The following is a 113,808-nucleotide window of genomic DNA, read 5'->3' as shown; positions in this document are numbered from 1 at the left end:
CCCCATTTGCAAAAGTTGGATACAACTGTGTCCTTATGTTATTGAAAGATTTACAGAACCAGAAGTAAAAGAACGATTACTTAAAGGTAAATTTGAAATAAAATGTTTGGAAGAATGTAATAAATATAAAAAAGAGGAAATTCTCAATGGGAAATGCCCTTATTCAAAGTATAAGCAAGAAAGAGGTAAATCAACTTATAACTCTCATAAATTTGCTGATGGAAAACATTATCATTGGAAGTGTGTACTAAATAACCTTAATAGCGAGACAATAGAACAAATAAAACAAAAAGGAAATAGAGCCATAAAAACGCACATTCTATATTACAGTGGATTTGAAGGTCTATTTAAAAAAATAATCTTAGGGCAGGAAATTATCACTTTGAAGAAAAAAATTCTTAAGATAGAGGAAATTTTTAAAAAAATTTTAAAAGGTAAAGATGATGGAGAAGGAAGCTCAGCTCATAGCTCTTGAAATCCTGAGGGTTTTAAAGTCCCGATTCGATAATTCTCTGGAAGATGCAGAAAGCAATAGAAATGCGCCGTTTCATAAAGCAGTTTTAAATACTTTTAGCAATAAGTTGGAGAAACATATAGATAACGAGAGTTACTGTAATAGGCTATGGAATCCGTAATAACAACCCACAAGAATATGGACTTAGACTCCCTTGGGGCAGTAGTTGCAGCAAAGAAGCTCTTTCCTGAGGCTACGGTAGTTTTACCGGACGCCAAGGGAAGTGACGTTATTAAACTCCTTTCTGAAAACCCAGACCTTTTGGAGTTTGTAGGGGAGAGCTCCTTTAAGGGAAAGATTAAGAAGTTAATCGTTGTTGATACCGATTCCTTAGAGAGAATTCCTAAGAGCGTTGCCTCAGGGCTTTCTCCAGATTCAGAGGTTATCGTCTACGACCACCACTCCCCCGTTTTCTCTCAGGTAGAGGAGGCTGATGTTCACTACAAGCACTCTGGCTCTGTAACTTCTTTGATGGTTCTCCTCCTTAAAGGAAAGGGAATAATCCCTTCTCCCTTAGAAGCTTCCGTTATGTTAACTGGGATTTACGCTGATACGGGAAGTTTTAGGTTTCCTACGACTTCTCCCCTTGACTTTGTTGCCGCTGCCTACCTCCTTGCCCTTGGAGCTCGCTTGGAGTTTGTAAAGAAGTACCTTCCCCTTGAGATGTCAGACAGAGAGCTTGACGTCCTGAAGGTTTTAAAGGATAACCTCGTAGTTACGGAAGTTCACGGCAACCGCATAGGCATTACCTACGCCCGGTTTGATTCCTACGTTGGAGAGGTTGCCCACCTTGTCAGTAAGCTCCTTGAAATTACGGGACTTCCGGCCCTTTTAGCGGCTGTAGAAACTCAGGGGGCTACCTTCCTTATAGGTAGGTCTCAGACCGAAAAGGTTGATGTTTCTAAGGTGGTAGGCCGTTTCGGTGGAGGAGGACACCCAGAGGCCGCCTCGGCTACGGTGAAGGGAAAAACAGCTTTTGAGGTTTTAGAGGAGCTCCGAAGAGTCCTCTACGAGGAGGTAGAGCCCCTTAGAAGAGCTGCCGATATCATGACCTCACCTCCGATTACGGTGAAAGCAGGAGCAAGTGTAAAAGAGGCGAGAGCTCTCCTAATGAAGAACAGCATAAACGCCGCTCCAGTTGTTGATAGAGAAGGAAAGATTGTTGGAATTGTAAGTAGAGCTCTCCTTGATAAGGCCGTCTACATGGGACTTGAAGAGGAAAGGGTTTCTGACGTTATGGAAAGGGACTTTTTCTCCGTATCGCCAGAGACTTCCCTTGACGAGGTTGAAGAAATCATCGTTGAAAGACATCAAACCTTTGTCCCGGTAGTTGAGAAAGGCCGCCCGGTTGGAGTCATAACGAGAACCGATATCCTTATGAACCTCTACAGGAATGAATTAGCGGATATTTCCCGTTTTTACGAAAAAAGGGCGAGTCTATCACCTCGCTTTAAAAACGTTGCTGCGAAGTTAAAGGAAGTCCTTCCTGAAGAGCTCTTTAACCTCATCAAGGAGATAGGTAAGTTTGCAGATGAGAGGAAGGTTAACGCTTACATAATTGGCGGTTTTGTCAGGGATTTAATCATCGGAAGGAAGAACTTTGACGTTGACATCGTTATAGAGGGGGATGCGACAGTTTTTGCCAAAGAGCTTGCTAAACGTTTTGGTGCAAAAGTTCACACCTATGAAAGGTTTAAAACTGCAACGGTCGTTTTTAAGGGAGGGAAGAGAATAGACTTTGCTTCTGCAAGGACGGAAGTTTACAGAGCTCCCGGAGCTCTCCCAGAAGTTGATATGGCACCATTAAAGAAAGATTTAATGAGGAGGGACTTTACGATAAACACTTTGGCCATAAAGATAAACGAGAAGGAGTTTGGAAAACTCATAGACTTTTTCGGTGGACTTAAAGACATAAAGGACAAGAAAATAAGGGTTCTCCACTCCCTTTCCTTTGTTGAAGACCCGACGAGGATTTTAAGAGCTCTCCGCTTTGCCACAAGGTACCGCTTTGAGCTTGGAAAGCACACAGAGAGGCTCCTTAAGATAGCCGTTCAGAGGAAACTGTTTAAAACGGTAGAGGGTCAGAGGATATACCACGAGCTTAAGCAGATATTCCTTGAAGATAACCCTCTAAGGGTAATGAACAAGCTGGAAAAGTACAGAATAATTTCTTCACTTTTCCCCTCAATCTCTTGGGACAGATTTAAGAAAGATCTCTTTGAAAGAATTAGGAAAGTAATTATCTGGCATAAGCTTAACTTTCCGGAGAAGGAGACTAAGTACCATATCCTTTACTTCGGAGCTCTCTTCTTAAGAGAACCTTTAAACCGTGTTGAAAAGTACATAAAAGAGCTTGCCGTTCCGCAGAAAGAGGCAGAGCTCCTATTCCAGATTCTTAAAAATTCCCTGCCTCTCATCAAAAAGGTAAGGCTTGCAGGGAAAAATAGTGAAGTTTACGAACTTCTGCAGAACCTTCCTGAAGAGTTTTTACTTTTCTTGGCAGCACTTCCACAGGATGAAGAGACCAGAAACAGGGTTCTCAACTACCTTAAAAGCTGGCGATTTATAAAACCCCTTGTAAACGGTGAAGACCTTAAAAGTATGGGGCTTAAGCCGGGACCTGTCTTTAAGAAGATTCTAAGTAAGCTAAAATATGCAATTATAGATGGAGAGTTACCCAATGACAGGGAAGAACAGCTTACACGAGCTAAGGAGCTTGTAGATGCAGAAAAGCGCTGATTTGCTTGTTGCTTCTTGTGTACTTTTTCTCTCCTACAGCTTGGCTCAACTTGCTTCTGCTGTAGCCACATTTGGGTTAAAGCCTTGTTACAAGATTGATTTTCCTTCTACTTCTGTTTCTTCAAAAAAAGAAAAGCTTATTTCTTCCTTAGAAAAGCCCGGTTTCTTTAGCTCAGGTGAGAAGAAAGTAGAGGAAGTGCGCGAAGTTGAAAGTCAGGGGGAAGAAGTTTATTCACTTGATAACTATGTCCTCAAAGGGACTATAGTCTGTAGCCAGTGTGAACACAGTATAGCCATTCTTAAAGAGAAAAAAAGCGGTAAGAGTCTAACTGTAACTTCAGGTCAAAAGGTAGATGGCTTTAGAGTAGTTGCAGTCTACCCAGACAGAGTTGTTCTAAAGGGTAAAGGAAGGACGGTTGTTCTAAAGCTCTTTGAGAAGAAGTTTAACCGAAGTTCCAGTCTTCTGGATTCTAAGCAGGGGGAAAGAAACGTTTTTAAAGTGGAGAGAAGGGAAATAATAGATGAAATATCCTCCGGCAACTTTCTCAAGTATATAAGCATCATTCCTTGGAAAAACCCCGAAGGTTTAAAGGTTACTTACGTTAACCGCAGGAGTTTCATCTACAAGCTGGGACTGCGTCCCGGGGATGTTATAACTTCTATAAACGACGTCCATATAAAGACGCCGGAGGATTCCTTCTCCGCCTTTGAGCAGCTTAAAAACTCTGATACTGTAACTATAACGGTGGTAAGGCATGGCAGGGAGATTAAGCTCCACTACGAGCTTGAGTAGGAGGGTCGGGGTTATGAGGAAAACTGTAATTGCACTTTTCGTCTCTCTCTTTTCGCTCTCACCCCTTGTTTCTTTGGCACAGCCTCCTGAGAGCGTTCAGATAAACTTTGACTCGGTTGACATTCAGGATTTTACGAAAGTGGTAAGTCAAGCTATCGGCAAGAACTTCATAATACCTCCAACTTTAAAGGGGAAAATTACGGTTATTTCCCCAAAGCCGATTCCTAAAAAAGAGCTCTTTAACCTCTACGTTGCAGCTTTAGATGAGCTCGGGTATCAGGTGGTTGATTACGGAAGCTACGTAAAGGTAATCAGGAACAGGAACGCTCCTAAGGAGAGTGCTGACGTTAAGTCGGGAAAAGTGGACGGGGGAGACAAAATACTTACCTACATCATAGTTCCCGAGCACTTGCAGGTTACGCCGATTCAAAACCTTGTTAGGAATCTACTCTCTCCTGTAGGTAGGGTAAGCTTTGTTAGGGATGCAAACGCAATTGTCGTAACGGATAAAGAGAAGAACATCCACAGGATAGAGACGGTTATAAGGAGGATTGACAGAGCTCCCGTCAAGATGGAGATAACTTCTTTTGAGTTTAAGAACGGTAAGGCCAAAGACGCAGAGAGGGTCTTGAGAGCTCTCCTTGATAAGACCTTTGCCTTTGACATTGCAAAAGTCCTTCCGATTCCCGGAAGGGATTACTACCACTTTGCCGTAGATGAGAGGACGAACACTCTCTACCTTGTTGGAACTCGCAAAGTTATTGAAGAGGTAGCTTCCCTCGTTAAGAAACTTGACAAGCCCTTAAACGTTGAGGAAGGGAACATTCACATTATAAGGCTTAGGTACGCCTTTGCCGAGGATATGGCGAAGGTTCTTGATAGCCTCTTTAAGGGAAACGCTAAAAAGAGCGTGGGCCTAACTGGTGAGGTAAAGGTCGTTGCGGATAAATCCAGTAACTCGCTAATAGTTCTTTCCTCCCCGAACGACTTTAAGGTGGTGAAGGAAGTTGTTGCGAGCATAGACATAAAGAGGCCACAGGTCTTTGTTGAGGTTCAAATAGTTGAGATGTCTATGGACAAGCTCCTCCAGCTTGGCGTTGAGTGGAAGTTCCTCTCCCGTGGAGAGCTTGTTCCCTTTGGAGGAAGCCTTTACGGTAACCTGCCCCTGCAGGAAGGATATCCTACAGCTTCTCCGGGGCTTCTCCTTGGACTTGCCAAGTGGAGAAACGGTATGCCGGATATTGGTCTCCTCCTTAACGCCTACGCTAAGGAAGGTGGAGTTAACGTTATAGCTACTCCCCAGATTCTCACCCTTGATAACGAGGAAGCAGAGATTAATATCACCAAAGTAATTCCCTACTCAACCGGGGTTAAGTACGACGCAAACAACAATCCCGTTATCAGCTACGACTACAAGGACGTTGGTATAACTCTTAAGATTACTCCCCACATAACAGCCTCCGGAGAGGTCAGGCTAAAGATTTACGAAAAAGTAGAGGATGTAGTAGGCTACGCAAACGCCGACCAGACAGCTCCCATTACGTCAAAGAGGGAGGCGAGGACCACAGTTGACGTTCAGGATGGACAGACCCTCGTTATAGGTGGACTTATAAAGAGTAAAAAACTAACAACGGTTGAAAGAGTCCCTATTCTTGGTAACCTGCCTATAATAGGAAACCTCTTTAAGAAGACGGGACACCAGATTGAGAAGACGAACCTCCTCGTTTTTATTACGCCAAGGATAGTTAGGAGCAGGGAGGAGGAGAACCAGCTTACAAAGGATAGGTTAAAACTCTACTACGAGAACATAAGGAAAATTCAGGAGTCCAGAAAGGGTATAACCTCGGACATAAAGGGCTTTGGAGAATTTCAGATGGGAGAGGGTCTAAGAGTAGATGTTAAGTGAGAGGGAGTTTATTGAGAGATTAAAGAAAAGGGGACTTATCCCGCAGAAAGCAGGCAGTAAGTTCAGAGATTTGGTGGGGATTGTTAAGTGGAGCTCCCCCGAAATCAAGGAGCTCTTTAAAGAAGCTGGCATCCCGTTCCTTGAAAAGCTTCCAGAAATAGAAAGAGAAGTTCTCTCTAGGGTTCCTTCCCTTTTCCTGAGGAGAGAGAGGATTATTCCCTTAAAAGAAGGAGAACATTACGTAGAAGTTGCCACCGATAACCCTTTCAACTTTGAAGGGCTTAAGAAGCTTGAGTGGATGTTCTCAAAGCCTGTAAAAGCCTTTGTAGTTCCCTTTGACGAAATTAACGCCTTTCTGATGGAAGGAGAGGAATCGGAAGAACAGGAACAGGAAGAGTTTGAAGAAGTTCTTGGCGAGGACATACTCGCTTCTACGGAAGAAGCCCCTACCGTTCAGTTTATAAACGATATTCTTATGACTGCCCTTAGAGTAAGGGCGAGTGACATTCACTTTGAGCCTTTTAAGGACAGAATGAGGATTCGTTTTAGAGTAGACGGTGTCCTTAAAACTTTCAGAGAGATTCCAGTTTCAAAAGTGCCGGCAGTTGTTTCAAGGCTAAAGATAATGGCGAACCTTGACATTGCGGAAAAGCGCCTTCCTCAGGACGGAAGGATAATGGTAAGGGTAGGGGGAAAAGAGGTTGATATAAGGGTTTCTACACTCCCGACCTACTTTGGAGAGAGGGTGGTTTTAAGACTCCTCTCAAAGGAGAGCATTCTCTACTCTACAAAAGAGCTGGGGCTTCTTGAGGAAGACTACAGGCTGTTTGAAAAGTTAATCCACACTCCCCACGGGATAGTCCTTGTAACGGGACCTACAGGCTCAGGTAAAACCACAACTCTCTATGCCGCCCTTTCTGAGATAAACAACGAGGAAATTAACATCATAACGGTTGAAGACCCTGTTGAGTACCAGCTTGACGGTATCTCTCAGGTTCAGGTGAAACCCGACATTGGGCTGACCTTCGCGAGCGCTTTGAGGAGCATCTTAAGGCAGGACCCCGACGTAATAATGATTGGTGAAATCCGCGACGTTGAAACGGCCGAAATTGCCATTCAAGCTGCTCTTACTGGCCACTTGGTCTTTTCAACCCTCCACACAAACGATGCGGCCTCTTCCGTTACAAGGCTCCTTGATATGGGAATTGAACCTTTCTTAGTCGCCTCTTCCGTTGTAGGGGTTATCGCTCAGCGCCTTGTTAGGAAGGTGTGCCCCTACTGTAAGGAAGAATACACCCCGACCTTTGAAGAGCTCCGAGAGCTCGGAATTGAAAACTTTAAGGGTTCTTTCTATAGAGGGAAGGGCTGTGAGAACTGTATGGGAACGGGTTATCTCGGGAGAACTGCAATTTACGAGATACTGCTCGTGGATAGTGCTGTAAGGAGGGCGATTCTTGATAACAGGGACTCTGACGAGATAAAGAAGCTTGCCGTTGACAGGGGAATGAAGACGCTGAGGGTGGACGGTGCTGAAAAAGTTAAAATGGGGATAACAACTCCGGAAGAGGTTCTGAGAGTTACGAGAGGGTAATGGCAGTTTTTAGTTATAAAGGTGTTGATAGGAAGGGAAAAGAAGTAAAAGGGGTAGTAGAGGCTTCTTCCCGTGCCGGAGCGATAGAGAAGTTAAAGTCCCGAGGTATATTCCCTTACGAGGTTAAGGAGGAGAAGGAAAAGAAGAAATCTTTTGTGCAGTTCTCTTTACGGAAAGGACTTTCTGATAAGGAGCTCCTCATTTTCTTCAGAACCCTCGCTGCCATGCTGGAGGCAGGAATACCCCTTACTGACGCAATTACGGCCTTTTCCCGCGACGTAGATTCTAAGGGGAAGGAAGTCTTCCTGACGAGGTTAACGGGAGCTCTGAAAGAGGGAAAAAGCTTCAAAGAGGCCTTGGAGCTTGCCGGAATTACCGACCCCGTGGTCCTTAGCTTGGTTCAGGCAGGAGAAAAAGGAGGAATGCTGCCAAGGAGTCTGAAAACTATTGCTCAAATCTTGGAGAGGAAAGAAGAAATCAAGCACCTCTTAGTAAGTGCCCTGATTTACCCTACAGTTCTCATTCTGGTTGCCCTTGGCACGGTCGTTTTTATGATGGTAACGGTGATTCCCAAAGTCACTTCCATATACAAATCCGTTAAGCTGAGCTTGCCGCTTAGCACGAGGATTACCCTCGGCGTAAGCAACTTTCTAATTGAGCACTACGCCCTTTTGGTAGTCTCTATTTTTGTTGTTTTTTCCGCTTACGTTTTCCTAAGTAAAAAGCTGAAAAATCAACTTGATAAACTTAAACTCCGATTGCCCGTTGTCGGGAAGTTTCTCTTTTATATAGAAATTCAACGCTTTCTGGAAATACTCGGAAGTTTAGTATCTTCCGGAATTCCGATAGTAGAAGCAATTCCTGTAGCAGCCGGAGCTGTTAAAAATAGTTACATTGCCGGATTAATATTTGAGGTTAAAGAAGAAATTAAAAAAGGAATTCCTTTTCACAGAAGTTTCTCTTCTGCTTTTCCGAGAAGCTACAGTTTAGTTATTCACCTTATTAAGACAGGGGAGGAAACCGGTTTATTTGGCGAAATGCTCCTCAGAGCATCCCACTTTATACAGGAAGAGATAAAGATTAAACTCAATAACTTGACATCGCTCTTAGAGCCTGCTATGATGCTGCTTGTAGGTTTGATAATCGGTTTTATAGTGTACTCGCTCCTGCTCCCTGTGGTGAGCATAAGCACCATTACGGGAATAAGAGGATAGAATGAAGTGGTTAATAAGGTTCTTGAAGGGAGGAGGATATCACCTTCCGGCTATTGATATAGGTACTTACAGCCTCAAACTTGTTCAACTTGAGAAGAAAAAGAACGCTTTTAAGCCTGTCGTTTACGGAGAGCTTGTATACGATGAGCAGGTCTTTGCAGGAACAGAAATAATTGATAGATTTGTCCTTGCTAACTACATAAGACAGCTCATTGAAGAGAACAACGTAAGTGAGCGGGATGTTGCTATTCACGTTCCACTCGCTGCCTGCTTTTACAGCGTTATAAGTATTCCCTCTTCAAAAAATCCGGAAGAAGCCGTAATGAACTATATGCAGAGCATAATCACGCCGGAAGAACTCTCTCAGGTTAAGATAGACTACAAAATACTTCCAATTTCCATAGAACAGGATACAGTTGACATAGCAATAGCGGCCGTTAAAAAGGACTTTCTTGACGAGAGGATATCCGTTCTAACCCACGCAGGTCTTAATCCCGTTGTTATAGACATAGAGCCTGCAGCTATAAATAACCAGTTCTACCTCAACCATCCAGAGAGCACGAATGTTCCTGTCTGCATAGTTGACATAGGAGCTTCTTTTACGAAGATAGTGATTAGTTTTGGGGGATACCCTTACACGACGAGGAACTTGGAGCTCGGAGGGTTTTCCATAACAGAGCAACTTCAAAAAGAGTTTATGCTCAGTATGGAGGATGCAGAAGAGCTTAAGAGGGGGAACAACGTTAAGGAAATCACTTATGAGGAGGCCTTTGAAAGAGTTATCACAAAGTCCATTAAAAAGATAGCTACCGAAACCATGTGGACCATAGAGAACTTTAAAGACAGATTTAACTTAGACGTTGATACCATTTACCTCTACGGTGGTTCTTCAAAAATTAGGGGACTTGTTGAAGAGTTCAGGATGCTAACGGGGAAGGATGTTCTGGTGGGCTTTCCCTTTAGTTTTGCCGGGATAGCGGGTTACGAGGAGTACGAGGTTGCTGTTGGACTAAGCCTAAGGTATAAGGGTGACAGCAATGCTAAGGTTTAACTTTGCTGATGTTAAAGAGTCACGCCTTGAAAAGTACCTAAAGCCGGATGTTATCTTTGCGGTACTTATCGTGTTTCTTGCATTAGCAGTAGGCGCTTTGATGGAGAGCAACCTAAAAGAGGAAGTATCTGTAGTGAAGAGCAGAATAGCCCAGTTAGAGGCTGAGAAGAAGCGACTGAGGAAAATAGAAAAGCAGGAAAAAGTCCTCCGGGAAAAGCAGCAGGAGCTTGAGAGGAAACTTGCTATCGTTCGTGAGCTTAGTGAAAGGAGAAAAGTTCCCGCTTTCCTCTACTTCTTCGCTGACCCTGAGAACATGCAGGGGGTTTGGTTAACTTCTTTAGCTGTAAAAGGCAATCAGCTTGAACTGGAAGGAAACTGCAAAACCTTAGAGGAAATGTACCGCTTTATAGATAAAGTTGACAGAAAGTTAGGAACGGTAACTTTCAAAGAAGCGAAGTTGGAAACTTTTGAGGAGGAGAAGCTCAACTTTAAGGTAAATTACTACAACTTTAGCTTGAGTGCGGAGCTAAAAAATGGAGTTTCTAATTAGCCTTTACGAGCGTTGGTTGGAAATTCCACGGTGGCAGAAGTGGCTAATCATCTCTGCTATAGGAGCGATTATCTTTGCTTTACTTTACTACATTCGCATCGTTCCCCTTCAGGATACCTTAGAGGCTGAAAAGAGGAGAATGGAATCCCTCTCTTTAGTTGTTAACAGGCTTAAGACTATAGAGAGAAGGAAGCTTGACCTTGAGAAGACTATCCGGAAACTTGAAAGGAGAATTGAACAGATAGAGTCTGAGTTGCCTTCCGGTAGGGAAGATGTGAGCAGAATTATAAAGTCCATCTCCGATGCTGACAGCGGCGTTCAGGTTGTCAGTATTGAGAGGGGAGCTCCCGTAGAAAAGAAGTACTACGTGGAAGTCCCTTACTCCCTCAAACTGAAGGCTACCTATCCCGAGTTCCTCTCTTGGTGCGAAAAACTTTCAAGAGCAAACAGAATCTTAAACTTTGGGGACCTCTCTTTAAAGGCGATAGAAGTTGACGAAAAAGATAAAAAGTTGGAAGACGAGAGGTACACAACTTTAGTTGAACTTCAAATAAAAGCCTTTAACCTAAAGAGGTAGGGATGAGACTTCTTTTGGGGGCTTTGTTTGCACTCTTAGTTCCTCTTTCGGCGGTTCATGCTCAGACAGACCCTTTTGCAGACCCCGTAAGGAGCGCTGTTAAGAAGAGATTAGCTTCAATGGCTGCTCAGGGTCAGAAGGTTGTTCTCAATAAACCGGTAACTGTAAACAGATTTGAGCCAGTTCTTCCAGAAAGCCTTGATAGCTACACCGTTGAAGGAATTATAGGAAGCAAAGGTTCTTACCGTCTAATAGTAACCGATCCAACTACCGGTAGAACCTTTTTCCTTAAGGAAGGTGATGCTGTTGCTCCCGATACGGTGATAAAGAGGATAACCTTTGACACGGTGATTCTTACAAAGTACGTAATGGAAGGTGGAAAAATAAAGAAGGAGACCGTAACTCTCAAAGTAGATACGGAGGGATAAAATAATGAACAGGTGGCTTCTTCCCTTAGTTTTCCTGCTCTCTGCTGGTGTTGCGGAAGCGGGGACGATAAAAAAGGTTGATGCGGTTTTTGACGGGGAAGTCCTTGAAATAGACTTTCAAAAAGAGGGGGAGTGTGAAGCAGTTCCGCTGCTTAGCAGAGGAAAGAACATAGAGTACAAGCTTGAAAACTGCAAGATAGGCAGGCCCTTTACGATAGGAGAGAGAGGAGACCTGATAGAAAAGGTTGATATAAAGCCCGTTAATGGAGATACCCTCCTTAGCATAAGGCTGAAGCAGGAAGGAAAGGTTCAAGCAAGCGTTTCTGATGACACCATAAAGATTGTTGTAAAGCCTTTTAATTACGTGAAGCCGGAAATTACAGTTTCCCGCATTCCCAAGGGAGAGAGGATAGTATTTGATTTAAAGGTGAAGCCTCTGGGAGTATCTTACCTTCGTAAAGGGAATACTTTTGAAATAAAAGTTGCTGGCGTAAAGTTTGAGGAGGAGAGCTCTTCCCCTTACTCCAACTTCGTTAAGCTTGTGAAAGTGCGTTCCGTTCGGGAAGGGGGAATTATAGATGTAACCTTATTCCCGGGCGTTAAAGGGGTAGAGCTCACAACGAAAGGAAGCAAAGTAATTCTCAACATCTACGGCGGTTCAGCAAAGAAAGCCCTTGCGGGGACAGTTCAGAAGGAAGAATCTACAAAAGTTTCTTTAAATTTCACGAACGCTGACGTTAGAGCAGTCGTTAAAGCCATCGCTGAGGTAGCTGGAGTAAACGTTGTTTTTGACCCAGAAGTAAAAGGAAACGTTAGTATTAACTTTAAAAAGCCTGTCTACTGGAAGGAGGCCTTAAGAGCGGTTCTTGACCCCCTTGGACTCACCTATGAGGAAACTAAGGACTACATGAGGATACTTCCTAAGACCAAGATAATAAAGCAAGAAATTACAGAACCTGTTAGAACCTTCATAGTTCCCCTAAACTATGCCGACGCTAAGAAGCTCAAGGATGACCTTGAAAAGCTAATCAAGGGCGACAAGAGAGAGGTTATAACCGTAAACAAGGAGACAAACTCGCTGATTTTGAAGGTTACAGAGTCCCACTACAGGGAGATAATGAAGATTGTAAAGAAGGTTGACAGACCCGTTAAGCAGGTTCTCGTAAAGGCAAAGATTGTTCAGGTGGAGAACTCTGCCACGAAGGACTTAGGTTTTTCTTGGTTTGTTAGCGGTTACGATAGACTTGGAGATAGCTTTCACTCTACCTACTTAAGCGGTAGTTACGGCTTCTGGAAAGAGGATGCAGGTTTCACCCAGATAATAACTCCCGACACTTTTGGAAAGGTCTCTCAAATTCCTGCCCAACCCGGAACTTTAGCCCTTGGAATCTTGAACCCAACCCAAACTCTAAAAGTTGAACTTGCCTTAAAAGCCTTGGAAGTTGACGGAAATGCCAAAACTGTTTCAAGTCCAAAGGTCTTAACCCTTGACAACGAGGAAGCGACCATTGAGCAGGGTATAGAAATTCCTTATAGGGAAGCAACCGTTGGCTCTGGAGGAACAACTACTTACCAGCTCCAGTTTAAGAAAGCTTCTTTAATTCTTAAAGTGAAGCCCCACGTAACTAACGATGGCCAAATCATAATGGATATAGAGGTCAGGAAAGACTCTCCTAACCCTCAGTACGGTGGAGGAACTGCTGAACCGGCTATTGATACGAGGAACGTTAAATCCCGCGTGAAAGTCTCATCTGGGGAGACTGTTGTAATTGGAGGAATCTATGAAAAGATAAAGCAAGGGAATAAGAACGCCGTTCCGATAATATCCCAGATACCTCTTCTTGGATGGCTGTTTAAGAACGAGCATATAGAGACTGTAAATAGAAAGCTTTTGATATTTATAACTCCAGAAATTGTTGAGTAGTGGGGGGTACAATGAGAAAGCTTCTTTTAGCATCTCTTCTTCTTTTCCTCCCGGCCTGTGGTGGAGGAATGGGAAGTGAGAGCATTTATTTTTCTGAGCTTCAGAGAGGGGTGAAACAGCAAGACGTTAAGTGTTGTGCTAACTGGGATGATACGAATTCTATCTGTCTTGCATATACAATTCCACCTCCTCTAACTTTTACTTTTAAGGTTTCTTATGATTACTGTTTGGACTTTTCAGGCTGTGGAGGACAAAACTTTCATTTCTCTCCTGTGGATACAACAGTGGAACTATTACCTTCTTCTTCTCTTCCAGATGAACTTAAGGATGGAAACACCTTAGAGTACCTTTCAAGCCTTATTTCAGTTGAATCTGTTGACCTTTCCGAAGGAGGGGAAGCTGAAGGAGCAATTTCCCTAAGTAGTACGTTAGTAGAAGAGATGGAAAGATACTACAGCACTTACGGAAAGCCACTTTTGTTCACTCTTAAAGTAAACCTCGTCTACGTGGGAGATGATGGAGTTACGAAAATAACTGTTCCCTATCAGACTTTTATAGAGTTTGCTAACTTTATTTATGAAACTAACGATATGTGTACTACGGGCGGATAAAAATGATGGGGTTCTTAGTTATAGATAAGCCAACTAATTTAACTTCTTTTGAAGTTGTTAATAGGGTAAAAAAAAACTAAATGTAAAGGTAGGCCATACGGGAACCCTTGACCCCCTTGCCACTGGGGTTCTCATTCTGGCTATTGGTAAGGCTACGAAGCTTTCAGAGTATTTGCTTAAAAAGGATAAGTGTTACGTTGTTAAGGGACGTTTGGGGCTTTCAAGTAACACCTACGACGTTGACGGTGAGGTAAAAGAAGTTCCCTGTCAAAAGGTAGAGGAGGGAAAACTCGGGGAAGTTCTGAAAAACTTTACCGGAGAGATTGAGCAAGTTCCTCCTCCTTTCTCAGCAATTCGTGTAAAGGGTAAAAGGGCCTACGAGCTTGCAAGGAAAGGGGAAAAGGTGGAGCTCCCCCCTCGTCGCGTTACAATTTATTCCCTGAAACTCCTTGAATTTAGCTACCCCGACTTTACCCTTGAAGTCTGTTGCTCTTCGGGGACCTACATTCGCTCACTCGTTCACGATATAGGGAGAGCTCTCGGCTGTGATGCCGTTGTCGTTGAGCTGAGAAGAACAAGAGTAGGAAACGTTTCTCTTGAGGACGCCGTCCCCCTTGAGAAACTGAACAGGGAGAACATATCTCACTACATTCTTCCCCCCGACAGTCTGATTGACTTTCCAGAGGTAGAGCTCGGCGAAAGGGAAGCAAGACTGTTTAAAAACGGAGGAAGAATAAGATTGAACCTTTCGGAAGGCCACTATAAGGTCTACTCTAAGGGGACTTTCTTGGGTATAGGTGTTGTTAAATCCGGTTCTCTTAAACCTGAGAAGGTTTTAGTCGAGTGAACTGGAGCACGACTTTGAGCCTTTTAAGTATCTCCTGATAGTCCTCCTCTCCACTCTCAACCTTGTCCATGAGGGATTCAAGCTCCCTTGTGAACTCTTCCGAGGTGTACTCGGGAAACTTATTTGAAAGGTAGGTGTAAACGTCTATTCCAAGTTTTGTCGGGTATAGGAACTTCCCTTTCTCTACGACGTAGCGCCTGTCAAGGAGGGTCTGGACTATCTTGGCGTAGGTTGAAGGTCTTCCCAAACCTCTCTTTCTCATCTCTTCAACGAGTTCACCTTGGGTGTATGGGAATACTTTGGGAACTTGCCTTTTTGTGAATGAGAGAACGTTAAGGTAGTAGGTTTCGCCCTCTTTAAGTTCTGTCGGGAAAGGTTCAACCTTTAAGGGAACTAAGAGATTCCAGCCCTCTTTAACTATGGACGTAACTTTTTCCTCTTCAACTTCAATGTTTTCGGGGAGCAACTTAACGGCTAACTCAACGGTTTCAACCTCTGCTGGAATCATTTGAGAGGCCATAAAACGCCTAAAGATTAGGTCGTAGACCCTGTAGTGGTTCTTTGTCATCGTGGAGGTAGAGCCTGAAACGGTTACAAGGGTTCTTAAACCGTTTACGTCAAGAGGCCTTGTCGGTCTTATACACTCGTGAGCTCCACCTTCCCCCCAGCTTCTAAGTTTCAGGAATTCTGCTCCAAACTTTTCGGATATGTACTCCTTTGCAACTCCCATACCGGCAGTAGAAACCCTTGTGGAGTCCGTCCTGTGGTAGGTGATGAATCCGTTTTCAAAGAGCTCCTGAGCTATCTCCATCACGTCGTTTGCTGAAAGTCCGAGGATTCGGGAGGCCTCTTTTAGGAGCTCCCCCGTGTTAAAAGGTGGGAGGGGATTCTTCTCAACAACTTCTTTCCTCTTTACCCTTACCTTTACCTTGTCGGCTACGGCTTCTTTAAAGGCCTTTATGTCCTCAAAGCGGAACTTAAAGCTTCCGGCCTCTGTTTCTACCGTCAGTATTCCTACTTTTTCTTTGCTTTCTCTGTACCGCTCTATAACCCAGCCGAGAACCGGTGTCTGGACTCTTCCGGCAGAGAGCCAGAACTTTTTAAATACCTTCCAGAGGTGCTGGCTTAGTGAAAAGCCTACCCACCTGTCTGCCACTCTACGGACTATCTGAGCCTTTACAAGGTTTTCGTCCAGCTCCCTCGGGTTTTCAAGGGCTTCAAGGAAGGCTCTCTTTGTTACCTCATGAAACTCCATTCTTTTCATGTTCTTCTGGTAGGGTTTTAGGACAGTTCCAACGTCCCAACCTATCTTCTCCCCTTCCGTATCCGGGTCGCTGGCTATATAGACCTCGTCTATCTCAAGGGCTAAATCCCTAAGGGCTTTTACTGTGGTGAGTTTGTCCACGTCGGGCTTTCCGCTGCACTTTGAGCAGTGCTCTTCTGTTGTCTGTTCCCCACACTTTGTACAGTACTTTATTGTGTCGTAGACCGGTATGTGCCTACCTTCCTCCTCTTTTACTCCCCAGATTCCATCCCTAACCGTTAGGTCAAAGACGTGTCCTTTTGATGCTGTGAGGAGTAAGAGCTTGTTTCCTATGTTTATCTCGTAGGCGTCAACGTCCCTAACTCTCCTTTTGACCGGCTTTCCGAAGAAGTTTGCAATGGTTCTTGCCTTGTTCGGGGACTCAACAACGACTAAGGCCGTTTTTAGTAGGTTCTTCGTTTCTGCCTTTACCTTTCCTTCAAGGATTTCCCTTACCCTCTTCCTGTCCCTGTCAACGGTTTCAAAGACTTTAAGGAGCTCTTCCTTTTCAATTAGTGGAAGCCCAAACTTCTCAGAGAGCTCCTTTCCCCTTTCTACGTTTAAGACTCTAAAGGAAACATCCTCAAGGAAGATGTGAACCCTTCGCCTTAATGAGTTAAAGGCCTTTAAGTCGTCAACGAACATAATGCTAACGCCCTTTGTAAGTCCTCCTGCGAACATCCTTGAGGTTCTGCCAGAGGCCTGAATGTAGCCGGCAGCATCTCCTACAACGATGTAGAGCTCTCCTTCCTTTTCCTTTAAGGAGACGGTTTCAGACTTCTTTACCTTTTCAAGGAATTCAGGGTTGCTTAGGTAGCTCTCTATGTACTCTTTTACCTTTTCAAGTCTTTCTTTTACTGTGGAGCTCTTTATAGTCTCTTCCTTTAGACCTAAGTACTTCTTGAGGAAGGAGAGGTAAGAGGCAACTTTTGTCTGCTCTTCCTGTGGTAGGAGCTCCCTTATCGCCAGGAGAACCCCGAAGAGCTTAGAAGGAGAAAGTGTCAGCTTTATGCTGAACTCCATCTTGGGAACGCCCAAGAAGATGGCGTACCTGACGGCCTGAGGCAGGTCTATACCCCTTGCAAGGGGATTCCTGTAGCTGGCTATTCCGACTGCAGCTTGTATCTCCCCTTTTACGAAACTTTCCTGCCCCTCCGGTGTAAATCTCTCGTAGGAAATTGCGTTAATTCCATTCCTGTTTAAAAACTCAACAACCTCATCAACGTACTCCCTTCCCATGTCGGCAGAAGTAAAGACGAAGACGCCACTGCCAAACTCTTTTATGAACTCAACAGCTTTGGCTAAGTGGTTGCTCTCTGTATAGACCAGAACGTCCTCAACGTTCCTTAGGGCTGTAGCCGACTTTCCGACTTCAAAGCCAAGGAGCTCCCTAAATAGCTTTACCCTCTTTGACCTTGGCTGTGAGGTGGCCGAAGCGACAACGAGGACGTTTTCTATCTCCTTTCTCCTTTCTAAAAGGCGCTCTTCAAGTTCCTTTATTTCCTCGTAGATTTTTTTGTCTGCTTTACTTCCGAGTTTTGCAGCAAGACCTTTAAGCTCAATAACTCTTAGTGCAGTATTTACGTCCTCGTCGGTAAATCCCAGTAGCTTTATGACTTTATCTATGTTCTTTGCACTTTTTAGCAGTGAGTCAACATCATCAACAAAGACAAAATCAAAGGGTTTTGGAATAATGTCAAAGTTCCTGTATAGGAAGTTTGTCGTGGTTATCAGGATGTCGTAGTCGCCACTCTGGATTGCCTCTTTTTCCTTTTTCTTTCCAGTGTAGGCAACTATTTTTTTGTCGGTTAGTTTAGAAAGTTTTTGAACAGTCTGGAGGACTAAGAGTTTTGTCGGGACGAGGATGTAGACCTTACCGTCTATGTACGCAGAGGTAACGAGTCCCCAAGTTGTCTTTCCAACCCCCGTAGGGGCAATCATCGTGAAGGATTTTTTTAGTGCAACCCTTTTTGCCCAAGTAAGTTGAAGACTCCAAGGAGTAAAACCGGTTTTTTCTTTGAAAAAGCGTGAATAGTCCTCTGTAAAGGCATCAAGCTTACATATATCCTCAAAGTTTAACAGCTTATCCCCTAAGGCCTTACAGATTTCGCTCGGATTTCTGTAGTTAATTTTCTCCTTAAGACAGCTTTCACAGGGAAGTCCTGCCTTTAACCTTTCGTCGGATATTATTCCTTCACAGTTTGGACACATTCTATGAAATTCGGCTATTTTCACTTCCTTTCCTCCACTTTTAAAACTTAAAAAAGTGTATCACAAACTCCCTTAGGCTATAATGTTCCTAAACTTTGAGATGGAGAAGGGCTATGAGAACTATAAAGCACTTTATGCCTACAAAGGTCGTTTTTGGAAGGAAGACCATACACAGAATTGGAGAGGAGATAGAGAGCTTAGGCCTTAGCACTGAGAAGGTGGCCGTAATCTGTGGAAAATCTGCTGTTAGTAACGGCTACGTTGAAATTATCAAAAAACACATAAACGGTAAGGTAGAGGTTTTTGATATTGTTGAGCCAGAGCCGACTGTTGAGGTTGCTTTAAGGGTTATTGAGGAGGTAAAGAAGTTTTCTCCGGAGCTCCTCATCGCTGTCGGAGGGGGTAGCCCCTTAGACGTTGCAAAGGTGGTCTCTGTGATGCTTACAAACGAGGGGGAGCTCTCAGAGTTTATCGGCGTTCCAGAGGCCTTTAAAAAACCGGGAGTTCCACTCGTTGCCGTGCCGACAACCTCCGGCTCGGGCTCAGAAGTTACCCCTTACGCCGTCCTTACAGACAGGAGAAGGTTCAAAAAAGCCCCCCTCATTTCCCGCTACTTATATCCCGTCCTTGCGATAGATGACCCAGAGCTAACGGTTACTATGTCTCCCATAGTAACGACAAACACCGGGGTTGACGCTCTAACCCACGCCGTAGAGGCCTTTGTTTCAAAGAGGGCTACAGAAATTTCTAAGCTCTACTCCGGAAAGGCCATAGAGCTGATAGGTAGGTTCTTACCCCGTTCCTACGGAAACCCGAGGGACATTGAAGCTCGGGAAAACATGATGCTTGCAAGCCTTCTTGGTGGGATGGCCATAGCAGACGCCGGTGCTGGACTTGTCCACACGATGGCCCACGTCCTTGGCGTAATGTACAGAGTTCCCCACGGCCTTGCAAACGGAGTCTTTTTAGTTCCCGTCCTTGAGTTCTACGGCCTCTCTGCAAAGGAGGAGATTGAAGAAATAGGAAGGTTAATGGGGTTTGAAGGGGACGTTTACAGAGTCTTAGAAAAGTTAAGGGAGTTCCTCTCTTTCCTTGGAATTCCAAAGAGCTTAAAGGAGGTTGGACTTACGGAGTCCGATATACCAGACTTTGTTAACCTCGTTATGGAAAAGAAGTTTCTTATGGGTAACCTTCCTCGGATACCTACAGAAAGGGATGTGAGAGAAATGCTTAAGAAGAACCTTTAAGGAGAGACCCGAAGGAGGGTCTCCCCGTTAACTTTACTTCTTATCGTTGTTGTCCTTTTTCTTTTCCTCTTCCGGCTCTTTAACGATGATTTTGACCTCTCTCCTTGCGGAGTCGGCCTTAGGAAGCCTAATCTCAAGGATTCCCCTGTCGTATATGGCCTCTATGCCGTCCTCCTTAACCTCTACCGGAAGAGGAATTACCCTCTGGAACTCACCGTAGAAGCTCTCACTGAAGAAGACGTTTTCTTTCTCTTCCTTCTTCTCCTGCTTCCTGACGCCACGGATAATCAGGTAGTTGTCCCTTACCCTTACGTCTATGCTGTCCTTGTCAAGGCCGGGCATTTCTGCCTTTACGACAACCTCGTCTGGAGTTTCGTACATCTCAATTCTTGGCTCAAAGCTTGACTCAAAGGTGAACTCCCTGCCAAAAGTTCCAAAGCCCCTCATCATTTCAGACATGAGCCTTTCCATCTCTTGGAACTGCCTGAAGATATCTTCAAAGGGGTCAAATCCCCTCCTTCTTCCGAAGAATCCTCCAAACATCTCTCCCTCCTTCAAATGGTTTTTTAAGTAATCTAAATTCTACTTTTAAGTTAGTCCTCTTTTCTCGGTAATGCAAGTCTCATTTAACGCCGAATTTCATTCTCTTTTCTTTGACGAACCTCAGTAGTGTCCTTAGTGGGTGGGCGTTGAGGACACTCTTTTTCTGAACCCAGCCTCTCCTTGCCGTTCCTACTCCTAACTTGACCATCCACATGTGGTCTACGTGGTGGGAGTCGGTGCTTATGACAAAGTGAACGCCAAACTCCTGAGCCAAGCGACAGTGGGAGTCCCTTAGGTCTAAACGGTTGTAGTAGGCGTTAATTTCAAGGGCAGTGCTCGTTTCTGCTGCCTTTTTAAAGAGGGTCTCTAAGTCAAGGGGGTAACCGTCCCTCTGTCCGATTATCCTTCCTGTCGGGTGGGCTATTGCGTTTACGTAGGGGTTTTCCATCGCCTTTAAGATTCTCTCTGTGTTGTCCTGAGTAAAGCGGGAGTGTATAGCTGCAACTACAAAGTCAAGCTGAGAAAGGATTTCATCGCTAAGGTCAAGACTCCCATCGGGGAGTATGTCAACTTCTATGCCTTTTAGGATTTTTATCTTTCCTTTAAATTTTTCGTTTAGTTTGTCTATCTCTTCGTTCCTTTTTAGGAACTCCTCCTCAGAAAGCCCCCCGGCAACCTTTAAAGATTTGGAGTGGTCTGTAATTGCTACGTATTCATAGCCCATCTCAATGGCTTTAAGGGCTATTTCCTCAATCGTTGATGCACCGTCAGACCAGTTTGAGTGGACGTGAAGGTCTCCCTTTATGTCTGTGTAATCCACGAGCTTAGGGAGGGAGTGGTTAAGTGCAGCCTCAATCTCTCCGGTGTTCTCCCTTATTTCCGGTGGTGGCGTGTCCATACCTAAGCTCTTGTAAATTTCCTCCTCGCTCTTTCCTGCTATCAGAGTATCCCCTTTAAAGAGACCGTATTCATTTAGCTTATAGCCACTTTTTAGGGCTAACGTCCTTAGGTGTATGTTGTGGGCCTTTGAGCCTGTAAAGTACTGAAGGGCTGCTCCGTAGGAGTCCTTCTCAATGACCCTCAGGTCAACCTGCTCCCCCTCTTCAACGATAACGCTTGCCTTTTTAGTCCCCTGCCAGAGAACCTCTTTTACGTTGGGTAGGTTTACAAAGGCCTTTATGATTTCCTCGTTTTTCCCAGTTGCCAGTATGTCTATGTCCCCTACCGTCTCCTTCATCCTCCTTGTAGAGCCACAGACGGAGATTCTCTCTACGGCAGGGAGCTCCTTTAGCTGGTTAACGATTCTATCTGCTATGAAGACTGCAACGCCAAGGAGTATCCTACCGGAGCTCTTTTCGAGGAGCTCTATCCCCTTCCTTATCTTCTCAACCTTCTTAGCTCCGAAGCCGGGGAGCTTTAGGAGCTCTCCCCTCTCAATAGCCCTTTTAAGGTCTTCAAGGCTTCTTATCCCGAGCTTTTCGTAAAGAACTTTTACGGTTTTGGGCCCTACCCCCGGAATGTCAAGGAGGGTAAAGATTGTATCTGGAACTTGGTGCTTTAACTTTTCAAATTCTGAAATTTTTCCCGTCCTTAAAAACTCCAGTATCTTGGCCTGAAGTCGCTGACCGATTCCGGGAAGTGATGTGAGCCTTCCTTCCTTGGCTAAGATTTCAATATCTTCCGATAGGTCTCTTATCAGCCTTGCGGCATTCCTGTAGGCGCGAACATGGTAGGGGTTATCCCCCATAAACTCTAAGATGTCTGCCCACCTGTCAAAAATATCTGCCAGTTCTTTGTTTTTCATTTTTTACCTCACTTTCATTTCTATTATAATTTCCAGTGCTATGGAAGGAAAGGAACTGCGTAGAGATAACTACTGTTTTGTCTGTGGTAAGGACAACCCAAGGGGAATGCACCTTAACTTTACAAGGAAGGATGGGAAAGTCTACGCCCGCTTTTCCCTGCCCAAGTACTACCAAGGTTACGATAACGTAATTCACGGTGGAATTATCTCACTGATACTTGATGAAGCTATGGCCTACCTCCAGAACCTTGAGGAGCGCTTCCTTACAGGAAAGATAACTGTAAAGTTCCACAAACCTCTCTACGTCGGTGAAGAGGTTGAGGTTAAAGCTGAAATCGTTGAGGAGCGTAAAAGATTCAAGATAACAAGGGCTGAAATGGTAAGGCTCTCTGACGGTAAAAAATTAGCAGAGGCAGAGGCCCTCATGTTCGTTTTAAGGGAGAAGTAAATGGGAAAGTTTTTCCTCTCTTTGATTTTTGTAGCTCTTTCCCTCTATCCCGTTTACGGAAGTGAATTTAAAATTTTGACAGAGGCCACCTCTGTTAGGTCAGCTCCTAACGGGGAAATTGTCGGAACTCTCGGAAGGGGAGAAGTTCAGACCCTTTACGGAAAGTTCTCCTTCTGGGGAAAGGGAGAAAACGGTTGGGTCAACCTTGACTTTACAGAGGTCAACCTTCCAGAGTTTACAGTTACCGGAGAGCTAAGGTTACGTTTAGTTGAAACCGGTGAAGTTGAAGCTGTAACTGAAGAAGGAACTCTTCACCTTCTACAGGGTAGCGTCGTAGTTGTTTCAGAGGAAGATGATAACTTTATTTACGGTGTCTATAAGGGAAAGCCTTTAGCTCTTGACAAGAAAGAGCTTGACTCTCAGCCTGAAGAGAGACAGTTCCAGATAGCCGTTTTAAACAGGGAGGCAAGGTTAATTTCCTCTACCGGCAGAACGTTAACTTTAAAGCCCGGAACTGTTGTTTTAGTTGATGAGTTAAGTGGGGAGGTTCTCTTTTCTGGAGAGCTCTGGGAAAGGATTGAGTTTCCAGATACTCAGTCAGAACCCCAGATTGACGCCATCCTTGAAGAGGTGAACCACTTAGTAGATATATTTAACAGTGCCAAGTACTCATCCCCCATAGCAGAAAGGTTGGGTTACTACGTAAAACTCCTTCCCGTAGAGGAAGGAGACATTGAGTTAGTTCCTACCGGCGACGGTTATGGCCTAAAAATAGCTTTAAGGTATCAGCTCTTTTACAAGAGTGGAAAGCCTATAAAGACGAGGAAGACGAGGTTAATTTTTAAAAAGTCCAATTTTGAGTTCTGGAGGAAGGTTACCGAGGTTTGCTTTAACTACGGGATAAACAGGTTCGTTGAGCTTGATATCCTCAGGTATAACGGTGAAGACTTCTCAAAGGAAGGCTTTGTAGCTGCAAGCTTTAACGTCTTTAAGCTTGGTTATCTATCTACGACAAAAGGCTTTATGGATAACGCTGAGTCAGAGCTCAGCGAGGACCTCTGGTTCTTTGCAGATGAAGTCTATGAGAGGCTTGAAGATGACGATAGCGAGGAACGTTGAAGAGATTAGGAAGAGAATAGTTAACGCCTGTGAGAGGGCTGGAAGGAATCCTGAAGGAGTCCAAATCCTTGCTGCTACAAAGACGAGAACTCCTGAGGAGATAAAAGAGGCCTTTGAGGCCGGAATAAGACTTTTTGGTGAGAACAGGGTTCAGGAGGCAAGGGACAAGATTCCGGTTTTAAAGGAGCTCCCTGCAGAGTGGCACATGATAGGCCACCTTCAGACCAACAAGGTAAAGTATGCAGTTAAGCTCTTTGACGTTATTGAAACTGTTGATAGACAAAAGCTCGTTGACGAGCTTGAAAAGAGGCTCTCTCAACTTGGAAAGGTCATGAGGGTCTTTATTGAAGTAAAACTCTCCCCTGAGGAGACAAAGCACGGCTGTAGCCCAGAGGAAGTAGAGCCTCTTGCCCGTTACATACTTGGTAAAGAGCACTTAAAGCTTGAAGGCTTAATGACCGTTCCTCCCTACTTGGACGACCCGGAGGATGTCAGACCTTACTTTAAGAAACTGAGGGAGATAAGAGATAGACTTCAGGATAGCCTCGGAGTTCCTCTTCCTCAACTTTCTATGGGTATGTCCCACGACTTTGAGGTGGCCATTGAAGAAGGAGCAACAATTGTAAGAATAGGGACGGCTATATTCGGAGAGAGGAGGTATTAAAAATGAAAAAGCAACTTATCGTTTACGTGAAAGACCCCAACAACAAGAAAGTTGTAACGTCAGCCCTTGAGTCTGGAGTTTTTGCCCTTCTCCTTACAGAGCCAGAGAGTGCGAAAGTAAAACAGCTCGCAAGGGTTAAGACGATAGCTCCCGACGGGGACTACAAGCTCGGTGAGGATTTCGTTATCGTTGAGATAAAGGGTAAGCAGGATGAAGAGAGGGCTGCAGAACTCCTAAAGCAGGGGAAAAACGTCATCGTTAAGACTACCGACTGGACTATCATTCCCTTAGAAAACCTCCTTGCTCAGGGCGATAACGTCTACGCTTGGGTAAGGAACGCAGAAGAGGCAAAGACAGCAATAACAATCCTTGAAAAGGGTGTTAAAGGAGTTGTCCTTGACACTGAGGACGTAAACGAGATAAAGGCTGCCGGAGAGGCGATAAACCTTGCCGGCGAGAACGTTAAGCTTGAGGTTGCAAGGATAAAGAGGGTAAAGCCCTTAGGTATGTGCGATAGGGTCTGTATTGACACCTGTTCAAACATGACAAGGGGTGAGGGAGCTCTCGTTGGAAACTCCTCTGCCGGAATGTTCTTAGTTCACGCAGAAACTGAGTCAAACCCTTACGTTGCTGCAAGACCTTTTAGGGTAAACGCCGGAGCTGTCCACATGTACGTTAAGCTTCCCGGAGGTAGAACTAAGTACCTTTCTGAGATAGAAAGTGGCGACGAGATAATGATTTACAACTATAAAGGTGAAGGAAAGATTGTCTGCGTCGGAAGGGCGAAGGTTGAAAAGCGTCCAATGCTCCTAATTGAGGCAGAAACCAAGGAGGGTAAAAGGGTATCTGCAATCCTACAGAACGCAGAAACGATAAGGCTTACAAGGCCTGACGGCACTCCCGTTTCCGTTGTTGAGCTAAAAGAGGGGGACGAAGTTCTTGCCTACACAGAAGAGCCCGGAAGACACTTCGGAATGAAGGTTAAAGAAAGCATCGTAGAAAAGTAGGAGGAGGCTGTGGCAGAGGAGTTTTTTAGAGAGTTAATGGCTGATGCCCTCGGTAAGTCTCCTGAGGAGCTCGGTAGGATACTGGGAGAAGCTGGAAAAGTATGTGATGTTTTCGTTCAGAGGGTATATACCGATGACTCTTTAAAGAACTTTAAGTGGGGTGTTTCGGTTGTAATTTTTGAAGGAGATGAGCTCGTTGAAGCTGCCACTTACGCTACCTTTTACAGGTGGAGCTTGGCTAAAAGGTACGCTAAGGCCTTGGTGAATTTCTTTAAGGAGCAGGGATTTGAAGCGAACTTAAAGGGGGAGCTTGGAGAATGAGAGTTCTCGTTACAGGAGGAGCAGGGTTCATAGGTTCTAATCTGGCTTTGGAGCTCCAAAAAAGGTTTCCAGACTGGGAGATTTTTGTTCTTGACGACTTTTCCTCTGGACACTTTAAGAACCTGATTGACTTTGAGGGAGAAATAATAACTGGTTCAATAACTGAGCCAGAGACGATAGAGAAACTAAGGAAGTACGGCTTTAACGCTATTTTCCATCAGGCTGCCAACGTTGATACGACCGACATGAACCAAAGAAGAATGATGGAAGTTAACTGTGAGGCCTTTAAAGACATACTGCGGGTTGCAAAAGAGGCAAGGGCAAACGTCATTTATGCCTCCTCTGGTGCTGTTTACGGGAACACCAAGCCTCCCATGAAAGTTAATGAGGGGCTGAAACCTGAAAACGTCTACGGCTTCTCAAAGCTTGCAATGGACAGGGTAGCCTACCGGTTTGTGAAAGAAAACCCGACCGTTCCCGTTCTCGGCCTTAGGTACTTTAACGTCTACGGTCCAAGGGAGACCCACAAGGGTAAGATGGCCAGCATGGTTCTTCAGCTCACCGTTCAGATACTAAAGGGTAAAAGGCCGAGACTCTTTAAGTGGGGGGAGCAGAAGAGGGATTTCGTCTACGTGATGGACTGCGTTGAGGCAAACATAAGGGGATTCTTTGCCGAAAAAAGTGGAGTTGTAAACGTTGGAACGGGGAGGGCAAGGAGCTTTAACGAGGTTGTTGAAATAATCAAGAAAACCTTGGGAGTGGAAGTAGAGACCGAGTACTTTGACAACCCTTACGACTTTTACCAGAACTACACAGAGGCCGACCTAACAGAGACAAAAGAAATCTTAGGGTGGTATCCCCAGACCCAGATAGAGGAAGGTATTCCAGCTTACGTTAAGTGGATAAAGGAAAACGTTAACGTTAATAAACTTCCCTATTAGTCCCTTCTTTTTTTTCCTCTGTTTAACTTAAAAAGTTTTTTTAAGATAGTTGACATTATCATTTAGCATAGCTAAATTCATATTATAAGGAAATGGGAGGGAAAGGCGGTGATTGACAAGGATACTCCAGTTTACATGATAAGCATCGTTGCAAAAATTGCCGGCGTTCACCCCCAGACCCTCAGGTTCTACGAGAATGAGGGTCTTATAAAGCCCTCGCGGACTGCTGGCAGGACTCGCCTTTACTCAGAGAGGGACTTGATACGCGTTAAGAGGATAGTCTCTCTCACGAGGGAAAGAGGGGTGAACGTAGCTGGAACGCACCTTATCTTAAAACTTGAGGATGACCTTGAGAAACTTTTCACTGCAATTGCCGAGCAGCTTGATGAGGCTGCTAAGGATATTCTCATCTCCCTTTTAGAGGAGATGGAGTTTGAGGAACTTGATGTTAAGAAGCTGCTTGAAATCTTAAAAAGGAGGTAGGGATGAACATCTGGGACATCTTAAGTGGAAGAGCAAAGGATGCAATTCTCCTTTCTCAGGAAATTGCAAGACAGCTTGGTGAAAGGTATGTAGATACAGAACACCTTTTACTTGCGATGGTTGAACTTCCCGGTTCTCCAGTACTTGACATCTTTACGCTTGCCGGCTATGACCCGGTAAGGGCTAAGAAGTTTATCCGTGAGCAGGTTGACAGGGTCGGTAGACTCGGAATTCCTTCTGGTTATGCTGGTTATGAGGAAATCTACATAACCCCGACTATGAAAAAAGTTTTTGACGCTTCAATTGATGTTGCCCGTCAGATGAGGGCAAGGAACGTTGACCTTGAGCACCTGCTACTTGCTTTCTACGAAGTTCCTGAGGGAATGGCCTACAGAATTCTACTAAAACTTGGCCTTGAGAAGGAAGAGCTCTGGAAGGCTGTCAAGAAGTACAGAGAAGGAAAAGCAAAGCTCTCAAGGGAGATTGCCAGCAAGGCAAGGAGAGGAGGAAAGCAAGTTCCTGAGATTCTCAGGAAGTTCGGTATTGACCTAACCGGCCTTGCAGAGGAAGGTAAACTTGACCCAGTTATTGACAGGGAGAACGAAATTAAGAGGGTCATTCAGATACTCTCAAGGAGGACTAAGAACAATCCTGTTCTTGTTGGTCCTGCAGGAGTTGGTAAGACAGCTATCGTTGAGGGCGTTGCCCAGAAGATTGCCAACGGTGAAGTGCCTGATGAGCTGAAGGACAAGAGAATTGTTGCCCTTGACATGGCTGCCCTTGTAGCCGGAACTAAGTACAGGGGTGAGTTTGAGGAGAGGCTTAAGCAGGTTCTTGATGCAGTGAAGGAAGAGGGGAACATCATCCTCTTCATTGACGAACTCCACACCGTTGTTGGTGCTGGTGCGGCAGAAGGTTCAATGGACGCAGCCAACATCATGAAGCCAGCTCTTGCAAGGGGAGAGCTCCGCGTAATTGGTGCTACAACCGTTGATGAATTCAGGAAGTACATAGAGAAAGACCCAGCCCTTGAAAGACGTTTTGCCCCTGTATGGGTTGACGAGCCTTCCGTTGAATCTGCAATCAGAATGCTTAAAGGTCTAAGGCCAAAGCTTGAGGAGCACCACAAGGTTAAGATTACGGACGACGCCGTTGAGGCTGCAGTCAAGCTTTCCAAAAAGTACATTCAAGGTAGATATCTTCCCGATAAAGCCATTGACGTCCTTGATGAGGCCTGTGCAAGGAAGAAGATAGAAGTAACATACACCTCCCCTGAACTTACAGAGCTTAAAGAAAAGCTCCACGCTTTGAGGGCTGAGCTTGACGACGCCGTTAAGAAGGAGGAGTTTGATAAAGCTGCGAAGCTCAAGAAGGAGATTAAGGATATAGAGGCCAAGATTAAGGAACTTGAGGAGAAGAGAGAGAAAGCTAAGGAAGAGGGAGAGCTCCCCGTTGTAACTGCTGAGGACGTTGCTGAAGTTATCTCCGAAATGACGGGTATTCCTGCTTCTAAGCTTCAGGAGGAAGAGATTCAGAAGCTTCTCAGGATGGAAGAGGAGCTCCACAAGCGTGTCATCGGTCAGGAGAGGGCTATTAAGGCCATTTCTGAGGCCATCAGACGCGCAAGGGCAGGACTTCAACCACCAAACAGGCCACTTGGTAGCTTCCTCTTTCTTGGACCAACGGGCGTTGGTAAGACGGAGCTTGCCAAGACCTTAGCTGAGTATCTCTTTGGAGATGAGAGCGCCATCATCAGGTTTGACATGTCCGAATACATGGAGAAGCACGCAGTTTCTAAGCTGATAGGAGCTCCTCCCGGATACGTTGGTTATGAAGAAGGTGGCCTACTTACAGAGGCCGTTAGGCGCAAGCCTTACAGCGTAATTCTCCTTGACGAAATTGAGAAGGCTCATCCGGACGTATTCAACATCCTCCTCCAGATTCTTGACGACGGTAGGCTTACAGACGCTAAGGGTAGGACAGTTGACTTTAGCAACACCGTAATAATCATGACCTCTAACGTTGGTTCTGAGAAAATTATGAACCTTACAAAGGAAGAGTTTGAGAAGAACTACGACAAGATTAAACAAGATCTTATGAACGAGCTTAAACTCCGCTTTAGGCCAGAGTTCCTCAACAGGATTGACGAGATTATCATCTTCCATCCTCTCAGCGAGGAGGAGATTAAGAAGATTGTTGACCTCCTCATTGACAGGCTCAATAAGAGACTTGAAGACAGGAGTATCAAGGTCATTCTTAGCGAAGAGGCCAAGTCTGAGCTTGCCAAGAGAGGCTACGTTCCAGAGTTTGGCGCAAGACCCCTCAGGAGAACGATTCAGAGGGAGATTGAGACGCCACTGTCCGTCAAGATACTTGAGGGTAGCGTGAAGGATGGTGATACGGTTAAGGTTGACTACGATAAGGAGAAAGGAGAGTTTACCTTTACTGTGGAGCAGCTGGAGCTTCCTCCAAAGGAGGCAGAGATAAAGACTGCCGATACTGAAAACTCTGAAGAGGAGAAGAAGGAAGAGTAAACCTTGGGGCGTTTCCCGCGCCCCATTTTTATATGTTAACTTTTACCTCTTTTGGTTCAGGTTCAGGTTTTCCTATGAACCAACCCTGTCCGAGGGAAACTCCAATTTCTTTCATTATCCTGTAGGTTTCTTCATCCTCTATGAACTCAGCTAAGGTTCTTATTCTGAAAGCTTTACCGACGTTGACTATGGACTTAACGATAGTTAAATCCTTTATGTCGTTCTTGGCGTTCTTTATAAAAGCTCCATCAATCTTTATTACGTCTGCCGGGAATTTCTTGAGGTACATAAAGTTGGAATAACCAGCTCCGAAGTCGTCAATAGCAATACCGGCCTTGAGCTCTTTAAACATTGTAAAGATGCTTATGGCAGAACCTTCGTGCATGAGTTTTTGAGACTCGGTTATCTCAAAAATCACGTTTGAAAGGTCAAGGGAATAAGTTTTTGCTATCTGGAAAATATTGTTTAGCTCCCTAAAGAAGTACTTCATTGAGAGGTTAAAGAAGAGCTTGTAGTCTCCAAAAAACTTTATTGCATGGAGGAAGAGAATCTTGTCTATCTCGGGCGTTAAAGCTAAAGCGTCAGCAACGGCAAAGACGTAGTCTCCCCTGAGAATTTCATCCCTATACTTGATTCTTGATAGGACTTCGTAACCAAAGATGTCTCCCGTTCTTAAAGAGACTATCGGCTGAAAGTATGGGTGTATGCTCTTGTTTCTTATTGCTTCTATAAGTTTTTTCCTTACTTCACGGAATCTTTCTGTATCCTGAAGGCTAAAGGATTCAAAGAAGAGTATTGCATTTTTTCCAGAAGCTTTTACCGAGTATAGAGCGTCTTCTGCCTGAGAGAAAACTTCCAAACACTTTGCTGTGCCTCTGCTAACTCCTGCGCTAATAGTTGCTCTAATGAGCTCGTCCTTGAGCCTGAACTCCACCAAGTGAATGTACTTGTTGTATACCTCCTCTATCCTTACAGTTGGGACATCGTCAAGGAGGATAACGGAAAATTGGTTAGCTCCTGTTCTTGCTATGAAGAAATTTGAGAAATACTTGCTGAATACCTTACCGATGTAGCTTCCTGTTGCCTTGAGTATTGCGTCTCCAACTTTATAGCCGTGAGAGAAGTTAATGAACCTGAAATCGTCTATGTCAAATATGGCTACTATTACCTGTTTATCTCCCAGTGAGTAGAGCTTCTGAAAGAACGACCTTCGCGAAGGTAGCCCAGTCGTTTCGTCTACCATAGGCGTAGTTCCTTCCTTTCCTCCAGAATTTCTTTAACTTGATTTACGTCCTTGTCTCCCCTTCCCGACAGGTTAATTATCACAAGTTGTCCTCTGAGATTATCTCTATTTTTTATTACCCATGCAACTGCGTGGGAGCTCTCAAGAGCAGGAATTATTCCTTCTGTTCTGGAAAGAATCTGGAAGGCTTCAAGGGCTTCTTCATCAGTAACGGCGTCGTACTCTGCCCGTCCAATGTCCTTTAGGAAGGAGTGTTCTGGCCCAACGCCGGGGTAGTCAAGACCGGCAGAAACGGAGTGGGTTGGCGTAACCTGACCGTCCTCTGTCTGAAGGAGGTAGGATTTAGCACCGTGAAATACTCCTACACTTCCCCTGCAAAGAGTTGCTGCGTGCTTACCCGTTTCAAGGCCGTAGCCTGCAGCCTCAACACCGACAAGCCTTACTTCCTTGTCCTCAATAAAGGGGTGGAAAATTCCAATAGCGTTACTTCCCCCTCCTACGCAGGCAACGATTGTATCGGGTAACCTCCCTTCAGCCTTTAGAATCTGTTCTTTTGCCTCTTTTCCAATAATAGATTGAAAATCTCTAACTATTTGAGGGTAGGGGTGAGGACCTACGACAGAGCCTATTATGTAGTGGGTTGTCCTTACGTTTGTAACCCAGTCCCTTATGGCCTCGTTAACGGCATCTTTTAAAGTTCTGCTGCCGCTCTTTACGACCTCAACCTTTGCGCCAAGGAGCTCCATCCTGAAAACGTTCAGTGCCTGTCTGTGGACGTCTTCCTCTCCCATGTAGACGATACACTCAAGGCCTAAGAATGCGCAGGCCGTTGCAGTTGCAACGCCGTGCTGGCCAGCCCCCGTTTCAGCAATGATTCTCTTCTTGCCCATTTTTTTGGCAAGGAGAGCCTGACCGAGGGCATTGTTTATCTTGTGAGCTCCTGTATGGTTAAGGTCTTCCCTCTTTAGGTAGACCTTAATGTTTCCTCCTAAGTACTTAGAAAACCTCTCAGCGTACTGAAGTGGTGTTGGACGTCCAACGTACTCGGCAAGGAGCCTTTTAAACTCAGACTGGAATTCAGGGTCGTTCTTTATCTTCCTGTAACTTTCCTCAAGCTCTGAAAGCGCCGCCATTAGCGTTTCAGGAACGTACTTGCCACCATAAATACCGTACTTACCTCTTTCGTCAGGATAGCTATACAAACCTTGAACCTCCGTTAATTTTCACAGATTTTCTTACTTAATCAGACCGCTTGCAATGCCCCATCTGTGGGCGTACATCCTTCCGTAAGGCCTTGCGCTGACGGGAACGATTTTGGTGAAAGGCTCAGAGAGTATCTCGTCAAGAGGTATGTTAAAGGCTTCAGAAAAGCCTTTTAGTTCCTCCCTCAGGATTTTCATGTCCTCTTCGTCGGTTTCAAACACTTTAACTTCCTTTCCTAAGTACCTCTCAGGTACTTCTCCCCTTACGTACATTACGCCACCGTGCATTCCTGTAGCGCAGTAGTCGCCAACTATATCCTCACCCGGTTTCCTGTTAAGTCCCAAGAGGATTAACCTTCCTCCTGCCATGTACTCGCCAAAGAAGTTACCTGCTTTACCGCCGACTATAAAGGTCGGGATGAGGTTCTTGTAACCCTTCATGTGAATTCCGACCCTGTAACCTACGTCTCCCTCTATGTAAACCTTTCCTCCCCTCATTCCGTAGCCGCAGACGTCGCCGGCGTGTCCTCTAACGATGATTTTGCCGGCCATCATCGTGTTACCAACGCCGTCCTGAGCGTTGCCGAAAACCTCTATTTCAGGGCCATAGAGGAAAATGCCAAGGTCGTTACCTGCAGTTCCGTGAATTTCTATCTTTACGTTTCCCCTTATGCCTGTTCCTATGTATCTCTGGCCGTAAACCTCTTTTAGAACGATTCTTTCGGCGCCTTCAGCAACAAGTTCCTTTATCTTCTGGTTAACGATGCGGTAATGAGTTGTTCCGCAGGTTATCTCGTAAACTTTCTCTGCAATCTGTCTTACTTCCATCTCCTAACTCCCTTTAGTTTATGCTGGGTGGCATACGCTATCTTCGCTGCAGTGTTTAAGAAGCGCTATAACAGGTTCTCCAGCTTTTGGCATCCAGACTTTTTCGGGTTCTGGGCAGATTACTCTTATTGCAGATTCCTCACTTGCCATATATACAGTATCGCCGTTAACTGCTGCAACAAAAGGTCTTAACTTGATTCTATCGTTAAAGCCGATTACTCCATCCTTAAAGGCAAACAGCATTGCAAATGGTCCGTTTAGCATTGCGGGGGCGTAGATCATCCTTATCATCTTTGCCATTTCGTAGAGCTCTTCCTCTCCGCGCTCCTTGTAGTATTCAATATCCTTCCAGAAAGGAGCTGCCATTGCTGCAAATACGGCCTTTATTGGAAGCTTGTGTTTCCTGAAGAGGAGATCAAAGATGTAAGCAGCAACTTCTGTATCGGTTAAGAGCGTACACTTGTAGCCGAACATTTCTACGTAACGTTTGTTCGTTCCGTAAGAGGTTATCTCACCGTTGTGGACGATTGCCCAGTCAAGAAGAGTGAATGGGTGAGCTCCGCCCCACCATCCGGGAGTGTTTGTGGGGAAACGGGTGTGAGCAAGCCAGATGTAACCTTCATACTCTTTTATCTCAAAGAAGTCTCCTATCTCGTCGGGGTGACCTACCCCTTTAAAAGCTCCCATGTTTTTTCCACTTGAGATAACGTAAGCGCCTTTTACTCCATCGTTTATCGTCATAACGGCTCTAACAACGAGGTCTTCTTCTGTCTCCATTGGGAGCTTTGCTTCTTCCTTAGGTTCAACGAAGTACCTGTAGAATACGGGAGGTTTCGTTTTTTTGTAGAGGGAAGGTACACTTTTTGTAGGTATTATTTCCTTCTTTACTACTTTAAAGAACCTGTTGAGAACTGCGTTTACTTCGGACTCGTAGTTAATATCGTCAAGCATTACGTGGAAGGCGTAGTATTCAGCCATCTCTGGGTATATGCCGTAGGCGGCATACCCAGCTCCCATACCGTTTCCACGCTCTTTCATAGATGTGATGGAGTCGTATATGAACTTTCCGGAAATTTTTTTGCCGTCCCTATTTACAATCCCGGCAAGGCCGCAACCGGACATTTCGCTGTAGCAAGCCATTACACAGCCCTCCAGTCTTTGTAAGCCGTTTTGTCCTCTACGAGTTTCTCCTTTCTCCACTCTTGTGGCAGGTCAACAAGTCCAAAGTCTAAGGAGACGAGCCTGTCTTTTATGCCAGATACGTCTATCCTCTGCCTTATGAGGTTTGTGAGAATTCCAACCCTGTCTATCTCACCTATTGCAACAAAGCCAACAAGCCTGTTATCCTTGATAATTGCCTTTCTGTAGTAACCTTTCTTCTCAAACTGGTCGTTGAGAATGACTTCGTAAGAGTCGTCTGGAGGTTCAACAATTCCGGCGTTAAGGACGGGCTTTTCAAGGAACTTGAGAGAATTAAGAGGAAGTCCTCCAAGGTATTCCATTTTCTTGCCGGCCATGTTTAGACCGGCTACGAACCCCTGTTCAAAGGCAAGCGGGAAAAGTGGAAGGGGTTTCCTCTGTCCGTCCGTTATGTCAAGACACTCTATACAGTCGCCGGCGGCGTAGATGTCTGGAACGTTTGTCGCCATGTGGTCATCTGTAACTATACCTCTGTTGACCTCAACACCTGCCGTTTTTGCAAGTTCTACATTTGGCCTTACGCCGATAGCTACAACAACGGCGTCGGCCCTTAGCACGTCGCCGCTCTTAAGGGTTACGCTTGTAACTTTTTCATCGCCTTCAATTCTTTCAACGGTGTTGTTAAATATGAAGTTGACGCCCTTATCCCTTAGCATCTTTTCAACGATTTCAGAGCCCCTCTTGTCAAGGGCTTTGCCAAGTACCCTGTCAAGGAGCTCCACAACCGTTACGTTTATTCCTATCTCCCTTAAGAAGTAAGCTACTTCAAGGCCTATAAATCCTGAACCTATTATGATGACTTCTTTAACGTTGTTTTCCTTTATGTATTCCTTAAAGGCTTTAGCTGAGCCAAGCTCCGTAAATGTAAACACTCCTTTTTTATCGCTTCCCTCAATTGGTGGAACGAACGGAACTGCTCCTGTTGAAATTAGGAGCTTGTCGTAAGGAACGAGCTCCCCTGAATCAAGAACAACTACCTTTGACTCAGGGTTTATGCTAATTGCCTTGTGACCGAGTATCTGGGTTACTCCGTTTTCTTCAAAGAACTTCTCGTCCCTGTATAGGAGCTTTTCTTCCGGGAAGTCAACGAGGACATCGGCAATCATAGGTTTGGAGTAGCACCTATCCTCGTAGGAGATAACGACAATCTCGTTCTCTTTGTCAACTTTCCTGATTCCCGTTATGCAGCCTACCGCTGCTGCGCTGTTACCGACTATGACGTATCTCATTTCCTCGCTCCTTACCTTTCAAAGTCGTAAATGAGAGCTCTATTGGGACAAGCCTCAACGCAGGCAGGAAATCCTCTTTCTTCACAGAGGTCGCACTTGAAAGAATGCTTCCTTTCAACGAACGGGTGAGCAGCGCCGAAGGGACATACAAGAACGCAGTTCCAGCACCCCACGCACTTATCCTCATCCAAGTTCACTTTGCCGTTTTTGTCAACCGTTATGGCGCCAGAGATGCAGGCGTCAAAACAGAACGGGTGCTTACAGTGGCGGCACATTACAGAGAGTGAAACAGCTCCTTTTACCTCTACAGTAGGTCTTGGCTTTAGACCCTCAAGCTTGTAGGCCTTTACGGGGTCCTGAGACTCGCTGTGAACCATTGTGCAGGCTACTTCGCAGTAGCGACAGGAGATACAGTTTTCCTCTATTGGGTATACCTTCATTAACTTTCTCTTCTTTCCAGACATTTCCACCTCTCCTACATTCCGGCAGGTAGAACGCCGAGGATTTTGTTTTCCTGTTCTGTAAGTCCCCAGCTCCTAAGCCTTAGCCTGTTGCCCTTAATGCTCTCTATGGCGTTTATACCCATTGCTCCGAGGAGCTCCTTAATATCGTGTGCCCAAGCTCTAAGGAGGTTGTAGAGGTTTTCTGCAACGATATCGGGGTTAAGCCTTTTGGCAAGTTTCGGGTCGTTAGTGGTTATACCCCAAGCGCACCTTCCGGTGTGGCACTGCTGACACTGGGTACATCCGGCGGCAATCTTTGCAACCGTTCCAATGTAAACAGCGTCAGCTCCAAGAGCTATCGCCTTCAGGACGTCAACGGCGCTTCTAAAACCTCCGGCCGCTATGAGAGAAACTTCGTTCCTTAAACCTTCTTTCCTGAGCCTGTCGTCAACGGCTGCTATTGCAAGTTCTATTGGGATTCCAACGTGGTCCCTTAAGGATTTAGGAGTAGCTCCAGTTCCACCCCTTACACCGTCAATTGCAATGGCGTCTGCGCCTGCGTGGGCGATACCGCAAGCAATTGCTGCAACGTTGTGAACTGCGGCAATCTTTACAAAGACGGGCTTTTCGTAGTTTGTAGCCTCTTTGAGGGCGTAGATGAGCTGTCTTAGGTCCTCAATTGAGTAGATGTCGTGGTGTGGAGCAGGTGAAATGGCGTCAGAACCGACGGGAATCATACGGGTTTCGGCAATTCCTTCGTTTACCTTCTCACCGGGGAGATGTCCACCAATTCCCGGCTTTGCACCCTGTCCAATCTTTATTTCAATTGCGGCAGACGTTTCAAGGTAATCAAGGTCAACGCCGAACCTTCCGGAGGCTACCTGAACAATTGTGCAGTCTTTATACTCCTTTAAGGACTTGTGGAGGCCACCCTCTCCTGTATTCCAGAGAGTTCCAAACTCCTTGGCGGCCCTTGCCATAGCTTTTTGAAGGTTGAGGTTGATAGAACCGTAGGACATTGCAGAGAAGATAACGGGAATCTCAAGTTCAAGCTGTTTCCCAATCTTCGTCTTTATGTTAATACCATCCTCGTCAAACTGGATGTCGTCCCTCTTCCTGCCGATAAAGGTCTTTAACTCCATAGGTTCCCTTAGTGGGTCAATCGGAGGGTTTGTAACCTGACAGGCGTCAAGGAGGAGGTGGTCAAAGTAGTTCCTTATTGGCTTGTCGTTTCCTGTGGATGTGAGGATTACAGCTCCGGTGAGCATCTGTGTGTGAATGTCCCTTATTGCCTCCGCCGTCCAGTTGGCATCTGGGTGGAAGGTAGAGGGATTTTTTACCACCTTGATTGCGTCTGTAGGGCAGAAGGCCTCACACCTTTTGCAGTTTACACAGTTTTCGTGGTGGTTCATTATCGCGTCAAGGTCTTCGTCGTAGTAGGTGGCGTTAAATGAGCACTGGTCAACGCAGGACTTACAGCGCACGCACTTGTAGTCGTCTCTTAAGACCATGAAAGGGTAAAAAGCAACCTGTGGCTTTTTAAAGAGCATGGTCTATACCCCCAAAAGTGGTGGAAGTATTTTACTAAAAATTTCTAATTGAACGAATGAAGGTCAGATAAAGAGCAGAAAACTTGTGTGGGTGATTATAAGAGGATACTATAATTTCCAACAAACTGGTTGAAGGAGAAAGATGGCGTACGTAGCAATACCGAGAAAGTACAGGCCGACGAAATTTTCAGAGGTTACCGGTCAGGAGTTCATAACAGAAACTCTCAGGAACGCTATAAAAACGGGAAGGGTATCCCACGCCTACATCTTTGCCGGTCCAAGGGGAGTAGGTAAAACGACAACTGCAAGGATTGTGGCAAAGGCCTTAAACTGTGAAAACCCTTTTGAGGGAGAACCCTGTAACGAGTGTCCAAACTGTATTGAAATAGCCAAGGGAGCTTTCCCGGACGTTATAGAAGTGGACGCTGCAACAAACAGGGGTATAGACCAGATAAGGGAGCTCCGCGAGTCCGTCCACTATGCCCCTGCTAAAGGGAAGAAGAAGGTCTACATCATAGACGAATTCCACATGCTTACAAAGGAGGCCTTTAACGCCCTCCTTAAGACCCTTGAAGAGCCTCCTGAGCACGTTGTCTTCATCCTCGCTACAACGGAGATTGACAAGATTCCTCCGACAATACTCTCAAGGTGCCAGAAGTTCATCTTCCGAAAGATTCCAAAAGAGTTAATGGTTGAAACTTTAAAAGACATCTGCACGAAGGAGAATGTAGAGTTTGAGGAGGAAGCCCTTCACCTGATTGCTATTGCCTCTGAAGGGTGTATGAGGGACGCAGAAAGCCTCCTTGACCAAGCGATAGCCCTTGGAGGAGGAAAAGTTAGGGCTAAGGAGGTTTCTGAGTTCCTTGGCGTTTTAACTGTAAGGGACATCCTTGACCTCCTTAAACTTGCCTTCTCCGGAGATAAGCAGGCCTTAAGGGAGAGGTTAAAGAAACTTGAGGCCAGCGGTTACAATCCCCTCTTCGTCCTTAGACAGCTCCTTGAAGTTGTTGAGAGGGAGTTTTTACAGGGTGGAGAGTTTACAGAAGAGGAAATGGTAGCGGCCTTTAGGATTCTCTCCAACGCCCACAGGGAGGTTGCCTTTCATCCCTATCCTTACATGGCGCTCTTTTTCCACCTGTATAAGCTCTCCTACTTTAAGGAGCTAAAGAGGATAGAGGAGATTCTTCAGGGAAACGTTAGCGTTACGCTTGGAGCTCCGCCGCCAGAAAAAAAAACTGAACTGAATACTTCATTTGTTGATAGGTATATCAAGGAAGTTCGCGATTTAGGGGAAGTGGTAGAGGTTGTTCCAAGGAACTCGGTAGCCTATAGGGTCTTATCCGATAGACTGAGCGAGCTTGAGAAGAAATTTGGAAAGAGGGTAAAGCTCATTGAGGTAAAGGCTGAACAGAAAAGGAAGGAGTTGAAGCTTTCTCCTGAATCTAACGAGAAGATAAACAAGATAGCTAACATGTTTGGAGCGAAAATAATTTCCTTAGAGCCTTTAGAGGGGAGATGAGAGTTCTAATCGTTGATGACGAGAGAAGTATCAGGGAAACCCTGAGGGAAATTCTTGAAGAGGAAGGTTTTGAGGTATTTACGGAGGAGATAGGTACTAAAGTTCTGGAAAGGCTTTCAGAGCTTGAACCCGATATCCTGATTCTTGACCTTTTCTTACCGGGAACTTCTGGCATGGAAGTTCTCAAAACACTTCACGAAGAGGGGCTAACCCAGAAAATAGCCGTAATCATAGTTTCCGGTCATGGCACTGTTGAAACTTCGGTAAAGGCCATGAAACTCGGCGCCTTTGACTTTATAGAAAAACCGATTAAGTACGATAAGCTCCTTTCAGTGATAGAGAGTGCCCGCTCTTTCCTATCCGGTCAGAGGTTAGATAGTAGAGCTCTCTCTGAATTTTTAGAACTCCCTTTAAAAAAGGCAAGGGAGGAGTTTGAGAAACTCTACATCCTTGAAGTTCTCAAAAAATTTAACGGAGACCTTAAAAAGGCGGCAGCTTTCATGGAGATAGATATATCTAACCTATATAGGAAAATTAATAAGTACGGACTCAACCACCATTAAAGCGGGAAAAGCCTTGGATTGGATTAGGGAAGAGCTTGAAAGCCTTAGAGAAAGACACCTCTTCCGCGTCCTAAGAACCCTTTCCACACCTCAAGGAAAGGAAGTAGTTATAAACGGCAAGAGGCTCATTAACTTCTCCTCAAACGATTACTTGGCCCTTGCAAAAAACTATAGCCCTGAGTGTTTAAGGGAGTGGGGAGCTGGTTCAGGTGCCTCAAGGCTCGTCTGTGGCAACTTTGCCGTTCACGAGGAACTTGAAGAAAAACTTGCCAAGCTGAAAAAGACCGAGAGTTCCCTCCTTTTCTCCTCCGGCTACATGGCAAACGTTGGGGTTATCTCTACCCTCGTTAAGGAGGGAGACCTGATACTCTCTGATGAGCTCAACCACGCCTCAATCATAGACGGCTGTAGGCTATCAAAGGCAACCGTTAAGGTTTATCCCCATAAAGACCTTGAGACTCTTGAATTTATCCTCTCAAAGGAGAGGAAGAACTATCGGCGCTGCCTCATCGTTACCGATTCAGTTTTCAGTATGGACGGCGATATAGCGCCTCTTGAAGGACTTTTCCGCCTTAAGAACGAATATGAGGCAGTTCTCCTTATAGACGATGCCCACGCCACAGGAGTTGTCGGCTGGTCGTCACTGGAGCTCTTTAACCTTACTCCCGACGAATCAACGGTTATTATCGGAACTCTCGGTAAAGCTCTTGGAACCTTCGGAGCTTTCGTCTGTGGAACGAAACTTTTAAAGGACTACTTAATAAACAGGTGTAGAACCTTTATCTTTACAACTGCTCTCCCGCCGGCAATAGCCTGTCAGACTTTAAAGAACCTGAAACTTGTCCCAGAGAGGATGAGAGCTCTAAGGGAAAAGATAGACTTTTTTAGGAAACTCACGGGGATTGACTCCCAGTCGGCGATATTTCCCTTTATCACGGGGAGTGAGGAGAGAGCTCTTAAACTTTCAGAGTATCTTTTAAGAGAAGGTTACCTTGTTCCTGCCATAAGACCTCCTACAGTTAAGGAGAGCAGGCTCAGGATTACCATCAACTACGAACACACGGAAGAAGAACTGAAAAGGTTGTGGGAATTAGTATCTTCGTTCAGTGAGAAGCCTTAGTGGGGTGTCTGGTAAAATCCCGCATGGACTTAACTCTTGGAGGGTTGGGTTGAAAGAGAGAATTCTTGAAGCTGCCGAAAAAGTTTTCTCGGAGAAAGGTTTTTATGAAGCGAAGATAACAAAGATAGCAGAGGAAGCTGGCGTCTCTGTGGGAACTATTTATAGGTTTTATAGGAGTAAGGAAGAACTTTATAGCGAGGTTATTAGGAAGAAGCTTAAGGAGATGGAAAGGGAGGTTGAGGAAGCTGTTGAAGGGAAATCGCCCTTGGAAGCTCTTGAAGCTTACGTTAACACGGTTGTTGATTTCTTTTCAAGGGAGAGAGATTTCTTTGAGATATTTATGAGGGAGCTGGGGAGCTCCTTCATTATAGACACAGAGAGGTTTAACCTTTCGGACTGGTACAAGGACTACGTCCGTAAGTTTTCTGGTATTATAGAGAGAGGAATTGCGGAAGGAACTTTTAAGGAGCTGGACCCAGAAGGAGTTTTCCTCCTTATTTCTGGAGCTCTGGCAAACATTGATTACTTCCGGCTCAAAGGGTTCCTCTCTATAGAGCCTGAGGAGGTTAAAAAGCTTGTTCTTGAAGTCGTTCTTTCTGGGCTTCTTGACAATGAGCGTTAGCGAGTCTAATTTTGGAACTGTAGTGAACGGTGATTCACTGTTCAGAAGGGGTCTAAGATGAAAAAGTTCTCTTCTCTCGTGGGTATCCTTTTGATAGGAGCGCTTACCTTTTGGCTTGGTCGCTACTTCTATCTGCGCCAGATTTACGTTATAACCGATAACGCCTTTCAGATGGCTGATGTTGTAACGGTTTCCACTCAGGATGTTTCCGGCAAAATAGTTGCGATGAACGCCAAGGAGTACGATTCTGTAAAGAAAGGTGATGTTCTCTTTAAGGTTGACGATTCCGTTTATAGAAAAAACTACGAGGAGCTAAAGGAAAGGCTCTCTGCACTTGTCGCCTCTAAGGAGAGGCTCTTAGAGGAGCTTAAGAGAACAGAAGAGCAGTTACCTCTTCAAGTGGAAATTGTCCGTGCGAAGCTAAGAGCTCTACAGGAGAAACTAAACCAGCTCAAGAAACAAAAGGAGATTGCCCAAGTAAGCTATGAAACGTCTGTTGAAAAGGCTAAGAGCTCCCTTAAAGCCGCTCAAGAAGCCGTTAAGGCTGCAGAAACTTTCTTAAAGAGCTCCAAGAACAAATATGAGAGGTATTCGCGTTTATATAAGAAGAGAGTAATCTCCAAAGAGCAGTTTGAAGAGGTGGAAAACCTCTACAAAAAGGCTAAGGCTGACTACGCTGCGGCCCTTTCACGTTTAGAAGCTGCTAAAGAGGACCTAAAGCTTGCAGAGTCTACTTCCTTAAAGGTTGGAATAGTTGAAAGGCAGATAAGAGAGCTTGAAGAAGAGAAGAGAGCTCTCCGTGAGAACTTGAAAGTTTCAGAGGCAGACTTAAGGAAGATAGAAGAGCTAAAGAAGAGCATTGAACAACTTTCCGCCCAGATAAGGGCTACTGAAAAAGCCCTTGAGAAGGCAAAGATTCTCCTCTCCCATACGGAAGTTAGATCTCCCGTTTCAGGCCTTGTTGCTAAAAAGTGGAGGGAGATTGGTGATTTCGTTTCACCGGGACTGCCAGTTTACTCTGTCTATGATCCTTCCACCTTTTACGTCCTTGCCTGGATAGACGAGGATAAGGCCTCGTATGTAAAGGCTGGAAGTCCTGTAAAGGCAGTTCTTGAAGCGTGCGGGAGGGAACTAAAGGGGAAAGTTTCTTCTGTTGGCGTTTCTGCCGGCTCTATCTTTTCCCTCATTCCAAGGGATACGTCTCAAGGAGAGTATACCCGCGTGACTCAACGGGTACCAGTGAAAATCCTTCTTGACGGAGTTCCTCCAGAGTGCATCAAGCCGGGAACAAACGTCACAGTTTACATAAAGAGGTAGCCTTGGAGAGGCGTCTCATTGTTATCTCTGTCCTTATAGTTGCCGGTATGTTCATGACTCTCCTTGACACAACCATTGTTGACATTGTTCTTCCCCACATGATGAGCGCCTTTGAGGCAGAGCCCGACGATATCCAGTGGGTCATAACCTCCTATATGATTGCCTCTGCCGTTGCTATGCCAGTAGTTGGGTGGCTTGGTGGGAAACTGGGACACAGGAATACGTACCTTCTCGGGATAGCTCTCTTTACCGTTATGAGTGCTGTTTGCGGCATAGCTCCGAACCTTGAGACAATGATTGCTGGAAGGGTTCTTCAGGGCGTAGGAGAAGGAATTGCCGTTCCGATGACAATGACCCTTCTTTTTGAGCTCTACCCGCCAGAAAAGCGTGGAATGGCTATGGGAATGTTTGCCCTCGGAGCAACTTTTGGTCCTTCCTTAGGGCCTACACTTGGAGGATACCTTTCAGAGCACTTGAGCTGGCGCTGGGTCTTTTACGTCAACCTTTTGCCGGGAGTTCTCGTAATTTACCTTCTGATGCTTTTGATGAAGGATGATAGAAAAGAGCACAGAGGAGATGAAAAACTTGACGTTATTGGCTTTGCACTGCTTTCTGTTTCACTGGCTTCGCTTATAACTGCCCTTTCTAAGGGTAATGACTGGGGATGGAGCGACGAAAGGACGGTAGTGCTCCTTTACGTCGCGGCGGTTACGGCGATTCTTTTCATTTATTACGAGTTAAGGACAGGTAACCCCCTTGTGAACTTAGAACTCTTTAGGTATCGCTTCTTTAGCTTCCCGGTTCTTTCTCTTGCGCTGTTTGGAATGGGAGTTTACGCATCATACTTTTTGCTCCCCCTCTACCTTGAGAAACTAAGGGGCTTTCCTACAGTAGATGCAGGAGAAATACTCTTTTTCCCAGCAGCTACGACTGGTATTGTAAGTCTCATTGTAGGTTTTCTCTTAGACAGAAAGCTCTTAAGTTACAAAACATCTATAATCGTAGGAATTCTCGTCTTTACTCTTGGAACTTACATCCAGTCAAGGCTTGACCTTGATATGAGTAAGACCCAGATAATCCTTCTTCTCCTTCCTTGGGGAGCGGGAATGGGATTCTTCTTCCCGGCGCTTTCGCAGATTTCCCTGGGGAACTTCCAAGGGGAGCTCCTAAGACAGGCCTCTGCCCTTCAGAACCTTTTAAGGCTTGTTGGTGGTAGCGTTGGGACGGCAATTTCCACCTACATTCTCATCTCCTCTCAGTCTGGTCACCTCCTAAGAATGGGAGAAAAAGTTTCACCTTACTCTCCTCAAGTTACAGAATTCCTTTCAGGTTGGAAACAGTTCCTCTACTACGCCCGTTCAACAGCGGAAGGCTTGCTTAGCGTAAAAGCTAAGGCCGTTATGGGTATGCTTTTCCAAAAAGCTGCCTACTGGCACTCCTTTGGAGATGCATTCTTCTTTGCGACTATTTGCGGTATCCTGACGTTGATACCTGCTCTTTTAATAGGTAAAACCTTTGAGGGAGTTAAAAGTTGAGGTTTTTAGCGTTTTTACTGGCTTTCTTGGTACCCTTTACGGTGAAGGCAGATACTCTTTCTACTATCGTTAAAGCTGCTCTTGAGAACAATCCTGAAATAAAGAGAGCTCTGGAAGAGGAGAGAATCTCGGAGCTCCAGTACAGGGAGGCCATTGCAAACTTCCTTCCGGATATTAGCCTCCAGTACACGAGAACTTCTCTTTCTGACGTTCCCGGGTACTCAATGGCCTTTCCCGGCCTTCCCGCGACACGCTTTGAGATACTGGAAAGCAGCTTTTACGAGTTTAAGCTGAGTCTCAGGCAACCTCTTTTTACTGGCGGGAGGCTTTCTTTTGGTGTTAAGCTCAGAAAGGAGCTTAAAACTGCTACCTTTTATAGGTTTAAAGAAACCGTGCTAAAAGTTTTAACGGAAGTAAAAAAGGATTACTACTCGCTCCTTGAAGCAAAGTCTGCTGTAGAGATAGCTGAGAAGATCTTAGAATCTGCTAAGGAGCACTATAAAACGGTTAAAGCCTTCTACGACGAAGGAGTTGTTCCACGCAGAGATTTACTGGAAGCTGCCTTTAAGGTGAAGGAGGCAGAGGAGAACCTTGAGAGAGCGAAAAGTGCCTACAGGAAAACGTTAGAGAAGTTAAAAAAGGATACTGGTTACTCTTTGGAGAATATCCCTCTAGATGGAGAAAAGCTTGATTACGTTCCAGTTAAGCTGTCTGAAGAAGAGCTTATAGACTTAGCCCTTGAGAACAGGCCAATTATAAAGGCTCTTCAAGCTACCAAAAAGGGAGCAGATTACGGCGTTAAGCTTACCTATTCCCAGTTCTTGCCTGCCGTTTTCCTTAGTTTCTCCTATGATAGAACTGACCAGTACCCCGGAATAGGAACTTTTGATGCTTCTGCTGTTAGTGTTTTGGTTAACTTCCCGATTTTTCAGGGAGGAAAGCGCTTCTGGAAGTTAAAAGAAGCAAAGAGTAAGAAGAGGCAGGTAGAGCTTTCTCTTGAAGAGACTAAGCACGCTGTAAGACTTCAGGTTGTTGCTGCTCTTTCTTCCTTGAAGGCAGCAAAAGCGCGAGTAGAGGCGGCAGAGGCGATGGTAGAGGATGCGAAGGAGCTCCTCAAAACTTCAAGGGAACGTTACAGGGAACACGTTGGTACTTCTACAGAAGTTGTTGACGCCATAGCCTACCTTGCAAGGGCAGAAGGATTCCTAAACTCTGCTCTTGCTGACTATAACAGAGCTCTTGCAGAGCTTGAGTACGCTACAGGCGTTACCTTGAAAGGAGCTCCGTAAACATAAAGAGGTAGAAGGAAAGGAGTATGAAAAGGATAACGAGGACTGCAATTGCAGTCCCCATTATGTTTATAATCTTTTGGTACTTCTCCTCACCCATTACAGAATTCCCTTCTCCTTAAGGATTTCTTTAACTTCCTCGTTTTGGGCAGAAAATCTTTTAAGGAGCTCTATGAACTCCGCCTCGTTTAACATCTTTACGCCGAGTTTCTGAGCTTTCTGGTACTTTGAGCCGGGGTTTTTCCCGACAACGATGAAGCTGGTTTTCCTCGTAACGGAGTTTGTAGGGTTACCTCCGAGCAGTTCTATTATACGTTGAGCCTCTTTTCTTGTAAAGTGTTCAAGCTCTCCAGTGAAGACTACCCTCTGGCCTTCAAGGGGTTTGGGAAGTTCTCTTTCCTTTTCCTCTTCTTCTGTTCTCCTGAATAAAAATCCTGCCTCCTCAAGTTTCTTTATCATCTCTACGTTCTGTTCTGCCGCGAAGAAGTTCTTGATGCTTGTGGCTGTAACAGGGCCTATTCCGGGGATGCCTGCAAGCTCTATAAAGGTTGCGTTTTTTAGCTCTTCTATGTCTTTAAACTTTTGCGCAAGTAGCTGAGCAGTCTTTTCTCCTACGTGCCTTATTCCGAGGGCGGTGAGCTTCTTCCAGAAGGGAGCTCCTTTTGACTTCTCTATTTCTTTGAGGAGGTTCTCCGTCTTTTTAGAACCCCAACCGGGAAGCCTTAAAAGTTCCAGCATCCTCTTTCTCAGGTAGTAGAGGTCGGCTATTGAGCTAACGAGTTTCTTTTTGAGGAGGATGTTGGCCGTAGACTCTCCTAAGCCTCTTATGTCTAAGACTTTACCCCAGTAGATAAGGTGTTCTTTTAACTGGGCAGGACAGTTGATGTTTGGACACCGTGGAACTGCTTCGTCAAGTTCTCTGACGATTGGAGCTCCACATACCGGACAGTGCTCTGGAACGGTTATTGGTTTTTCCTCGCCAGTTCTCCTCTCCTTAACGGGGGCAACTATGTAGGGAATTGTTTCCCCTGCCCTTTCAACTAAAACGTAGTCCCCAATTCTTATGTCCTTCTGCCTTATGAGGTCTGGGTTAAAGAGGGACGCCCTTGAAACGATTACACCGCCGACTTCAACGGGTTCTAAGATTGCGACCGGGGTTAGAGCTCCCGTCCTTCCAACCTGCCAAACGACGTCAAGGAGTTTCGTTACTGCCTGCTTAGCCGGAAACTTGTAGGCCACTGCCCACCTTGGGTGGTGCATCGTTTCGCCGAGCTTTTCCCAGTCACAGATGTTGTTTACCTTAACGACCATTCCGTCGGCTTCAAAGTCCCAAGTTTCGCGCTCTTCCTGAGCCTTTAAGACGGTTTCTATTACTTCTTCAATGTTCTTACAGACCTTCTGAATGTGGGGAGTTTTGAAGCCGCACTCTGAAAGGATTTCAAGAACCTGTTTTTGGGTTTTTAGATCGTTGCACAGTTCTTTTGGTTCAGAGTAGAGGATTTGATAGGCGTAGCAGTCAAGGCCTCTCTTTGATACTTCAGTGGGGTTCTTTAACCTCAAAGTTCCTGCCGCCGCATTTCTTGGGTTTGCAAAGAGTGGAAGGCCTTTTTCTTCCCTTTCCCTGTTGAGCCTTCTAAAGACGCTTTTAGGCATTATCACTTCTGCTCTTATTGAGACTACTTTTATACCGAACTTGGAAAAGGGAGCTCTGAGGGGAATAGTTCTGATAGTTCTTACGTTTACGCTTATGTCTTCGCCCACAAAGCCATCTCCTCTCGTTACGCCCCTTTTCAGAACGTCGTCCTCATAGACCAGCTCAACGCTTGCGCCGTCAAACTTTGGCTCAACGATGTACTCCACATCCTCTTTCCCAAGGAGCTGCTTGACTTTCCTGTCCCACTCCCTTAAATCCTCCGGTGAGTAGGTGTTCTCTAAGGACGTCATTTCTGCTAAGTGTTTTACTTTCTCAAACTCGCCTGTAAAAGCGGGGGATATCCTCTGTGTAGGAGAGTCGGGAGTAACTACTTCAGGGTGTGCCTCCTCAATAGCCTCTAAAGCGTGGAAGAGCTTGTCGTACTGGTAGTCTGAAATAACGGGATTTGCCTGAACGTAGTATTTAAAGTCGTGGTATCTAATAACATTCCTCAGCTTTTCAGCTAATTCCTTAGCTTCCTGTAGGGATAGATTTTTCCAGTATTCTTTATCTTTACCTTCTACCTGCTTTAGGAGTTCATCGGTTAGCTGTAGGAGCTCCCTCTCTTCAGTAGTTGTATACATTCTCTCCTCCTACTAAGGAGTCTATTGCGAGCTTAAAAGTTATACCATTAAAGCAGCCAAAAGTTTATAATTTGCTAAAAATCTAACGGGAGTCGGGTAATGAGGAGAGTTGTAATTACGGGACTGGGCGTTGTTTCACCTGCGGGAAGTAACCTGAAGAAGTTCTGGGAGAACATAACTTCTGGTAAGTCTGCGGTCTCTAAGGTTACAAAATTTGACGTTTCTAATTTTCCCGTTCAGATTGCTGCAGAGGTAAAGGATTTTAACCCGCTTGATTACTTTGAGAAAAAGGATGTAAGGAAAACCGACCCCTTTATTCAGTTTGCTATGGGAGCTGCCGTTCAGGCGGTGAAGAGCGCCGGCCTTGAGGATTCAAATATTGACCCCGAAAGAGTTGGAGTCCTTATCGGTTCTGGAATTGGAGGAATTCATACCATAGAGACTCAGCACTCTGTTCTCCTTGAAAAAGGGCCAAAGAGAGTTTCTCCCTACTGTGTTCCTATGGAGATTATCAACATGGCCTCAGGCCTTGTTTCAATAAGGTTTGGCTTTAAAGGGCCTAACATTTCAGTTGTTACTGCCTGTGCTACCGGAACTCACGCAATTGGAGAGGCTTACAGGACAATTCTCTACGGCGATGCAGATGTAATGATTGCTGGTGGAGCAGAGAGTGCAATTACCCCCTTAGGTATTGCCAGTTTTGCAGCAGCAAGAGCTCTCTCAACAAGAAACGATGAGCCTGAAAAGGCAAGCAGGCCTTTTGAGAAGAACAGGGACGGTTTCGTAATGGGAGAAGGTGCTGGAATCGTCGTTCTTGAGGAGTACGAGCACGCGAAGAAGAGGGGAGCAGAGATACTTGCAGAGGTAGTTGGTTACGGAACGAGCGGTGACGCCTACCACATGACTGCTCCAGCTCCCGGCGGAGAGGGAGCTGCAAGAGCTATAAGGAACGCTCTGAAGGATGCAGGAGTATCCCCTGAGGACATTGACTACGTGAACGCCCACGGAACTTCTACTAAGTTCAACGACCTCTATGAAACGATGGCTATAAAAACGGTCTTTGGAGACCATGCCTACAAGCTCAAAGTGAGCAGTATTAAGTCAATGATAGGACACCTTTTAGGAGCTGCCGGAGGCGTAGAGACTATAGCAGCTGTTATGACCCTTAAAACGGGAATTATCCCACCTACGATAAACTACGAGGAGCCAGACCCTGAGTGTGACCTTGACTACGTTCCTAACGAGGCTATTGAGATGGACGTTAAGTACGTTCTCAAGAACTCCTTTGGATTTGGTGGAACGAACGCCTGCCTTGTCTTAAAGAAAGTTTAACGGGGTTTGGCTTGAACCACAGGCTCAAAGAGCTTGAGGAGAAGATAGGTTACAGGTTTAGGAATAGGGAGCTCCTCCTTAAAGCCCTTACCCACCGCTCCTTTGCCTTTGAGAAGGACACGAAAGAAAACTACGAAGTCCTTGAGTTCTTAGGTGATGCTGTTATCGGCCTTATTGTCAGTGAGGAGCTCATAAAGAGATTTCCAGATAAGTCTGAAGGGGAGCTCTCCCAGATAAGGGCCTACCTTGTTAGTGAATCCTCTCTTTCTGAGCTTGCAAAAACTGTAGACCTTGGCAACTACCTCCTTTTGGGAAAGGGAGAAAGACTTTCTGGGGGGAGGAAAAAGTCCTCCCTCCTCTGTGATGTTTTTGAGTCCCTCTTTGGGGCAATATACCTTGACGGTGGTTTTTACGAAGCAAGGAGAGTGTTCTTAGAGCGCTTTTTAAAAAAAATGTGGGAAATTTTAGAGAGCGCCGTAACCTACAAGGACTTTAAGAGCTACCTTCAGGAGATAACCCAGAGAGAGTTTAAGGTTATTCCTTCCTACGCTCTTATTAAGTCTGAAGGACCGGAGCACGACAAGACCTTTACAGTTGAGTGTAGGGTGAAGGAGCTCAGAACCGTTGCCTCCGGGAAATCCAAGAAAAGTGCTGAACAGCAGGCTGCTAAAGAGATGCTCAAAGCTCTGGGGGTAATTAATGAGGCTAACGGACCTTAATATACTCCTTGCCTCTTCCTCCCCAAGGAGAAGAGAAATCCTTTCAATGGTAGGGGTGAACTTTAGGGTAGTAAGGGCAAAAGCAGAAGAGAAACTCTACTCAACTCCAGTTGAAACAGCCGTAAAGAACGCTGAACAGAAAGTTCTGAGCGTAAAGAACGAGTTAAAAGATGGAGAGGTTGCCCTTTCTGCCGATACGATTGTTGTTCTTGGGGATGAAATACTCGGAAAGCCTGAAAGTAAAGAGGAAGCGGTAGAGTACCTAAAAAGACTTTCTGGCAGGTGGCATACAGTTATTACAGGATTTGCTCTTCTTTTCCCTAACGGAAAGCTGATTAGCTCTTTTGAGGAGAGTAGAGTTAAGTTTAAAAGACTTAGTCCTGAAGAGATAGAGTGGTACGTTTCTACGGGAGAGCCCCTTGATAAAGCGGGAGCTTACGGGATTCAGGGGATAGGAGCTCTCCTAATTGAGCGCATAGATGGAGACTTTTTTAACGTTATGGGTTTACCAATTAGTAGAATTTACGATATACTTATACTGGAATCTTAAAACTTAGGAAGGTGAAACTCATGGATGTAGGAGTAGTAACGGCGGTAGTAGCTGCTGTTTTTGGAGCTTTAGGTATTATTGTAGGCCTATTTATAGCGAAGTTTACAGGTAAAAAGGAAGAAAAAGTAGAATCTGAGCCAGACAAAAGGACTCTTAAGCTTGAAACTTTGGCAGATGCTGTGGAGAATATCATAAACGAGCTCAAAGCAAAGGTGGGAGTTTTAACCCGAGAGAGCATAGACGAAGTTAGGGATAGGCTCGGTGAGCTCCAGACGGAACTTGAGAACCTTAAAAATGAAATGGAGAACGTTGGAATTACTGGCAGTAGCCGTCAAGCTCTTGAAAGGTCGGTGGAAATACTAAAGGAGTTTGATATCTCCCTACCAGCAGTAGATAACTCTTTACTTACTCAGATTAAAGATAACCTCCTCATAATAAGGAACGACTTGCAGTCACTACTCTTAGCACAAAAAGAACAGCCAAAAACTTCTACATCTTCTGCTAATTTAGCTTCTGTTCTTACTTCCCTTGAATCTGCCATAAAGCTTGCAAAAGAGATAAACGCCAACATGGTGAAGAGCGAACTCATCGTTATGGCAAACTGTCTAAGGGAAAGTGATAGAAACGAGCTGCTCAAAACTATTGATAGAGAAGCTATTACCTCAAAGGAACTTGTGGTTCTACTTTCAGGGATAAAGAAAGAACTTGAGGGAGCTGGAAGATGAAAGTTCTGTTTGCCGACGATAAAAAGACGTGGCATATCTTGATGGAGAAGGTTCTCTCTCTTAGGGGTGTTGAGGTAGTTCACGCTTACTCTCCGAAAGAAATATCAAACCTTGCCGTTGCTGAGAAGCCTGACGTAATCATCCTTGATATGACGGTTCAGAACGCCAAGGCTTATGACGTTCTCCCTCAGCTTTTAAACTTAGGAGTTCCGGTTCTCGTTATTGGTTATGAGAAAGAAGGTTTTGACGCAAGCCGTTTAAAGACTCTCGGGGCAGCAAAACTTTTAAAGAAGCCTTTTACAGTTGACGAGCTTATTGCTTCTCTGAGGGAGCTGAAGGCTAAGCTACCTGAGCTCAAGAAGGAAGAGGAACTGGAGCTTGTGTTTACTGTTCCGCCGGGAGCTAAGGAGGAGAAGGAGGAGTTTAAGCCGGCTGAGCCGAAGTTGGAAGAGCTATCTCCTGTTGAGTCTGTTCCTGAGATAGAGCTCCAGATACCTTCTGAGACTGAGGAGAAGCAGGAGCTTGAGGTAATACCCATAGAGATTGAATCTGAGCCTGAGGTAGCAAAGGTAGAACCAGAGGTTCAGCTTGAAGAGGTAACCATTCAGCCCGAGAAAGCAGAGGAAGAAAATGTAATAGATTTAGGTGAAGTTGGCATTCAGCCTGAGGAGATACCTGTTCAAAAAGAAGAGGTACCTGAGGTTGAGAAGAAAGTGGTTGAAACTGCAAAGGAAAAAGTGGAAGAGAGGGTAGGAGAGGCAGCCAAGGCAGAAGTGCAGGAGTTATTATCCAATAAGGAACTTGTAGAGAACATAATAAGAGAGGTTGTTTGGGAAGTAGTTCCAGAAATTGCAGAGAAAGTAATAAGGGAGGAAATAGAGAAGCTCATAAAGAGCAGGCTTGCTTAAATGTTTAGGGTTGGTATCGGCTACGACGTCCACAGGTTAGAGGAGGGGTACAGATTAATTCTTGGTGGCGTTGAAATACCTCACGAAAAAGGACTAAAGGGACATTCAGACGCGGACGTTCTTGTTCACGCCATATGTGATGCAATTTTGGGAGCCCTCGCTTTAGGCGATATAGGGGAACACTTCCCAGACACCGACGAGCGCTTCAAAGGTATTTCAAGCCTTAAGCTCCTTAAAGAGGTTAACGAGAAGGTAAACTCCTTAGGGTACGTAGTTCACAACGTTGACGCTGTAGTCGTTGCTCAGAGGCCAAAGCTAAAACCCTACAAGGAATTAATGCGGGAGAATATTGCAAAAATTCTCAAAATAGATAAAAATTTCGTTTCCATAAAGGCCACTACTACAGAGAGGCTCGGCTTTGAGGGTAGAGAGGAAGGTATCTCCGCCTATGCCGTTGTTCTACTAAAGGAGCAGCAAGGAGGAAGTCAATGGAAATGAACATAATGGAGATAATGAAACTTATCCCCCACAGGTATCCTTTCCTTCTTGTAGATAAAATCGTAGAGTTTGTTCCAAAAGAAAGAATTGTTGGAATAAAGAATGTGACTATAAATGAACCTTTCTTTCAGGGGCACTTTCCGGGACATCCGATAATGCCCGGAGCTCTCCTCTTAGAGGCAATGGCACAGGTTGGCTGCGTCCTGATGTTTAAGTCCTTTGATTTAACTCCTGAGGAGTACGTTGTTTACTTTATGGGAATTGATAAGGCTCGCTTTAGGAAACCTGTTCGTCCCGGTGATACGGTAAAGTTTGTTTTAGAACCGAAAGTAATAAAGAAAAAGCTTTCAAAGCTTGACGGTAAAGCTTACGTAGATGAGGAACTCGTTTGCGAAGCTGAACTTATGGCAATGATAGTGAGGAAGTGATGGTAAAGGTTCACCCAACGGCAATTGTAGAGAAAGGTGCTGAGCTTGACGAAGGGGTTGTTGTAGGGCCTCACGTTTACATAGGGAGTCAGGTAAAAATTGGAAAGAACACGGTTATCAGGCAGGGTGCTGTTATAGAAGGTGACACGACGATAGGAGAGGAGTGCACCATCTTCAGTGCCACCATAGGGGTAGAGCCTCAGGACTTAAAGTACAAGGGAGAGCCTTCAAAGGTCGTTATAGGCAACAGGGTAAAGATAAGGGAGTACGTAACGATTCACAGGGGCACTGAAGGCGGTGGAATGGTTACAAAAATAGGTGATAACGTCCTCTTAATGGCCTATGTTCACGTTGCTCACGATGTCATAATAGGTAATAACGTTATAGTAGCTAATGCCGTTCAGATTGCCGGCCACGTTGAAATAGAGGACTACGCCATTGTTGGCGGCTTAACCGGCATTCACCAGTTCGTCAGGATTGGCAAGCACGCTATGGTTGGAGGAGCCTCTGCCGTTCATAGGGACGTTCCTCCATTCGTTATGGCACAAGGTAATAGGGCAAGGCTTGAGGGAATAAACATAGTGGGATTGAAAAGGAGAGGTTTTCCAAGGGAGACGATAAGAGCTCTCACCACCGCCTTTGAGATGGTCTTTAAGACGGACGAGCCTCTTCAGGTTTCCCTCAAGAAAGTAGAAGAAGAGTTTAAAGACGTTCCTGAAGTCCTTGACTTTGTTGAGTTCATCAGAAAGAGCAGGAGAGGTATCTGTCCGGCTTGAAGTTAACGGAGGAAACCTTAAAGAATAAACTGGTTTTCCTTGGAACTGCCGGTGCAAGGTACGTTGCCTTTGGTTTTCGCCGTCAGGCAGGAGGACTCTACTTTAACTTTGACGGCCATAACGTTCACGTTGACCCCGGCCCCGGGGCTTTCATCCACGCTCATAGAAAGGGTATAGAACCCCACTGGACAAATACCGTAATCCTCTCTCACCGCCACTTAGACCACTGTGCCGACGTTAACCACATCCTTGAGTCAATGACTCTCGGAGGAAAGAAAAAGAGGGGAAGGCTCATCTGCCCGAGGGACGCCCTTGAGATTGACCCTGTTGTCCTTCAGTTCACGAGGGGAAATATAGAGGAGACGATAGTCATAGAGGAAGGTTTAACTGTGGAGCTCACCGAGTCTGTTTCAGTTACCTTTCCCGTTCGCCACGTCCACGGCGTTGAAACCTACGGAATGATCTTTAACTGGAAGAGAAGTATAGGGTACGTATCCGATACAGCTTATTTTGATGGAATAGAGGAAAGCTACGCTTCTGCAAAGGATCTTTTAATCCTTAACGTAACTATGAAGGAGAAAAATCCCCTCATAAGCCACCTCTCTATCCCTGAAGCTGAAATGATAATTGCGAACGTAAAGCCAGAGCTTGCAATTCTTACCCACTTTGGAAGGACGATGATAGAGGCAAAGCCTTGGGAGTTGGCCAAAAGGATTTCTGAGAGAACGGGTATAAAAGTTCTTGCAGCCTACGACAATATGGTTCTTGACCTTGAGACCCTGCAGGTTGTGAGGCAGAGGTGAGCTTAAAGGTCGTTCTTACGGGAAAACCCGGAGTGGGTAAGACGACGGCAGTAAAGAGGGTTGTAGAAAGACTCGGTGAAAAGGCTGTTGGTTTCTGGACTGAAGAGATAAGGAAGTCGGGGAAACGGTGGGGATTTAAGGTTGTTAGGACTGACGGGGAGGAGGAGCTCTTGGCCTCAGTTGACTTTAACTCACCTTTTAGAGTCGGTAGGTACAGGGTGAACGTGGAAGGTTTTGAGGAAACGGTTGTTCCTTTCCTTGAGAGGGCTCTAACCGAAACTGAAAAGGTGTTGATTGTTGACGAAGTGGGTAAGATGGAGCTCCTTTCACAAAAATTTGTAAAGCTCGTTGAAAAGTTACTAAACAGCGAAAATCGCGCCCTTTTGACGATTCCTGTAAAGGACGTTCATCCGATAATCAGACGGATTCGTAGTTTTAAAGGTAGTGTCGTTATAAGTTTAACTGTTGAGAACAGGGACTCTGTTCCCGATAAAGTCTTAAAACTCTTGGAGGAAGGAGATGGATAAGAAGGAGAAAAATGTAGGAGTTCCAGATAGAGAAAAGCTTATGAAAAAGCTTACGGAGGAGGTAAAGTCAGACCTAAAAAGCTACTTTCAGGACAGGGACTACGGCGTAATAGCCGTAACGGAGGAAGACGCTTTAAGGGCTTTTGTTGTTAAGACTACAAACCTTTGCGATATAGCAAGACTTAGACACAAAACATCCCCAATAGCAACGGCAGTTCTCGGGAGAGCCCTAACAGGAGCTCTTCTCTTAACCTCCCTTTTAAAGCACGCAAGCGACCAAAGGTTACTTTTAAGGATTGAAGGTGACGGCCCTATTGGGCTCGTGGTAGCAGAGGCGAACGCTAAGGGGAACGTAAGGGGATTTGTTAAGAACCCTCAGGTTGAAACTTTTGTGAAGGAAGTAAACGGAAAGAAGAAGTTTGACATAGGTAGAGCTGTCGGTAGTGGCTTTTTAACTGTCGTTAAGGACTTTGGTTTTGGAACGCCTTACGAGAGCTCCGTTCCCCTCGTTTCGGGAGAGATAGCCGAGGACATCGCCTACTACCTTTTAAAGTCTGAGCAGATACCCTCTGCCGTTTCAATTGGCGTTTTAGTCGGTGAGACCGGAAAAGTTGAGGCTGCCGGAGGTTTCTTAGTTCAGCCCCTTCCGGGAGCGTCCGATAAGGCCATAGAAAAGCTTGAAGAGAACGTAAAGAAGCTCCCCCCGGTCAGCGCCCTTATAAAGGAGGGAAAGAGGCCAGAAGAAATCGTTGAGCTCCTCTTTGAAGGTTTCACTCCCCACATCTTGGCCTTAAAGGAGCTCTCCTTTAAGTGTAAGTGTTCTAAGGAAGTTGCAAAGGGTGGGGTTATCGCCCTTCCCGAAAAGGATTTAAAGGAGCTCATAGAGGAAGGTGGCGTAACTATAAGGTGCAACTTCTGTAATGAAGAGTACTTCTTCAGCAGAGAGGAGCTTGAGGAGATACTGAAGGAGAAGAAATCGGGAGATAATTAACGTAAAAGCCTAAAAATTCTTAGGAGCTCTTCCGGGGGTATTTCTTCTGCTCTCTTGTCTTTAAACTCTTTTAGTTCCTCCGGGAGCTCCTTTAGCCCGAGGTTCTTCTTAAGCTTTTTCCTCCTCTGGGAGAAAGCTCTCTTTAAAAAGCTCTCAAACTCCTTTATCTCTTTCTCTTCTATTTCAAACTCTTTTGGTGTTACCTCTATGACTGTTGACATAACCTTCGGAGGGGGGATGAAGGCCTTGGGGGGAACGTTAAAGAGCTTCTTTATGTCAAAAAAGAGCGAAAGGAGTGCGGGAAAGTAGCCGTACTCTTTTCCTTTTTTTGCCGTTAGCCTGTCTGCAACTTCTTTTTGAACCATAAAGATACCCTTTTTAAGGGTTTTCCTGTGGGTAAGTAGATTCCTGAGTATGGCCGTTGAGACGTTGTAGGGGAGGTTTCCAAAGTAGACGAACTTCCCTCCTAAGGAAGAAAAGTCAAAATCTGTAGCGTCTGCGTTAATGATTTTTACCTTATCTCCGAACTTTTCTGTTAAAAAGCTTACCCACTCTGGGTCTATCTCAACGGCTATAAACTCCTTGAGGTTTCTGCTGACTATCTCCTCAGTTAGAGCTCCCCCTCCCGGCCCTATCTCAAGGACTCTATCCTCAGGGCTGAGCTTTCCGGCGTCAACGATTCTCTTTACTACGTTCTTGTCCCTTAAAAAGTGCTGTCCTAAGGACTTCTTTAACCTACTCAACGACCTCTACCTTTACCTTAATGGATTTAAACTTGGCCGTCTTTACAAACTCGTCAGCTTCGTCTCCAAAGAGGAAATTAACCTTACTCTTTGCCCTGTGGAATGAGACAAAGAGAGTTCCCTTCTTAATGTGCCTGTTAAACTCCACCGGCAGAGGGGCGGACTCCCCGTAGGGAGAGATAAGCTTTACTCTCTTGGCGTTTTTGAGCCTTTCCCTGTCCTCTTCGCTTGCGTAAACAACGTCCTCTTTAAAGAGCTTAAACTTGTTTAATGTCCTGCACCTTCCGGTCTGGTTTGCGTTGTTGTAGTGAAGGAGTATTCTGCCGGTCGTTAGGTAAAAGTCTGAGAACTCTCCTTTTTCAAGGAGCTCCTTAACCATTCCTTGGGGCTTATAGGGGTTAAACCTAAGGTGTCCTTTCCCGTCTTCTGTTGAGAACTTTTCCCTGTGGAGGATTTTCGTTCCTTTCCCGTCTATTACAGGCCACTGGGGAGCGTTTAAAAAGTTTTCCCTAAGGGTCTTGTAGTCTGCCCCTCCAAACTTCTTAGGGACTTCCTCCCTCAGGCTGTTCCAGACGTCCTCAGAGGTTCTGAACCCAAAGTCTTTCCCAAGCCTTTTTGAGACTTCGGCTATAACTTCCCAGTCGTCTGGAAGTTCTGAGGTGTATAGGGGCTCAGAAAGGTGGAGTCTCCTTTCTGCGTTTATGTATACGCCTGTCTTCTCGTAACAGCTTTTAACCCCAAAGACCACGTGGGCAAATTCTGTTACCTCACAAGGGAAGAGCTCATTGACGACTAAGAAGTCCAGTTTTTGGAGAGCTCCGTGAATCTTACTCTGGTTTGCGTGGACGTGGGCAATGTCCTCGCCCATTACCCAGAGAGCTCTAACCTTTCCCTCTAAGATGGCGTCTATGACCTCTGGGGTTGTTAGTCCGATTTCTTTTGGCTTCCTGTATCCGGGAAGGTAGTAGGGGAGCATTCCAACATCACAAGCTCCCTGAACGTTATTCTGTCCCCTTAGGGGCATTAGACCTGTGCCGGGCTTTCCTACGTTACCGGTTAAAAGGGCAAGGTTTGCAATTGCCATAACGGCCTTGCTACCGTCTGTGTGCTCTGTTACTCCAAGTCCCCACAGGAAAACGGTTTTCTTCCTTGCTATATCCCTTGCAAGTTCTGGAATGGCCTTAAAGAGGTGTTCGTAGCCGGGAAGTTTCTTAAAAGTTTCCGGTTTAGAAAGGTTGTCATTTAAGAGCTCTTTTCTAAACTCCTCAAACCCTACGGTCCTTTTTTCTATGAACTCTTTATCGTAGAGTTCCCTTTCAACGATTACCCTTGCGATTGCGTTTAGGACGAGTAGGTTAGAGTCAAAGGGAATCAGGAGCTTATGCTTTGCAAACCTAAAGAGGCCAATTTCCCTTACGTCTATTACGGTAAGCTCTGCACCTTTCCTGACTTGCTCAATTATCCTGTGGCTAACAATTGGATGGGCTTCTGTTGTATTAGAGCCAATTACGACGATGAGCTCTGCGTTGTATATCTCATCAAAGGGAGCAGTTGCAGCTCCTTCCCCGACCGTTTCCTTTAACCCTCTAAGGCTTGGGGCGTGGCATATCCTTGCACAGTTATCAACGTTGGGGGACTCCATTACTTCCCTTGTAAACTTCTGGAAAAGGTAGGCGCTTTCACAGTTTGTCCTTGCTCCACCGATGGCAGCAAAGGAGTGCCTTCCGTACTTTTCCTTTATCTCTTTAAGCTTTTTAGCCGTAAGGTCGTAGGCCAAGGAGTAGGGAACTCTTACAAAGTTTTCGTCATGCTCCTCAAAGTTTTCTGGAGAAAGACCAAAGGATTGGAGGAAAGATTTTCTGACGAGAGTTCCCCTTATTCTGCTCTCGTGGTTGATGTACTCGTGGCCAAAATTACCCTTTATGCAGAGCTTTCCCTTACTTACCACGCCCTCTTTGAGAGGTATAACTTTTTCCTCTACAGGGTCAAACCCTATTTCACATCCAACTCCGCAGTACGTGCAGACGGTTCTCTTCAAAACTGTTCCTCCACAGAAGAGTGAACTAATTTTAACCTAACCTTTTAGCGATGATTATTCCTTTAAGAAGAAGTTATCATTCAATACTTGACACTTTCTTATAAACGCATAAATTAATAAAAACCATCCTTCAACCTTCCAATTCCCATGGTACCCTCCGTGGCCGGCTTTTTGCCGGCCTAAACCTTACTCGCACGCTTCTAATTCAAAGAGCTTCTCCGGTAATTCCTCATTTATAGTTACCTCTCTAAAAATGTAGGTGGCTTCCGTTCCGTCAAACTGGTAGGTTTTTATGGCTCTGAGGTTACAGCTACCGTCAATGAATAGGGTAACTCTCTCAAAGGTAGAATCCTTGTAAGTTGGGGAGAGCCCCACCACCCAGCTGTCGCCGTCCTTACTCTCCTTTAAGACTTTAAAGAGTTTCCGAAGGTTTTCCGGATTTTCAATAATCTGGAACAGCGGGAATACGGTGCTGGGGGCTGAGAGCTCTGTAACCTGACACTCCTTTTCTGAGGGGAAGATAACTTCAAGGAGCTCCCCGTTGGAAATAATTCGGATATCACTACCCTTTTTGTACTCCCACCTAAAGTGTAAAGGCCTCTTGTAGTAAATCACGCCACTATAAAGGTCTACCTCGTCACCTGCCACGGGGAGCTTTGTCCTCTGGCTAAAAAGTATCTTCATAGACTTTACACTTTTTAGCTTCTCTAAGAAGCACTTAAGGTCTGCACTGGCAGGTTGAGCGGTTAGGATGATGAAGAGAACAGTTAAAAGTCTTCTCATAGTTTACTCCCGTGAAATTTGCGGGAAGATTCTAACATGGTTTTTGTGTGATAAAATTTGCCCAACCAAGTAAGGTGGAGTAGTAAAAGATGAGGTTAACTCTAAAAAATATAGGACTTATAAAATCGGCAGATATTAACTTGCGTGGTATAACTCTCATTGCCGGTGAAAATGATTCAGGAAAAAGCACAGTAGGAAAAATGCTTTTTTCTATAGTTAAGGCGGATAATATAGCAGAACATAAGCTTGAAAGTTACATGGAGGGTAAAAGAAAAGGTTTATTGGAGAAGATAAAAACAAAGTTAGTCCAAACTGTACCTTCCTTGGTTAAGGAGATTCCAGAAGATGTAAAATCTAAAAAACACGTGGAAAAGTTGTATAACCTTCTTTTCGGTAAGGGATTAGGTAAGGAATTAGGAAAAGAAGTGAAGGAACTGGAACTTTGGGTTAATGAGGAAAAAGCTTTTTTTGAAAGGAGAAGGCGGGAATTTTACAGTCAGGTACTTTATAACTTTGGAGCTCTGGACGCTTTAATTTCTGAGAATGAAAAAGGAGAGGTATACCTTTTAGCTGAAGATGGGACAGAGCTCTATAAGGTTCTACTGACTTCAGAATCCGTTTCCTTTTACGACAGTGTCCCTGAAGTAAATGGTAAAAAAGTTAGGCCTTTTAAAGATGCAACTTTGATATGTACACCCGTTGTTATGGACTTGGTTGAGTTCTTCTATAGATTGGTGATTAAAAAAAAGGATAGGTTGAAGTATCCATATCCTTTTATAATGAGGGATTTAGTTAGAAAGCTGTTAAGAGAAAAGAAAGCGGAAGATGGTTTAGAGATTGCCAAGGAGATAAAGAGTATTATAAGAGGAAACCTTAAGTTAGAGAAGGATGAGATTTTGTTTGAAAAAGAAGGAAGAATTTTTAGAATGCTTGGCACAGCAACGGGAATAAAATCTTTCGGAATTCTCTTGTTGCTTTTAGAAAATGGAACAGTTTCCTATAACTCCATTCTTATAATTGACGAGCCGGAAGTTCACCTTCATCCTAAGTGGCAACTTGAATACGTGAGGATTTTAGTGGAGATACACAAAACCTTAGGGACTAGGATACTGCTAACAACCCACAGTCCTTACATAGTCCAAGCTCTGCGTTACTATACTGAACAAATTTCTGAGAAGGTTGACTTTTATTTAGCGGAGGATGGCCAATTAAAATGTGCTAATGATAATGTAGGAATGATTTTTGACCTGTTGGGAGAGCCTTTATGGAGGGTGATTTAGCGGTATTCAGGAAAAAGTTAAAGGAACTTGATGAAAGAAAGGAATTCCCTTGTAGAGAAAAAGAGTATGAAACTTTGTTGGATATGGACGTTTTCCACTACGAGGCTTGGTCAAAACATCAAGATTCTGTTATTGGTAGAGCTTCTACTCCTAAAATAGATGTTGTAGTAGAGTTTCCACAGGAAGAACCTATCGTTATTTTGGCTTTAGAGTATAAACGTTTTGTTCCAACCAAAAAAGATGGGAAACCTTACCGAGACTTGTTTAAGAACGGAGAAATTAATGAAGAGAGATTGGAGAAAATTGCAGAAGATTATTGTAAAAAGGTAGTGAAGAAGTTTGTAGAATTTTGCAAGGAATATAAAACACTCTGGAAAGAAGCAAAGGAAGTTATTTGCTTTGTTCTGCTATACCCGCCTAAGGAGAAGTATGAAGAATTTGCGAAAAAGTTATTTATGACCTTAGAACCTTTTCCAGTACTTTTATTAAGCAAGGAAAGGGGAAAACACGAGTTCCGTTTGAGAGCGAAGATAGTGTTAGCCTATGAGAAGCTTCTTGATATTACATCTTCAAAAATAAAGGTTTCTATTAAAGAAGCGGAGTGTTGTAAAAATAGGAGTTTTGTTGGAGGATGTGAGAGGTTAAAACGCATAATTTCAACGATTGAAGCCTAACAATGAGTTATGAGGAACGTTAAGCTCACCATAGAGTACTTGGGGACGAACTACTACGGCTGGCAAATCTTGCCGGGAAAGCCGACAGTTGCAGGTAAGATAACGGAAGTCGTTGAGAAAATCCTCAACCATCCGGTTAAGCTTACAGGGGCGAGCAGGACGGATGCAGGCGTTCACGCCCTCGGACAGGTGGCAAACTTTAAGACAGAAAAGGACATTCCCCTTTACAAAATACAGCTTGCCCTGAACGGTTTACTTCCCCCAGATATAAAAATTGTTAACGTTGAAGAAGTTCCTTTAGACTTTGACGCAAGGAGGAGTGCTCAAGGAAAGCGCTACCGTTACAGGGTATTTAACAGGAAAGTGCCGAGCCCCTTTGAGTATAAAAGGGCGTGGTTTCTCCCCTACGAGCTTGACTTTGACGCTATGGAGGAGGCGAAAAAGTACCTCATAGGAACTTACGACTTTACATCCTTCTCAAAGGCAGACAAGAGGAAGCAGGTTAACCCTGTAAGGACGGTTAACGCTATAGAAATCCTAAAGAAGGGAGACGTTGTTGAGTTTGTTTTCTTTGGCAAATCTTTCCTTCGCCACATGGTAAGGGTTATGACTGCTGTCTTGGTTGAAGTTGGGAAGGGAAGGTTAAGGCCTGAGGACGTAGAGTTTATCAGGGAAAAGAGGGATCGCACTTTTGCACCCTTCTTAGCTCCGCCGGACGGCCTTTACCTTGAAAAAGTCTACTACGGGGACTATCCTTACTGAGAACAATTTTCAATTACGGAGAGCGGGAGACGGAAATGGCTGAGTTCGTTACGCTGATAGTTCTTGACGGTTTCGGTTACAGCCCTAAGAGGGAAGGAAACGCAATTGCCTTGGCCAATACTCCTTTCTGGGACTACATCTGGAGTACCTATCCGAGAGCTCTCCTCAAAGCCTCCGGGGAGGCCGTTGGACTTCCAGAAGGCCAGATGGGTAACTCAGAAGTCGGCCATATGAACATCGGTTCTGGAAGGATAGTCTGGCAGGATATTGTGAGGATAAGTAAATCCATAAAGAACGGTGAGTTCTTTGATAACCCGGTTATCAGGAAGGCTTTTGATGTAGCCAAAGAGAAAGGTAAGAAGCTCCACCTTGTAGGACTCCTCTCAGACGGTGGAGTTCACAGCCACATAGAGCACCTCTTTGCACTCCTTGAGATGGCAAAAAAGGTAGGCCTGAATAGGGTTTGCGTTCACGCCATCCTTGACGGAAGGGATACACCACCAAAGAGCGCCGAGAAGTATTTAAGAGCTCTCATTGAAAAGATGAGGGAGCTCGGAGTTGGAAAAATAGCGACCCTTGGTGGCCGTTACTACTACATGGACAGGGATAAGCGCTGGGACAGGACGGAAAAAGCTTACAGGACTATGGTCTTGGGCGAAGGCGAAAAGTGTAACGATCCGCTGAGAGCTCTCCAAGAAGCTTACGAGAAGGGAGAAACCGACGAGTTCGTCAAGCCTTACGTTATTTCTCCTGACTGCTTGGTTGAAGATGGAGACGTCCTCTTCTTCTTTAACTTCCGTGCTGACAGGATGAGGCAGATTGTCTCTGCCTTTGGTCTTGACGACTTTAACGGCTTTGAAAGGGATAGAGTTAAACCGACATACCTTGCAACCATGACTCTTTATGATGAGACTTTCCCCTTTGACGTGGCCTTTCCACCACAGGACCTTAAGAACGTTCTCGGTGAAGTAATCTCCAAGCTTGGCTATAAACAGCTAAGGATTGCAGAGACGGAGAAGTACGCTCACGTAACCTACTTCTTTAACGGTGGAAGGGAAGAACCTTTCCCCGGAGAGGATAGGATTCTCGTTCCTTCTCCAAAGGTTGCCACTTACGACTTAAAGCCTGAAATGAGCGCTTACGAGGTAACGGACAAAGTCGTTGAGAGGATAAACAGCGGGGAGTACAAGCTCATAGTTCTAAACTACGCAAACCCAGATATGGTTGGCCATACTGGAAACTTACAGGCGGCGATAAAGGCCATAGAGGCCGTTGATAAGTGTTTGAAGAGGGTTGTTAAGGCGACCTTGGAGAAAGGTGGTATCTGCATAGTTACGGCAGACCACGGAAACTCTGAGCAGATGATAGACCCTGAAACGGGTAACCCTTGGACAGCCCACACGACAAACTACGTTCCCTTCGTTGTTATAAAGGGAATGTGTGGAGCTTACGGGGTAAAGAGGAGAACTAAGAACGACGTGGAGCTCCCAGAAGAGTTTGACGGCATTCCCGTTGTTGGAATCCTCGGAGATATAGCTCCTACAATCCTCCACATCCTTGGAGAGGAGATACCCCCTGAGATGACAGGTGACGTGATTGTCTACGGGGACTTTTAATGGAGCTCGTCTTCTTAGAGGAGGTTGACTCTACAAACGAGTACCTTAAGAGGATACCTTTCAGAAGCAACCTCTTTGTAGTCGCAAGGAGACAGACTGGAGGTAAGGGGAGGAGGGGGAAGAGCTGGCTTTCCCTTCCCGACAAAGGACTCTACCTTTCTGGGCTCTTTGAGCCTCTCCACCCAAAGAAGAGCTCCCTTGCAGGTCTTGCCTTTGGAGTAGCTGTTCTGAGAGCTCTCCAAGAGTTTAAGGATGACTTCTACCTAAAGTGGCCAAACGATGTTTACGTTAACGGTAAAAAAGTTGCCGGCATTTTGCCGGAGAACCTTTCCGATAGGCTTATCGTAGGCGTTGGCGTTAACGTTTCCTATACTCTGCAAGAGCTCCAAGGACTTTCCCACCCTGCTACTTCCCTCCTTGTAGAAGGAATTCGTTGCGATATAGGGGAGCTTGCTCTCAAGGTATCCCAGAACCTTATCCTCTACTATGAAAAATTAAGGGAGGGAACTTTTGACGTTAAAGAGTTTGAGTCTTTCTGCCCGATGATTGGGAAGGAAGTAACTGTTCTTGAAAACGGATTTTGCTATACTGGGAAAGCTCTCGGTATTGACAGGGAAGGTTATCTTTTGCTTGAGAAGGATGGAGAGCTTAAGAGGCTCTTTTCGGCAGAAGTAAGCGTGAGGTTTAACGATGAAGGAAATAGAGTTTCCAACTTACAGGGAGCTCCTTAAGGACCCCCAAATTCTCTACTATATAAGCAGAGCAGACTACTTCCTTAAACACATGGGATACACCGACCACGGCATTAAGCACGTTGCTTGGGTGGCTAAAAAAGCCCGTTTCCTGATACTTGAGACGATAGGGGACAAGAGGAAGGCAGAGCTTGCAGGTATAGCCGGCCTTCTCCACGATATCGGCCACGTTGTATCCCGTCACGGCCATGCCCAGAGTGGAGCTCTCATCGCCTACGACCTCCTTAAAGGAAAAGGTTTCCTTGACGACGACTTGACAGAGATAACCTTTGCCATAGGGAACCACGAGGAAAAAACCGGATTCCCGGCAACGGAAGTTGCAGCTGCAGTCGTTATAGCCGATAAGGCCCACGTTCACAGGAACAGGGTTAGAAGCAGGAAAACCATCAGGGAGGACATCCACGATAGGGTAAACTACGCTGTCCTCTACAGCGGTTTAGAGGTTGAGAAAGAAAATCGTATAATACGCCTTGTTCTAAGGATAGATACTGAAATTTCAGACCTTCTTGACTACTTTAGTATCTTTCAGCCCCGTATGGAAATGTGCAGGAAGGCGACTGAAAGGCTTGGTTTCAGGTTCAGGCTAAGGATTAACGGCACAGACCTCTAAGGGAGAGGATGTAATGAAAAGCCTAAAGCTCCGTATAGCGGTTGTCCTGATTGCTCTCATATCTTCCATTTACGTTGTCCTTACAAAGCCGGTTACTCTCGGTCTTGACCTTCAGGGGGGAACGCACCTTGTCCTTCAGGTAGATATTGAAAAAGCTCTTCAGGACGAGGTTTCAGCAGCCCTTGCAGAGATAAAGAACAAACTTGAGGAGGAGAACATTCCCCTTTTAAGCGCCAAAAGGGATGGAAAGAATATAGAGCTCCTCCTCCTTGACTCGGAGAACGTCCCTCAGGCTGTAGAGATGATAAAGGACGATTACGGTGAGATGTTTGAGATTTCCACTTCCGAAAACAGAATACTCCTTAAGATAAAGCCTTCCTACGTAACGAAGGAGGTTGACAGGCTCGCAGAGCAAGCCCTTGAGACGATAAGGAACAGGGTTGACGAGCTTGGAGTCGCCGAGCCGGTAATTGTAAGGAACGGGAAGGACAGAATCATAGTTGAACTCCCCGGAATAAAGGACCCCGAGAGAGCTAAAAAGGTAATAGGAAAAGTTGCAAAGCTTGAGTTTAAAGAAGTTGTTGACGTTGCAAGGACGCCCGACGAGCTAATTACGAAACTAAAAGGGACTATTCCTTCTATGGCAACCGTGGCGGTGAAGCCCTCACCCTTTGGGCCAAAGTTTTTCCTTATAAAGGGCGATAAAGAAGAAAAGATAGAAGTGAAAAATTTAGAGGAGCTTGTCAGAAAGTTTGGCGGAGAAGTTCCTGAAGACCAGCAGCTTCTCATTCAGGAGATTAAAAACAAAGAAGGAAAGGTGGTTGGATATACCTTCTTCATAGTTAAGAAAGAGCCGATACTCACGGGAGCTTACCTCAAAGACGCCTACCCGAGCACCGATGAGTACGGCATGCCTGCCGTTAGCTTTGAGCTTAACTCTGAAGGGGCAAGGATATTTAAAGCCTACACGTCAAAGCACGTGGGGACACGCCTTGCCATAGTCCTTGACGGTAAAGTTCAGTCTGCTCCTACGATTCGCTCTGCTATAGGAGCGAGGGGACAGATTACGGGACAGTTCTCCTATCAGGAGGCGAGGGATCTCTCAATTGTCCTTAGAGCTGGAGCTCTGCCTGCTCCGGTTAAAATCATAGAGGAAACAACAGTAGGTCCTTCCCTTGGAAAGGAGTCCATAGAGAAGGGAGTAAAGGCCGGAATAGCAGGTCTTATCCTCGTTATGCTCTTCATGATTGTCTACTACAAGCTTTCCGGCGTTATCGCAGACTTAGCTCTCCTTATGAACGTCTGTATCTTGTGGGCCTCCCTAGCTTTGCTTGGTGCTACGTTAACCCTTCCGGGTATTGCCGGTTTTATCCTCACGATTGGTATGGCCGTTGACGCCAACGTTATAATCTTTGAGAGGATAAGGGAAGAGCTTAGGAAAGGAAGGAACCTCTTTTCTGCGGTTGAGGCAGGTTTTTCCAGAGCTTGGGGAACGATTATTGACGCAAACGTCACAACTCTCATAGCGGCTGCCGTTCTCTTCCAGTTTGGAACAGGTCCTATTAAAGGTTTTGCCGTTACCCTTTCACTCGGTATTCTCTCAAGTATGTTTACTGCCGTCTTTGTTACGAAAGTTCTCCTTGATGTGATAGTGAAGTACAAGAGAAACATCTTCAGCATCTAAGCTTTAAGGAGCTGCTAATGAAGAGGAAGTTTAACTTCATAGGAAAGAGGTACTTAGCCTACGCGATTTCCCTGCTCCTGATAGTAGGTTCTTGGGTTTACGGTGTCTTCGTGAAAGGTCCTCAGTTCGGTATAGACTTTACCGGTGGTGTTCTCGTTCAGGTTAAGGTAGAGGAAGAGGGAATAACGACGGGAAGGCTTAGGGAGCTCTTTAAGGGTAAAGTGGACGGCGTTACAGTTCAAAACATTGAGAGTGAGAACGAGTTCTTGATAAAAGCTCCTGTTATTGGCGACCCCAACAAGGTTACTGAGAAGGTAACCCATACTGTAAAGGAGGCCTTCGGGAGTAAGGCAGAGATAAGAAGGGTTGAGATGATAGGTCCTACAGTCGGTAAGGAGCTCCGAGAGAAGGGAACTATGGCCTTAATTTATGCCCTCATTGGCATTCTTCTTTACGTCGCTTGGCGTTTTGAACCGATTTTTGCCTTTGGAGCTATCTTAGCTCTTGTTCACGATACACTTGCAACCATTGGTATATTCATGTCTGTTGGTAGGGAATTCAGCCTTCCCGTAATTGCGGCGCTCCTTACAGTTATCGGTTACTCAATCAACGACACAATCGTCGTTTACGACAGGATTAGGGAAAACATGAAGGTTTTGCTGCGGAGCAAGCCCTTTGAAGAACTCGTTAACGACAGTATAAATCAAACACTTTCAAGAACCTTGATTACCTCCTTAACCACCTTTTTCGTTGTTCTGTGCCTTTACCTCTTCGGTGGTGGAGTGATAAACGACTTTGCCTTTGTTCTCCTTGTTGGAATCATAGTCGGTACCTACTCTTCTATCTTTATAGCGAGCGCTATTGTTGTTGACTGGTACAAATACGTTAAGAAGATGAAATAGTCTGATATGAAGATAGTTCACAGATATGTTTCTCTTGAGATACTCAGAGTCTTCTTCTTAACCCTTGGACTTTTCATTTTCGTAATCTTAATGGATAGAGCTTCAAGTATTGCAGAAACCGTTTTAGGGCAAGGAGTTTCAGCTCTTGACTTTTTCTCAGTCCTCCTAAAGGCCGTTCCTGCCTTTCTCGGAATCACTATTCCCATGTCCTTTGTCCTTTCCGTTTTAATCGTATTCATACAGATGGGTAGCAACAACGAGCTCATAGCCCTGAGATCCTGTGGAGTAAGCTTAAAGGAGCTCTCAAAGCCCGTTTTTGCCCTTGGACTCCTCTTTTCGCTCCTTTCCTTTTTTTCACTGATGTTCCTTATGCCAAAGAGCAACGTTGCTATGAAGAAGGAGATAGAGGAACTCCTTAAAAAGAAGATAACGATGAGCATAACCCCAAAGAGCTTTAGCTCCAATTTCCCCGGAGTAACCTTTTACGCCGAAAAGATATACCCTAAGAAAGGCTACCTTGAGAACTTCATGGTAACTATAGGCAGGAACAAGGAGCTTGTGACAATATTTGCAAAAAAAGGAGTTCTGAGAACGGAAGGAGACACCGTGTTCCTTGATATAGAGGATGGAAGTGCCCAAGTTCTAAACTGGCAAAGACCTTCTGAGTTTAAACTCCTAAACTTTAAGAACTATACGGTTAAACTTTACAAATTTTCGGAGAGAGAACAGTTTAAGGCTGTTAAATACAAAGACTTTTTTCAGCTCCTCTCTATGGATGGAAAAGAGTCTAAAGTTGAGCTTATCAAAAGGGTAGGTTTGGCTTTTGCTCCGGCTATAGTCGGAATTCTCGCCTTCTCCATAGCCGTTCTGATACCGAGAGGCTCTCTAGGCACGGGTGTAGTTATAAGCCTTGGAATAATTGTTAGTTACTACATTCTCTATACCTTCTCAAAAAAGATAGCCTTAAAAAGCGGTATGGTTTTCCTGCCGTTACTGCCCGATGCTGTATTCCTTTTATTGACAGCTTACCTCTATAGGCAGGCTATCAAGGAAACTCTTCGCTTTGACATTGGTGGAAGATGGTAAAGACTTTAGACAGGTACGTTTTTAAGGAGTCCTTTAAGTTCTTTATCCTTGCTCTCTCTACATTTCTTGTCCTTTTTGTCGTGATAGATTTCGTAAGCAACGTTGATACTTTCATGAAGGCAGGGTTAAAGGAAGGGTTCACCTACGTTTTATCAAGGTTACCACTTTACGCCGTTCGTGTAATACCGATAGCCGTTCTGATTGCCACTATGGTAACTATGTCCTCTTTTTCGTCAACAAGCGAGCTAACGGCCGTCAAGGCCTTAGGTATAAGCGTTTATAGGTTCTCACTACCGATAATCTGTTTAGGACTTGCCGCCTCCTTTACCTCCTTGTTTTTACAGGAATTTATCGTTCCTCCTACCGTTAAAGTAGCAAACGAGATTAAGTTTAAAGCCCTTGGCAAGAAAAAGAAAGAACTTTTCGTTTCGGCCGGTTCTTTGTGGTTTAGGACAGCCGATAACCGCTTTGTCTATATGGAACGCTTTTTCCCAGAGTCTGGAAGGGCTGAAAGAATTTCCATCTTTAAGGTAACTCCAAACTTTGTACCGGTAGAGAGAATTGATGCAGAGTCTGGAGAGAATGTAGAAGGTTCTACTTGGGAGCTAAAAAAGTGTTACCTTAGGAATCTTGAAAAGCTGTCCCTTAAATTTAGGAAGAAAATGGAGGTAAACCTTGGGATAGACAGGAATGACCTTGTATTTTCCAAAATAGAGCCGGAGACGATGGGGGTCGTGGAACTCTTCCTCTTTGTCAAACAGCTCGGGAAGATAGGCTACGACGTCACTCCTTTCCTTGTTGAAATGTACTCAAAACTCTCCCTCTCCTTTTTGCCTGTAGTTGTGGCAGTTATAGGCATCCCTTTAGGAGTTTTTAACCCCCGTAACAGAAAGGGTTACACCCTCGTCATAGCAGTCCTCTTAATAGTTTCAATGTGGATAACGATTTCCTTCTTCCTAAGCCTTGGTAAGAGTGGAGTTCTGCCTCCATTCTATTCAGCCTTTGCTCCCTTATTCCTCTTCCTTTCCGTAGGGCTTGTCCTTTTAGCAAGGACAGAAACTTAACTTTATATAATACTTCATGAAAGTCCTTGCTGTTCTTTGGCAAAATATCTGAATTAGATTTCCTAAAAAAGAAATAGGAGGAATTATTGAAGTTTAACCTCTCTAAGGCTAAGAGGGCACAAAAAGAACTCCGAAAGAAAATAGAGCTTAACCCCCTTAAAAAAGAACCTAAACTCGTTGCTGGCTGCGACCTTACTTTCCTTGACCCTTATAAAACTCCAACCCTCGGGATAGGAGCTTTTGTAGTTTTGAAGTGGCCGGAGCTCTCCCTCGTAGAAGTTCAGTGGGAAGTCTTAGAGATAAAAATTCCCTACTATCCCGGCTTTCTGGCCTTTAGGGAGATTCCTCTCCTTGTTAAAACCTTTAGAAAGTTAAAAAACAAACCGGACGTTGTAATCGTAGACGGCCACGGAATAGCTCACCCAAGGAGGCTTGGAATAGCTACCCACTTTGGCATAGTAGAAAAAGTCCCAACCGTAGGCTGTGCCAAAAAACCCCTCTACGGCAAGTTCAAAGAGCCCTGTAAAGAGAAAGGATGTTACGAGAAAATCGTAGACCCTAAAACACAAGAACTAATTGGCTTTGTCTTAAGAACAAAAAACAACGTAAAGCCCGTTTACGTATCTCCCGGTAATTTAATAACCTTTGAAGAAGTTATTCCATTAGTAAATTCCCTTGTTACAAAATACAAACTCCCAGAACCAACCCGCCTCGCCCACAACTATTTGCAGAAAATAAGGAAAGGGATACAAAACGCCTGTAACGGGAAACCAACAAATTCCGATAAATCCCTATTTTAGCTTGCGCTGTCCAAAATTCTACTGTCCAATAGATTCACTGTTTAAGGAAAAAAGAAAGGGTCTAACAGAAATAGGATTAAAACCGATAATAAGTGGCGTAAAGAGTACCTTATGCTGTTTGTAGTGGGTAGATAGATTAAGGTATAATTCAGGTCAAATTTCAAGGTTGGAGGGAAGTAATGGCTGTTGAGAGGACTCTTGTAATTATCAAGCCTGACGCTGTGAAGAAGAACGCAGTAGGGGACATCATCAGGATTTTTCAGGAGAACGACCTGAAACTCCTTGCGATAAAGATGGTTCACCTTACAAAGGAACAGGCCAAGAAGTTCTACATCGTTCACAAGGATAGGCCTTTCTACGATGAGCTTACAGACTTTATGTCCTCTGGTCCTTGTGTTCCTATGGTTCTTGAGGGAGAGAACGCTATTGCAAGGGTAAGGGAAATCATAGGTGCTACAGACCCGGCTAAGGCTGCTGAGGGTACAATCAGGAAGAAGTACGGAACTGACGTAGGAAGGAACGCCGTTCATGCATCCGACTCTCCTGAGTCTGCTGCTTATGAGATTCCTTTCTTCTTTAATCAGCTTGAGATTCACGAGCAGTAAAGGAGGGGGAGCTCCACTCCCCCTTTTTAACTTTATGGGGAGATTGGATGGACGATAGTTTCAGTATCCTGAGTCTAACTGCTGAAGAACCTTGCGAAGAAGCTAAGGAAAGGGGAAAGGAAGTAGAAGTAAAACACTTTGTATTTGAAGACCTTTTAGATACTCAAGAGAAACTAGTCTGTAACTGCTTGGCTGTTAACGAGCTTTTTAGCGTCTACCACTATCTTCTGAGAAAGGACTTAAGGTCTCTCTTTTCAAGGAAGGAGGAACTCTCCCTCGGCTGTTATTTAGCGTACCGCGGCGGAAGCCTTTTCACCTTTGAGGACTTTAACTTTAAGATTCATTCCTTGGAAGAATTTTCGCTTCTTGTTGAGGCTGTTGAGGTCTCTTCAGGTAGCAGTTTCTACTTTGAGCTGTGTAACCTCTGCGAGCTTCCCGAAAGAACTCCCCACGAGCAAGATGTCATTTTGACGCTCTACGCTACTTCTCTTAAGAGGTTACCTCCTTCGGTTCACTTTGACCAAATAGCCGATGAGAACAGAGAAATTCTGAAACTTGCAGTTAGGGGGAACGAAAAGGCTACCGAAAAGCTTGAAAGGGAGCTCGGGGAGAGAGAAACAGAAAGGCTCTTGGCGGAGTTTAGAACTCGTCCGGAGGAGCTCTTTGATACCTGCATACTCTCTACTCAAAACCTTTACTCCATCATAGGCATAGTAACTTCTGTCAGGAAAGTAAGCGTTTTGGGGAAATCTCTTTACTCTGTTGGACTATTTTCGGAAGAAGTCAACCTTACAGTTCTTGCTCCGACTTCTGTCAGAGTAACGGATGGTGATAGAATAGAGGTATCAGGTAGGATGTACGGTGTTGCCGTTTTCTGAAAACCTTAGGGAGGGAAGATATTGAAAATAGGTAGGTTTAAAGCTGGGGAGAGAACAATTTTTGGCCTTATAAGGGGTAGAGAAATAGTGCCCTTAAAAGAAACCAGAGTATCTGAACTTATGGAGAGTATTACTCCTACAGATGAAGTTTTGTCCTTTAGAGACGTTAAGTTCCTGTCCCCGACGAGGCCTACGAAGATAGTTGCTGTTGGCCTTAATTACAAGGCACATGCAGAAGAGATGGGGAAACCTTTACCGGAAGAGCCACTTCTCTTTATGAAGCCATCAACGGCCGTTATTGCGAACAAAATGAGAATTGTCCTGCCCCAAATGTCAGAGAGGGTGGACTACGAAGGAGAGCTGGCGATTGTTATCGGGAAAAGGTGTAGGAAGGTTTCCCCGGAAGAGGCTAAGGACTACATTCTTGGATATTCTTGCTTTAACGATGTAACGGCCAGAGATTTACAGCAGAAAGACGTTCAGTATACCCGTGCTAAGTCCTTTGACACTTTTGCACCTTATGGTCCTTGGCTTGTAACGGATATTGACCCTATGAATCTCAAAATCGTAACCAGAGTAAACGGTGAAGTAAAGCAGGAGGGAAATACTGCCGATATGATTTTCTCTCCTTTTGAGCTCGTTTCTTTTATTTCACAGGTAATGACACTCCTTCCCGGAGATGTTATAGCTACTGGTACTCCTCCGGGGGTTGGTCCTTTAAGTGCAGGGGATAGGGTTGAAATTGAGATAGAGGGTATAGGGACGCTGATAAACTACGTAGTAGCTGAAGAGTAACAAGAGACAAGGAAGTGGTAGTAGGAGACTATTTAGAAATATCGTTAATTTCTTTTTTTGTCTCCTTTATCTTTGGCCTTGGAGGGCTTGGCTCTGCTGTTGCTCTCATTCCAATTTTGGTGTTCTTAGGTGTTCCTTTCCATTTAGCAAGGTCTGCAGGACTTTTTACCAACGTCCTTTCTACCTTATCTGCTACTCTTCATAACCTTAAAAAGGGACTCGTGGATATTAAGTTTGCCCTTCCAATAGTTGTGGCGTCTATGCTCTTTTCTCCCTTGGGAGCTTACTTTTCTCACTTTGTTCCGGAGAGGTTAGTTGGGTTAGCCTTCGCACTGTTTCTTTTCTTTGCCGGAGTTATGATTTACATACCGAAGAAGGGAGGTAACAGGGAGAGCTCCTCCCCCATCTTTCCTCTTTTTGTCGGCTCTCTTGCAGGATTTGTTTCTGGGTTTTTGGGAGTTGGAGGGGGAGCTCTAATATCTCCCTTGTTGATAGTAGCGGGGTTTAACCCTAAGAAGGTTGCAGCTGTTACCGCCTTTGCAGTTCCTTTTTCTTCTTTTATAGGTTTTTTAACCTACTGGAAGATGGGTAGCGTTGACTGGAAGGTTGTGCTATTTGCGGGAGTTCCTGCTGTTATTTCTGGATACTTAGCGGCATACCTTAGTCATAGTTACCTCAGTGCGTCTCTGGTTAAAAAACTCTTGGGAATTATCTTCTTCTTGTTTGGGGTAAAACTTTTGCTAAAATTCTTAATATAGAATATAAAGAAAGGAGGATGGAATGTTGAGGGAACGCATAAAGCAAATGGATCTTGACTTTTTCGCAGCTGGGGGACCTAAGATAGGGCTTGACGCCTTTTTGGAGCTCTGGAAAAAGGGCGAGGCTATACTGCTTGACGTCAGGTTTGAAGAGGAGGTAGAGCTCTTTAAAGTCGGCTTTGGAATAAACATTCCTCTCTACAAACTTCCGGAAAATTTGGAGAGACTACCTAAGGACAAGCTTATAGTTACTTTCTGTCCAGAAAAAGTGAGGGCTACCTTGGCCTACTCTTACCTTGTGAGTGAAGGATTTGAGAATGTAAAGGTTCTTTCAGCTTCCCCTTCGGATATAATTGCTAAGGTCAAGCCGGGATTTATTAAGAAGTTAAAGGAGGAGAAAGAATGAAAGTTCTTGCAATAAACGGTTCCCATAGGAAAGGGTCAACTCTTATTCTGTTAGAGGAGGCTTTAAAGGAGCTCTCTGAGTTTGAGACGGAGGTTATTTCTCTCTGCGACTACAAACTTGAGTACTGTAAGGTCTGTAACGCCTGCAAGAAGAACGGAGGTATCTGCATTGTTAACGACGGCTATCAGGAGATAGAGAAAAAAATGAAAGAGGCCGACGCCATTATCGTTGGTTCTCCCGTTTACTTTGGCTCAATAACCGGAATGCTAAAAACCCTCTTTGACAGGTCAAGAACTTTAAGGGTTAACTGGGAGTTAAAGGACAAGGTGTGTGCAGCAATAACCGTTGGAGCTACGCAGCACGGAGGACAGGAGCATACCTTACAGGCAATTCACGCGTGGGCTCTAATTCACGGAATGATTCTCGTTGCAGACTCAGACCCCACTGCCCACTTTGGGGGGGCTGCTGTTGCAAAGCAAGTTGACGGCGAGTTTAAGATTGACGAGTGGGGACTCCAGACTGCAAGGAGCGTTGGTAAGAGAGTAAGGGAGGTTCTAAAGGCGATTAAGGGATAAGGGAGCTCTCCCGAGCTCCTCTTTTCCTATTTAACTGCTGAGAGGAGGAAAATCAAAAAAGAAATAAGGGTTATCGCTGCTCCGGAGGGGACGTCAAGTGTAAAGGATAGGAGAATCCCCAAGAGTGAAGTAATAAAACCAAAAACGACGGAGAGGAGGAAAAACTCCCCGTAACTCCTTGAGAACCTGTAGGCTGACGCTGCCGGCATAACAAGGAGGGAAAATACTAAGAGAGCCCCAACTGCTTTAATTGAGAGGGTTACGACTAAGGATATGAGACAGGAGGCTGTGAAGGTTAGGAGCTCCACCTTGTATCCGGAAGCTTTAGCTATATCCTGACTAAAGGTTATTAGGTAGATGTCCCTCCAGAAGAAGAAGTAAAAGGAGAAGGTAAGGATAGTCGCCAAGGCCAAGAGGAAAAGGTCTACAGTTTCAACGCTCAATGGACTGCCAAAGAGGTAGGAGAGGGCCTCTGAACCGTAACTTTTTGAAAAGCTTAAAAAGATAACGGCAAGTCCCATACTCGTTGCAAAGAGAACTCCTATGGTTACATCGTAGTGAATGGCCTTTTTGGTGCTTAAATACCACAGGGCTGTTCCTGCAACGGCTGAAAAGAGGAAAGCCCACAAAAGAGGGGAACTTCCAAGCATGAGCCCGAAAGTCACGCCGGCAAAGGCAACGTGGGCAAGCCCTGCCCCTATAAAGGCCATCTTCCTGAGGATTACGTAAGTGCCTGCGGCAGAGCAGGTAATACCGGTAAGAATGGCCGATATAAGGGCTTTAATCCCGAAGCCGTACTGAAGGTAGGTAAGGGGATTACTTAGTTCCATTACCTTTATTTACGTTTAACATAGGGATTAGTTTGTTGTCGTAAGGGGTAATTACAAATGTGTTGTTGGGGCTGTTTGCAAGCTCTTTGAGGGTCTGGAGGTAGTACCACTGGAGATACTTTTCAGAGAGGGAGTTTGCAATAATCCTGTTTGACTCGGCGATTCCCCTTGCCTCTGTTATCTTCCTCTCTGCCTCAAGCCTTTCTTTCTCTATGACAAACTTCATCTTTTCAGCTTCTTCCTTTGCCCTTAACTTCTCCTCTATCTTCTCAACTACCTTCTTAGGAAGCCTAACGTCCCTTAAAAGAAGGTCTACAACCTGAATGTGGGCTGTGAGTAGCCTCTTTTTGAGCTCGTCGTAAATGGTCTTTTGGAGCTCTGCCCTTTTTGTTGAGTAGAGGTCCTCTATCTTGTAGCGAGCTATGACGTTCCTTACAGTTTCCCTCACTATTGAGATGATTACCTTTTCGGCAAAGTCCACTCCGTAGTTCTTGTAAATTTCATCTGCCTTCTGTGGAACGATTCTATAAAGGACTGTTACGTCAAGCCTTACGGGGAGTCCTTCTATACTTAAAGCTGTAATTGGGTTTCTCGTTTTTGTCGTCATGTCTATTTTTTCAACACGGGTTGAAAAGATTACGACGCTCTCAATCCAAGGTAGAACAATGTGAACACCGGGGTAGAGCTCCTCCTTGTCCACCTTTCCAAGCCTTAACTTTACTCCTACCTCTCCGGCGTCAATAACGTGGAGGGAGCGGGTTAAGGCTATGGCGACTACAGCCAGCAGGAGGACGATTAGGACGGGAGCTCTACCTCTCCTCTCCATTCTCTTTCTCCTTCAGCTTCTTAAGGTACTCTTGGGCTTTCTTGTGTTTCACGACGTCGCCCGTCTTATAATATATGGCATACTCGGCGATGTTCGTTGCGTGGTCGCCGACCCTCTCAAGGGACTTAACTACGAGGATTAACCTTACGGCTAAGCTTCCGTGCTCAGGGTTCTTCTCTGCAATCTCCACAAGCTCCTCAAAGAGCCTGTCGTAGAAGCTGTCAACTATGTCGTCCTTGTCTATAACTTCCTTTGCAAGCTCTGTGTCCCCACGAAGGAGGGCCATTACGGCGTCTTTTAACATCTCGCTTACTATCTGGAGCATCCTCGGAAGGTCAACGTAGGGCTTTAGTGGAGGGTGCTTTGCAAGGTGAATTGCCGTCTCGCATATGTCCCTTGCAAGGTCTCCAACCCTCTCAAGATCAACTATACTCTTTAGGATTGAGACGACGAACCTTAGGTCTGTGGCCTCTGGAGAGTAAAGGGCAAGAACTCTAACGCACTTTTCTTCAATCTCAAGCTCCTTTAAATCTATGAGCCTGTCGTACTGGTAGGTTATCTCTGCCTTTTCTGTGTCCCTTTCAATCAGGGCTTCCATAGCCTCGTTTATTATTTTTTTGGACATATCTGCCATTTCAATGAAATTTCTCTTCAGCTCATCAAGGTCTTCTATGTAGCGTTCAATCATTTCCTCTCCTCCTTCAAAGGTGATACCCAGAGGATTCTACCATACGCCCTTTTAAAGGTGCTGGTAGAGGTGGGAGATGAGGACGTCAAAGGCTCTTTCTATTCTCTCTTCTGTGTTTTTTGTGTTTATCGGTGAGATGGAGAGCTCCTTTTCTATTACGTCAATGAGGAGTAGGAGCTCCTTTAACCCTTCAGGTTCGTTTACCCTGTAAACGACGAGGCGTTTTAGGAAGGGAAAAAGGTAGTTTTCTAAGAGAAACCTGTAGCTGAGGGCTTTTTCTGAGGAAAAATCAACTCTTTGGTTTATTGACACTATTGACTCTAGCTTCCTTTCTTCTTCGCCACTTAGGGCGTTCTTAAACTTGAGGAGCTTTTTTTCTATTTCTTCTTTCAAGCTTGGGATTGAGAAGTCCCTGATGCTACAGGAGGGAATTCTTCCCTCTGCAAAGCGTGTGAGGTGTAGAAAGTCGTCGTCCCTTTCTGGGTCGTAACAGCCCATTAGCAGTTTTCCTCCTTTACGGGTCTTGAGAGGAGCTCCTCCATAACCTCTACCGGCTTCCTCCCTTCATATATTACTTTATAGACCGCCTCGCTAATTGGCATCTCAACTTTCAGTTTCCTTGAAAGCTGGTGGACTGCCTTGACTGTGTAGACCCCTTCAACGACGTACTTTTCGTCAACCTTTCCCTCTCCCCTACCGATAGAGAGACCAAACTGTCTGTTACGGGAGAGGTTACCCGTGCACGTTAGGACTAAGTCCCCGACCCCTGAGAGGCCGTAAAAGGTCTCCTCCTTAGCTCCCATAGCTTTTCCGAGTCGCCTTATCTCGTGGAGTCCCCTCGTTATGAGGGCAGCCCTTGCGTTGTTCCCAAGCCCCATTCCGTCGGCAATTCCCGTTGCTATGGCAATGACGTTCTTTAGAGCTCCCCCAAGCTCCACTCCTAAGACGTCGCCTGAGGCGTAAAAGCGAAAGGTCTTCGTATTTAAGGCCTTTACGAGCTGTAGGGTCTTTTCCTCCTCTATCCCTGCGATAACGGCTGCTGCAGGGAGGCCGGAGGCTATCTCTTTTGCAAAGGTTGGGCCTGAAAGGACAAAGTAGTTCTCACAAGCTCCAAAGATTTGGAAGTATATCTGGGAGAGCGTTTTTAGGCTTTTAACGTCTATTCCTTTGCTTGCACATATGAGTGGTTTTCCCCTTAGCAGTTCTTCGTGCTTTTTCCAGAAATCTGCCGTGAACTGGGTGGGTATGACCGATAAAACTACGTCGGCTTCTCCGATTGCCTCTTGGGGGGAGTTTGTAGCCCTTACGCTTTCTGGGTAGGTAACCCCTTCAAGGAAGACGCTGTTTTCTCTTTTTTTGTTAATCTCCTCAGAGATTTCTGGCTCTCTACACCACTGGATAACAGAAAAGCCGTTCCTGCCAAAGTGGACAGCTAAAGCAGAGCCCCAGCTTCCTGAACCGAGGATGGAGAGCTTCACTCTTTCACCTCTACAAAGGAGTTGCCTGTTCTCTTAAAGACTCCGGAAACGAGAATGCCGTTTTCCTTAAAGTGTTTGAGTAGCCTGTCCTTGTCCTCTGCCTTAACGAGGATTCCAACTCCACACCCTTCAAATATCTCGTCGGGAATTGGCACGGAAACAGCTTTGAAGCCTTTAATGTACTTTTCTGCTTTTAAACCTTCAGGAACGGAAGGGAAGGATATGCAGTAGTCGTACCTGTTAAACAGCCCGGTTAGCCTGAGGAAAAATTCTTTGATGTGAAGCCTTATTCCGTTTGCAACAAAGTAAACCTTCTCTCCAAAGCTTTTAGCTTCCATGCCTTTCCTCCTGTAACTTCTTGAGTGCTAGAGCTCCCTCGTAGAATATCCAAGTCGCTAAAACTACCTGAATTAGAGCAGCTATGCCTATTACGCTGAATTTCCACTTAATAAATAGCATAACAAGTGACCAGAGAGTAATCACTGCCATAAAGAAAGCAGGAACTCCCGGTATGAACCAGTAGCGTCCTTTTCCGGTCTTTATCAGCCATATCATAACCACAAACAGGGCTAAGGCTGCTATGAGCTGGTTTGTAGCTCCAAAGACCGGCCACAGTGCCTTCCATACGGGTAGAACCTTGACCTCTCCGTTTGGGAGGGGTTCTTTGTACTTGAGGAAGACGAGGAGCGCAGGGATAATGAGGGACGCTCCGGTGGCTATAAAGCGGTTTTTAATCCCTGTGAGTTCTGTAAATACGTAACGGGCAAGGCGCGTTCCCGTATCTGTGCTCGTTAGGATGAAGGAAGAAAGGGCGAGCATACCGAAGGCCATCCCGACGGTTTCGGGAATTCCAAGGAAGTTCATAAAGCGCCCGATTCCTGCGCCGTAGATAGCGCCTATGTTGGAGCTCTTCCTGAGGGCCTCAAGCTCTGTCGTTGTTAGTGCCATCACGAATATCACTGACATAACGGCTACAACTCCCTCAAGGAGCATTGCACCGTAGCCAACGGTTAGGGCGTCGCTTTCCTTGTCAAGTTGTTTAGACGTTGTTCCAGAGCCTACGAGGGAGTGAAATCCTGAGATAGAGCCACAGGCTATAACTACAAAGAGTAAGGGAATTAGGGGCTCGTTGTGGGAGCTAAAAAATCCTATGAAGGCCGGAAGGTTAGATTCAACCTTCCCAAAAGAGAGGAGTATTCCAATTCCCGCTCCTATAACTGCGCCGTAGAGGAGGAAGCTTGATAGGTAGTCCCTCGGCTGAAGGAGAATCCAGACCGGCGTAACGGAGGCTATCGCAACGTAGAGGAGAAGAATGATGTTCCAAGCGTTTGCTGAAAGGTTTATGGGAAAGAGCTGTCCAACGTAAACAGCTCCGTAGACAAGGATGACAAAGATGAGGGTTGCAAGCTTAAGGCTCTTTTTAAAGTGGTAGACGAGAAAACCAAAGATTATTGCCAAAACGATGTAGATAATGGCAGAGGTTGCAACGCCCCCACCGATGGGGATTTCCTTAACAATCTGGCCGTTTTCCACTACCGGCATCTTTGCGTTAAAGGTCATTTGGGCAACGTTTATGAAGACGGCGATAACGTATAGAAGGGCAAGCCATATGAGGAGCTTAAAGATGAAGCCTGCCCTTTTTGAAAGGTATGTGCTTCCTATCTCTGCAATTGACCTTGCCTTGTTGCGAATGGAGGCAATGAGGGCGCTCATATCGTGAACGCCACCAAAGAAGATGTTTCCGATTATTATCCAGAGGTAGGCAGGTAGCCATCCCCAAGAGGTTGCTGCGTTGATTGGGCCAAGAATAGGCCCTGCACCTGCAATAGAAGAAAAGTGGTGTCCTAAAAGAACCGGCGCTGGAGCTGGGACGTAGTCAACTCCGTCCTTCATCGTGTGGGCTGGGGTTTTGTTCTTATCGTTAAGGTTAAAGACTTTATCCCTTAAGAACCTACCGTAGGTGAAGAAGGCCAGCCCAAATAGGAGGATGGCCACTATGAAAAGGACTGTAAGCATTCCTTAACCTCCTACGGTTTTAAGTCGTGATAATTTTAAACTTTTGCTACAATACAAATAGGGTTCTTTGAAAGCTGAATAGGGCTTAGGGCATTTCAACAACCTAAACAAAGTTCAGGAAGGTGTAACCTTTTTGGGTCTTTAGACGTTGCAATACAGCGAGTTGTAGTTATTACTAAAGTTCTTTAGAACGGGAAGCCCTTGATTTTCAATGCTTCAAATTTTGACCTGTTGAAAAGCCCTGAAAAGTGGAAGGGATTGCGACGAGGCAGGTCGTCAATCTCCATGCTCTCAATGTCGCTTTGGTTGAAATGCCCTGAAAAGTGGAAGGGATTGCGACAATTCGCTGGCAAAACTTATCTGTCTAATCTTCCTCTTGATACTCGTTGAAATGCCCTGAAAAGTGGAAGGTTTTTAAAGTTCTTCATAGGGGGGAGTCTGAGGGGGGATGATAATCCCCCCTCACGGTTGTCTGCCCTGAAAAGTAGATGGGTTTTTGATGTTTTCAGAAGGGGGAGTTTGAGGGGGATGGAATCCCCCCTCACGATTTATACAGCCTCTTCGGAAGAGAGTTGGTTGGACTGGAGGAGTTTTTTGATTCTTTCCTTTAGGAAGTAGTCTATCGTCTCAACCCTTATTTTTATTGAACCGGAGGGGCGGTTTTCGTCTATTTCGTGGAAGGTGAAGTAAGGAGTTCCACTTTTTTCGGCTATTTCCTCAATGAGGGAGTAGATGGGGGCGTCGTGGCCACACCTGAAAGAAGAAAGGTCTAATATTGCAAGGTTAGGGTGGCCTGCTGCGTAAAGAGCTCCCCACACCTTCCTGTTTGTATTCTCGCTGTAGGACTTTTTCCAGATGTCCCTAATTGTGAAGGGGTCTCTCTCTTTAAATACCTTTTTAAGGAACTCTTCCTTAAGTGGCAAGGAGTCTATTGTCAGTATCGGGTAGCCTCTCTTTTGGAGTTCCTCTGTTATCCCGTGGTTTATTCCGGGGTCGTTGTGGTAGGGTCTTCCGAGAACTAAAATGGCGATTCTGTTTTCAAGCTCTACCTTCCTTAATACTTTCTCTCCAAGTTTTCTGAGTTCCTCTTGGTACTGGGAGAGAGCTCTAAAACCCTCCTCTATGGCCTTCCTGTTTTCCTCTTTACTTAAGTCTAAGAGCTCCTTAAAGGTAGTGAACATTTCATACTCAAGGAGCTCCCTATCGTGAAAGTGGAGTAGGGGGTCAAGGAGGGTAATGCCGTTCTTTTTAAAGACGTCCTCCTCCTTTGTCAGGACAGCCCTTACAGATATTGGCGTTCCTGTAACCGTCGGACAGGCGTGGGAGGCCTCGCTGTCTTTAAACATGCTCCTTAGTGTCGCAACCTTTGGAAGGAATATAACGTCCGGCTTTTTCTTTAAGAGGTTTCTAATGTGGGCGAGGACTACTTTACTTGGAAAGCATGGGTCTATAGCTCCTCCACGGAGCTCCTCCCTCACAAGCTTTTCAGAGGTGTAGTCCGAAAAGATAAACTTCTCAACTCCGAGAGACTCAAGATATCCCCTAAAGAAGGGGGCAAGGGCGTAAAAGTTTAGAACTCTTGGAATTCCAAACCTTAGCTTTTTCCTCCTGTCTATTACGTTCTTCTTCCAGAAGAGGAAACCTCTCTTTTCCCTGTAAACCTTTTTAACCGGGTAACTCTCAAAAACCTTCTTTGCTGAAATCTCCTGAAGGTTGGGGTTCTCTTCGCGGATTCTGTTTAGCTTTTTGACTACCTCCTTTACGCCTGAGATGTTTTCTGCCGTTCCTTTCTCACAGGGGGCTATGATGTAGCTCCTCTTTCCCTTTTTTGTGTTTACGTAGATAAATGTTCTCAAGCACCTGTTCGTGCAGAAACTACAGCGGGTAGTCTCATCGCTCTTTATCTCAAAGTTAAGGTTTAAGAGGGCCTCTATTCCGAGGAAGGAGCTCCGGCCGTCGTAGTTCCTCATTGCTTCAATAGCTGCACCGAAAGCTCCTGCCTCTCCGGCTATCGGGTGAACGAGGACCTCGGCCTCAGGCACTCTCTCCTTTATGAAGTCGTACTGGGCTTTTACGGCTGCTAAGTTCCTCTGAGTCCCACCCTGAAGTAAAAAGCGCCTTCCTAACTTCCTGAGGTTGGGCTCTTTAACGACGTAGAGCCAGATGTTTTTCGGTAAAACTTTTGCAAGTCCTGCCATTATCTCGTGGGGCTTCCAGCCAAGGCGCTGAAAGTTGACGATGTCCTGCTCTAAGAAAACGGCACAGCCAAAGTTAAACCGTGGGGCGTACTCTGCCTTAAAGGCCACCTCTGCGAACTCTTCTGGCTTATATCCGAACCTTTCTGCCGTTGACTGGAGGAAGTAGCCGTTTCCTGCCGAGCACTGTGTATTTAGCTTAAAGTCCTTTACTTCACCGTCCTTTAAAATCATTACCTTGATGTCCTGTCCACCAACGTCAACTATTACGTCAACGTCTTTAAAGAAGTGCTTTGCAGATATCGTGTGGGCTACAGTTTCAACTACAGCTACGTCTGCCCCGAGGGTCTCTTTTAGCATGTCCTTGGCGTAGCCCGTAACTCCTACTGAAAGGACTGAGAGCTCTGCTCCCCACCTTTCTACCTGCTCCTTTAAACTCCTTACGACCTCTTTTACGTCTTCTAAGGGGTTTCCCTTGGAGAGGGTATAGGCAGTGGCAAGGAGCTCTCCTTTTTTACTGATGAGAACGGCCTTTGTGGAGGTAGAGCCTCCGTCAATTCCGAGAAAGGCCTTAACCTTTTCGCCTCTTTTAAAGACTGGAGGAGAGAAGGGCTTTACCGAGTACTTTCTGCGAAACTCCTCAAGATCCTCTCCCGGCTTTAGGAGGCCTCTCTCTCCCGTTCTTGCCTTAAAGACTGTGATGGAGCGCCTGCTAAACTCAAGGAGTCCGTCTTTCCCCCTGTAGGGACTCTCTTCAAACTCTGCAAAGAGGGCGCTACCTATGGCTGCAAAGTACTGGGAGTTTTCTGGGAGGAAAACGGAAAAACTGTCGTACTTTACCCCTTTTTCTTCCCAGAGTTTCTGTAGGTGGTAGCGCCAGCACTCTACAAGTGCCGGAAAGAACGTATTTGGACCTCCAAGGAGAATAACTTTTGGCCTTAGCGTGTGTCCTCTTGTTAGGACGGCAAGGTTCTGAACGACGATTGCATTGAAGAGAGATATGAGGAGCTCCTCGGCGGGAACTCCTGCCTTCTGGAGGCTGTTTATGTCCGTCTCGGCAAAAACTCCACACTTTGCAGCTACCGGGTGAACCTTAGAGGGGTCAAACCTTACGGATGTAGCCACCTCCAGTGGAAGCTTTAGCTTTGATATTATCCTGTCAATCGTTGCACCTGTTCCGCCGGCACACTTGTCGTTCATCGTTGTGATTTTTCTTCTAAAACCGCCGGCGTCTATCCAGAAAATCATCTTTGCGTCCTGACCACCGAGCTCTACGGCAGAGCTCGTTTCTGGGTGGAGTCTTTCAACTGCCAAACTTACGGCGTTAACCTCCTGAATAAAGCGAACCCTTAGGGCTTTTGCTAAGTCTCCTCCTCCACTTCCCGTCATAAAGAGGTGGAATTCCTTTCCTGCAATTTCTTCAAACTTTTCAAGGAGCTTCAGAACCTTTTCGGCTTGGCGGGCTTCGTGTCTTTCGTAGTGCTCAAAGAGAATGTTCCCTTTCTCGTCAAGTAGGACACCCTTAACTGTAGTTGAACCTACGTCTATTCCGGCCTTCAGCATTCTTTCTCCATTAAGCTTTAATAGAAATTTAATGTAGCAGTGCTAAAATTTCCAAACAGGAGGGAAGGATGAAAAGGTTAACGGTTTTTGCAGTTCTCCTTCTTGCCTCCTGCACAGCCACAAAGGAGCAGGAGCTAAAGGTAAACGCCCTTGAGGCAAGGGTTCAGGTTCTTGAACTAAAACAGTCAGAGCTTGAGAAGGAGCTAAAAGCCCTTAAGAAGAAACACCTGTCTGTTAAAGAGGAAATTCCAAAGTTAAAGGTCTCACTCTCCTCCTTAGAGCAGAAATTGTCGGCTCTGGAGGACTTGGTAAAGGAGCTTGAGGGAGAGGTTAGAAGGAGTGAGGTATCCCTTGAAGGCCTAAGGGGAGAGCTAAAGAAGGCCGCAGAGAGTGTAAAGGAAGATGCCAGAATGAGGATAGAGGAGCTAGCAGAGAGGTTAGAGAAGGAAATTCAAACCTTCCACTCAGCTCTTTCTATTTTGAGGGAGGAGTTTTCCGGTAGGGTTTCTGAGCTTGACAGCAGGATTTCCGAAGTTGAGAAGCGCCTTAAAAGCTTAAGGATTCCCTCTATCAGAATTGAGAGGGTTAAGCCGGAGAAGTAGTTAAGCTCCTCCAAAGGCCTTTTTGAGGTTATACTCAATCTCTAACTGAAAGCTTAAGGTTCTGTTCTTTACGCTTTCAGGTATAGGTGGAAACTTTGCCCTCTCTATAGCTATGCATGTAGCTTCCATAAGGATTCGGCTTGCCCCCTTTACCGGCTTACAGCTTAGCACCTTCCCCTGCCTGTTGAGGGTAAACTTCACCTCAACGATTCCCTCTTCCCCTTTCTCTATGGCCTCCAAGGGGTAAAAGATGTTCTCCTCTATGGCAGACTTTACAGCTTCAACGTAGCTTAGAGGAAGGTTACCCTGAAGGGGTTTTAGACCACCGGGTTTTTTCTGTTTCCTTTCTTTCTTCACCCTCTTCTTTTTGTCCGGTAGCTGTTTGGCCGGCTTTTGGGAGCTCAGCTTTGGCTTGCTCTTTTGAGGGGGAGGTGGTGGCGTTCTTCTCTTTACCGGCTGGCCAACTTCCCTTTTTACTGTTACGGTTCTCCTCTGGGGTTTTAGGAGAGAAATCTTTATTACCCTTTTAACCTCCCTCTTTGGAGGCTTAATCACACTCTTTGATATGAAGAAGAAGCCTGCCTCTAAGAGGGTGGCAACAGCTAAGGCTATCAGGAGTCTAACGGGAGCTCTCATCCTTTTCCTTCGCTATGAGTCCTATGGAGTTGATTTTTGCCTTCTGTGCTGCGTCAAGGACGTTTACGAGGGACTGAACGTCTGCCTCCCTGTCGGCGTTTATGGCAAGGGAGACCTGAGGGTTCTTCTTCTTAAAGCCCTTTAGTAGTCTTACGAGCTGGTTAAATGTTAGCTTATGCTTTCCGTACCAGAAAGAGCCGTCCTTCTTGATGGTGATGGTAACTACCTCCCTTTTGGGCTGGAAGGAGGACTTTTGAATGGTTTCGGGAGGGTTGGTCTTTATTGCAAGGCCGGGGATAATGCTTCCTGCTATGAGAACAAAAAAAGCCAGCAAGAAGAGCATTACATCAACCATAGGAATTATTATTAGCTCAGGTTTTTCTTCTCTCTCGCAATCTCTAAATCGGAACATGCTTACCCCGAGAAACGGATTTGGTATAAAATGATTATAGTCCATTGCTGGAGGATTTACCCGTGATTGACTTAGAAATAGTTCATAAAGGTGTATTTTTCTCCCTTTACTTTCTCTTTTTCTTGGCAAGTGTCATTTTCATAGAAAGGCTTCTCTACTTTGTTTTTGCCTTCCCGGCTGAAAGAAAGCTCCTTCTTAAAGAGGCTGAAGGGGCGGACGAAAGAGGTGTAGAGATTCTCTACCACACCTACGTCTCAAAGCTAAAAAGGGGTAGAGGGGTAATAGCTTTTGTGATAACGGCTTCTCCACTTTTGGGGCTCCTTGGGACGGTTCTCGGCATCATGAATTCATTTACGACGATGGCAGAAAGGGGAGTATCGGACATAACGGCCGTAAGCAAGGGAATAGCTTTTGCTCTACAGGCTACGGCCTTGGGTATAGTTATCGCCGTGGTTGCTCTTGCTTACTACCACGTAGTTGGGGGACTCGTTAGATCCTACGAGACGGAAATAAAAAAGTTAATACTCAAAGCTATGGCCGTTTCACAGGATAGCGGAGAGAAGGGCGGGCAGGAGGTAGATTAGGTCGGCTAAGAGGGCAAATATCCCGGTCGTTAGGACTGCAGCGGAAGAAACGTCTTTGGCCGCTTTTGCAAGCGGGTGAAACTCTAAGGTGGCTGTATCAACAGCCCTTTCTATGGCGGTGTTAAAGAGCTCTGCAACAAGAATTGAGTAGTTTATAAAGGCAAGAACGAGTGAGAGGCATCCTTCAAGTAGAGCTAAGGAAAGGAACGTTCCCGTTAGGCTTAAAAAGGAATTTATCCGAAAGTGCTGGTCGTTCTTAAAGGCAAAGACAAGACCTTCAAGGGCAAAGCTAATTCCTCTTACTATCTTCTTTAGTGTCTGCATCATCTGGGTACTCTATTCTGTTGTGGTGAATCCCCGATAGCACCTTCTTGAAGACCTTTTCTATTAAGGAAATGTCCTTTAATGAGAGTCCACTCTGGTTAAGCTGTCCATCTTCTACTGTTTCCATTATGAGCTTGTGTATGGCCCCATCAAGGTTAATGTTTTTATCCTTCATAGACCTTATAGCGGCTTCTACTGTGTCTGCAAGCATAACGATTCCGGCCTCCTTAAACTGGGGTTTAGGGCCGGGGTATCTGAACTTTTTCTCGTCTACTTTTTCCTCACCGTACATTTCCTTTGCCTTGTGGTAGAAGTACTTCATAAGCTTTGTTCCGTGGTGCTGTTTTATGATGTCTATTATCCTCTCTGGGAGCTTGTACTTCCTTCCAAGCTCCTCTCCATACTCAACGTGAGCTCTCAAAATTGCAGCGCTTTTTTCCGGAGGGAGCTTGTCGTGAATGTTGATTCCTTCCGATTGGTTCTCTACAAAAGCTTGGGGGTTTTTCAGCTTTCCTATATCGTGGAAGAGGCCTCCTGCCTTTGCAAGGAGGGCGTTTGCTCCTATGGCCTCTGCAGCAGCTTCTGCTAAGGTTGCGACCATTACTGAATGGTTGTAAGTTCCGGGGGCTTTGAGGATGAACTTACGAAGTAAGGGGTGATTAAGGTTTATTAGTTCCATGTAAACCATGTCGGTTGAGAACTTAAACAGATAGATGAGAAGGGGGCTTAGTCCGTTAACTACGATTCCTGTAATGAGGGAGCCAAAAATGGCTAAGGTTGGTAGGACTACCATTTCTGGCGTGAGTTTTAGGCCGTCTTTATAAATAAGGAGGAGAACCTGTAGGATAGAGATGACTATTCCTGCCGAGAGGGCACTTTTGTATATTGCGTTTCTGTCTCTATACTTCCTTGAGTCAATACAGGAAAAGATGCTGCCTATGGCAACAGGGATTATGAAGAGCTCCGGCTTTGAAAGAATGAACGATGGGATAATTGAAACGGGAAAGCTGTGGATGGTTGCTACCTTCTTTGTGATAAACATTGAGGCGAAAACTGTTGACGTAACTACAGGAACGTAGATTAAGTGTTCGTTTACCGGTAGGTTGAGGGTTTCAAGTAGTAGCTTGGCTATGAAGGTGAATCCCCTTATGAGGAGTATGTCAAGGGTAACTATGGAAAAGGAGAAGATAACGTTTTTCAGGTTGAAGGCCGATGGGCTTGTAATTCCGTAGAGCTTTACCATTAGGAAGAAGAGGATAATGGAGAGGAGAAAGAGAGAAATGTACTTGTTAGACTCCTTACCCCGGCTCTTTTCCTTTCGGAGAATTTCAATCTTTTTAGCAACTTCCGGGGAGACCTTTTCTCCTTTCTTTACGATGATTTCCCCTTTTTCCAGTGTTATATAGACGGGTTTAACTTTTGATTCTGCTTCTTTCCATAGGGTTTCCGTTTTTTCTCTCTGAAACACGTAGTTTGGCCTAATTACTTGCGCGAGTCTGCTTGCAATTTTTTCAATCTGCTCTTTGTTCCTGAAGAAGTGAGAAAGGTCGTTTTTTAGCTGGCTCTCAATCTCGGTTAGCTGCAGGAGCTCTTCAATGTTCTTCTTAACTTTCTTACCTGACGGTAGGATGATAGTTATGTTCTGGTAACCTTCAGGGACTTCAGAGATTATTCCTCTCTTGTAGTAAGAAAAGAGGATGTCCTTTAGGATGTTCCTCTGTTCAGGGGTTAGCTCCTTGAATTTTTTTAGGCTTTCGTCCAGTTCTCTTTCAGCAGAAGGGTCGTACCTGTAGATAGGTTCTACCTTCTGGCGTGCTTTTTCCCGAGCTCTTTCCGTTGCTCCTATATCCTCAACTCTTACGCTTACGGGGGAGCGTATGTCAACGGGGCTGATGTCTCCCGGACGGAGCTCCGGTATGTTTATAAAGTTAAAGGGGAGCATAATGAATGTAGCCAAGACGGCGCAAAGGAGTATCAGCCCGTAGGTATACCAGTTATCCCTCTTCTCCGCTTTCATGCTCTTCATAGGCCTTTATTATCTCCTGAACGAGTCTGTGTCTTACAACGTCTTTCCTTGAAAACTCTACGATTTCAATTCCCCTTATGTCCTTAAGAATCTTAAGGGCCTGAACGAGTCCCGACCTTTCCTTTGACGGTAAGTCAATCTGTGTTATGTCTCCGGTTATGACAACCTTTGAACCAAAACCGAGCCTCGTTAGGAACATCTTCATCTGTTCCTTTGTCGTGTTCTGGGCTTCATCAAGGATTATGAAGGCGTCGTTTAGAGTCCTTCCTCTCATGTATGCAAGTGGAGCTATCTCAAATATGTTCCTCTCTAAGAAGGAGTTGACCTTTTCCGGCTCAATCATCTCAAATAGGGCGTCGTAGAGGGGCTTAAGGTAGGGGTCTATCTTCTCCTGAAGAGTTCCGGGCAGAAATCCGAGCTTCTCTCCGGCCTCAACGGCAGGCCTTGTGAGGATAATCCTGTTAATCTTTCCGCTCTTAAAGTAGGAGACGGCTGCTGCAACGGCCAAGTAGGTCTTTCCCGTTCCTGCAGGCCCAACGCCAAAAACTATGTCGTTCTTCCTTATGGCCTCTATGTACTTCTTCTGTGTCGGCGTCTTTGCGACGATTTTCTTTCCCCTGTAGGTGGTAACGATTTCCTCTGCAGTTTCTATTATTTTCGCCTCTCTTCCACTTGAGAGTTGCGTCATGTACATATCAACGTCTGCCTTTGTTAGCTTGTGTCCAGACTTTACAAGCCCTTCAAGCTCCTTAAAGAACCTCTTAGCCCTCTCCTCGTTCTCTACGCTACCGCTTATCATTATTTCATTGCCACGGGAACCGAGCTGAACGTTTAGAATCTCTGCAAGCTTTTTGAGGTTCTCTTCCCTGTGTCCCACTATCGTGTAGAAGTCCTCTGGGCTGAGTTCCAAGGTTACTTTTATCAACTCCACCTCCGAAAAGTTAGCTTACGGTTACTTCTGAAACTCCGTTAACGTTTTTAACTCTTATAACTCTGTCTCCGACGACTTCAAGCTCCGGGTCGTGGGTAACGATTACCATCTGGGGTATTTTAACTTTTAGCTTTAGTAGCAGGTCTGTTAGTGCCTGTCTTCTCTGCTGGTCAAGGTGAATTGTGGGCTCATCAAGTATGAGGAGCTCAAAGTTCTGGGCAAAGTAGCGTGCCATTGCAAACCTGAGGGAGAGGGCAAAGGCTATCTGCTGTCCACCTGAAAAGTCTGAGAGCTCCACCCTCCCACCACCGGGAACGCTAAAAGTTACCGTGAGGTCCTCGGAGATTTCCAAGTCCCCAAACTCAAAGTCAAACTCCTCAAAGAACTCCCTGCAGTAGCGGGAAATCTGTGGCAGGAGGGATTTTCTAACCTTCTGGAGGAAGCCTTTTTCTGGGTGGATACCCTCTGAGACTGCTTTGAGGATTCTTAAAGAATCCTCCGTTTTTGCAAGGAGTTTAGACTCTTTTTCCCTTCTCTTCAGTTTTTCCCTGTCAAGCTCTACCTTTTTCCTCAGAGCCTTTAACTCCCCTTCAAGCTTAGAGATGGAGCTTTTAAGGGTTTCAACAGTTTCCTTCTGTTTCTTCAAGGTCTTTTCAACGGTCTCAAGGGCTTCCTTTTTAAAGTCAAGCCTCTTTATGGCCTCTAAGAGGTTTTCCCTCTCCTCTGTAAGTTCCTTCAGTCTCTTCTCTTTCTTGCCCTTTTCTTCAATGTAGGCAGGTAGGTTTTTGACCTCGCCCTCTATCTTATTTAGCTCCTCTTTTAGCTTTTCAAGTTTCTCTATTTCACCGTCAACTTCCCTCGCTTTTGATACCTTGAGGTTGTGCTCCCTCTTTATCTCCTTTATCTTTGAAAGGAGCTCCTCTATCTCTTTTTCTATAGTTCTTATTTTCTTTTGGAGCTCTCTCAGTTTTTCCTCTGAGAACTTAGTCCTGCGCTCCTTTAGCTTCCTGTCCGTTTCAGATAGTCTCTTCCTTAGGAGCTCCTTCCTCTCCTTTAGCTTGGCTACTTCCCTCTTTAGCTCTGAGTCCCTTCTCTCAAGTGAAGAGATTTCTTCCTCTTTAAAGTTTAGCTCTTTTAGCTTCCTCTGAAGTGTTGTTAGTTTCTCCTTCAGTCTCTTCTCTTCCTCCTTTAAGGCCTTCCTCCTTTCTGCGTTAACAAGTTCCTCCTTTAGTAGTTTTTCGGACTCCTTAAGGGCTCTTTCCTTAGATTCAAGGAGCTCCTCAAGCCTTTTTAGTTCTTCTTCAGCCTTTCTTACTATTTTTCTGCTCTCCTGTAGGAGTCTTTTCCTCTTTTCCTCCTCCATCGGAGAGCCACATACGGGGCACTCTGGGCTGTTTGTTTCCTCAAGTAGGTTTTCTTTCCTCTTGGCCTCAGAGATTTTGACCCTTAGAGCTGAGAGTTCCTCCCTTATCTTTTCCACTTCTGACTTTAACCTTTCTACCTCCTTGGCCCTTTCTTGAGGTTCTACCTTTGGGATTTTTTCAATCTCCTCCTCAACTCCTTTAAGCCTTTCTTCGTTTTCCTTAAGGGAGGTTAAAAGGCTCCTATAAAACCTTTCGGTTTCTCTCAGTTCCCTTAACTTCTCTTCGGCCTCTTTTAGCTCCTTCTCTCTTTCCTCAAGGAGAGCTCCCGTTTCCCTTAGCTCCTTCTCAATTTCCGGTATCTCACTCTGGAGGTTCTCCACCTCCTCCTTTATCCTTTCAAGGTTTAAGGTTTCCTTCTGGAGGGCTAAGAGCTCATTTTTCTTTTCTGCAATCTGAGAAAGGAGGGACTTTATCTCCTTTAGGGGCTTGAGGAGCTTAACACACTCCCTTAACTCAGGAATTTTCCCTTTAAGGGCTTCTACCTTCTCTATTCTCTGGGATAGCTCCTTTAGCTCGGCTTCCCTTTCCCTTATCTCCTTCTCTACACGGGAGAGGCTGTCTGTGAGCCTTAGGAACTTCTCTCTCTTCTCTACTAAGCTCTCGTAGAGATTTTCCTGATCTTTTAATAGTTTCTCCTCTTCCTTTAACTGTTCTCTCTTTTCATTTAGCTCCTCTTCTTTTTCTTCTATTTCCTTTTCCGTTTTTAAAAGCTCAGACTTTATCTCCTCTAAGAGTTCCTGACTTTTAAGGAGGGAGTCCCTTAGGGCCTTAAGCCTTGATATAAAGTTCTTTACCTCCTCGTGCCTTTTACCGATTTCCTCTAAGCCCAGTAGCCTGTTTAGAACCTGTCTCTTTTCCTTCCTCTGGAGGTTAAAGAGGGTGAGTATCTCTCCCTGTGGAACGTAAACCGTGTTCCTGAATAGATGTGAGTCAAGGCCGAGCTCCTTTTCAATTACGTAGTTTACGTTCTTTACGCCACTTGCATATAAGGCGTTTCCTTTGTAGAGCTCTGCCTCGCTCTTTTTCCTTAGCGCCGAGAACTTCCTCTTAATCCTGTAGTTAGTCCCTCTGTGGAGGAAGGAGAGCTCCACCTGTAAACTCGTTGAGTCCCTGTTTACTACCCTCTCTAACTTTTCGGCAGTAAAGTCTTTCCCAAAGAGTGCAAAGAAGATTCCCCTGAGGATGGAGGTCTTTCCTGAGGCGTTCTCCCCAAGGATTACGTAGGCCTCGTCATCAAAGGTGAGCTCCGTTTCCCTGTGAGAGAGGAATCCGTGTAGCTTAAGACTTCTGAGCCTTATCATTTTCCCTCTCTCAGTATAACCGTGAAGCAGAAAACTACAAATCCAAAGACCACCATCCAAGAGAAAATCATAAATAGGAGGGAGCTCCCTGTCATTTCATCTCCTCTACAGTTTTTCTTTTATCTGCAAGGTAAACCATAAAGAGCAGGAGGGCAAAGATGAATACCATTACGAACCTTGCTATCCAGACCTGTAGGTCGGCCGTTAGGAGCACTTTGGGAAGAATCGTTACGCTCCAAGTTGCAAGTATTGCAAATAGGACTAAAGGAGTTACGTACCTTAGGACGTAGAAGTAGAACCTTGGAGCTCTGAAGAGGCTTCCTCTGTTTATCTCTTCCCACGCCTTCTTAGCTCCAAAGAGCCAGAAGAATATTACGACTTCAAGGAGCGCAAAGAGAACCACTAAGAGGGTTCCAGCCCAGAAGTCCATCTCGTCCAGAGCTCTCGGCATGAATATCGGTACTTGGGCTACCAAGAACATAAAGATGAGGGTTGCAGTAACTGCCGTTTTCCTGCTGAGTTTGAACTCGTCCTGCAAGAAGGCGACGATTGGCACGCTGATAGCTACAGAAGAAGTAGCTCCGGCAAAAAAGAGGAGGAAGAACCATATAAAACCTATTACGTTTCCTCCCGTGAGGTTGGAGAAAATCGCTGGAAGGCTAACGAAGGCAAGGTTAAAGGCTCCACTCTCTGCAACAGCTTGAGCGTTGACTACTCCAAAGAAGGCGACGGCTGCAGGAATGGCGATAGAACCGCCTAAGATAACCTCTGCCAGCTCGTTAAGAGAAGCTGCGGAAAGTCCTGAAGCAACTATGTCGTCGTCTTTCTTAATGTAAGACGCGTAGGTGATTATTGCTCCAAATCCAAGACTTAGAGTGAAGAATACCTGACCTGCTGCGGCGAGCCACACCTTTGGGTTTGAGAGCTGAGAAAAGTCTGGGTGCCACAGGAAGTCAAGTCCCTGAACTGCAGTTCCGTTTGGCGTTTCTATGAGGATGACTCTGACCATCAGGATGAAGGCCAAAATGAAAAGGGTGGGCATTGCTATTTTTGCGAACTTTTCAATACCTCCGCTTATCCCTCTGTAGAGGATGTAAGCGTTAAAGGCTACGGTTATGAGGAAAAAGATGTAGGCAACTACTGAGGGTTTTGTGTAATTTTGGAGGAATTCTGAAAAGGGTTTTAAATACTGGTCCTGTGGTAGGCTTGGGTCTGGGTGGGGAAGCATTCCAAAGAGTGAGAAGATAGCGTAGCCAAGGGTCCATGACTCTATATAGATGTAGTAGCAGAGGACCACAAAGGGAATAAAAAGTCCAAGGACTCCGATATACTTGGCAATGGGATGTTTCCAAAAGAGCTTAAATATCGCAGGCGTTGTTCCGTGGTTTCTTGCGCCCCCGTACCTTCCAATTGCCCACTCTGTCCACATTAGTGGTATCGCTATTATGAGCATTGCTATCATGTATGGAATCATAAAGGCGCCGCCGCCGTTTTCTGCGGCCTGAGTGGGGAATCTGAGGAAATTTCCTAAACCTACTGCATTTCCGGCCATTGCGAGGATGAGTCCAAGTTTAGTGTTCCACTGCTCCCTGATTTCTGGAGCTCTGTCCATTTTTTCCTCTCTGTTTCCAAGTTTTTGTATAAATTTCTTTTGAGTAGATATTTTACCCATTCCTTTCCTTAGGAGGAGCAATGAAGTACGTTTTTGGGCCAGTTTTCTCCCGTCGCCTTGGGTTCTCTTTAGGTGTTGACCTTGTCCCTTACAAAGTCTGCAGTATGGACTGCCTCTACTGTGAGGTAGGGAAAACAAGCGAAAAAACGACTTCAAGACTTGAATACGTTCCCCTTGATTCTGTCAAATCGGAGCTTGGAGAGTTTTTGAAAGCTTCACCCGATATAGACTTTATAACTTTTTCCGGCTACGGAGAGCCTACCCTTTACTCTAAGTTAGGTGAGCTCGTTGATTTTCTCAAAGAGAATTACTCGTATAGGCTAGCTCTTTTAACAAACTCCTCTCTCCTTTATAGAGACGATGTTCTTGAAGAGGTAAAAAAAATAGACGTTGTCCTTCCATCCCTTGACGCAGCGACTCAGTCTACATTTGAGAAGATTAATAGGCCGGTTGAAGGGCTTAAATTGGAACAGCTCGTAGAAGGTATAGAGAGGCTCATTAAAGAGACACCTTGCGAGGTCTGGGTGGAGACCCTCTTTGTTAAGGGCGTTAATGACAGTCCGGAGGAAGTGGAAAAAATAGGAGAGATAATTCACCAGTTAAAACCTCACAAGTGGCAACTTAATACGGTTGTTAGGCCGCCGGCTTATAGCGTCAAGGGACTCTCGCTTTTAGAGCTTGAAAAGATAAAGGAAAGGGTAGGATATCCTTCTACGGAAATCGTTGCAGGTTTCAAAAGAGAAAAGAGGAAGATGGGAGCTCTTGAGCTTAAAAACGAGGTGTACGGCATTGTTGTCAGAAGACCCTGTCCGATTGATGAGATAGCTTCTGCTTTAGGCGTTTCTGAGGAGGAAGTTGAACGGGCAGTTTCTCTCCTTATAGAGGAGGGTAAAGTCAGAGAGATTTTCTTCGGGGGGACGCCATACGTAAAGGGAATTGTTTAATTTTCCTACTCCTTTTTTTACTGCTTTGGCCGGTAAGGGCGTTTTCTGTCGTCGTAGAGGTTGATAAGGGCGTCTCTTTTGACAGGAAGCTTCTTAAGCAGATAAATGACCAGCTTCCGCAAGTTTGTCAGTTTAGCGACTGTATTTCTGTTACCTCCTCTCTCCTTTACCACCTTGGATATGATGTGGAGGTGAAGGGAGAAAAGGTAATCGTTAAAAGCTGCAGTCTTGTCAGAAGGGTGGAGTTTAAAGGACTGCCCGAACAGCTTACAGAAGTTAAGAGAACTGTGGAGCTCCTACTTAAAGGAAAAAGGCTAACTCCTGAGTCCTTAGAGAACGTTAAACAGCTTCTCCTTCTAAAGCTTCGTTCCTCCGGCTACCGTGAGGCTACTGTTCGTTTTGAGCGTCTTGGTTTTCCTGACTGCTATACCCTTGTTGTAAACGTTAGCTCAGGGCCGCTTCTTTACGTTGAAAGACTTCAGATTGTTTCTCCCGAAAAGTTTCGTCCTTTCCTCTTGAAAAGTTTTTCATCCCTTAAAGGAAAGCCTTTTGATCTTAACAGGGTTAAATCTGTAGTTGAGAAGGTAGAAAATTTCTTTTTTGAGAAGGGTTTTTACAACGTTTCAGTTAGCTACTCTTTCCGTCCTCCTACCCTTTCTGTAAGTGTTAAGCCGGGAAAGAAGTACACCTTCAAGTTTGTCGGTAACAGCCATTTTTCAAGTAAGGAGCTCTCCTCCCTTCTTACCTTTCGGACTGCCCGTTCGGTTGATGAGTTTGAGCTTGAGAACTCAAGGAAAAACATTGAAAAGTTCTACAGGAACAGGGGATTTCCATACGTAAAGGTAGATGTAGAGGTAAAGGAAGAGGACGGTTCGGCTACTGTAGTCTTTATCGTTAATGAAGGTAAAAGAGTGTTAGTTAAGGAGCTCCTCATTCCCGATGGTCTGCAGGTGCCCCAAGGATTTTCTGATATTGTGAATACTCCTTTCTCCGAAGAAAAGCTGGAAAGGCTTAGGTTCTATTTAAAGAGAGAATTGCTTGAGGAAGGTTACAGGGACGTTGAAGTTACCTACACTCTTGTTGGTAGTAGCTTGAAGTTCAAGGTTAAAAGGGGAAAGAAGTATGTAGTTACGGCCGTAAGGGTTACAGGTGATTCGGAGGCGTGTTTTACAAAATTGGGATTAAAGCTTCCCTTTCCTTTTTCTGTGAAAAGGCTGGAAGAGCTGAAAAGTAAATTAATTGAGTGTTATGCCAAGAAGGGCTATCCCGATGTTAGAGTTGACGTTTCTGAAACTTTTGAGGATTTAGAGAAAGAAAAGGCTGTAACCCTCAACGTTGCGATATCTCCGGGTAAACTTTACCGGTTTGGTTTTGTCCTCGTTTCAGGGCTTAAGAGAACTAACTTTAAATGGATAAAGAACCTATTCACCCTTTCCCCGGGACAGGTCTACTCAAGGGAAGGAGTTGTCGGTCAATATTCCCGCCTTATAGGGAGTAGGCTTTTCTCCTCTGTAACTATTGACGACTTTAAGGCAGATGGATGTATCAACGAGGTAATAAAGATTAGAGAGGGGAATAGGTTACACCTTAGAGGCTTTGTGGGTTTGGGTACAGATTCCGGGTATATTCTGAACGGCTTTCTCTCATCCACTTCTCCACTGGGACTTGGTGTTAGGTACTTCCTTTTCGGGAACTTTAGGCAGAAAGAAGGTTACGATGCCGTTTTTAAGCTGAGCAAACCAGCTTTTCCCTTCAAGAAGTACGAGACTTCATATTCGGTTATTAAAAAGGAGCAAATTTTCCAGAGCTTTATCACGGACAGGGTTCTTTATAGGTTTTCTCTTTCCCGAAAGGCTTCGCAGGTTTTCAGTCAGACCTTTGGAATGGAAATCGCAAGAGAAAAAGTAAGGGATACCTCTATAAACACAGAGAGAAGGTTCGTTAAAAGGACTATTTTTTACATCCAGACTTACGACAAGAGGAATAGCGTTACGAATCCGTCTAAAGGTTTCCTTTCAAGGTTTAAGCTCTCTTTTAGCGGCAGCCTCTTAGGAGGGGATACCGATTACTATCAGGGAGACTTTAAGTTTCTCTACCTTCTTTCTCCCTTTGAAAAATTTACTGCTGCTTTTAGGTGGGGAGTTGGTTTAATACAGCCAGTCGGAGGGAGTTTAATTCCTATTCAGGACAGGTTCTACCTTGGAGGAGCTGAAAGCGTTAGGGGGTATAAGTACGGAACTATATCTCCAGTTGATGAGAAAGGGAACTTTGTAGGAGGAGAGGCTTACGGGCTTTTGAGTTTTGAGCTGCGTTACCTTTTTAAGGAGAACTTACAGTTGGCCTTTTTCTACGATGCAGGAAATGTCTTTGAGAAATTTAAGGACTTTGATGTTAACCTTTCAGACTGGTATTCGTCTGTTGGTGTAGGTTTCAGGTATCTAACTCCTGTAGGGCCTTTACGCTTTGACTACGGCTATAAGCTTAAGAAAGTTCCCCACCAAGGTCCCGGAAGGCTTCACATATCCTTTGGTTTTCCATTCTAAGTAAAGTTAAGGGGGCAAAGCCCCCCGAAATTACTCGGCGAGAATCTCGTCAATTGTGATAACAGTTCCAACTTTACCGGCAATGTCTGGACCGGGCTTAAGGGTTTTCTTGCCGGGCCTCCAGTTAGCAGGGCAAGCCTCGTTTGGATTCTCGTAGACGTGCTTCCAAGCTGCAAGCTGTCTGAGGAGCTCGTTGACGTTCCTTCCAACAGGTGGGTTGAGAACTTCTTCAGCTACTATAACGCCGTCTGGGTTGATGATGAACCTACCCCTTCTTGCAAGGCCGGCTTCCTCAATGTAAACGCCGTACTTCCTTGCAGTTTCTCCTGTTGGGTCTGCTGCAAGTGGGAACTTGAGGTCCTTGAGGAGTGGCTCAACTTCACAGAAGAGCTGGTGGCTGAAGTGGGTGTCTGTAGAAATTGCAAGAACGTCTGCGCCGAGAGCCCTAATCTCGTCAATCTTTGCGTTTACGGCTGCAATTTCTGTTGGGCATACAAATGTAAAGTCTGCTGGGTAGAAGCAGAGTACGAGGAACTTTCCTGCGTAGTCGGAAAGCTTAACGGTAGTGTACTCCTTCTTTACTGGGTCGTAAGCGTTGAGGCAGAACTCAGGAGCTTTTTGTCCTACGAGAGCCATTCTCTCCTCCTTTTTGTGTTGTATTTTTGTTCGTCTTAATAATAATGCTTCTTATTACTGATTGCAACTAAGTTGCATCTATAAAGAAGGAAAAGCTGATAACTCTTCTCTATATGATGATGTTTTTTTCTTGTTTAAAAAGAAAACTGGAAATTTTGGAAAAATCCCCGCAGTTGAGCGGGGAAGAAGGACTTAACTGGCGGGAAGGTAGAGAACCTTTAGCTCTTTCTTTTTAAAGAGTTCTACAGCCTCGTCGGCACTTTTAACATCTGTTGGGAGCTGGTAAACGACAATTCCCCTTCTTGCAAGCTTCATAAAGGGCTCTTTTGGGAGTTTCTCTATTAAGAGGACGTCAACGTTGTTCTCGGCTAAAAGGTCTGCAGGGCTCTTTCCTCCACTGCAGCCGACGCTACACCCACCACAGCTGTTAAGGTTGGGAACGGTTTCCTTTTCACCCTTTTCCGTGTCAACTATTAAGAAAGCAGGAGCTGAACCGAACATGCTGACAACCTTTCCACTTTCGTCTACCGGTATGGCTATCCTCATACTCTTTCCTCCTAAAGCTTAAAGGTTTTAAGGTAAGAATAAATCACCCTCTCTGTAGTTTCATTAACAAAAATCAAACTTCTGTCAAAGGAGCTCCTGCCTAAGACCTCCTCCAGTTCCTCCTTAACCCTTTCAACCATAAACTCGTGGTTTTTTGTTTCGTATAAGAAGGAGGGGATATCCACCACGTACTCCCTTAAAATTCTGTGGAGCTCCGGCTTTTCCCAGTCTAAGAAGGAGTAGGTGGAGTAGGTGCAGATAACTGTACCCTCAAAGCCCTTCCAGATTTTTTCAAAGTCTTTGAGGAGCTCTTCGGGTAAAAGGTCTACGTTCCTAAAAACGATAATGTCAAAGCTGGAAAAGTCCTCTGGGTCAATTTCTGAGTCGCTGAGGTTCTCACAGGGAATTATGCAGAAGGCTTTATTCCTAAAGCCAAACTCCTCTGCGTTTAGGATGATGTACGGTATGTATCCCGTAAAGGTTCTGTCCTCGTGCCTTAGGACAAGCCTCCTTTTAGCAGAGGAAACCCTCTCTACTAAGTACTTAAAGTAGATGTTGTCCCTGACGGGGAATATCCTTTGGGCCCTTACAGAACGGCTTGGGTAGGAGAACATCCTGAGGCTTCTTCTGAGTCCCATGTGGTAGAGAGCATCGTTTGCGTTTTCAACGACGGTTGACAGGAATTCCATGGCCTTATCGGCGCTCATTCCGAGCCTTTTGAGCCTGCCTAAGAGTATGTAGGCGCTTTTCTTGTCCCTTCCTACGATGGCAAGGACTGTCAGGAAGGTAAGGTAGGAGATGTAGCTAAAGTCAAGTTTTCTCCTGCTGAGGGATATCTTTAAATCCTCTGGTAAATTCAGCGAAGGGTATAGGTATAGGTGGGCAAGGATGTAGCCGTCGTATAGGTACTTGAAAAGGTCTGAGTACTCAACTATGAATTCTTTTCCAAGTTTTAGAAAGTCCGTTCCAAAGTGAAGCCTTTCTAAGTAGCGGGAGTAAGGGGAGTAGAGCCTGTTTACTGAGGTGTAGAACTTCTTAAAGTCCTCATTTAGCTTTGTGAAAAAGGAGAGGGGAGTCGTTTCGCTTGTAAAAAGGAGTCTTGCCTCGTTTCCTGTATCCCTAAAGGTGGTATAAGGGAGAATTTCGGTTAGGAAGGTTGACTTTAGGACGCTAAAGCTTTCAAGGTGTTCAAAGTTTGGAAGATCCTTATTTTCAAAGGAGAGCTCCTTTACTATCGTGCTCCTTACAACCTCTTTTAGCCTCTCAAATCCAATCCTTGCTATTGCTGTTGTTAGGGAGGTTATCTTCTCCTTGGCTGCCGACTCTACGCTGTTTGCAACCCTTAAAACGGCCTCTTTAACCTTTGGGAGTTTCTCTATGTAGTTTGTTAACTTTTCCGTAGTCGTGTTGGGGTTATTTATCTCTGAGAGCAGGTTTATAATCACCTTAAGCTCTGAATTTCCCTCCTCAAAACTCTGAAAGTCTATCTTTGGCTTTTCTTCTGGCTTTTCGTACTCCTTTAACCTTTTAACGTGTTTCTTTAGGAGCTCCTTGTTCTTAAACTCCTCCATAAACTTGAGGTGAATACAGGTTGCCCTGTCCTCAACGACGATAGACTTAACCTTTTCTCCACCTATTTCCACCTCTAATAGTTCGCTCTTTACCTCCTCGTAGTTTTCCTTCTTTAGTTCACAGCCTCCCTTTGAGATGTTATTTACAGCCCCTAAGCCTTCTACGGCGTACCTATCAAAGGCTCTCCTGTTTAAGGGTTTCTCTTTTGTCTCTTTTTCAACCTTCTTCTTTTCGCTCTTCTTTCCTCCAAAGCCAAGGAATTTGAACATAGTGTTCCTCCTTTACTGGTTAAACCTGTACCAGATGTTACACGCACCTTCCCCGGAGACCATACAGGGGCCTTTGGGGTTTGAGGGGGTGCAGGCTGTTCCGAAGAGCTTACAGTCCTTGGGATAGGCTTTTCCGAGAACTATCTTATCGCAGATACAGCCGGGGACTTTCTCCTCTTCAACCTCCGGCAAGTTAAACACCTTCTTTGCGTTAATATGGGAGTACTCTTCCTTTAGCTCAAGGCCAGACTTTGGAATTCTTCCTATTCCTCTCCAGTTTACGTCTGCCTTTTCAAAGTACTTGTACATTAGCTCCTGTGCTTTTCTGTTCCCTTCGGGTTTAACTACTCCTCTATAAACGTTTTCAAGTTCTGCTCTATTTTCTCTGAGCTGAATCAATATTTTGAGGATTGCTAAGAGTAAGTTGTCAGGTTCAAAGCCTGCGACTACTGTTGGTATGCCGTACTTTTCCGGAAATACTCTCCAAGCGTTTGCTCCAACTATTGCCGATACGTGACCCGGAGCTACAAAGGCGTCAACACCAACTTCGGAGTCTTTTACTAAAACTTCCATTATTTCTGGAGTTAACTTCTGGGATGTGAGTATAGTTACGTTTTCTGGAAGTCCCATTTCTATTAGAGCAGCTGTTGGAGCTGTGGTTGTCTCAAAGCCGATAGAGAAGAAAACAACGTTTTTATCGGGATTTTCCTTAGCTATCCTTAAAACCTCGTGGGGTGCAGAGACCATCCTGTAGTTTCCACCGTTGCTCCTTATTGAACCCATCCTTGTGGGAACTCTCAGCATGTCCCCGTAGGTTACGAGGATGGTATCATCCCTTTTAGAGAGGTTTATTGCGTTTATTATGTCGCTCTCAGAGCAGACGCACACAGGACAGCCGGGGCCGGGGACGAGCTCTATGTTTTCGGGCATCAGTGAGCGCATTCCACTTACCGTTATCGTGTGCTCGTGAGAGCCACAGACGTTCATAATTTTCACTTTTTTCCCTTTTGGGGCGAGCTTATGAATTGCCTCTACAAGTTCTTTTATTCTTCCCTTCACCACTTCCTCCACCTCTACTTTTCAATTTTAAGGCCACACGTTGCAATCAGGGTGAAGAGGGCTAAGCTCGGTACGAAAAAGAACTGAAATATCATTGTAGCGAGAATGGCAAACTGAATTACAGCAGCCTTTAGCGGTAACGTTCCAGCTAAGAGCAGTCCCACCATTACTCCCGGTATGTGGACTATACCTGCAGAGCGGAGCATATCCCTCGTGGGAATTGTTACGTCGTTTATAATTTCCCTGAAGATGAACTTAAAAATTTGCGTGTCTGAGGCTCCCAGCGCTGCCATAGAAACGATAATATCCTCAAGGTCCTTTAGCCTCGTGGCGTAGTACTTAAAGGCTAAGGACAGGCTCCTCATTCCGGCTGCTGTGACTATTCCGGCCAAGGGTATGATGCTGTTTGCTTTTATTTTCAAAATTCCGCTCAAAAAAAGGAACAGGAGGGACACAGAGGAGATTGAGGCAATTGATATGAACGATATTAAGAACCCTGTTCTTTTGCTGTATCCCTTGAACGTGAACCTCTTGGTTGAGATTATTGCGGCATTTACGTAAAAGAGGAGGATAAACAGAGGGTAAACCGCTTTTAGCTGTAGCTTAAAGAGGAAGAGGATTACAAAGCCTACACCAATGAGCTGAATTAGTGAGAGAACTGAGGAAGTTAGGAGCTCCCTCCACAGACCTATTTCAAATTTCCTGTCTAATAGAACTACGGCCAGTATAAGGAGGTAAGAGAGGGTAACTATAAGGAGCTCCCCAAAAGTCTCCATTTAGCAAATCCTCGGCAAGGGGTCCTCTTCAAGGAGTTCAAGCCGCCTTTCTCCACCTATGGAAGTTATTAACCTTACTCCTTTAAAGTCTTCCGTTACTTCACCTATTATTTCGGCATCTTTGCCCAATGGGTGGGACTTTAAGATTTCAAGAGCTCTCTCAGCGTCTTTTTTACTTACGATAATTACTGCCTTTCCTTCATTTGCAAGGTACAGAGGGTCGTATCCTATCATCTCAGAGATGAACTTAACTTCTTCTCTTATCGGTATCTTTTCCTCGTAGAGTTTGACGCCTACCCCAGCGCTTTCTGAAAACTCAATCAGTGCAGTTGCAAGTCCTCCCCTCGTCGGGTCCCTCATCCAACGAAGGCCGTCAAGCTCAAAGAGTGGTGTAAGGAGTGAGTTAAGAGGGGCGCAGTCGCTCTTAATTTGCGTTTCAATTTCAAAGTTTTCCCTCGCTAAGGAGATAGCCGTTCCGTGGTCTCCTACGTAGCCGGTTACGATTACAACGTCTCCGGGTTCAGAATTCTGAGGAGAGAGCTCTCTTACAACCTCGCCTACGCCAGTTGTGTTTATGTATATGCCGTCGCACTTTCCGCTTTCAACTACTTTCGTGTCGCCGGTAACTATTTTTACTCCTGCTCTTTTGGCCGTTTCTGCCATGCTTTCAACGATTTTCTCTAACTCTTCTAAGGGAAGTCCTTCTTCAAGTATGAACCCAACAGATATGTACTTAGGTATTGCACCGCTTACTGTTAAGTCGTTAACTGTTCCACAGATGCTGAGTTTCCCTATGTTGCCGCCGGGGAAGAAGCGGGGTCTAATGACGTAGGAGTCTGTAGTTATGGCTATTGATTCTGCGCTTATAGAGATGCACGATGCGTCCTGTAGGGGTTTTAGCTCTGGAGTGTCAAAGTGCTTTAGGAATACTTTCTCTATAAGCTCGCGAGTAAGCCTTCCACCACTACCGTGTCCTATCTCTATTCTCACTGCAGACCTCCAATGATGACTAAGAATGGAGCAACTGCTAAGCTGCTGTCAAGTCTGTCAAGAAGTCCTCCGTGTCCGGGGATTAGATTGCCAGAATCCTTGACTCCAAAGAACCTTTTAATAAAGCTCTCAAGTAGGTCTCCAATCTGCGATATAGCTGTTAGAGTGGCAAGTATAAAAAATGTGAGCACGGAGAACTCAAGAACTCCCAAGTGGTTCCCGATGAGGCTTCCAGTAATTACTCCTCCAACTGTGCCGCCAACGGCTCCTTCAACGGTTTTTTTAGGGCTAATTTCCGGTATTAGCTTGTGTTTGCCGAAATACTTGCCTACTAAGTAGGCAAAGGTATCAACCGACCAGACGATGCTGAGGAGGAGTATGAAGAGCTCCTTAGAAAGTTTCCCTATGGCTATAACTCCCATGCTCAAGTATATAAAGAACCCAGCAGTTACCAAAAACTTTTCCGGAACCTTTCCCTCTATTAGTATGAAGTAGCTGAATAGAAAGAGAATTCCTGCCGAGGGAATCAGGAAGGAGATGTGGGGGATGTGTATCCCTGCAAAGTAGAGGATTGAAAAAATAACAGCAGCTGCCGTTTTGGCGCTCTCCATTCTGGATATTGCAAAGAGCTCTGCCACCATTCCTATACCGAGGAGGTAAACTAAGGAGATGTAGAAATCTTTAGGAGCTAAGACCATAGTTAAAGCGTAAGTTACAACAAGTAGCGCACCTATGAGCCTTTCTCTCATTTTAGACCGCCGAACCTGCGTTCTCTCCTCTTGTAGTCTTCAATGGCAGCCAAGAACTCTTCTTCTGTGAAGTCTGGCCAGAGGGTTTTAGTGAACCAGAGCTCCGTGTAGGCCGACTGCCAGAGGAGGAAGTTGGAAATCCTTAACTCCCCGCTCGTCCTTATGAGAAGGTCAAGGTCGGGGAGTTCTGGAATGTAGAGGTATCTCCTTATTACTTCTTCGTTTATCTCCTTTTCTCCTGCCTTTAGTGCCCTGTTAACTGCGTCAATAATCTCCTGCCTTCCTCCGTAGTTAACGGCAAAGACAGCCGTCATGCCGGTGCAGTGGCGAGTTTCTTCCTCTATTTCCTTAAAACCTTCTTGAAGGTATTCGGGGAGCTGATGAAGCCTTCCCATAGCCCTAAAGCTTACGTTGTTATCAAGGAAAAGCTGGAGCTTACTTTTCACGTACTCGTACATTAGGTGGAAGAGAAACTCAACTTCTTCCTTTGGCCTTTTCCAGTTTTCTGTTGAAAAAGCGTAGAGAGAGAGGTACTTTATCCCAAGCCTGCTTGCGGCTATAACTATCTTCTCAGTTACCTCAGCTCCTTTCCTGTGACCCTCAATCCTTGGAAGCCCTCTCCTCTTTGCCCACCTACCGTTTCCATCCATTATTATGCCGACGTGCACCGGCAGGTCGTTCATGTAAGTTTTCCTCCCTAAAACTTGTGGTTGTACCTTTCGTGGTTTCTTAAGTAGTCTATAAAGGAGGCAAGCTCTTCTGTCTTTCCAACAAGCATAAAGTGAATGCCCCTTCCAAACTCTGCAATGGCGTGGGCTAAGTCTATGATGTAGTCCCAGCCGTACTTTGCTGGGTCATTGGCCTTTTCAAGCCCTTCTACCAAGGAGTCAGGAATAGAAGTTGGGTTGAGTTTCTTCATAAAGTTGGCCATCCTTAGGCTCTTAATGGGAAGTAGTCCTATGATGGGGACAGCTCCGAGTTCCGATATGAGGCTATTAACCTCCTCTGCCACTTTCACGTCGTAAACTGGCTGGGTCTGGATAAAGAGAGCTCCAGCCCTTATCTTCTTCTCCAGCTTCATAATCTGAAGTTCAAAGGGCCCTGCAAAGGGATTAAAGACTGCCCCTATACAGAACTCTGGGACTCCCTTTAACTCTTTACCGTTTAGGAGGTATCCTTCTGTAAGCCTTTTGGCCGTCTCTATCAGCCCTACTGAGTCTACGTCAAAGACAGGTTTTGCGTCCTTCTGGTCTCCGAGGGTCGTAAAGTCTCCTGTCATCAGGCAGATGTTCTTAATGCCAAAAGCTGCTGCACCTAAAAGGTCAGACTGGAGGGCTATTCTGTTTCTGTCTCTACAGGTAAGCTGTAGTATCGGGTCAAAGCCACTGTCAAGGAGGAGCTTTGACATGGCCAAGGCCGACATCCTGACCATTGACCTCTGACAGTCGGTAACGTTAAAGGCGTCTACCTTTCCCCGTAAGGGTTCTATCCCCTTTACAACGCTTTTCCAGTCTGTTCCCCTTGGGGGAGCTACTTCTGCCGTTATCAGGAACTTTCCTGCTTTTAGCTTCTCTCCAAAGGTCAAGACTTCTCCTCCAGAATTAGCCTTCTGGGATATACGGACTTGCTGTAATCTTTAAGAGGGACAGTTTCCTTTAACCTATTAAACGTTCCTATCTTCTTCATTCTCTCTGCAATTCTGTACCAGATGCAGGGAAGTTCCTTGTCAACTTCACACTGTCCTTCAATAGCGCCGCCACAGGGTCCGTTTGTGAGGGACTTTGGACAGCGGGCTATGGGACATATCCCACCTGTATCGGAGATGATGCAGTCTCCACAGGCTATACAGTACTCGTTAAAAAATCTTCCTTCCCTCTCTGCACCTATAAAAAGGGTAGTAACACCCGTTATTACGGGAATGTCAACATTTTCGGCTATGAGCTGAGTTCCTGCTCCACAGGCTAAGGAGAGTATTACATCGGCTTTTGATAATCCTTCTATCGCTGACAATTGTAATAGTAACGGTGAAAGTTCCTTTTTTAACAATCCTACGTGTTCTTCTTTCTCTTTAAGAACATATTCCCTGAGGAGTCTGGATAGTAGTCCCTCATGTTTAGATAGTTCCCGTAATTTATTTATCTCTTCTACTTCTTTCTCTAACTTGTTTATCAAGTTCTCTACGATTCTTTTCTTTGCCTTTGCTTTATCCTTTTTTACTATGTCTACTTTTTCAAGAACACACGTTCCTCCGGGGCTTGTTATTCCTACTATTTCAAATCCTTTCTCGTCTAACTTTCCTGCTAATTTCAGAGCTTCTCTCAGTCCACCGTTCTTGCACCTTCCAGAGCCGAGCTCACAGCCAAAAATAAAGACTCTCCTGAAGCCTCTTAACTTTTCTAAAATCTCTTCAAGGGGCTTTAGCTTGACTACTACCACTTTTCCTCCAAGGAAGGTTTTTGAATCCTTAAATATAGACCTTTACGCTTGCTTTCTTCTTGAGTTCATCAATGAAAGCCTTGAGAGTTTCTTGAAACTTCTTCATGTAGAGCTCCCGCCTGATTTTCTCCCTATCGCAGCCTTTGCTCTTTTGCGATTTAACGTAAACGATGAAGTAACCGTCTTTTGTCTGAACCAGATTGAACCTACCGGGTTCCGTGCTCCAGACTGCTATATCTAAGGGCTTAATGAGCGTGCCTTTCCTAACTTCGCCAAGGTAACCACCTTTCTTTGCCGTGATTGGGTCCTCTGAGTACTCTTTGGCTACTTTTTCAAAAGGAACTCCTGCCTTTAAAACTTCTAAAGCTTTCTCTGCTTTGCCCTTATCCTTTGTAAATATGTAGTAGACCTCTCTCACGCTGGAGCTCTTTTCTTTTCTGCATACCTTCTCTACTTCAAGGTCTGTGACTTTGACCTTTGACTTTACCTTTCTCGCTATGAGCTTAGCGACTAATAGCTGTTCTCTTATCTTCTCCTTTACATCTTCTAAGGTAAGTCCCTCGGCTTTTAGAGCTCTTTTTAGCTCCTCTTCCGTTTTAAACCCGCCCTGCTTCATAAAGTCCTTTAAGGCTTCCTCCACTTCCTTGTCTGAAACCGTTAACCCTTCTTCCTTTGCCTCTGTCAACAGGATTTTCTTCTCAATAAGTGAATCCCTTGCTGCTCTTAAGTCCGGTATGCGGTTTTCTTTGGCGTAATCAACCAGCTCGCTGTAGAGTATCGGTTCTCCGTTGACAACGGCGACTATGTAATCAACTATCTTGGCGCTTGCAGGAAGTGAAAGTGCAAAAAGAGCAAGTATGGTGAGTAGAACTTTTCTCATTGTATTCCTCCGTAAAAGGTTTAAAGGTTTGCAAAAGTGTCTATTCGTGCATAACTTTATCCTCCAAATTTCAAGGCAATCTTATCATAGGCTAAAGCCATGAAGAGGAGAATTAACCTTAACGAGGTTACGGCTAGAGAGCCGATAAGGGTTGAGACTGAAATACAGCCAAAACTCTTAGAGCTCCCCAAAGAAGAGGTGAGCTCTGCTACCTCTTTTAAGCTCCGTGTGGAGGTCTATAAGAGGCCTGTCGGTTACGGAGTAAAAGGTAGAATAGAGGGTGAGGTAGAGCTCACCTGTAGCAGGTGCAATAAGAAATTTATGGAAAGGATAGACAGGGACTTTGCTTTTCGTCTCATGCCGACGTCAGAAATTACAGGGGGAGAGATAAAATCTTCTGACCTTGATATAAAATTCTCCGACGAAGAAGTCCTTGACCTTGTGGAGGTTGTTAGGGAGCAGATTCTTTTGAACCTTCCGGTTAAGCCTTTGTGCGATGAGGAGTGTGAAGTTCCCGTTTATAGGGAGTGGGAAGATAAAAAGGGTGAGCAGTGGGAGAAGTTAAAAGCACTTAAAAATAAACTGGAAAAGGAGAAGTAAGATGGCAGTTCCAAAGAGGAAGGTATCAAGGACGAGAAGGGACAAGAGGAGAACTCACTGGAAAGCGAGGGTGCCGGCAATTTCAGTCTGCCCCAACTGCTACCAGCCTAAGCCCCCTCACAGGGTCTGCAGGTACTGCGGATACTACAAGGGAGAGCAGGTTATAGAGGTAGAAGAGTAAGATGAGGGTGGTTCTGGACGCCATGGGGGGTGATAATGCCCCCCATGTTCCCGTTATGGGTGCTGTTCAGGCCGTTAGGGAGTTTGGGATTTCTGTCATTCTTACAGGTGACGAGGAGCTCCTAAAGAAGGAGCTTGAAAAGTTTTCCTACCCATCAGAAAAAATAGAGATAGTTCCGGCAAGCGATGCCGTTCCTATGGACGAGCAACCATCAAAGGCCTTAAAAAGGAAAGGGTCTTCTATTCACGTTGGCTTAGAGCTTGTTAAAAGAAAAGAGGCCGATGCCTTTGTCAGTGCCGGTAACACCGGTGCTGTTATGGCTATATCTCTTTTTACAGTCGGAAGGCTAAAGGGGGTAGATAGACCGGCGATTTCTGCCGTCCTTCCAAACCTTAGGAGTCAGACCTTTCTCCTTGACGTAGGGGCAAACGTTGACTGTAAGCCCTTTCACCTCCTTCAGTTTGCAGTAATGGGCGAGGCTTACGCCCGCTACGTTCTCGGAGAAAAGAATCCCAGAGTAGGCCTTCTCAACATTGGAGAGGAAGAGGGGAAAGGTAACGAGCTGACAAAGGAAGCCTACGCCCTTTTTAAGGCAGCAAGGGAGAAGGGGCTAAACTTTGTTGGCAATGCAGAGGGTAGGGATATCTACTCGGGCAACTTTGACGTTATAGTCTGTGACGGCTTTGTAGGTAACGTTGCCCTGAAACTAAGCGAAAGTCTTGCAGGAATACTTGCGAAAATACTGAGAGAAGAAATAGAGAGACACTTCATCTCAAGGCTTGGAGCGGTAACCCTCAAGCCAGCTATAAGGACTTTTAAGAAAAGGATAGACTACGCTGAGTGGGGTGGAGCTCCCCTCCTTGGCGTAAGGGCGCCTGTTATAATTTCCCACGGCAGTTCAAACGCCAAGGCGATAAAGAACGCCATAAAAGTCGCTGCCCAGTTTGCAAAAAGCCACCTCAACGAGCACATAGAGGAAAACATACAAAAGTACGGGAAGTTAAATGGGTGTTAAGGTAGTTTCTACAGGTTCTTACGTTCCGGATAGAGTCCTTACAAACTTTGACCTTGAAAAAATGGTAGAGACCTCCGACGAGTGGATAACAACAAGGACGGGCATTAAGGAGCGCCGTATCAGCGAGGGAGAAACCACCTCCGATATGGCAACTGAAGCTGCCGTAAGGGCTCTAAAAGGTAGAAACCCTGAAGAAGTTGACCTTATCGTTGTGGCTACTGCAACTCCAGACGCCTTCTTTCCCTCTACTGCCTGTAAAGTTCAGGCGAAAATGGAAAATAAAAGGGCAATAGCCTTTGACGTTTCTGCAGCCTGCACCGGTTTCATCTACGCCCTTTACGTTGCCGACTCCATAATGAGGTCTAAGGATGTAAACAAGGCCCTTGTTATAGGGGCTGAGAGGTTCTCTAAAATCGTTAACTGGAAGGACAGAACTACCTGTATACTCTTTGGAGACGGTGCAGGAGCAGTTGTTCTTAAAAAGGGTGAAGAAGAGGGCATTCTCGGCTTTGACCTTGGAGCAGACGGCTCTTACGGTGATTTACTCTACGTTCCTTCAGTTGGCTCAAACGAGGAGTTTCCCTTTTACGTAAGGATGAGGGGTAACGAGGTCTTTAAGGTAGCTGTGAGGACGATGGTTGACTCTGCCATTCGGGTCCTTGAAAAGACGGGAATTTCTCCTCAGGAGATAGACTTGCTCGTTCCCCATCAAGCCAACCTCAGGATTATAAACGCCGTTGCCGAAAGGCTCGGTATTGACAGGGAAAAGATTTTTGTAAACCTTAACAGGTACGGTAATACAAGCGCTGCCTCAATTCCCATAGCCCTTGATGAGGCCCTTAGGGAAGGTAGAATAGGCGAGGGTAGTCTTGTTCTTCTCATAGGTTTTGGAGGAGGCTTTACTTGGGGGTCTTGCGTTCTGAGGCTTTAAAATCTGGTGGAGGCTGAGAAATGCTCAAGACGAGAATCTGTGAGATACTGGGGATTGAATACCCCATTCTTCAGGGGGGAATGGCTTGGATTGCAGACGCTGAACTTGCGGCTGCCGTTTCAAACGCTGGAGGTCTCGGAATAATCGCCGGTGGAAGTAGAAGTGCGGAAGAGCTCCGCCAAGAAATAAGAAAGTGCAAGGAGCTTACCGATAAGCCCTTTGGTGTTAACATTATGCTAATGATGCCTAACGCCGAGGAGATAATAAAGGTCTGCCTTGAGGAGGAAGTTCCCGTCGTAACGACGGGAGCTGGTAATCCCGGTAAGTACATCCCTGCCTTTAAGGAGAAGGGAATAAAGGTTATTCCCGTTGTTGCGAGTGATGCCCTTGCCAAGCGTATGGAGAGGATAGGTTGCGATGCCGTTATTGCTGAAGGAATGGAGGCTGGAGGTCACATAGGTAAGCTGACAACGATGGTTCTCATTCCTTCAATAGTTAGGGCCGTGAATATTCCCGTTATTGCTGCCGGCGGTATTGCCCTTGGCGAACAGGCAGCAGCTGCCTTTGTCCTTGGAGCTGAGGGTATTCAGGTAGGAACTCGCTTCCTTGCAGCCAAGGAGTGTAACGTTCACCCTAACTACAAGCAAAAGGTTCTGAAGGCGAGGTTCAATCAAATTACAGTTACTGGTATAACGACCGGTCACCCCGTGAGGCTCATTGAGAACAAGTTAACTAAGAAGTTCGCAGAGCTTGAGTTCTCCGGTGCGTCCAAGGAGGAGCTTGAAGAGCTTGGAAGGGGAAGGCTCCGTCTTGCTGCTGAGAAAGGAGACGTAGAGTGGGGTTCAGTCATGGCTGGTCAGGTTGTAGGTTACGTCAATAAGGAGGAGACTGCAGAGGAGATTATCAGGGACATTATGGAAGGAGCTGAGAGGACTTTAAGGGAGCTCTGCGGTCGTTTCTTTGGAAATGAATAACGGTAGAGAGGTTTTAGTGGTGAAAGTAGTTGAAGGTAAACTCAAAGCTGACGGGATAAAGTTTGCGATAGCGGTAAGCAGGTTTAACTCCTTTATAACCGATAGACTCTTAGAGGGAGCTATTGACTGTATCCTCCGCCACGGTGGTAGAGAAGAGGACATAACCGTTTTTAAGGTTCCCGGCTCTTTTGAGCTTCCCTTAGTTGCCAAGAAACTGGCAAAAAAAGACTTTGACGCCGTTATTGCCCTTGGAGCTGTCATAAGGGGAGAAACTCCCCACTTTGACTACGTTGCTGCTGAAGTGAGTAAGGGAATCGCTAACGTTTCCCTTGAGGCTGAAAAGCCGGTGATATTCGGAGTTCTTACCACCGATACTGTTGAGCAGGCAATAGACAGGGCCGGAACAAAGGCCGGAAACAAAGGTTGGGAGGCAGCTTTAGCGGCAATAGAGATGGTTAATCTCTTGAGGGAGATGGGATGACGAACAGGGATAAAAAAGAGGCAAGAGAACACGCCTGTTTAATGATGTACCAGTACGATATCGGAAACTTCTCTCCGGAGGAGATTATCTCTAACTACTGGGAAGAAAGAAGCGCCTCCCCAGAAGTAAAACAGATGGCAGAGCACCTCTTTGAAAAGACCATTGAGAACTTAAAGAACGTTGATATGGAGATTTCAAGGTACTTGAAGAAGGGCTGGGTAGTTTCCCGTCTCCTCCCCATGGACAGGTCTATCCTAAGAGTTGCTACCTACGAGATACTCAACGAAAGTTTCTCCCCTCCAGAGGCGGTTATTAACGACGCTGTTGATATTGCAAAGGTTTACGGAGAGGATGTAAAGTCTCCAAGGTTTGTAAACGCCATCCTTGACAGGATTAAGTCGGAGTCTGCTAAGTGAAGGAGAGGATAGGACTCCTTGCCGGTAAGGGCTCCCTCCCTTTAGAGTTTTTAAAGTCTGCTTCATCAAAAGGCTACGAGACTGTAACTTTTGCCCTTGAGGGGATAACCAATAGAGAGGTTGAGAGCCTATCTGACAAAGTTTTCTGGATAAAGCCCTTTAAGCTGGGAGCTTTCCTTAAGCTTTTAAAGAAAGAGAGACTTCCCCAGATTGCAATCCTTGGAAAGGTTGAGCACAGGGTAGCCCTTACATTTTCAGGTTTTGACCTGAAGGCACTTACTTTCATCCTCTCCTTAGAGGACAGGAAGCCCGAAACCATTATCAAGGGCATAATATCGGAGATAGAAAAGACGGGAACGGCCGTAGTTGACCCGACTCCCTTCCTGTCCCACCTGCTTACAGAGCCGGGTGTCATAGCTGGGGAGCTCTCTTCCTCTTTAAAGAAGGACGTAGAGCTTGGTATGAAGGTGGCGAAGGAGATTGCCTCCCTTGACGTAGGCCAGACGGTCGTCGTTAAGGAGGGAACTGTCGTTGCCCTTGAAGGAATTGAGGGTACCGATGAGTGCATAAAGAGGGGAGCTTCCTTAGCCGGTAAGGGCTTTACCGTCTGTAAGGCTGCAAGGAGATTTCAGGATATGAGGGTGGATGTCCCCACCTTGGGGGCTGACACAGTTAAGCTGGTAGCACTTTTGGGTGGAAAAGCCGTTGCCTTTGAGGCCGGCAGAACCTTCCTTCTTGATAGAGAAAAGGTTGTTGAAATTGCAAGAAAAGAAGGTATAGCCGTTATTGCAGTATAGCCTTGGAGTGGGCTGTGGAAGCTGTAGTCATTGGTATGGGAAAAAGTGGAACTGCTGCTGCAGAGCTCTTAAGGAGAAAGGGCTACAGAGTTACTCCCTACGACGATAAAAATCCCCTTCCACTTCCAGAAAATCCCTCCTTAGCTGTAAAGTCTCCCGGAGTTCCTCCCAACCATCCGGTTGTCCAGAAGTTAAAAAACTCTGGCGTTCCCGTCATAGGTGAGGTGGAGCTTGCCTACCGTTTTTCAAAAGGCAGGATAGTTGCAATAACGGGAACTAACGGAAAGAGCACAACGACAGCCCTCATTCACCACGTTCTACTTACCGGAGGTTATAAAGCCTTCATCGGAGGGAACTACGGTATACCCTTTTCTTCTTTTACTGAGGAAACGAGTGAGGATTCCATAACTGTCCTTGAGCTTTCATCCTTCCAGATAGAGGACCTTGTTGACTTTAAGTGTGAGATTTCGGTAATCCTCAACATCACTCCAGACCACCTTAACAGGTACTCATCCCTTTCAGATTACGCCTCTGCAAAGCTTAAACTCCTCTCCAAGTCAGAACTTTCCATTTTGAACCTTGACGACCCTATCTTGGGGAATCTAAAGGGAGAGAACTTCCTCTTTTTCAGCAGGAAAAAAAGAGCAGATGCTTTCTTGGAAGGTGATAGAATAGTTTGTGGGGAGTTTATTCTACCTTTAAAGGAGCTCCCCCTAAAAGGCGTTCACAACGCTGAAAACTACATGGCCTCCCTTTTGGTTCTAAAAGAGCTCGGAGTCCCTGAGGACGTTATCTTACAGGGCTTTAAGACCTTTAAAGGACTTCCCCACAGGACAGAGTTTGTTGCCACCATTAACGGGGTTACTTTCATAAACGATTCCAAGTCAACAAACGTTGACTCCTTGAGGAAAGCCCTTGAGAGCTTTAACAGGATTGTCCTTATTGCCGGTGGTAGCGATAAGGGACTGGACTTTTCTCCTTTAAAGTCCCTCGTTGAGGAGAGAGTTAAAGCCATTGTTGCAATTGGAGAGACTGCACCTACCTTTAAGTCCCTCTTTGGAGACCTTGTAGACGTTGTTATTGAAGGTGATATCTACTCTGCGGTAGAGAGGGCTTACGGTTTAGCCGAG

At 45.3% G+C, this 113,808-nt stretch carries 112 protein-coding genes (2 of these 112 cut by a window edge); 70 read left to right on the top strand and 42 right to left on the bottom strand.

Annotated features, from left to right (window positions below):
- From CLV27_RS01405 to truB, 13 genes are all read left to right on the top strand, one after another.
- On the top strand, nt 1-475 hold the final stretch of the coding sequence (locus CLV27_RS01405; protein ID WP_132525072.1) for a hypothetical protein. The gene continues 809 nt to the left of window position 1, outside the view; 475 of the gene's 1,284 nt are visible here — the last part of the coding sequence; the start codon falls outside the window, past its left edge; the stop codon is at nt 473-475.
- Nucleotides 476-622: 147 nt separating this feature from the next.
- On the top strand, nt 623-3,253 hold the full coding sequence (locus tag CLV27_RS01400; RefSeq protein WP_132525069.1) for a CBS domain-containing protein: 2,631 nt from the start codon (nt 623-625) through the stop codon (nt 3,251-3,253).
- The gene (locus CLV27_RS01395) at nt 3,237-4,046 is read left to right on the top strand and encodes a PDZ domain-containing protein (RefSeq protein WP_132525067.1); all 810 of its coding nucleotides are present in this window, start codon (nt 3,237-3,239) and stop codon (nt 4,044-4,046) included. Before CLV27_RS01400 ends, CLV27_RS01395 begins: the two co-directional genes overlap by 17 nt.
- A gap of 13 nt (nt 4,047-4,059) precedes the next feature.
- On the top strand, nt 4,060-5,952 hold the full coding sequence (gene gspD / locus CLV27_RS01390) for a type II secretion system secretin GspD (RefSeq protein ID WP_132525065.1): 1,893 nt from the start codon (nt 4,060-4,062) through the stop codon (nt 5,950-5,952).
- Nucleotides 5,942-7,543, top strand: a complete 1,602-nt coding sequence (gene gspE, locus CLV27_RS01385; RefSeq protein WP_132525063.1) for a type II secretion system ATPase GspE — start codon at nt 5,942-5,944, stop codon at nt 7,541-7,543. Before gspD ends, gspE begins: the two co-directional genes overlap by 11 nt.
- Complete coding sequence (locus tag CLV27_RS01380) at nt 7,543-8,757, top strand: type II secretion system F family protein (protein WP_132525061.1); 1,215 nt, start codon at nt 7,543-7,545, stop codon at nt 8,755-8,757. Before gspE ends, CLV27_RS01380 begins: the two co-directional genes overlap by 1 nt.
- A gap of 1 nt (nt 8,758) precedes the next feature.
- Nucleotides 8,759-9,808, top strand: a complete 1,050-nt coding sequence (gene pilM / locus CLV27_RS01375; RefSeq protein ID WP_132525059.1) for a type IV pilus assembly protein PilM — start codon at nt 8,759-8,761, stop codon at nt 9,806-9,808.
- Nucleotides 9,795-10,358 carry a PilN domain-containing protein gene (locus CLV27_RS01370; protein ID WP_132525057.1) on the top strand — a complete coding sequence of 188 codons (564 nt, stop codon included), beginning with the start codon at nt 9,795-9,797 and terminating at the stop codon, nt 10,356-10,358. Before pilM ends, CLV27_RS01370 begins: the two co-directional genes overlap by 14 nt.
- Nucleotides 10,342-10,935: a type IV pilus inner membrane component PilO gene (locus CLV27_RS01365; RefSeq protein ID WP_132525055.1), complete on the top strand. Its 594-nt coding sequence runs from the start codon at nt 10,342-10,344 to the stop codon at nt 10,933-10,935. Before CLV27_RS01370 ends, CLV27_RS01365 begins: the two co-directional genes overlap by 17 nt.
- A gap of 2 nt (nt 10,936-10,937) precedes the next feature.
- Complete coding sequence (locus tag CLV27_RS01360; RefSeq protein WP_132525053.1) at nt 10,938-11,363, top strand: hypothetical protein; 426 nt, start codon at nt 10,938-10,940, stop codon at nt 11,361-11,363.
- 4 nt (nt 11,364-11,367) lie between these two features.
- A complete protein-coding gene (gene pilQ, locus CLV27_RS01355) occupies nt 11,368-13,287 on the top strand; it encodes a type IV pilus secretin PilQ (RefSeq protein WP_132525051.1) in 1,920 nt (639 codons plus the stop codon).
- A gap of 11 nt (nt 13,288-13,298) precedes the next feature.
- Nucleotides 13,299-13,898, top strand: a complete 600-nt coding sequence (locus CLV27_RS01350) for a hypothetical protein (protein WP_132525049.1) — start codon at nt 13,299-13,301, stop codon at nt 13,896-13,898.
- Nucleotides 13,899-14,031: 133 nt separating this feature from the next.
- Nucleotides 14,032-14,745, top strand: a complete 714-nt coding sequence (gene truB, locus CLV27_RS01345) for a tRNA pseudouridine(55) synthase TruB (protein WP_338047270.1) — start codon at nt 14,032-14,034, stop codon at nt 14,743-14,745.
- On the opposite strand, the gene rgy is transcribed toward truB, so the two are convergent.
- Nucleotides 14,717-18,283 (bottom strand): reverse gyrase, encoded by a 3,567-nt coding sequence (gene rgy / locus CLV27_RS01340; RefSeq protein ID WP_132525047.1) that lies wholly within the window; start codon nt 18,281-18,283, stop codon nt 14,717-14,719. The two genes, truB and rgy, sit on opposite strands and share 29 nt — an antisense overlap.
- Before the next feature lie 89 nt (nt 18,284-18,372).
- Here rgy and CLV27_RS01335 point away from each other — a divergent pair, with 89 nt between their 5' ends.
- A complete protein-coding gene (locus tag CLV27_RS01335; protein WP_132525045.1) occupies nt 18,373-19,506 on the top strand; it encodes an iron-containing alcohol dehydrogenase family protein in 1,134 nt (377 codons plus the stop codon).
- Between the two features lie 33 nt (nt 19,507-19,539).
- Here CLV27_RS01335 and CLV27_RS01330 read toward each other — a convergent pair whose 3' ends face one another.
- Both CLV27_RS01330 and polX read right to left on the bottom strand, forming a co-directional pair.
- Nucleotides 19,540-20,049, bottom strand: coding sequence for an Hsp20/alpha crystallin family protein (locus CLV27_RS01330; RefSeq protein ID WP_132525043.1), 510 nt, complete (start codon nt 20,047-20,049; stop codon nt 19,540-19,542).
- Between the two features lie 79 nt (nt 20,050-20,128).
- Nucleotides 20,129-21,853 (bottom strand): DNA polymerase/3'-5' exonuclease PolX, encoded by a 1,725-nt coding sequence (gene polX / locus CLV27_RS01325; RefSeq protein ID WP_132525041.1) that lies wholly within the window; start codon nt 21,851-21,853, stop codon nt 20,129-20,131.
- Nucleotides 21,854-21,893: 40 nt separating this feature from the next.
- On the opposite strand from polX, the gene CLV27_RS01320 reads away from it, so the two are divergent.
- The 8 genes from CLV27_RS01320 (at nt 21,894) to CLV27_RS01285 (ending at nt 29,370) form a co-directional block, all read left to right on the top strand.
- The gene (locus CLV27_RS01320; RefSeq protein WP_132525039.1) at nt 21,894-22,301 is read left to right on the top strand and encodes a PaaI family thioesterase; all 408 of its coding nucleotides are present in this window, start codon (nt 21,894-21,896) and stop codon (nt 22,299-22,301) included.
- Nucleotides 22,302-23,420 carry a hypothetical protein gene (locus tag CLV27_RS01315; RefSeq protein ID WP_132525037.1) on the top strand — a complete coding sequence of 373 codons (1,119 nt, stop codon included), beginning with the start codon at nt 22,302-22,304 and terminating at the stop codon, nt 23,418-23,420.
- Complete coding sequence (locus CLV27_RS01310) at nt 23,398-24,084, top strand: YggS family pyridoxal phosphate-dependent enzyme (protein ID WP_132525035.1); 687 nt, start codon at nt 23,398-23,400, stop codon at nt 24,082-24,084. Before CLV27_RS01315 ends, CLV27_RS01310 begins: the two co-directional genes overlap by 23 nt.
- 2 nt (nt 24,085-24,086) lie before the next feature.
- Nucleotides 24,087-25,091 (top strand): 3-dehydroquinate synthase II, encoded by a 1,005-nt coding sequence (locus CLV27_RS01305; protein ID WP_132525033.1) that lies wholly within the window; start codon nt 24,087-24,089, stop codon nt 25,089-25,091.
- Between the two features lie 9 nt (nt 25,092-25,100).
- Nucleotides 25,101-25,412, top strand: a complete 312-nt coding sequence (locus CLV27_RS01300; protein WP_132525031.1) for a hypothetical protein — start codon at nt 25,101-25,103, stop codon at nt 25,410-25,412.
- A complete protein-coding gene (gene rfaD / locus CLV27_RS01295) occupies nt 25,409-26,353 on the top strand; it encodes an ADP-glyceromanno-heptose 6-epimerase (protein ID WP_132525029.1) in 945 nt (314 codons plus the stop codon). The genes CLV27_RS01300 and rfaD overlap by 4 nt, the downstream gene beginning before the upstream one ends.
- A 108-nt stretch (nt 26,354-26,461) precedes the next feature.
- Entirely contained in the window at nt 26,462-26,836 is a 375-nt protein-coding gene (locus CLV27_RS01290; protein WP_132525027.1) for a MerR family transcriptional regulator, read from the top strand.
- Between the two features lie 2 nt (nt 26,837-26,838).
- Complete coding sequence (locus CLV27_RS01285) at nt 26,839-29,370, top strand: ATP-dependent Clp protease ATP-binding subunit (RefSeq protein WP_132525025.1); 2,532 nt, start codon at nt 26,839-26,841, stop codon at nt 29,368-29,370.
- Between the two features lie 28 nt (nt 29,371-29,398).
- On the opposite strand, the gene CLV27_RS01280 is transcribed toward CLV27_RS01285, so the two are convergent.
- From CLV27_RS01280 to CLV27_RS01250, 7 genes are read right to left on the bottom strand one after another with little or no spacing between them, the layout of a single operon-like run.
- Nucleotides 29,399-30,613: a bifunctional diguanylate cyclase/phosphodiesterase gene (locus CLV27_RS01280; RefSeq protein WP_132525023.1), complete on the bottom strand. Its 1,215-nt coding sequence runs from the start codon at nt 30,611-30,613 to the stop codon at nt 29,399-29,401.
- Nucleotides 30,607-31,815, bottom strand: a complete 1,209-nt coding sequence (gene trpB / locus CLV27_RS01275; RefSeq protein ID WP_132525021.1) for a tryptophan synthase subunit beta — start codon at nt 31,813-31,815, stop codon at nt 30,607-30,609. The genes CLV27_RS01280 and trpB overlap by 7 nt, the downstream gene beginning before the upstream one ends.
- A gap of 33 nt (nt 31,816-31,848) precedes the next feature.
- Nucleotides 31,849-32,643 (bottom strand): GltB/FmdC/FwdC-like GXGXG domain-containing protein, encoded by a 795-nt coding sequence (locus CLV27_RS01270; RefSeq protein WP_132525019.1) that lies wholly within the window; start codon nt 32,641-32,643, stop codon nt 31,849-31,851.
- 18 nt (nt 32,644-32,661) lie between these two features.
- Complete coding sequence (locus CLV27_RS01265) at nt 32,662-33,783, bottom strand: class II glutamine amidotransferase (protein ID WP_132525017.1); 1,122 nt, start codon at nt 33,781-33,783, stop codon at nt 32,662-32,664.
- Nucleotides 33,783-35,072, bottom strand: a complete 1,290-nt coding sequence (locus CLV27_RS01260; protein WP_132525015.1) for an NAD(P)/FAD-dependent oxidoreductase — start codon at nt 35,070-35,072, stop codon at nt 33,783-33,785. Before CLV27_RS01260 ends, CLV27_RS01265 begins: the two co-directional genes overlap by 1 nt.
- Nucleotides 35,073-35,083: 11 nt before the next feature.
- Nucleotides 35,084-35,536 (bottom strand): 4Fe-4S dicluster domain-containing protein, encoded by a 453-nt coding sequence (locus tag CLV27_RS01255; RefSeq protein ID WP_132525013.1) that lies wholly within the window; start codon nt 35,534-35,536, stop codon nt 35,084-35,086.
- Between the two features lie 11 nt (nt 35,537-35,547).
- Nucleotides 35,548-37,065: a glutamate synthase-related protein gene (locus tag CLV27_RS01250; protein ID WP_132525011.1), complete on the bottom strand. Its 1,518-nt coding sequence runs from the start codon at nt 37,063-37,065 to the stop codon at nt 35,548-35,550.
- Nucleotides 37,066-37,207: 142 nt separating this feature from the next.
- Between CLV27_RS01250 and dnaX the strand changes: the two genes are divergently transcribed.
- Genes dnaX through CLV27_RS01215 form a run of 7 tightly spaced genes read left to right on the top strand, consistent with a single transcriptional unit; the run spans nt 37,208 to nt 45,030 of the window.
- On the top strand, nt 37,208-38,584 hold the full coding sequence (gene dnaX / locus CLV27_RS01245; RefSeq protein WP_132525009.1) for a DNA polymerase III subunit gamma/tau: 1,377 nt from the start codon (nt 37,208-37,210) through the stop codon (nt 38,582-38,584).
- Nucleotides 38,581-39,147 carry a response regulator gene (locus tag CLV27_RS01240; protein ID WP_132525007.1) on the top strand — a complete coding sequence of 189 codons (567 nt, stop codon included), beginning with the start codon at nt 38,581-38,583 and terminating at the stop codon, nt 39,145-39,147. The genes dnaX and CLV27_RS01240 overlap by 4 nt, the downstream gene beginning before the upstream one ends.
- Before the next feature lie 13 nt (nt 39,148-39,160).
- Entirely contained in the window at nt 39,161-40,267 is a 1,107-nt protein-coding gene (locus CLV27_RS01235; RefSeq protein ID WP_132525005.1) for an aminotransferase class I/II-fold pyridoxal phosphate-dependent enzyme, read from the top strand.
- A gap of 49 nt (nt 40,268-40,316) precedes the next feature.
- Entirely contained in the window at nt 40,317-40,889 is a 573-nt protein-coding gene (locus CLV27_RS01230) for a TetR/AcrR family transcriptional regulator (RefSeq protein WP_132525003.1), read from the top strand.
- A 57-nt stretch (nt 40,890-40,946) separates the two neighbouring features.
- Complete coding sequence (locus CLV27_RS01225) at nt 40,947-42,206, top strand: HlyD family secretion protein (RefSeq protein WP_132525001.1); 1,260 nt, start codon at nt 40,947-40,949, stop codon at nt 42,204-42,206.
- A 2-nt stretch (nt 42,207-42,208) separates the two neighbouring features.
- Nucleotides 42,209-43,741 carry a DHA2 family efflux MFS transporter permease subunit gene (locus tag CLV27_RS01220; protein ID WP_132524999.1) on the top strand — a complete coding sequence of 511 codons (1,533 nt, stop codon included), beginning with the start codon at nt 42,209-42,211 and terminating at the stop codon, nt 43,739-43,741.
- Nucleotides 43,738-45,030, top strand: coding sequence for a TolC family protein (locus CLV27_RS01215; RefSeq protein ID WP_132524997.1), 1,293 nt, complete (start codon nt 43,738-43,740; stop codon nt 45,028-45,030). The genes CLV27_RS01220 and CLV27_RS01215 overlap by 4 nt, the downstream gene beginning before the upstream one ends.
- Here the strand turns inward: CLV27_RS01215 and CLV27_RS08610 are convergent.
- Both CLV27_RS08610 and ligA read right to left on the bottom strand, forming a co-directional pair.
- Nucleotides 45,008-45,130, bottom strand: a complete 123-nt coding sequence (locus CLV27_RS08610) for a hypothetical protein (protein ID WP_274542978.1) — start codon at nt 45,128-45,130, stop codon at nt 45,008-45,010. The two genes, CLV27_RS01215 and CLV27_RS08610, sit on opposite strands and share 23 nt — an antisense overlap.
- Nucleotides 45,130-47,307 carry an NAD-dependent DNA ligase LigA gene (gene ligA / locus CLV27_RS01210; RefSeq protein WP_132524995.1) on the bottom strand — a complete coding sequence of 726 codons (2,178 nt, stop codon included), beginning with the start codon at nt 47,305-47,307 and terminating at the stop codon, nt 45,130-45,132. Before ligA ends, CLV27_RS08610 begins: the two co-directional genes overlap by 1 nt.
- A 99-nt stretch (nt 47,308-47,406) precedes the next feature.
- Between ligA and fabF the strand changes: the two genes are divergently transcribed.
- The 11 genes from fabF to hslO are packed head-to-tail and all read left to right on the top strand — an operon-like array spanning nt 47,407 to nt 55,564.
- Nucleotides 47,407-48,639 (top strand): beta-ketoacyl-ACP synthase II, encoded by a 1,233-nt coding sequence (gene fabF, locus CLV27_RS01205; RefSeq protein ID WP_132524993.1) that lies wholly within the window; start codon nt 47,407-47,409, stop codon nt 48,637-48,639.
- 11 nt (nt 48,640-48,650) lie between these two features.
- A complete protein-coding gene (gene rnc, locus CLV27_RS01200; RefSeq protein ID WP_132524991.1) occupies nt 48,651-49,358 on the top strand; it encodes a ribonuclease III in 708 nt (235 codons plus the stop codon).
- A complete protein-coding gene (locus CLV27_RS01195; protein ID WP_132524989.1) occupies nt 49,339-49,908 on the top strand; it encodes a nucleoside triphosphate pyrophosphatase in 570 nt (189 codons plus the stop codon). The genes rnc and CLV27_RS01195 overlap by 20 nt, the downstream gene beginning before the upstream one ends.
- Before the next feature lie 20 nt (nt 49,909-49,928).
- Complete coding sequence (locus CLV27_RS01190; RefSeq protein ID WP_132524987.1) at nt 49,929-50,633, top strand: hypothetical protein; 705 nt, start codon at nt 49,929-49,931, stop codon at nt 50,631-50,633.
- The gene (locus CLV27_RS01185) at nt 50,630-51,541 is read left to right on the top strand and encodes a response regulator (RefSeq protein WP_132524985.1); all 912 of its coding nucleotides are present in this window, start codon (nt 50,630-50,632) and stop codon (nt 51,539-51,541) included. The genes CLV27_RS01190 and CLV27_RS01185 overlap by 4 nt, the downstream gene beginning before the upstream one ends.
- Nucleotides 51,542-52,039, top strand: a complete 498-nt coding sequence (gene ispF / locus CLV27_RS01180; protein WP_132524983.1) for a 2-C-methyl-D-erythritol 2,4-cyclodiphosphate synthase — start codon at nt 51,542-51,544, stop codon at nt 52,037-52,039.
- Nucleotides 52,030-52,467: a 3-hydroxyacyl-ACP dehydratase FabZ gene (gene fabZ / locus CLV27_RS01175; RefSeq protein WP_132524981.1), complete on the top strand. Its 438-nt coding sequence runs from the start codon at nt 52,030-52,032 to the stop codon at nt 52,465-52,467. Before ispF ends, fabZ begins: the two co-directional genes overlap by 10 nt.
- On the top strand, nt 52,467-53,243 hold the full coding sequence (gene lpxA, locus CLV27_RS01170) for an acyl-ACP--UDP-N-acetylglucosamine O-acyltransferase (RefSeq protein ID WP_132524979.1): 777 nt from the start codon (nt 52,467-52,469) through the stop codon (nt 53,241-53,243). Before fabZ ends, lpxA begins: the two co-directional genes overlap by 1 nt.
- Nucleotides 53,240-54,046 carry an MBL fold metallo-hydrolase gene (locus CLV27_RS01165; protein ID WP_243644829.1) on the top strand — a complete coding sequence of 269 codons (807 nt, stop codon included), beginning with the start codon at nt 53,240-53,242 and terminating at the stop codon, nt 54,044-54,046. Before lpxA ends, CLV27_RS01165 begins: the two co-directional genes overlap by 4 nt.
- Entirely contained in the window at nt 54,043-54,573 is a 531-nt protein-coding gene (locus tag CLV27_RS01160) for an NTPase (RefSeq protein ID WP_132524975.1), read from the top strand. The genes CLV27_RS01165 and CLV27_RS01160 overlap by 4 nt, the downstream gene beginning before the upstream one ends.
- Nucleotides 54,566-55,564: an Hsp33 family molecular chaperone HslO gene (hslO, locus tag CLV27_RS01155; protein ID WP_132524973.1), complete on the top strand. Its 999-nt coding sequence runs from the start codon at nt 54,566-54,568 to the stop codon at nt 55,562-55,564. Before CLV27_RS01160 ends, hslO begins: the two co-directional genes overlap by 8 nt.
- On the opposite strand, the gene rsmA is transcribed toward hslO, so the two are convergent.
- The 3 genes from rsmA to CLV27_RS01140 form a co-directional block, all read right to left on the bottom strand.
- Nucleotides 55,561-56,307 (bottom strand): 16S rRNA (adenine(1518)-N(6)/adenine(1519)-N(6))-dimethyltransferase RsmA, encoded by a 747-nt coding sequence (rsmA, locus tag CLV27_RS01150; RefSeq protein ID WP_132524971.1) that lies wholly within the window; start codon nt 56,305-56,307, stop codon nt 55,561-55,563. The genes hslO and rsmA overlap by 4 nt on opposite strands.
- On the bottom strand, nt 56,300-58,345 hold the full coding sequence (locus CLV27_RS01145; RefSeq protein ID WP_132524968.1) for a molybdopterin oxidoreductase family protein: 2,046 nt from the start codon (nt 58,343-58,345) through the stop codon (nt 56,300-56,302). The genes rsmA and CLV27_RS01145 overlap by 8 nt, the downstream gene beginning before the upstream one ends.
- 186 nt (nt 58,346-58,531) lie before the next feature.
- Nucleotides 58,532-59,128, bottom strand: coding sequence for a LolA family protein (locus CLV27_RS01140; RefSeq protein ID WP_132524966.1), 597 nt, complete (start codon nt 59,126-59,128; stop codon nt 58,532-58,534).
- 89 nt (nt 59,129-59,217) lie between these two features.
- On the opposite strand from CLV27_RS01140, the gene CLV27_RS01135 reads away from it, so the two are divergent.
- The 17 genes from CLV27_RS01135 to CLV27_RS01055 all read left to right on the top strand — a co-directional run bounded on the left by CLV27_RS01135 (nt 59,218) and on the right by CLV27_RS01055 (nt 74,375).
- Nucleotides 59,218-60,408, top strand: coding sequence for an AAA family ATPase (locus CLV27_RS01135; RefSeq protein WP_132524964.1), 1,191 nt, complete (start codon nt 59,218-59,220; stop codon nt 60,406-60,408).
- Nucleotides 60,393-61,082: a hypothetical protein gene (locus CLV27_RS01130; protein ID WP_132524962.1), complete on the top strand. Its 690-nt coding sequence runs from the start codon at nt 60,393-60,395 to the stop codon at nt 61,080-61,082. Before CLV27_RS01135 ends, CLV27_RS01130 begins: the two co-directional genes overlap by 16 nt.
- A gap of 9 nt (nt 61,083-61,091) precedes the next feature.
- Nucleotides 61,092-61,844 (top strand): tRNA pseudouridine(38-40) synthase TruA, encoded by a 753-nt coding sequence (gene truA / locus CLV27_RS01125; RefSeq protein WP_132524960.1) that lies wholly within the window; start codon nt 61,092-61,094, stop codon nt 61,842-61,844.
- 35 nt (nt 61,845-61,879) lie between these two features.
- The gene (gene gpmI, locus CLV27_RS01120) at nt 61,880-63,460 is read left to right on the top strand and encodes a 2,3-bisphosphoglycerate-independent phosphoglycerate mutase (protein WP_132524958.1); all 1,581 of its coding nucleotides are present in this window, start codon (nt 61,880-61,882) and stop codon (nt 63,458-63,460) included.
- Nucleotides 63,460-64,191, top strand: a complete 732-nt coding sequence (locus CLV27_RS01115) for a biotin--[acetyl-CoA-carboxylase] ligase (protein WP_132524956.1) — start codon at nt 63,460-63,462, stop codon at nt 64,189-64,191. Before gpmI ends, CLV27_RS01115 begins: the two co-directional genes overlap by 1 nt.
- The gene (locus CLV27_RS01110; RefSeq protein WP_132524954.1) at nt 64,151-64,822 is read left to right on the top strand and encodes an HD domain-containing protein; all 672 of its coding nucleotides are present in this window, start codon (nt 64,151-64,153) and stop codon (nt 64,820-64,822) included. Before CLV27_RS01115 ends, CLV27_RS01110 begins: the two co-directional genes overlap by 41 nt.
- Nucleotides 64,823-64,835: 13 nt before the next feature.
- Nucleotides 64,836-66,506, top strand: coding sequence for a protein translocase subunit SecD (gene secD / locus CLV27_RS01105; RefSeq protein WP_132524952.1), 1,671 nt, complete (start codon nt 64,836-64,838; stop codon nt 66,504-66,506).
- Nucleotides 66,507-66,523: 17 nt separating this feature from the next.
- Nucleotides 66,524-67,408, top strand: coding sequence for a protein translocase subunit SecF (gene secF / locus CLV27_RS01100; protein ID WP_132524950.1), 885 nt, complete (start codon nt 66,524-66,526; stop codon nt 67,406-67,408).
- Between the two features lie 6 nt (nt 67,409-67,414).
- A complete protein-coding gene (locus CLV27_RS01095) occupies nt 67,415-68,494 on the top strand; it encodes an LptF/LptG family permease (protein ID WP_132524948.1) in 1,080 nt (359 codons plus the stop codon).
- Nucleotides 68,488-69,558 (top strand): LptF/LptG family permease, encoded by a 1,071-nt coding sequence (locus CLV27_RS01090; protein WP_132524946.1) that lies wholly within the window; start codon nt 68,488-68,490, stop codon nt 69,556-69,558. Before CLV27_RS01095 ends, CLV27_RS01090 begins: the two co-directional genes overlap by 7 nt.
- An 86-nt stretch (nt 69,559-69,644) precedes the next feature.
- A complete protein-coding gene (locus CLV27_RS01085; protein WP_132524944.1) occupies nt 69,645-70,358 on the top strand; it encodes an endonuclease V in 714 nt (237 codons plus the stop codon).
- A 179-nt stretch (nt 70,359-70,537) separates the two neighbouring features.
- A complete protein-coding gene (gene ndk, locus CLV27_RS01080; protein WP_132524942.1) occupies nt 70,538-70,963 on the top strand; it encodes a nucleoside-diphosphate kinase in 426 nt (141 codons plus the stop codon).
- A gap of 47 nt (nt 70,964-71,010) precedes the next feature.
- Nucleotides 71,011-71,841 carry a hypothetical protein gene (locus CLV27_RS01075; protein ID WP_132524939.1) on the top strand — a complete coding sequence of 277 codons (831 nt, stop codon included), beginning with the start codon at nt 71,011-71,013 and terminating at the stop codon, nt 71,839-71,841.
- Nucleotides 71,842-71,862: 21 nt separating this feature from the next.
- Nucleotides 71,863-72,636, top strand: a complete 774-nt coding sequence (locus CLV27_RS01070; RefSeq protein ID WP_132524937.1) for a fumarylacetoacetate hydrolase family protein — start codon at nt 71,863-71,865, stop codon at nt 72,634-72,636.
- A gap of 14 nt (nt 72,637-72,650) precedes the next feature.
- Nucleotides 72,651-73,394 carry a sulfite exporter TauE/SafE family protein gene (locus CLV27_RS01065; RefSeq protein ID WP_132524935.1) on the top strand — a complete coding sequence of 248 codons (744 nt, stop codon included), beginning with the start codon at nt 72,651-72,653 and terminating at the stop codon, nt 73,392-73,394.
- Between the two features lie 22 nt (nt 73,395-73,416).
- Nucleotides 73,417-73,800 carry a rhodanese-like domain-containing protein gene (locus CLV27_RS01060; RefSeq protein WP_132524933.1) on the top strand — a complete coding sequence of 128 codons (384 nt, stop codon included), beginning with the start codon at nt 73,417-73,419 and terminating at the stop codon, nt 73,798-73,800.
- Nucleotides 73,797-74,375 carry a flavodoxin family protein gene (locus tag CLV27_RS01055; protein WP_132524931.1) on the top strand — a complete coding sequence of 193 codons (579 nt, stop codon included), beginning with the start codon at nt 73,797-73,799 and terminating at the stop codon, nt 74,373-74,375. The genes CLV27_RS01060 and CLV27_RS01055 overlap by 4 nt, the downstream gene beginning before the upstream one ends.
- Nucleotides 74,376-74,401: 26 nt before the next feature.
- On the opposite strand, the gene CLV27_RS01050 is transcribed toward CLV27_RS01055, so the two are convergent.
- The 8 genes from CLV27_RS01050 to CLV27_RS01015 form a co-directional block, all read right to left on the bottom strand.
- Nucleotides 74,402-75,205 (bottom strand): metal ABC transporter permease, encoded by an 804-nt coding sequence (locus tag CLV27_RS01050; protein WP_132524929.1) that lies wholly within the window; start codon nt 75,203-75,205, stop codon nt 74,402-74,404.
- Entirely contained in the window at nt 75,192-76,031 is an 840-nt protein-coding gene (locus CLV27_RS01045; protein ID WP_132524927.1) for a prohibitin family protein, read from the bottom strand. Before CLV27_RS01045 ends, CLV27_RS01050 begins: the two co-directional genes overlap by 14 nt.
- A complete protein-coding gene (gene phoU, locus CLV27_RS01040; RefSeq protein ID WP_132524925.1) occupies nt 76,015-76,719 on the bottom strand; it encodes a phosphate signaling complex protein PhoU in 705 nt (234 codons plus the stop codon). The genes CLV27_RS01045 and phoU overlap by 17 nt, the downstream gene beginning before the upstream one ends.
- A gap of 51 nt (nt 76,720-76,770) precedes the next feature.
- Complete coding sequence (locus tag CLV27_RS01035) at nt 76,771-77,217, bottom strand: hypothetical protein (protein ID WP_132524923.1); 447 nt, start codon at nt 77,215-77,217, stop codon at nt 76,771-76,773.
- A complete protein-coding gene (locus tag CLV27_RS01030) occupies nt 77,217-78,197 on the bottom strand; it encodes an NAD(P)H-dependent glycerol-3-phosphate dehydrogenase (RefSeq protein ID WP_132524921.1) in 981 nt (326 codons plus the stop codon). The genes CLV27_RS01035 and CLV27_RS01030 overlap by 1 nt, the downstream gene beginning before the upstream one ends.
- On the bottom strand, nt 78,194-78,535 hold the full coding sequence (locus CLV27_RS01025; protein WP_132524919.1) for a putative Se/S carrier protein: 342 nt from the start codon (nt 78,533-78,535) through the stop codon (nt 78,194-78,196). Before CLV27_RS01025 ends, CLV27_RS01030 begins: the two co-directional genes overlap by 4 nt.
- Nucleotides 78,525-80,213 carry a carbon starvation CstA family protein gene (locus tag CLV27_RS01020; protein ID WP_132524917.1) on the bottom strand — a complete coding sequence of 563 codons (1,689 nt, stop codon included), beginning with the start codon at nt 80,211-80,213 and terminating at the stop codon, nt 78,525-78,527. Before CLV27_RS01020 ends, CLV27_RS01025 begins: the two co-directional genes overlap by 11 nt.
- 548 nt (nt 80,214-80,761) lie before the next feature.
- On the bottom strand, nt 80,762-83,971 hold the full coding sequence (locus CLV27_RS01015; RefSeq protein ID WP_132524915.1) for a BadF/BadG/BcrA/BcrD ATPase family protein: 3,210 nt from the start codon (nt 83,969-83,971) through the stop codon (nt 80,762-80,764).
- Nucleotides 83,972-84,039: 68 nt separating this feature from the next.
- Here CLV27_RS01015 and CLV27_RS01010 point away from each other — a divergent pair, with 68 nt between their 5' ends.
- Nucleotides 84,040-84,573, top strand: coding sequence for a hypothetical protein (locus CLV27_RS01010; RefSeq protein ID WP_132524913.1), 534 nt, complete (start codon nt 84,040-84,042; stop codon nt 84,571-84,573).
- Here the strand turns inward: CLV27_RS01010 and CLV27_RS01005 are convergent, their stop codons facing one another.
- Complete coding sequence (locus CLV27_RS01005; protein ID WP_132524911.1) at nt 84,574-85,209, bottom strand: energy transducer TonB; 636 nt, start codon at nt 85,207-85,209, stop codon at nt 84,574-84,576.
- Nucleotides 85,193-85,621 carry an ExbD/TolR family protein gene (locus CLV27_RS01000; RefSeq protein WP_132524909.1) on the bottom strand — a complete coding sequence of 143 codons (429 nt, stop codon included), beginning with the start codon at nt 85,619-85,621 and terminating at the stop codon, nt 85,193-85,195. The genes CLV27_RS01005 and CLV27_RS01000 overlap by 17 nt, the downstream gene beginning before the upstream one ends.
- A 62-nt stretch (nt 85,622-85,683) precedes the next feature.
- On the opposite strand from CLV27_RS01000, the gene CLV27_RS00995 reads away from it, so the two are divergent.
- Nucleotides 85,684-86,205 (top strand): MotA/TolQ/ExbB proton channel family protein, encoded by a 522-nt coding sequence (locus tag CLV27_RS00995; protein ID WP_132524906.1) that lies wholly within the window; start codon nt 85,684-85,686, stop codon nt 86,203-86,205.
- Here CLV27_RS00995 and CLV27_RS00990 read toward each other — a convergent pair.
- From CLV27_RS00990 to CLV27_RS00970, 5 genes are all read right to left on the bottom strand, one after another.
- Entirely contained in the window at nt 86,164-86,532 is a 369-nt protein-coding gene (locus CLV27_RS00990; protein ID WP_132524904.1) for a diacylglycerol kinase, read from the bottom strand. The genes CLV27_RS00995 and CLV27_RS00990 overlap by 42 nt on opposite strands.
- A complete protein-coding gene (locus tag CLV27_RS00985; RefSeq protein ID WP_243644824.1) occupies nt 86,495-88,546 on the bottom strand; it encodes an HD family phosphohydrolase in 2,052 nt (683 codons plus the stop codon). Before CLV27_RS00985 ends, CLV27_RS00990 begins: the two co-directional genes overlap by 38 nt.
- On the bottom strand, nt 88,524-89,480 hold the full coding sequence (locus CLV27_RS00980) for a PhoH family protein (RefSeq protein ID WP_132524900.1): 957 nt from the start codon (nt 89,478-89,480) through the stop codon (nt 88,524-88,526). The genes CLV27_RS00985 and CLV27_RS00980 overlap by 23 nt, the downstream gene beginning before the upstream one ends.
- A gap of 16 nt (nt 89,481-89,496) precedes the next feature.
- Complete coding sequence (locus tag CLV27_RS00975) at nt 89,497-92,211, bottom strand: AAA family ATPase (RefSeq protein WP_132524898.1); 2,715 nt, start codon at nt 92,209-92,211, stop codon at nt 89,497-89,499.
- A gap of 91 nt (nt 92,212-92,302) precedes the next feature.
- Nucleotides 92,303-93,823, bottom strand: a complete 1,521-nt coding sequence (locus CLV27_RS00970) for a sodium:neurotransmitter symporter family protein (protein ID WP_132524896.1) — start codon at nt 93,821-93,823, stop codon at nt 92,303-92,305.
- 80 nt (nt 93,824-93,903) lie between these two features.
- On the opposite strand from CLV27_RS00970, the gene CLV27_RS00965 reads away from it, so the two are divergent.
- Nucleotides 93,904-94,827: a radical SAM protein gene (locus CLV27_RS00965; RefSeq protein ID WP_132524894.1), complete on the top strand. Its 924-nt coding sequence runs from the start codon at nt 93,904-93,906 to the stop codon at nt 94,825-94,827.
- A 17-nt stretch (nt 94,828-94,844) separates the two neighbouring features.
- Here CLV27_RS00965 and CLV27_RS08470 read toward each other — a convergent pair whose 3' ends face one another.
- A complete protein-coding gene (locus CLV27_RS08470) occupies nt 94,845-95,000 on the bottom strand; it encodes a hypothetical protein (protein WP_165863654.1) in 156 nt (51 codons plus the stop codon).
- Nucleotides 95,001-95,012: 12 nt separating this feature from the next.
- Here CLV27_RS08470 and CLV27_RS00960 point away from each other — a divergent pair, with 12 nt between their 5' ends.
- Entirely contained in the window at nt 95,013-97,370 is a 2,358-nt protein-coding gene (locus tag CLV27_RS00960; protein WP_132524891.1) for a BamA/OMP85 family outer membrane protein, read from the top strand.
- A 30-nt stretch (nt 97,371-97,400) separates the two neighbouring features.
- Here the strand turns inward: CLV27_RS00960 and CLV27_RS00955 are convergent, their stop codons facing one another.
- The 11 genes from CLV27_RS00955 to CLV27_RS00900 all read right to left on the bottom strand — a co-directional run bounded on the left by CLV27_RS00955 (nt 97,401) and on the right by CLV27_RS00900 (nt 107,283).
- Nucleotides 97,401-98,006, bottom strand: coding sequence for a peroxiredoxin (locus tag CLV27_RS00955; RefSeq protein ID WP_132524889.1), 606 nt, complete (start codon nt 98,004-98,006; stop codon nt 97,401-97,403).
- Between the two features lie 192 nt (nt 98,007-98,198).
- Nucleotides 98,199-98,552 carry a NifB/NifX family molybdenum-iron cluster-binding protein gene (locus tag CLV27_RS00950; protein ID WP_132524887.1) on the bottom strand — a complete coding sequence of 118 codons (354 nt, stop codon included), beginning with the start codon at nt 98,550-98,552 and terminating at the stop codon, nt 98,199-98,201.
- 11 nt (nt 98,553-98,563) lie between these two features.
- Nucleotides 98,564-100,393 carry an HDOD domain-containing protein gene (locus tag CLV27_RS00945; RefSeq protein WP_132524885.1) on the bottom strand — a complete coding sequence of 610 codons (1,830 nt, stop codon included), beginning with the start codon at nt 100,391-100,393 and terminating at the stop codon, nt 98,564-98,566.
- Nucleotides 100,394-100,405: 12 nt separating this feature from the next.
- Nucleotides 100,406-101,452, bottom strand: coding sequence for a hydrogenase formation protein HypD (gene hypD / locus CLV27_RS00940; protein WP_132524883.1), 1,047 nt, complete (start codon nt 101,450-101,452; stop codon nt 100,406-100,408).
- A gap of 14 nt (nt 101,453-101,466) precedes the next feature.
- Complete coding sequence (locus CLV27_RS00935) at nt 101,467-102,228, bottom strand: ABC transporter permease (RefSeq protein ID WP_132524881.1); 762 nt, start codon at nt 102,226-102,228, stop codon at nt 101,467-101,469.
- Nucleotides 102,229-103,218: a hydrogenase expression/formation protein HypE gene (gene hypE, locus CLV27_RS00930; protein ID WP_132524879.1), complete on the bottom strand. Its 990-nt coding sequence runs from the start codon at nt 103,216-103,218 to the stop codon at nt 102,229-102,231.
- A complete protein-coding gene (locus CLV27_RS00925; RefSeq protein WP_132524877.1) occupies nt 103,215-103,967 on the bottom strand; it encodes a phosphatidate cytidylyltransferase in 753 nt (250 codons plus the stop codon). Before CLV27_RS00925 ends, hypE begins: the two co-directional genes overlap by 4 nt.
- On the bottom strand, nt 103,964-104,650 hold the full coding sequence (uppS, locus tag CLV27_RS00920; RefSeq protein ID WP_132524875.1) for an undecaprenyl pyrophosphate synthase: 687 nt from the start codon (nt 104,648-104,650) through the stop codon (nt 103,964-103,966). The genes CLV27_RS00925 and uppS overlap by 4 nt, the downstream gene beginning before the upstream one ends.
- A 14-nt stretch (nt 104,651-104,664) precedes the next feature.
- Nucleotides 104,665-105,552: a methylenetetrahydrofolate reductase gene (locus CLV27_RS00915; RefSeq protein ID WP_132524873.1), complete on the bottom strand. Its 888-nt coding sequence runs from the start codon at nt 105,550-105,552 to the stop codon at nt 104,665-104,667.
- The gene (locus CLV27_RS00910; protein WP_243644822.1) at nt 105,549-106,403 is read right to left on the bottom strand and encodes a methylenetetrahydrofolate reductase C-terminal domain-containing protein; all 855 of its coding nucleotides are present in this window, start codon (nt 106,401-106,403) and stop codon (nt 105,549-105,551) included. The genes CLV27_RS00915 and CLV27_RS00910 overlap by 4 nt, the downstream gene beginning before the upstream one ends.
- Before the next feature lie 28 nt (nt 106,404-106,431).
- Nucleotides 106,432-107,283, bottom strand: coding sequence for a peptidylprolyl isomerase (locus CLV27_RS00900; protein ID WP_132524871.1), 852 nt, complete (start codon nt 107,281-107,283; stop codon nt 106,432-106,434).
- Nucleotides 107,284-107,382: 99 nt separating this feature from the next.
- Between CLV27_RS00900 and CLV27_RS00895 the strand changes: the two genes are divergently transcribed.
- The 9 genes in view from CLV27_RS00895 to murD are tightly spaced (at most 20 nt apart) and all read left to right on the top strand, a layout consistent with a single transcriptional unit that may run on beyond the window.
- Nucleotides 107,383-107,883, top strand: a complete 501-nt coding sequence (locus CLV27_RS00895; protein WP_132524869.1) for a YceD family protein — start codon at nt 107,383-107,385, stop codon at nt 107,881-107,883.
- A gap of 1 nt (nt 107,884) precedes the next feature.
- Nucleotides 107,885-108,064, top strand: coding sequence for a 50S ribosomal protein L32 (gene rpmF / locus CLV27_RS00890; protein ID WP_132524867.1), 180 nt, complete (start codon nt 107,885-107,887; stop codon nt 108,062-108,064).
- Nucleotide 108,065: 1 nt separating this feature from the next.
- Nucleotides 108,066-109,079 (top strand): phosphate acyltransferase PlsX, encoded by a 1,014-nt coding sequence (plsX, locus tag CLV27_RS00885; protein WP_132524865.1) that lies wholly within the window; start codon nt 108,066-108,068, stop codon nt 109,077-109,079.
- On the top strand, nt 109,069-110,010 hold the full coding sequence (locus tag CLV27_RS00880) for a beta-ketoacyl-ACP synthase III (RefSeq protein ID WP_132524863.1): 942 nt from the start codon (nt 109,069-109,071) through the stop codon (nt 110,008-110,010). The genes plsX and CLV27_RS00880 overlap by 11 nt, the downstream gene beginning before the upstream one ends.
- Before the next feature lie 20 nt (nt 110,011-110,030).
- Nucleotides 110,031-110,984, top strand: coding sequence for an enoyl-[acyl-carrier-protein] reductase FabK (gene fabK, locus CLV27_RS00875; protein WP_132524861.1), 954 nt, complete (start codon nt 110,031-110,033; stop codon nt 110,982-110,984).
- Between the two features lie 19 nt (nt 110,985-111,003).
- Complete coding sequence (gene ribH / locus CLV27_RS00870) at nt 111,004-111,465, top strand: 6,7-dimethyl-8-ribityllumazine synthase (RefSeq protein ID WP_132525524.1); 462 nt, start codon at nt 111,004-111,006, stop codon at nt 111,463-111,465.
- On the top strand, nt 111,462-111,881 hold the full coding sequence (gene nusB / locus CLV27_RS00865) for a transcription antitermination factor NusB (RefSeq protein ID WP_132524859.1): 420 nt from the start codon (nt 111,462-111,464) through the stop codon (nt 111,879-111,881). Before ribH ends, nusB begins: the two co-directional genes overlap by 4 nt.
- Nucleotides 111,878-112,678, top strand: a complete 801-nt coding sequence (locus CLV27_RS00860; RefSeq protein WP_132524857.1) for an LpxI family protein — start codon at nt 111,878-111,880, stop codon at nt 112,676-112,678. Before nusB ends, CLV27_RS00860 begins: the two co-directional genes overlap by 4 nt.
- 14 nt (nt 112,679-112,692) lie before the next feature.
- Nucleotides 112,693-113,808 carry the 5' portion of a UDP-N-acetylmuramoyl-L-alanine--D-glutamate ligase gene (gene murD / locus CLV27_RS00855; RefSeq protein WP_132524855.1) on the top strand. Its footprint extends 126 nt past the window's final position, so 1,116 of the gene's 1,242 nt are visible here — the first part of the coding sequence; the start codon lies at nt 112,693-112,695; its stop codon lies beyond the right edge, outside the window.

It is taken from the genome of Phorcysia thermohydrogeniphila (assembly GCF_004339575.1).
In the GTDB taxonomy this organism is placed as follows: Bacteria; Aquificota; Aquificia; order Desulfurobacteriales; family Desulfurobacteriaceae; genus Phorcysia; species Phorcysia thermohydrogeniphila.
The sequence above is the reverse complement of the archived record's forward strand: the minus strand, read 5'-3'. Positions and strand labels throughout refer to the sequence as shown.

What these genes read in the sequence shown, in the direction of transcription:
- CLV27_RS01395 (WP_132525067.1), top strand. Translation starts at nt 3,237, where the DNA reads ATGCAGAAAAGCGCTGATTTGCTTGTTGCTTCTTGTGTACTTTTTCTC.
- hslO (WP_132524973.1), top strand. Translation starts at nt 54,566, where the DNA reads ATGGATAAGAAGGAGAAAAATGTAGGAGTTCCAGATAGAGAAAAGCTT.
- CLV27_RS08610 (WP_274542978.1), bottom strand. Translation starts at nt 45,130, where the DNA reads ATGGGTGAGGAGAAGTACCAAAAGATTATAAACATAATGGGGACTGCA.
- CLV27_RS01050 (WP_132524929.1), bottom strand. Translation starts at nt 75,205, where the DNA reads ATGGAACTAAGTAATCCCCTTACCTACCTTCAGTACGGCTTCGGGATT.
- CLV27_RS01250 (WP_132525011.1), bottom strand. Translation starts at nt 37,065, where the DNA reads ATGCTCTTTAAAAAGCCACAGGTTGCTTTTTACCCTTTCATGGTCTTA.
- CLV27_RS01330 (WP_132525043.1), bottom strand. Translation starts at nt 20,049, where the DNA reads ATGTTTGGAGGATTCTTCGGAAGAAGGAGGGGATTTGACCCCTTTGAA.
- ndk (WP_132524942.1), top strand. Translation starts at nt 70,538, where the DNA reads ATGGCTGTTGAGAGGACTCTTGTAATTATCAAGCCTGACGCTGTGAAG.
- CLV27_RS01260 (WP_132525015.1), bottom strand. Translation starts at nt 35,072, where the DNA reads ATGAGATACGTCATAGTCGGTAACAGCGCAGCAGCGGTAGGCTGCATA.
- CLV27_RS01115 (WP_132524956.1), top strand. Translation starts at nt 63,460, where the DNA reads ATGGAGCTCGTCTTCTTAGAGGAGGTTGACTCTACAAACGAGTACCTT.
- nusB (WP_132524859.1), top strand. Translation starts at nt 111,462, where the DNA reads ATGACGAACAGGGATAAAAAAGAGGCAAGAGAACACGCCTGTTTAATG.
- CLV27_RS01370 (WP_132525057.1), top strand. Translation starts at nt 9,795, where the DNA reads ATGCTAAGGTTTAACTTTGCTGATGTTAAAGAGTCACGCCTTGAAAAG.
- uppS (WP_132524875.1), bottom strand. Translation starts at nt 104,650, where the DNA reads ATGAACGACCTGCCGGTGCACGTCGGCATAATAATGGATGGAAACGGT.
- CLV27_RS01005 (WP_132524911.1), bottom strand. Translation starts at nt 85,209, where the DNA reads ATGAGAGCTCCCGTTAGACTCCTGATAGCCTTAGCTGTTGCCACCCTC.
- CLV27_RS01265 (WP_132525017.1), bottom strand. Translation starts at nt 33,783, where the DNA reads ATGGCTTGCTACAGCGAAATGTCCGGTTGCGGCCTTGCCGGGATTGTA.
- CLV27_RS00895 (WP_132524869.1), top strand. Translation starts at nt 107,383, where the DNA reads ATGAAGAGGAGAATTAACCTTAACGAGGTTACGGCTAGAGAGCCGATA.
- CLV27_RS00955 (WP_132524889.1), bottom strand. Translation starts at nt 98,006, where the DNA reads ATGGCTCTCGTAGGACAAAAAGCTCCTGAGTTCTGCCTCAACGCTTAC.
- CLV27_RS01060 (WP_132524933.1), top strand. Translation starts at nt 73,417, where the DNA reads ATGTTGAGGGAACGCATAAAGCAAATGGATCTTGACTTTTTCGCAGCT.
- CLV27_RS01075 (WP_132524939.1), top strand. Translation starts at nt 71,011, where the DNA reads ATGGACGATAGTTTCAGTATCCTGAGTCTAACTGCTGAAGAACCTTGC.
- CLV27_RS00985 (WP_243644824.1), bottom strand. Translation starts at nt 88,546, where the DNA reads ATGAAAGCGGAGAAGAGGGATAACTGGTATACCTACGGGCTGATACTC.
- CLV27_RS00990 (WP_132524904.1), bottom strand. Translation starts at nt 86,532, where the DNA reads ATGATGCAGACACTAAAGAAGATAGTAAGAGGAATTAGCTTTGCCCTT.
- rfaD (WP_132525029.1), top strand. Translation starts at nt 25,409, where the DNA reads ATGAGAGTTCTCGTTACAGGAGGAGCAGGGTTCATAGGTTCTAATCTG.
- CLV27_RS01095 (WP_132524948.1), top strand. Translation starts at nt 67,415, where the DNA reads ATGAAGATAGTTCACAGATATGTTTCTCTTGAGATACTCAGAGTCTTC.
- CLV27_RS00925 (WP_132524877.1), bottom strand. Translation starts at nt 103,967, where the DNA reads ATGAGAGAAAGGCTCATAGGTGCGCTACTTGTTGTAACTTACGCTTTA.
- CLV27_RS00935 (WP_132524881.1), bottom strand. Translation starts at nt 102,228, where the DNA reads ATGGAGACTTTTGGGGAGCTCCTTATAGTTACCCTCTCTTACCTCCTT.
- CLV27_RS01270 (WP_132525019.1), bottom strand. Translation starts at nt 32,643, where the DNA reads ATGGAAGTAAGACAGATTGCAGAGAAAGTTTACGAGATAACCTGCGGA.
- CLV27_RS01135 (WP_132524964.1), top strand. Translation starts at nt 59,218, where the DNA reads ATGAGGTTAACTCTAAAAAATATAGGACTTATAAAATCGGCAGATATT.
- CLV27_RS01110 (WP_132524954.1), top strand. Translation starts at nt 64,151, where the DNA reads ATGAAGGAAATAGAGTTTCCAACTTACAGGGAGCTCCTTAAGGACCCC.
- ispF (WP_132524983.1), top strand. Translation starts at nt 51,542, where the DNA reads ATGTTTAGGGTTGGTATCGGCTACGACGTCCACAGGTTAGAGGAGGGG.
- CLV27_RS00945 (WP_132524885.1), bottom strand. Translation starts at nt 100,393, where the DNA reads ATGTTCAAATTCCTTGGCTTTGGAGGAAAGAAGAGCGAAAAGAAGAAG.
- CLV27_RS01280 (WP_132525023.1), bottom strand. Translation starts at nt 30,613, where the DNA reads ATGGTAGACGAAACGACTGGGCTACCTTCGCGAAGGTCGTTCTTTCAG.
- phoU (WP_132524925.1), bottom strand. Translation starts at nt 76,719, where the DNA reads ATGATTGAACGCTACATAGAAGACCTTGATGAGCTGAAGAGAAATTTC.
- CLV27_RS01240 (WP_132525007.1), top strand. Translation starts at nt 38,581, where the DNA reads ATGAGAGTTCTAATCGTTGATGACGAGAGAAGTATCAGGGAAACCCTG.
- CLV27_RS00970 (WP_132524896.1), bottom strand. Translation starts at nt 93,823, where the DNA reads ATGGACAGAGCTCCAGAAATCAGGGAGCAGTGGAACACTAAACTTGGA.
- CLV27_RS01195 (WP_132524989.1), top strand. Translation starts at nt 49,339, where the DNA reads ATGAGGCTAACGGACCTTAATATACTCCTTGCCTCTTCCTCCCCAAGG.
- CLV27_RS01035 (WP_132524923.1), bottom strand. Translation starts at nt 77,217, where the DNA reads ATGGGCTGTTACGACCCAGAAAGGGACGACGACTTTCTACACCTCACA.
- CLV27_RS01000 (WP_132524909.1), bottom strand. Translation starts at nt 85,621, where the DNA reads ATGTTCCGATTTAGAGATTGCGAGAGAGAAGAAAAACCTGAGCTAATA.
- lpxA (WP_132524979.1), top strand. Translation starts at nt 52,467, where the DNA reads ATGGTAAAGGTTCACCCAACGGCAATTGTAGAGAAAGGTGCTGAGCTT.
- truA (WP_132524960.1), top strand. Translation starts at nt 61,092, where the DNA reads ATGAGGAACGTTAAGCTCACCATAGAGTACTTGGGGACGAACTACTAC.
- CLV27_RS01365 (WP_132525055.1), top strand. Translation starts at nt 10,342, where the DNA reads ATGGAGTTTCTAATTAGCCTTTACGAGCGTTGGTTGGAAATTCCACGG.
- secD (WP_132524952.1), top strand. Translation starts at nt 64,836, where the DNA reads ATGAAAAGCCTAAAGCTCCGTATAGCGGTTGTCCTGATTGCTCTCATA.
- CLV27_RS01400 (WP_132525069.1), top strand. Translation starts at nt 623, where the DNA reads ATGGAATCCGTAATAACAACCCACAAGAATATGGACTTAGACTCCCTT.
- CLV27_RS00975 (WP_132524898.1), bottom strand. Translation starts at nt 92,211, where the DNA reads ATGATAAGGCTCAGAAGTCTTAAGCTACACGGATTCCTCTCTCACAGG.
- CLV27_RS01020 (WP_132524917.1), bottom strand. Translation starts at nt 80,213, where the DNA reads ATGCTTACAGTCCTTTTCATAGTGGCCATCCTCCTATTTGGGCTGGCC.
- gpmI (WP_132524958.1), top strand. Translation starts at nt 61,880, where the DNA reads ATGGCTGAGTTCGTTACGCTGATAGTTCTTGACGGTTTCGGTTACAGC.
- CLV27_RS01045 (WP_132524927.1), bottom strand. Translation starts at nt 76,031, where the DNA reads ATGGAGAGGAGAGGTAGAGCTCCCGTCCTAATCGTCCTCCTGCTGGCT.
- CLV27_RS01225 (WP_132525001.1), top strand. Translation starts at nt 40,947, where the DNA reads ATGAAAAAGTTCTCTTCTCTCGTGGGTATCCTTTTGATAGGAGCGCTT.
- CLV27_RS01335 (WP_132525045.1), top strand. Translation starts at nt 18,373, where the DNA reads ATGAGAACTATAAAGCACTTTATGCCTACAAAGGTCGTTTTTGGAAGG.
- CLV27_RS00965 (WP_132524894.1), top strand. Translation starts at nt 93,904, where the DNA reads ATGAAGTACGTTTTTGGGCCAGTTTTCTCCCGTCGCCTTGGGTTCTCT.
- CLV27_RS01185 (WP_132524985.1), top strand. Translation starts at nt 50,630, where the DNA reads ATGAAAGTTCTGTTTGCCGACGATAAAAAGACGTGGCATATCTTGATG.
- CLV27_RS01055 (WP_132524931.1), top strand. Translation starts at nt 73,797, where the DNA reads ATGAAAGTTCTTGCAATAAACGGTTCCCATAGGAAAGGGTCAACTCTT.
- CLV27_RS01140 (WP_132524966.1), bottom strand. Translation starts at nt 59,128, where the DNA reads ATGAGAAGACTTTTAACTGTTCTCTTCATCATCCTAACCGCTCAACCT.
- CLV27_RS01320 (WP_132525039.1), top strand. Translation starts at nt 21,894, where the DNA reads ATGGAAGGAAAGGAACTGCGTAGAGATAACTACTGTTTTGTCTGTGGT.
- CLV27_RS01010 (WP_132524913.1), top strand. Translation starts at nt 84,040, where the DNA reads ATGAAAAGGTTAACGGTTTTTGCAGTTCTCCTTCTTGCCTCCTGCACA.
- CLV27_RS00950 (WP_132524887.1), bottom strand. Translation starts at nt 98,552, where the DNA reads ATGAGGATAGCCATACCGGTAGACGAAAGTGGAAAGGTTGTCAGCATG.
- pilM (WP_132525059.1), top strand. Translation starts at nt 8,759, where the DNA reads ATGAAGTGGTTAATAAGGTTCTTGAAGGGAGGAGGATATCACCTTCCG.
- pilQ (WP_132525051.1), top strand. Translation starts at nt 11,368, where the DNA reads ATGAACAGGTGGCTTCTTCCCTTAGTTTTCCTGCTCTCTGCTGGTGTT.
- CLV27_RS01350 (WP_132525049.1), top strand. Translation starts at nt 13,299, where the DNA reads ATGAGAAAGCTTCTTTTAGCATCTCTTCTTCTTTTCCTCCCGGCCTGT.
- fabK (WP_132524861.1), top strand. Translation starts at nt 110,031, where the DNA reads ATGCTCAAGACGAGAATCTGTGAGATACTGGGGATTGAATACCCCATT.
- fabF (WP_132524993.1), top strand. Translation starts at nt 47,407, where the DNA reads ATGAGGAGAGTTGTAATTACGGGACTGGGCGTTGTTTCACCTGCGGGA.
- CLV27_RS01315 (WP_132525037.1), top strand. Translation starts at nt 22,302, where the DNA reads ATGGGAAAGTTTTTCCTCTCTTTGATTTTTGTAGCTCTTTCCCTCTAT.
- CLV27_RS01025 (WP_132524919.1), bottom strand. Translation starts at nt 78,535, where the DNA reads ATGGAAGCTAAAAGCTTTGGAGAGAAGGTTTACTTTGTTGCAAACGGA.
- CLV27_RS01360 (WP_132525053.1), top strand. Translation starts at nt 10,938, where the DNA reads ATGAGACTTCTTTTGGGGGCTTTGTTTGCACTCTTAGTTCCTCTTTCG.
- fabZ (WP_132524981.1), top strand. Translation starts at nt 52,030, where the DNA reads ATGGAAATGAACATAATGGAGATAATGAAACTTATCCCCCACAGGTAT.
- secF (WP_132524950.1), top strand. Translation starts at nt 66,524, where the DNA reads ATGAAGAGGAAGTTTAACTTCATAGGAAAGAGGTACTTAGCCTACGCG.
- CLV27_RS01310 (WP_132525035.1), top strand. Translation starts at nt 23,398, where the DNA reads ATGACGATAGCGAGGAACGTTGAAGAGATTAGGAAGAGAATAGTTAAC.
- gspE (WP_132525063.1), top strand. Translation starts at nt 5,942, where the DNA reads ATGTTAAGTGAGAGGGAGTTTATTGAGAGATTAAAGAAAAGGGGACTT.
- CLV27_RS01190 (WP_132524987.1), top strand. Translation starts at nt 49,929, where the DNA reads ATGGATGTAGGAGTAGTAACGGCGGTAGTAGCTGCTGTTTTTGGAGCT.
- ligA (WP_132524995.1), bottom strand. Translation starts at nt 47,307, where the DNA reads ATGTATACAACTACTGAAGAGAGGGAGCTCCTACAGCTAACCGATGAA.
- rpmF (WP_132524867.1), top strand. Translation starts at nt 107,885, where the DNA reads ATGGCAGTTCCAAAGAGGAAGGTATCAAGGACGAGAAGGGACAAGAGG.
- dnaX (WP_132525009.1), top strand. Translation starts at nt 37,208, where the DNA reads ATGGCGTACGTAGCAATACCGAGAAAGTACAGGCCGACGAAATTTTCA.
- CLV27_RS01130 (WP_132524962.1), top strand. Translation starts at nt 60,393, where the DNA reads ATGGAGGGTGATTTAGCGGTATTCAGGAAAAAGTTAAAGGAACTTGAT.
- CLV27_RS01380 (WP_132525061.1), top strand. Translation starts at nt 7,543, where the DNA reads ATGGCAGTTTTTAGTTATAAAGGTGTTGATAGGAAGGGAAAAGAAGTA.
- CLV27_RS00900 (WP_132524871.1), bottom strand. Translation starts at nt 107,283, where the DNA reads ATGAGAAAAGTTCTACTCACCATACTTGCTCTTTTTGCACTTTCACTT.
- CLV27_RS01015 (WP_132524915.1), bottom strand. Translation starts at nt 83,971, where the DNA reads ATGCTGAAGGCCGGAATAGACGTAGGTTCAACTACAGTTAAGGGTGTC.
- CLV27_RS01090 (WP_132524946.1), top strand. Translation starts at nt 68,488, where the DNA reads ATGGTAAAGACTTTAGACAGGTACGTTTTTAAGGAGTCCTTTAAGTTC.
- CLV27_RS01285 (WP_132525025.1), top strand. Translation starts at nt 26,839, where the DNA reads ATGAACATCTGGGACATCTTAAGTGGAAGAGCAAAGGATGCAATTCTC.
- polX (WP_132525041.1), bottom strand. Translation starts at nt 21,853, where the DNA reads ATGAAAAACAAAGAACTGGCAGATATTTTTGACAGGTGGGCAGACATC.
- CLV27_RS01255 (WP_132525013.1), bottom strand. Translation starts at nt 35,536, where the DNA reads ATGTCTGGAAAGAAGAGAAAGTTAATGAAGGTATACCCAATAGAGGAA.
- CLV27_RS00880 (WP_132524863.1), top strand. Translation starts at nt 109,069, where the DNA reads ATGGGTGTTAAGGTAGTTTCTACAGGTTCTTACGTTCCGGATAGAGTC.
- CLV27_RS01305 (WP_132525033.1), top strand. Translation starts at nt 24,087, where the DNA reads ATGAAAAAGCAACTTATCGTTTACGTGAAAGACCCCAACAACAAGAAA.
- gspD (WP_132525065.1), top strand. Translation starts at nt 4,060, where the DNA reads ATGAGGAAAACTGTAATTGCACTTTTCGTCTCTCTCTTTTCGCTCTCA.
- plsX (WP_132524865.1), top strand. Translation starts at nt 108,066, where the DNA reads ATGAGGGTGGTTCTGGACGCCATGGGGGGTGATAATGCCCCCCATGTT.